114 protein-coding genes and 1 tRNA gene are annotated in these 107,671 nt (G+C 72.4%); 63 read left to right on the top strand and 52 right to left on the bottom strand.

Annotated elements, in window-relative coordinates; all coding sequences use genetic code 11:
* Positions 1-11: 11 nt before the first annotated feature.
* Together ACI6QG_RS06910 and ACI6QG_RS06905 are read right to left on the bottom strand one after the other, a co-directional pair.
* Positions 12-2,105: a hydantoinase/oxoprolinase family protein gene (locus ACI6QG_RS06910; RefSeq protein ID WP_407023847.1), complete on the bottom strand. Its 2,094-nt coding sequence runs from the start codon at positions 2,103-2,105 to the stop codon at positions 12-14.
* On the bottom strand, positions 2,099-2,887 hold the full coding sequence (locus ACI6QG_RS06905) for an SDR family oxidoreductase (protein ID WP_407023846.1): 789 nt from the start codon (positions 2,885-2,887) through the stop codon (positions 2,099-2,101). Before ACI6QG_RS06905 ends, ACI6QG_RS06910 begins: the two co-directional genes overlap by 7 nt.
* A 111-nt stretch (positions 2,888-2,998) precedes the next feature.
* On the opposite strand from ACI6QG_RS06905, the gene ACI6QG_RS06900 reads away from it, so the two are divergent.
* On the top strand, positions 2,999-3,976 hold the full coding sequence (locus ACI6QG_RS06900) for a 2-hydroxyacid dehydrogenase (protein ID WP_407023845.1): 978 nt from the start codon (positions 2,999-3,001) through the stop codon (positions 3,974-3,976).
* On the opposite strand, the gene ACI6QG_RS06895 is transcribed toward ACI6QG_RS06900, so the two are convergent.
* Positions 3,973-6,231, bottom strand: coding sequence for a methyl-accepting chemotaxis protein (locus ACI6QG_RS06895; protein WP_407023844.1), 2,259 nt, complete (start codon positions 6,229-6,231; stop codon positions 3,973-3,975). The two genes, ACI6QG_RS06900 and ACI6QG_RS06895, sit on opposite strands and share 4 nt — an antisense overlap.
* Before the next feature lie 157 nt (positions 6,232-6,388).
* Between ACI6QG_RS06895 and ACI6QG_RS06890 the strand changes: the two genes are divergently transcribed.
* Together ACI6QG_RS06890 and ACI6QG_RS06885 are read left to right on the top strand one after the other, a co-directional pair.
* Positions 6,389-7,018, top strand: a complete 630-nt coding sequence (locus ACI6QG_RS06890) for a flavin reductase family protein (RefSeq protein ID WP_407023843.1) — start codon at positions 6,389-6,391, stop codon at positions 7,016-7,018.
* A gap of 48 nt (positions 7,019-7,066) precedes the next feature.
* Entirely contained in the window at positions 7,067-8,704 is a 1,638-nt protein-coding gene (locus ACI6QG_RS06885) for an ABC transporter permease (protein ID WP_407023842.1), read from the top strand.
* Between the two features lie 4 nt (positions 8,705-8,708).
* On the opposite strand, the gene ACI6QG_RS06880 is transcribed toward ACI6QG_RS06885, so the two are convergent.
* A complete protein-coding gene (locus tag ACI6QG_RS06880) occupies positions 8,709-9,704 on the bottom strand; it encodes a polyprenyl synthetase family protein (RefSeq protein ID WP_407023841.1) in 996 nt (331 codons plus the stop codon).
* Positions 9,705-9,793: 89 nt separating this feature from the next.
* Here ACI6QG_RS06880 and ACI6QG_RS06875 point away from each other — a divergent pair, with 89 nt between their 5' ends.
* The 3 genes from ACI6QG_RS06875 to ACI6QG_RS06865 all read left to right on the top strand — a co-directional run bounded on the left by ACI6QG_RS06875 (position 9,794) and on the right by ACI6QG_RS06865 (position 14,309).
* Positions 9,794-9,991 (top strand): putative signal transducing protein, encoded by a 198-nt coding sequence (locus ACI6QG_RS06875; RefSeq protein ID WP_407023840.1) that lies wholly within the window; start codon positions 9,794-9,796, stop codon positions 9,989-9,991.
* Complete coding sequence (locus tag ACI6QG_RS06870) at positions 9,984-10,694, top strand: tRNA1(Val) (adenine(37)-N6)-methyltransferase (protein WP_407023839.1); 711 nt, start codon at positions 9,984-9,986, stop codon at positions 10,692-10,694. Before ACI6QG_RS06875 ends, ACI6QG_RS06870 begins: the two co-directional genes overlap by 8 nt.
* An 81-nt stretch (positions 10,695-10,775) precedes the next feature.
* Entirely contained in the window at positions 10,776-14,309 is a 3,534-nt protein-coding gene (locus tag ACI6QG_RS06865) for a beta strand repeat-containing protein (RefSeq protein ID WP_407023838.1), read from the top strand.
* A gap of 9 nt (positions 14,310-14,318) precedes the next feature.
* On the opposite strand, the gene ACI6QG_RS06860 is transcribed toward ACI6QG_RS06865, so the two are convergent.
* The 8 genes from ACI6QG_RS06860 to rplM all read right to left on the bottom strand — a co-directional run bounded on the left by ACI6QG_RS06860 (position 14,319) and on the right by rplM (position 19,104).
* The gene (locus ACI6QG_RS06860) at positions 14,319-14,873 is read right to left on the bottom strand and encodes a hypothetical protein (protein ID WP_407023837.1); all 555 of its coding nucleotides are present in this window, start codon (positions 14,871-14,873) and stop codon (positions 14,319-14,321) included.
* Positions 14,870-15,376 (bottom strand): hypothetical protein, encoded by a 507-nt coding sequence (locus ACI6QG_RS06855; RefSeq protein WP_407023836.1) that lies wholly within the window; start codon positions 15,374-15,376, stop codon positions 14,870-14,872. Before ACI6QG_RS06855 ends, ACI6QG_RS06860 begins: the two co-directional genes overlap by 4 nt.
* The gene (locus ACI6QG_RS06850; protein ID WP_407023835.1) at positions 15,373-15,897 is read right to left on the bottom strand and encodes a hypothetical protein; all 525 of its coding nucleotides are present in this window, start codon (positions 15,895-15,897) and stop codon (positions 15,373-15,375) included. Before ACI6QG_RS06850 ends, ACI6QG_RS06855 begins: the two co-directional genes overlap by 4 nt.
* Before the next feature lie 11 nt (positions 15,898-15,908).
* Positions 15,909-16,451, bottom strand: a complete 543-nt coding sequence (locus ACI6QG_RS06845) for a hypothetical protein (RefSeq protein WP_407023834.1) — start codon at positions 16,449-16,451, stop codon at positions 15,909-15,911.
* 48 nt (positions 16,452-16,499) lie between these two features.
* Entirely contained in the window at positions 16,500-17,018 is a 519-nt protein-coding gene (locus ACI6QG_RS06840; protein ID WP_407023833.1) for a gamma carbonic anhydrase family protein, read from the bottom strand.
* On the bottom strand, positions 17,015-17,965 hold the full coding sequence (argC, locus tag ACI6QG_RS06835) for an N-acetyl-gamma-glutamyl-phosphate reductase (RefSeq protein ID WP_407023832.1): 951 nt from the start codon (positions 17,963-17,965) through the stop codon (positions 17,015-17,017). The genes ACI6QG_RS06840 and argC overlap by 4 nt, the downstream gene beginning before the upstream one ends.
* Positions 17,966-18,128: 163 nt before the next feature.
* Complete coding sequence (gene rpsI, locus ACI6QG_RS06830) at positions 18,129-18,629, bottom strand: 30S ribosomal protein S9 (protein ID WP_407023831.1); 501 nt, start codon at positions 18,627-18,629, stop codon at positions 18,129-18,131.
* A gap of 4 nt (positions 18,630-18,633) precedes the next feature.
* Positions 18,634-19,104 (bottom strand): 50S ribosomal protein L13, encoded by a 471-nt coding sequence (rplM, locus tag ACI6QG_RS06825; protein ID WP_407023830.1) that lies wholly within the window; start codon positions 19,102-19,104, stop codon positions 18,634-18,636.
* Positions 19,105-19,299: 195 nt separating this feature from the next.
* On the opposite strand from rplM, the gene ACI6QG_RS06820 reads away from it, so the two are divergent.
* From ACI6QG_RS06820 to ACI6QG_RS06810, 3 genes are read left to right on the top strand one after another with little or no spacing between them, the layout of a single operon-like run.
* Positions 19,300-20,280 carry a Bug family tripartite tricarboxylate transporter substrate binding protein gene (locus ACI6QG_RS06820; protein ID WP_407023829.1) on the top strand — a complete coding sequence of 327 codons (981 nt, stop codon included), beginning with the start codon at positions 19,300-19,302 and terminating at the stop codon, positions 20,278-20,280.
* A 44-nt stretch (positions 20,281-20,324) separates the two neighbouring features.
* Positions 20,325-21,152: a carbon-nitrogen hydrolase family protein gene (locus ACI6QG_RS06815; protein WP_407023828.1), complete on the top strand. Its 828-nt coding sequence runs from the start codon at positions 20,325-20,327 to the stop codon at positions 21,150-21,152.
* Positions 21,149-21,898: an NAD kinase gene (locus ACI6QG_RS06810; protein WP_407023827.1), complete on the top strand. Its 750-nt coding sequence runs from the start codon at positions 21,149-21,151 to the stop codon at positions 21,896-21,898. The genes ACI6QG_RS06815 and ACI6QG_RS06810 overlap by 4 nt, the downstream gene beginning before the upstream one ends.
* Before the next feature lie 68 nt (positions 21,899-21,966).
* On the opposite strand, the gene wecB is transcribed toward ACI6QG_RS06810, so the two are convergent.
* Together wecB and ACI6QG_RS06800 are read right to left on the bottom strand one after the other, a co-directional pair.
* The gene (wecB, locus tag ACI6QG_RS06805; protein ID WP_407023826.1) at positions 21,967-23,061 is read right to left on the bottom strand and encodes a non-hydrolyzing UDP-N-acetylglucosamine 2-epimerase; all 1,095 of its coding nucleotides are present in this window, start codon (positions 23,059-23,061) and stop codon (positions 21,967-21,969) included.
* A gap of 89 nt (positions 23,062-23,150) precedes the next feature.
* Positions 23,151-23,618, bottom strand: a complete 468-nt coding sequence (locus tag ACI6QG_RS06800) for a Fur family transcriptional regulator (protein WP_407023825.1) — start codon at positions 23,616-23,618, stop codon at positions 23,151-23,153.
* A 19-nt stretch (positions 23,619-23,637) separates the two neighbouring features.
* Between ACI6QG_RS06800 and hisI the strand changes: the two genes are divergently transcribed.
* The 4 genes from hisI to lpxB are packed head-to-tail and all read left to right on the top strand — an operon-like array spanning position 23,638 to position 26,598.
* Positions 23,638-24,051: a phosphoribosyl-AMP cyclohydrolase gene (hisI, locus tag ACI6QG_RS06795; RefSeq protein WP_407023824.1), complete on the top strand. Its 414-nt coding sequence runs from the start codon at positions 23,638-23,640 to the stop codon at positions 24,049-24,051.
* Positions 24,048-24,635, top strand: a complete 588-nt coding sequence (locus ACI6QG_RS06790; protein ID WP_407023823.1) for a GNAT family N-acetyltransferase — start codon at positions 24,048-24,050, stop codon at positions 24,633-24,635. The genes hisI and ACI6QG_RS06790 overlap by 4 nt, the downstream gene beginning before the upstream one ends.
* Positions 24,632-25,507 carry a carbon-nitrogen hydrolase family protein gene (locus tag ACI6QG_RS06785; protein ID WP_407023822.1) on the top strand — a complete coding sequence of 292 codons (876 nt, stop codon included), beginning with the start codon at positions 24,632-24,634 and terminating at the stop codon, positions 25,505-25,507. Before ACI6QG_RS06790 ends, ACI6QG_RS06785 begins: the two co-directional genes overlap by 4 nt.
* Positions 25,504-26,598: a lipid-A-disaccharide synthase gene (gene lpxB / locus ACI6QG_RS06780; protein ID WP_407023821.1), complete on the top strand. Its 1,095-nt coding sequence runs from the start codon at positions 25,504-25,506 to the stop codon at positions 26,596-26,598. Before ACI6QG_RS06785 ends, lpxB begins: the two co-directional genes overlap by 4 nt.
* A gap of 99 nt (positions 26,599-26,697) precedes the next feature.
* On the opposite strand, the gene ACI6QG_RS06775 is transcribed toward lpxB, so the two are convergent.
* Positions 26,698-27,492: a class II aldolase/adducin family protein gene (locus ACI6QG_RS06775; protein ID WP_407023820.1), complete on the bottom strand. Its 795-nt coding sequence runs from the start codon at positions 27,490-27,492 to the stop codon at positions 26,698-26,700.
* Positions 27,493-27,626: 134 nt separating this feature from the next.
* Here ACI6QG_RS06775 and ACI6QG_RS06770 point away from each other — a divergent pair, with 134 nt between their 5' ends.
* A complete protein-coding gene (locus ACI6QG_RS06770) occupies positions 27,627-28,007 on the top strand; it encodes a hypothetical protein (RefSeq protein ID WP_407023819.1) in 381 nt (126 codons plus the stop codon).
* A gap of 68 nt (positions 28,008-28,075) precedes the next feature.
* Here the strand turns inward: ACI6QG_RS06770 and rodA are convergent, their stop codons facing one another.
* The 11 genes from rodA to ACI6QG_RS06715 all read right to left on the bottom strand — a co-directional run bounded on the left by rodA (position 28,076) and on the right by ACI6QG_RS06715 (position 39,758).
* A complete protein-coding gene (gene rodA / locus ACI6QG_RS06765) occupies positions 28,076-29,224 on the bottom strand; it encodes a rod shape-determining protein RodA (RefSeq protein WP_407023818.1) in 1,149 nt (382 codons plus the stop codon).
* A gap of 82 nt (positions 29,225-29,306) precedes the next feature.
* Positions 29,307-31,172: a penicillin-binding protein 2 gene (gene mrdA, locus ACI6QG_RS06760; RefSeq protein WP_407023965.1), complete on the bottom strand. Its 1,866-nt coding sequence runs from the start codon at positions 31,170-31,172 to the stop codon at positions 29,307-29,309.
* Between the two features lie 53 nt (positions 31,173-31,225).
* Entirely contained in the window at positions 31,226-31,765 is a 540-nt protein-coding gene (locus ACI6QG_RS06755) for a rod shape-determining protein MreD (protein ID WP_407023817.1), read from the bottom strand.
* 1 nt (position 31,766) lies between these two features.
* The gene (gene mreC, locus ACI6QG_RS06750; protein ID WP_407023816.1) at positions 31,767-32,633 is read right to left on the bottom strand and encodes a rod shape-determining protein MreC; all 867 of its coding nucleotides are present in this window, start codon (positions 32,631-32,633) and stop codon (positions 31,767-31,769) included.
* A gap of 18 nt (positions 32,634-32,651) precedes the next feature.
* Positions 32,652-33,695, bottom strand: coding sequence for a rod shape-determining protein (locus ACI6QG_RS06745; protein ID WP_407023815.1), 1,044 nt, complete (start codon positions 33,693-33,695; stop codon positions 32,652-32,654).
* 78 nt (positions 33,696-33,773) lie between these two features.
* On the bottom strand, positions 33,774-34,970 hold the full coding sequence (locus ACI6QG_RS06740) for a hypothetical protein (RefSeq protein WP_407023814.1): 1,197 nt from the start codon (positions 34,968-34,970) through the stop codon (positions 33,774-33,776).
* A 93-nt stretch (positions 34,971-35,063) separates the two neighbouring features.
* Positions 35,064-36,182 carry a chorismate synthase gene (gene aroC / locus ACI6QG_RS06735; protein ID WP_407023813.1) on the bottom strand — a complete coding sequence of 373 codons (1,119 nt, stop codon included), beginning with the start codon at positions 36,180-36,182 and terminating at the stop codon, positions 35,064-35,066.
* Positions 36,183-36,195: 13 nt separating this feature from the next.
* Positions 36,196-36,489, bottom strand: a complete 294-nt coding sequence (locus ACI6QG_RS06730; RefSeq protein ID WP_407023812.1) for a DUF167 domain-containing protein — start codon at positions 36,487-36,489, stop codon at positions 36,196-36,198.
* A gap of 14 nt (positions 36,490-36,503) precedes the next feature.
* Positions 36,504-37,055, bottom strand: coding sequence for a PEP-CTERM sorting domain-containing protein (locus tag ACI6QG_RS06725; RefSeq protein ID WP_407023811.1), 552 nt, complete (start codon positions 37,053-37,055; stop codon positions 36,504-36,506).
* Between the two features lie 31 nt (positions 37,056-37,086).
* Entirely contained in the window at positions 37,087-38,634 is a 1,548-nt protein-coding gene (locus ACI6QG_RS06720; RefSeq protein WP_407023810.1) for a serine hydrolase, read from the bottom strand.
* 119 nt (positions 38,635-38,753) lie between these two features.
* The gene (locus tag ACI6QG_RS06715) at positions 38,754-39,758 is read right to left on the bottom strand and encodes a hypothetical protein (protein WP_407023809.1); all 1,005 of its coding nucleotides are present in this window, start codon (positions 39,756-39,758) and stop codon (positions 38,754-38,756) included.
* Between the two features lie 139 nt (positions 39,759-39,897).
* On the opposite strand from ACI6QG_RS06715, the gene ACI6QG_RS06710 reads away from it, so the two are divergent.
* Positions 39,898-40,596, top strand: coding sequence for a DUF2848 family protein (locus tag ACI6QG_RS06710; protein ID WP_407023808.1), 699 nt, complete (start codon positions 39,898-39,900; stop codon positions 40,594-40,596).
* A 3-nt stretch (positions 40,597-40,599) separates the two neighbouring features.
* On the opposite strand, the gene ACI6QG_RS06705 is transcribed toward ACI6QG_RS06710, so the two are convergent.
* Positions 40,600-40,797, bottom strand: a complete 198-nt coding sequence (locus ACI6QG_RS06705) for a DUF1127 domain-containing protein (RefSeq protein ID WP_407023807.1) — start codon at positions 40,795-40,797, stop codon at positions 40,600-40,602.
* A 99-nt stretch (positions 40,798-40,896) separates the two neighbouring features.
* Between ACI6QG_RS06705 and ACI6QG_RS06700 the strand changes: the two genes are divergently transcribed.
* Positions 40,897-41,769 (top strand): LysR substrate-binding domain-containing protein, encoded by an 873-nt coding sequence (locus tag ACI6QG_RS06700; protein ID WP_407023806.1) that lies wholly within the window; start codon positions 40,897-40,899, stop codon positions 41,767-41,769.
* Position 41,770: 1 nt separating this feature from the next.
* Here the strand turns inward: ACI6QG_RS06700 and ACI6QG_RS06695 are convergent, their stop codons facing one another.
* Entirely contained in the window at positions 41,771-42,160 is a 390-nt protein-coding gene (locus ACI6QG_RS06695) for a metallopeptidase family protein (protein WP_407023805.1), read from the bottom strand.
* Between the two features lie 27 nt (positions 42,161-42,187).
* Between ACI6QG_RS06695 and ACI6QG_RS06690 the strand changes: the two genes are divergently transcribed.
* Genes ACI6QG_RS06690 through ACI6QG_RS06675 form a run of 4 tightly spaced genes read left to right on the top strand, consistent with a single transcriptional unit; the run spans position 42,188 to position 44,805 of the window.
* Positions 42,188-42,472: a 4a-hydroxytetrahydrobiopterin dehydratase gene (locus ACI6QG_RS06690; RefSeq protein WP_407023804.1), complete on the top strand. Its 285-nt coding sequence runs from the start codon at positions 42,188-42,190 to the stop codon at positions 42,470-42,472.
* A gap of 41 nt (positions 42,473-42,513) precedes the next feature.
* Positions 42,514-42,987: an MmcB family DNA repair protein gene (locus ACI6QG_RS06685; RefSeq protein ID WP_407023803.1), complete on the top strand. Its 474-nt coding sequence runs from the start codon at positions 42,514-42,516 to the stop codon at positions 42,985-42,987.
* 52 nt (positions 42,988-43,039) lie between these two features.
* A complete protein-coding gene (locus ACI6QG_RS06680) occupies positions 43,040-43,351 on the top strand; it encodes a c-type cytochrome (protein WP_407023802.1) in 312 nt (103 codons plus the stop codon).
* Positions 43,352-43,383: 32 nt separating this feature from the next.
* Positions 43,384-44,805 carry a M20 family metallopeptidase gene (locus ACI6QG_RS06675; RefSeq protein WP_407023801.1) on the top strand — a complete coding sequence of 474 codons (1,422 nt, stop codon included), beginning with the start codon at positions 43,384-43,386 and terminating at the stop codon, positions 44,803-44,805.
* An 88-nt stretch (positions 44,806-44,893) separates the two neighbouring features.
* Here ACI6QG_RS06675 and ACI6QG_RS06670 read toward each other — a convergent pair whose 3' ends face one another.
* Positions 44,894-45,523, bottom strand: coding sequence for a histidine phosphatase family protein (locus tag ACI6QG_RS06670; protein WP_407023800.1), 630 nt, complete (start codon positions 45,521-45,523; stop codon positions 44,894-44,896).
* Positions 45,524-45,609: 86 nt separating this feature from the next.
* Between ACI6QG_RS06670 and ACI6QG_RS06665 the strand changes: the two genes are divergently transcribed.
* The gene (locus ACI6QG_RS06665) at positions 45,610-47,232 is read left to right on the top strand and encodes a GMC family oxidoreductase (RefSeq protein WP_407023799.1); all 1,623 of its coding nucleotides are present in this window, start codon (positions 45,610-45,612) and stop codon (positions 47,230-47,232) included.
* 29 nt (positions 47,233-47,261) lie between these two features.
* The gene (locus ACI6QG_RS06660; RefSeq protein ID WP_407023798.1) at positions 47,262-47,978 is read left to right on the top strand and encodes an SOS response-associated peptidase; all 717 of its coding nucleotides are present in this window, start codon (positions 47,262-47,264) and stop codon (positions 47,976-47,978) included.
* A 4-nt stretch (positions 47,979-47,982) separates the two neighbouring features.
* Here ACI6QG_RS06660 and yajC read toward each other — a convergent pair whose 3' ends face one another.
* Positions 47,983-48,318, bottom strand: a complete 336-nt coding sequence (gene yajC / locus ACI6QG_RS06655; RefSeq protein WP_407023797.1) for a preprotein translocase subunit YajC — start codon at positions 48,316-48,318, stop codon at positions 47,983-47,985.
* Between the two features lie 84 nt (positions 48,319-48,402).
* Here yajC and ACI6QG_RS06650 point away from each other — a divergent pair, with 84 nt between their 5' ends.
* Genes ACI6QG_RS06650 through ACI6QG_RS06640 form a run of 3 tightly spaced genes read left to right on the top strand, consistent with a single transcriptional unit; the run spans position 48,403 to position 50,806 of the window.
* Positions 48,403-49,242, top strand: coding sequence for an ATP-binding protein (locus tag ACI6QG_RS06650; protein WP_407023796.1), 840 nt, complete (start codon positions 48,403-48,405; stop codon positions 49,240-49,242).
* Positions 49,239-49,844 carry a pyridoxamine 5'-phosphate oxidase family protein gene (locus tag ACI6QG_RS06645; RefSeq protein WP_407023795.1) on the top strand — a complete coding sequence of 202 codons (606 nt, stop codon included), beginning with the start codon at positions 49,239-49,241 and terminating at the stop codon, positions 49,842-49,844. Before ACI6QG_RS06650 ends, ACI6QG_RS06645 begins: the two co-directional genes overlap by 4 nt.
* Complete coding sequence (locus ACI6QG_RS06640; RefSeq protein WP_407023794.1) at positions 49,841-50,806, top strand: MBL fold metallo-hydrolase; 966 nt, start codon at positions 49,841-49,843, stop codon at positions 50,804-50,806. Before ACI6QG_RS06645 ends, ACI6QG_RS06640 begins: the two co-directional genes overlap by 4 nt.
* Here ACI6QG_RS06640 and ACI6QG_RS06635 read toward each other — a convergent pair.
* Positions 50,794-51,633, bottom strand: coding sequence for an amidohydrolase family protein (locus ACI6QG_RS06635; RefSeq protein ID WP_407023793.1), 840 nt, complete (start codon positions 51,631-51,633; stop codon positions 50,794-50,796). The genes ACI6QG_RS06640 and ACI6QG_RS06635 overlap by 13 nt on opposite strands.
* Before the next feature lie 29 nt (positions 51,634-51,662).
* Between ACI6QG_RS06635 and ACI6QG_RS06630 the strand changes: the two genes are divergently transcribed.
* A complete protein-coding gene (locus tag ACI6QG_RS06630; RefSeq protein ID WP_407023792.1) occupies positions 51,663-52,406 on the top strand; it encodes an SDR family oxidoreductase in 744 nt (247 codons plus the stop codon).
* Positions 52,407-52,441: 35 nt separating this feature from the next.
* Here the strand turns inward: ACI6QG_RS06630 and ACI6QG_RS06625 are convergent, their stop codons facing one another.
* The 4 genes from ACI6QG_RS06625 to ACI6QG_RS06610 are packed head-to-tail and all read right to left on the bottom strand — an operon-like array spanning position 52,442 to position 55,561.
* A complete protein-coding gene (locus ACI6QG_RS06625; protein WP_407023791.1) occupies positions 52,442-52,651 on the bottom strand; it encodes a hypothetical protein in 210 nt (69 codons plus the stop codon).
* An 8-nt stretch (positions 52,652-52,659) separates the two neighbouring features.
* Complete coding sequence (locus ACI6QG_RS06620; protein WP_407023790.1) at positions 52,660-53,460, bottom strand: crotonase/enoyl-CoA hydratase family protein; 801 nt, start codon at positions 53,458-53,460, stop codon at positions 52,660-52,662.
* Complete coding sequence (locus tag ACI6QG_RS06615) at positions 53,457-54,443, bottom strand: acyl-CoA dehydrogenase family protein (RefSeq protein ID WP_407023789.1); 987 nt, start codon at positions 54,441-54,443, stop codon at positions 53,457-53,459. The genes ACI6QG_RS06620 and ACI6QG_RS06615 overlap by 4 nt, the downstream gene beginning before the upstream one ends.
* A complete protein-coding gene (locus tag ACI6QG_RS06610; RefSeq protein ID WP_407023788.1) occupies positions 54,440-55,561 on the bottom strand; it encodes an acyl-CoA dehydrogenase family protein in 1,122 nt (373 codons plus the stop codon). Before ACI6QG_RS06610 ends, ACI6QG_RS06615 begins: the two co-directional genes overlap by 4 nt.
* A gap of 93 nt (positions 55,562-55,654) precedes the next feature.
* Between ACI6QG_RS06610 and ACI6QG_RS06605 the strand changes: the two genes are divergently transcribed.
* From ACI6QG_RS06605 to ACI6QG_RS06580, 6 genes are all read left to right on the top strand, one after another.
* Positions 55,655-57,940 (top strand): xanthine dehydrogenase family protein molybdopterin-binding subunit, encoded by a 2,286-nt coding sequence (locus ACI6QG_RS06605; RefSeq protein ID WP_407023787.1) that lies wholly within the window; start codon positions 55,655-55,657, stop codon positions 57,938-57,940.
* A gap of 11 nt (positions 57,941-57,951) precedes the next feature.
* Complete coding sequence (locus ACI6QG_RS06600; RefSeq protein ID WP_407023786.1) at positions 57,952-59,154, top strand: pyridoxal phosphate-dependent aminotransferase; 1,203 nt, start codon at positions 57,952-57,954, stop codon at positions 59,152-59,154.
* A 111-nt stretch (positions 59,155-59,265) separates the two neighbouring features.
* Positions 59,266-60,345 carry an ABC transporter ATP-binding protein gene (locus tag ACI6QG_RS06595; RefSeq protein WP_407023785.1) on the top strand — a complete coding sequence of 360 codons (1,080 nt, stop codon included), beginning with the start codon at positions 59,266-59,268 and terminating at the stop codon, positions 60,343-60,345.
* Positions 60,342-61,652 carry an ABC transporter substrate-binding protein gene (locus ACI6QG_RS06590; protein WP_407023784.1) on the top strand — a complete coding sequence of 437 codons (1,311 nt, stop codon included), beginning with the start codon at positions 60,342-60,344 and terminating at the stop codon, positions 61,650-61,652. The genes ACI6QG_RS06595 and ACI6QG_RS06590 overlap by 4 nt, the downstream gene beginning before the upstream one ends.
* A 4-nt stretch (positions 61,653-61,656) precedes the next feature.
* Complete coding sequence (locus tag ACI6QG_RS06585; RefSeq protein WP_407023783.1) at positions 61,657-62,613, top strand: carbohydrate ABC transporter permease; 957 nt, start codon at positions 61,657-61,659, stop codon at positions 62,611-62,613.
* Positions 62,606-63,469: a carbohydrate ABC transporter permease gene (locus tag ACI6QG_RS06580; protein WP_407023782.1), complete on the top strand. Its 864-nt coding sequence runs from the start codon at positions 62,606-62,608 to the stop codon at positions 63,467-63,469. The genes ACI6QG_RS06585 and ACI6QG_RS06580 overlap by 8 nt, the downstream gene beginning before the upstream one ends.
* A gap of 4 nt (positions 63,470-63,473) precedes the next feature.
* Here the strand turns inward: ACI6QG_RS06580 and ACI6QG_RS06575 are convergent, their stop codons facing one another.
* A complete protein-coding gene (locus ACI6QG_RS06575) occupies positions 63,474-64,070 on the bottom strand; it encodes a transglycosylase (protein ID WP_407023781.1) in 597 nt (198 codons plus the stop codon).
* A 393-nt stretch (positions 64,071-64,463) separates the two neighbouring features.
* On the opposite strand from ACI6QG_RS06575, the gene ACI6QG_RS06570 reads away from it, so the two are divergent.
* Genes ACI6QG_RS06570 through ACI6QG_RS06560 form a run of 3 tightly spaced genes read left to right on the top strand, consistent with a single transcriptional unit; the run spans position 64,464 to position 67,036 of the window.
* Positions 64,464-65,414, top strand: coding sequence for a tripartite tricarboxylate transporter substrate binding protein (locus ACI6QG_RS06570; RefSeq protein ID WP_407023780.1), 951 nt, complete (start codon positions 64,464-64,466; stop codon positions 65,412-65,414).
* A gap of 54 nt (positions 65,415-65,468) precedes the next feature.
* The gene (locus tag ACI6QG_RS06565; RefSeq protein WP_407023779.1) at positions 65,469-66,635 is read left to right on the top strand and encodes a thiolase family protein; all 1,167 of its coding nucleotides are present in this window, start codon (positions 65,469-65,471) and stop codon (positions 66,633-66,635) included.
* Positions 66,636-66,640: 5 nt separating this feature from the next.
* On the top strand, positions 66,641-67,036 hold the full coding sequence (locus ACI6QG_RS06560; protein WP_407023778.1) for a Zn-ribbon domain-containing OB-fold protein: 396 nt from the start codon (positions 66,641-66,643) through the stop codon (positions 67,034-67,036).
* A gap of 22 nt (positions 67,037-67,058) precedes the next feature.
* Here the strand turns inward: ACI6QG_RS06560 and ACI6QG_RS06555 are convergent, their stop codons facing one another.
* Positions 67,059-67,532 (bottom strand): DUF192 domain-containing protein, encoded by a 474-nt coding sequence (locus ACI6QG_RS06555; RefSeq protein WP_407023777.1) that lies wholly within the window; start codon positions 67,530-67,532, stop codon positions 67,059-67,061.
* The gene (locus tag ACI6QG_RS06550) at positions 67,529-68,650 is read right to left on the bottom strand and encodes an acetoin utilization protein AcuC (protein ID WP_407023776.1); all 1,122 of its coding nucleotides are present in this window, start codon (positions 68,648-68,650) and stop codon (positions 67,529-67,531) included. The genes ACI6QG_RS06555 and ACI6QG_RS06550 overlap by 4 nt, the downstream gene beginning before the upstream one ends.
* A gap of 51 nt (positions 68,651-68,701) precedes the next feature.
* Between ACI6QG_RS06550 and ACI6QG_RS06545 the strand changes: the two genes are divergently transcribed.
* Positions 68,702-69,076, top strand: a complete 375-nt coding sequence (locus tag ACI6QG_RS06545) for a low affinity iron permease family protein (protein WP_407023775.1) — start codon at positions 68,702-68,704, stop codon at positions 69,074-69,076.
* A gap of 16 nt (positions 69,077-69,092) precedes the next feature.
* On the opposite strand, the gene ACI6QG_RS06540 is transcribed toward ACI6QG_RS06545, so the two are convergent.
* Genes ACI6QG_RS06540 through ACI6QG_RS06530 form a run of 3 tightly spaced genes read right to left on the bottom strand, consistent with a single transcriptional unit; the run spans position 69,093 to position 72,367 of the window.
* Positions 69,093-70,037, bottom strand: a complete 945-nt coding sequence (locus ACI6QG_RS06540; RefSeq protein WP_407023774.1) for a hypothetical protein — start codon at positions 70,035-70,037, stop codon at positions 69,093-69,095.
* A 1-nt stretch (position 70,038) separates the two neighbouring features.
* Positions 70,039-70,959, bottom strand: a complete 921-nt coding sequence (gene prpB / locus ACI6QG_RS06535) for a methylisocitrate lyase (protein WP_407023773.1) — start codon at positions 70,957-70,959, stop codon at positions 70,039-70,041.
* 16 nt (positions 70,960-70,975) lie between these two features.
* Positions 70,976-72,367, bottom strand: coding sequence for a sodium:proton antiporter (locus ACI6QG_RS06530; RefSeq protein WP_407023772.1), 1,392 nt, complete (start codon positions 72,365-72,367; stop codon positions 70,976-70,978).
* Positions 72,368-72,488: 121 nt separating this feature from the next.
* On the opposite strand from ACI6QG_RS06530, the gene ACI6QG_RS06525 reads away from it, so the two are divergent.
* From ACI6QG_RS06525 to ACI6QG_RS06490, 8 genes are all read left to right on the top strand, one after another.
* On the top strand, positions 72,489-73,094 hold the full coding sequence (locus ACI6QG_RS06525; RefSeq protein WP_407023771.1) for an SRPBCC family protein: 606 nt from the start codon (positions 72,489-72,491) through the stop codon (positions 73,092-73,094).
* Positions 73,094-73,963 carry an AAA family ATPase gene (locus tag ACI6QG_RS06520; protein ID WP_407023770.1) on the top strand — a complete coding sequence of 290 codons (870 nt, stop codon included), beginning with the start codon at positions 73,094-73,096 and terminating at the stop codon, positions 73,961-73,963. The genes ACI6QG_RS06525 and ACI6QG_RS06520 overlap by 1 nt, the downstream gene beginning before the upstream one ends.
* Positions 73,960-75,153: a vWA domain-containing protein gene (locus ACI6QG_RS06515; protein WP_407023769.1), complete on the top strand. Its 1,194-nt coding sequence runs from the start codon at positions 73,960-73,962 to the stop codon at positions 75,151-75,153. Before ACI6QG_RS06520 ends, ACI6QG_RS06515 begins: the two co-directional genes overlap by 4 nt.
* Positions 75,150-75,464 (top strand): XdhC family protein, encoded by a 315-nt coding sequence (locus ACI6QG_RS06510; RefSeq protein WP_407023768.1) that lies wholly within the window; start codon positions 75,150-75,152, stop codon positions 75,462-75,464. Before ACI6QG_RS06515 ends, ACI6QG_RS06510 begins: the two co-directional genes overlap by 4 nt.
* The gene (locus tag ACI6QG_RS06505) at positions 75,461-76,126 is read left to right on the top strand and encodes an XdhC family protein (protein WP_407023767.1); all 666 of its coding nucleotides are present in this window, start codon (positions 75,461-75,463) and stop codon (positions 76,124-76,126) included. Before ACI6QG_RS06510 ends, ACI6QG_RS06505 begins: the two co-directional genes overlap by 4 nt.
* On the top strand, positions 76,123-77,754 hold the full coding sequence (locus tag ACI6QG_RS06500; protein WP_407023766.1) for an NTP transferase domain-containing protein: 1,632 nt from the start codon (positions 76,123-76,125) through the stop codon (positions 77,752-77,754). Before ACI6QG_RS06505 ends, ACI6QG_RS06500 begins: the two co-directional genes overlap by 4 nt.
* 25 nt (positions 77,755-77,779) lie before the next feature.
* Positions 77,780-78,400: a DUF2238 domain-containing protein gene (locus tag ACI6QG_RS06495; RefSeq protein ID WP_407023765.1), complete on the top strand. Its 621-nt coding sequence runs from the start codon at positions 77,780-77,782 to the stop codon at positions 78,398-78,400.
* Positions 78,380-78,454 (top strand) — tRNA-Gly (locus tag ACI6QG_RS06490). The genes ACI6QG_RS06495 and ACI6QG_RS06490 overlap by 21 nt, the downstream gene beginning before the upstream one ends.
* Positions 78,455-78,810: 356 nt before the next feature.
* Here the strand turns inward: ACI6QG_RS06490 and ACI6QG_RS06485 are convergent.
* The 11 genes from ACI6QG_RS06485 to ACI6QG_RS06435 form a co-directional block, all read right to left on the bottom strand.
* On the bottom strand, positions 78,811-79,512 hold the full coding sequence (locus ACI6QG_RS06485; protein ID WP_491630717.1) for an abortive infection family protein: 702 nt from the start codon (positions 79,510-79,512) through the stop codon (positions 78,811-78,813).
* Positions 79,513-79,713: 201 nt separating this feature from the next.
* Positions 79,714-80,907: a GIY-YIG nuclease family protein gene (locus ACI6QG_RS06480; protein WP_407023763.1), complete on the bottom strand. Its 1,194-nt coding sequence runs from the start codon at positions 80,905-80,907 to the stop codon at positions 79,714-79,716.
* Positions 80,900-82,948 carry a DEAD/DEAH box helicase gene (locus ACI6QG_RS06475; protein ID WP_407023762.1) on the bottom strand — a complete coding sequence of 683 codons (2,049 nt, stop codon included), beginning with the start codon at positions 82,946-82,948 and terminating at the stop codon, positions 80,900-80,902. Before ACI6QG_RS06475 ends, ACI6QG_RS06480 begins: the two co-directional genes overlap by 8 nt.
* The gene (locus tag ACI6QG_RS06470) at positions 82,945-84,663 is read right to left on the bottom strand and encodes a GmrSD restriction endonuclease domain-containing protein (RefSeq protein WP_407023761.1); all 1,719 of its coding nucleotides are present in this window, start codon (positions 84,661-84,663) and stop codon (positions 82,945-82,947) included. The genes ACI6QG_RS06475 and ACI6QG_RS06470 overlap by 4 nt, the downstream gene beginning before the upstream one ends.
* Before the next feature lie 27 nt (positions 84,664-84,690).
* Positions 84,691-87,492 (bottom strand): class I SAM-dependent DNA methyltransferase, encoded by a 2,802-nt coding sequence (locus ACI6QG_RS06465; RefSeq protein ID WP_407023760.1) that lies wholly within the window; start codon positions 87,490-87,492, stop codon positions 84,691-84,693.
* 64 nt (positions 87,493-87,556) lie between these two features.
* Positions 87,557-88,054, bottom strand: coding sequence for a hypothetical protein (locus ACI6QG_RS06460; protein ID WP_407023759.1), 498 nt, complete (start codon positions 88,052-88,054; stop codon positions 87,557-87,559).
* Positions 88,051-89,400, bottom strand: coding sequence for a recombinase family protein (locus ACI6QG_RS06455; RefSeq protein WP_407023758.1), 1,350 nt, complete (start codon positions 89,398-89,400; stop codon positions 88,051-88,053). Before ACI6QG_RS06455 ends, ACI6QG_RS06460 begins: the two co-directional genes overlap by 4 nt.
* On the bottom strand, positions 89,397-89,897 hold the full coding sequence (locus ACI6QG_RS06450) for a DUF2924 domain-containing protein (protein ID WP_407023757.1): 501 nt from the start codon (positions 89,895-89,897) through the stop codon (positions 89,397-89,399). Before ACI6QG_RS06450 ends, ACI6QG_RS06455 begins: the two co-directional genes overlap by 4 nt.
* A 251-nt stretch (positions 89,898-90,148) precedes the next feature.
* Positions 90,149-90,793, bottom strand: a complete 645-nt coding sequence (locus ACI6QG_RS06445) for a hypothetical protein (RefSeq protein ID WP_407023756.1) — start codon at positions 90,791-90,793, stop codon at positions 90,149-90,151.
* 38 nt (positions 90,794-90,831) lie between these two features.
* Positions 90,832-91,113, bottom strand: coding sequence for a helix-turn-helix domain-containing protein (locus tag ACI6QG_RS06440; RefSeq protein WP_407023755.1), 282 nt, complete (start codon positions 91,111-91,113; stop codon positions 90,832-90,834).
* Positions 91,110-91,847, bottom strand: coding sequence for an ImmA/IrrE family metallo-endopeptidase (locus ACI6QG_RS06435; RefSeq protein WP_407023754.1), 738 nt, complete (start codon positions 91,845-91,847; stop codon positions 91,110-91,112). Before ACI6QG_RS06435 ends, ACI6QG_RS06440 begins: the two co-directional genes overlap by 4 nt.
* Positions 91,848-92,124: 277 nt before the next feature.
* On the opposite strand from ACI6QG_RS06435, the gene ACI6QG_RS06430 reads away from it, so the two are divergent.
* The 19 genes from ACI6QG_RS06430 to ACI6QG_RS06340 all read left to right on the top strand — a co-directional run.
* Positions 92,125-92,715, top strand: a complete 591-nt coding sequence (locus ACI6QG_RS06430; protein WP_407023753.1) for a sigma factor — start codon at positions 92,125-92,127, stop codon at positions 92,713-92,715.
* A gap of 33 nt (positions 92,716-92,748) precedes the next feature.
* Entirely contained in the window at positions 92,749-93,111 is a 363-nt protein-coding gene (locus ACI6QG_RS06425; RefSeq protein WP_407023752.1) for a hypothetical protein, read from the top strand.
* Entirely contained in the window at positions 93,111-93,653 is a 543-nt protein-coding gene (locus ACI6QG_RS06420) for a hypothetical protein (RefSeq protein WP_407023751.1), read from the top strand. Before ACI6QG_RS06425 ends, ACI6QG_RS06420 begins: the two co-directional genes overlap by 1 nt.
* Positions 93,653-94,522 (top strand): ATP-binding protein, encoded by an 870-nt coding sequence (locus ACI6QG_RS06415; RefSeq protein ID WP_407023750.1) that lies wholly within the window; start codon positions 93,653-93,655, stop codon positions 94,520-94,522. The genes ACI6QG_RS06420 and ACI6QG_RS06415 overlap by 1 nt, the downstream gene beginning before the upstream one ends.
* A 12-nt stretch (positions 94,523-94,534) precedes the next feature.
* Positions 94,535-95,158, top strand: a complete 624-nt coding sequence (locus tag ACI6QG_RS06410) for a hypothetical protein (RefSeq protein WP_407023749.1) — start codon at positions 94,535-94,537, stop codon at positions 95,156-95,158.
* Between the two features lie 17 nt (positions 95,159-95,175).
* Entirely contained in the window at positions 95,176-96,852 is a 1,677-nt protein-coding gene (locus tag ACI6QG_RS06405; protein ID WP_407023748.1) for a DEAD/DEAH box helicase, read from the top strand.
* 165 nt (positions 96,853-97,017) lie between these two features.
* The gene (locus tag ACI6QG_RS06400; RefSeq protein ID WP_407023747.1) at positions 97,018-97,227 is read left to right on the top strand and encodes a DUF6511 domain-containing protein; all 210 of its coding nucleotides are present in this window, start codon (positions 97,018-97,020) and stop codon (positions 97,225-97,227) included.
* On the top strand, positions 97,227-97,994 hold the full coding sequence (locus tag ACI6QG_RS06395) for a hypothetical protein (protein ID WP_407023746.1): 768 nt from the start codon (positions 97,227-97,229) through the stop codon (positions 97,992-97,994). The genes ACI6QG_RS06400 and ACI6QG_RS06395 overlap by 1 nt, the downstream gene beginning before the upstream one ends.
* Entirely contained in the window at positions 97,946-100,267 is a 2,322-nt protein-coding gene (locus ACI6QG_RS06390) for an AAA family ATPase (RefSeq protein ID WP_407023745.1), read from the top strand. The genes ACI6QG_RS06395 and ACI6QG_RS06390 overlap by 49 nt, the downstream gene beginning before the upstream one ends.
* Before the next feature lie 490 nt (positions 100,268-100,757).
* A complete protein-coding gene (locus ACI6QG_RS06385) occupies positions 100,758-101,237 on the top strand; it encodes a crossover junction endodeoxyribonuclease RuvC (RefSeq protein WP_491630719.1) in 480 nt (159 codons plus the stop codon).
* On the top strand, positions 101,234-101,464 hold the full coding sequence (locus tag ACI6QG_RS06380; protein ID WP_407023743.1) for a hypothetical protein: 231 nt from the start codon (positions 101,234-101,236) through the stop codon (positions 101,462-101,464). The genes ACI6QG_RS06385 and ACI6QG_RS06380 overlap by 4 nt, the downstream gene beginning before the upstream one ends.
* A complete protein-coding gene (locus ACI6QG_RS06375) occupies positions 101,454-102,008 on the top strand; it encodes a hypothetical protein (protein WP_407023742.1) in 555 nt (184 codons plus the stop codon). Before ACI6QG_RS06380 ends, ACI6QG_RS06375 begins: the two co-directional genes overlap by 11 nt.
* 429 nt (positions 102,009-102,437) lie before the next feature.
* On the top strand, positions 102,438-103,925 hold the full coding sequence (locus ACI6QG_RS06370) for a site-specific DNA-methyltransferase (RefSeq protein ID WP_407023741.1): 1,488 nt from the start codon (positions 102,438-102,440) through the stop codon (positions 103,923-103,925).
* Complete coding sequence (locus ACI6QG_RS06365) at positions 103,915-105,168, top strand: site-specific DNA-methyltransferase (protein ID WP_407023740.1); 1,254 nt, start codon at positions 103,915-103,917, stop codon at positions 105,166-105,168. The genes ACI6QG_RS06370 and ACI6QG_RS06365 overlap by 11 nt, the downstream gene beginning before the upstream one ends.
* 49 nt (positions 105,169-105,217) lie before the next feature.
* Positions 105,218-105,637 carry a hypothetical protein gene (locus ACI6QG_RS06360; RefSeq protein ID WP_407023739.1) on the top strand — a complete coding sequence of 140 codons (420 nt, stop codon included), beginning with the start codon at positions 105,218-105,220 and terminating at the stop codon, positions 105,635-105,637.
* Between the two features lie 109 nt (positions 105,638-105,746).
* Positions 105,747-106,556 (top strand): DUF3489 domain-containing protein, encoded by an 810-nt coding sequence (locus tag ACI6QG_RS06355; RefSeq protein WP_407023738.1) that lies wholly within the window; start codon positions 105,747-105,749, stop codon positions 106,554-106,556.
* A 145-nt stretch (positions 106,557-106,701) separates the two neighbouring features.
* On the top strand, positions 106,702-106,902 hold the full coding sequence (locus tag ACI6QG_RS06350; RefSeq protein WP_407023737.1) for a hypothetical protein: 201 nt from the start codon (positions 106,702-106,704) through the stop codon (positions 106,900-106,902).
* The gene (locus ACI6QG_RS06345) at positions 106,899-107,186 is read left to right on the top strand and encodes a hypothetical protein (RefSeq protein ID WP_407023736.1); all 288 of its coding nucleotides are present in this window, start codon (positions 106,899-106,901) and stop codon (positions 107,184-107,186) included. The genes ACI6QG_RS06350 and ACI6QG_RS06345 overlap by 4 nt, the downstream gene beginning before the upstream one ends.
* A 34-nt stretch (positions 107,187-107,220) precedes the next feature.
* The coding region (locus ACI6QG_RS06340) for a hypothetical protein (protein WP_407023735.1) at positions 107,221-107,671 on the top strand (451 nt) is incomplete at its 3' end.

Genomic DNA, 107,671 nt, shown 5'->3' with positions numbered 1-107,671 from the left:
GGGCGCCTCGATCATTTCAAGTCCGCCGTGAGTTCCAGGTATCCCAGCCCATCCACCCGGCAGGACCACCCCGGCCCGACCAGCGTGCTCGTCTCCGCCTCCGCCACGATGCACGGCCCCGCCACCCGGCAGCCCGGCGGCATCGCCGCGCGGTCATACACCGCCCAGCCGGCCACCTGCCCGGTCGCGGTGTCGCGCACGCGCTGGGTGCGCAGCGGCGGCGGCGCCGGGGAGTCGTGCGGCTCGGCCGCGGGCTCGGCCGCCTCCACCACCGTGGCGACGGTGACGGCGAAGCTCAGCACCTCCACGTCGCTGCCCGGCACCGGGCGGTCGTAGAAGCGGGCGTATTCGCGGTCATAGGCGGCGCGGATGTCCCGCACATCCGCCTCCTCCAGCGGCCGCGCCGGCAGCGCCACCGCGATCTCGTGCCCCTGGCCGACGTAGCGCATGTAGGCGATGCGCTGCTCCGTCGTCGGCGCGCCGAAGCTGCCCTGCGCCACCACCCCCGCGGCCTCGGCGCTCATCGCCGCCAGCAGGGCGTTCACCCCCGCCAGGTCGAAGCGCGCGAAGCGGGTGTAGAGGCTCTTCACCACCTCGTAGGCCACCGGCGCGCGCAGGAAGCCGATGGCGCTGCCCACCCCGGCGCCGCTGGGCACCAGGATGCGCGTGACGCCGATCTTCTCCGCCACGCGGCAGCCATGCACCGGCCCGCCGCCGCCGAAGGCGATGATGGCGCGCCCCTCGTAGGACTTGGCGCTCTCGATGGCATGCACGCGCGCGGCGTTGGCCATGTTCTCGTCCACCACCTCCACCACGCCCAGCGCCGCCATGCCGGGCTCCAGCCCCAGCCCCTCTCCCACCGCGCGCGCCATCGCGCCCTCGGCGGCCGGCACGTCGAGGCGCAGCGCGCCGCCGGCGAAGCTTTCGGGGTCGTAGCGGCCCAGCAGCAGGTTGGCGTCGGTCACCGCCGGGCGCACGCCGCCGCGGCCGTAGCAGGCCGGCCCCGGGTCCGCCCCCGCCGATTCCGGCCCCACCTGGATGCGCCCCATGCCATCCAGATGCGCGATCGAGCCGCCGCCGGCGCCGATCTCCACCATCTCGATCACCGGGATGCGCAGCGGCAGGCCGGAGCCCTTGCGGAAGCGTCCGACCCGCGCGACCTCGAAGGTCCGGCTGGCCTGGGGCGCGAAGCCGTCGATCAGGCAGACCTTGGCGGTGGTGCCGCCCATGTCGAAGCTCAGCACCTTCTCCCACCCGCGCTGCCGCGCCACATGGGCCGAGAAGATGGCGCCGCCCGCCGGCCCGCTCTCCACCAGCCGGATGGGGAAGCGCGCGGCGGTGGCCACCGTGGTCAGCCCGCCGCCCGACAGCATCAGGAACAGCGGCGCGGCCATGCCCATCTCGCGCAGCCCGGCCTCCAGCCGGCCCAGGTAGCTCGCCATCAGCGGCTGCACGTAGGCGTTGGCGACGGTGGTGGAAAAGCGCTCCCACTCCCGCATCTCCGGGCTCACCTCGGAGGACAGGCTGACCGGCACGCCGGGCAGCGCCTCGGCCAGGATGGCGGCGGCGCGGCGCTCATGCACCGGGTTCACGAAGGCGTGCAGGAAGCCCACCGCCACCGCCTCGATCCCCTCGCGCTCCAGCACCGGCACCAGCGCGCGCAGCGCCGCCTCGTCCAGCGGCTTCAGCACCTTCCCCGTGTTGTCCAGCCGCTCGGGCACCGGCAGCCGCCAGCGCCGCGGCACCAGCGGTTCTGGCAGGGAGATGTTGAGGTCGTACTGGTCGTAGCGGCTCTCGTTGCCCAGGGCCAGCACGTCGCGGAAGCCCTCGGTGGTCACCAGCGCGGTGCGCGCGCCCTTGCGCTCGATCAGCGCGTTGGTCGCCAGGGTGGTGCCGTGGATCATCAGCGCCACCTCGCCGGGCGAGAGGCCGGCCTTGGCCAGCACCGCGCGCACGCCCTCCAGCACGCCCCGCTCGGGCGCGTGCGGGGTGGTCAGCACCTTGGCGGTCCAGCGGGCGCGGTGGTCCTCGGCCACCGTCGCCTCCAGCGCCACGTCGGTGAAGGTGCCGCCGATGTCCGCGGCCAGCCGGGCGTCGGCTACCATCCGCGGACCATGCCCCCGTCCGCGCGCAGGATGGAGCCGGTGATGTAGGCCGCGTGGTCCGAGCACAGGAAGGCCACCAGCGGGCCGTACTCGTCCGGCGTGCCGTAGCGGCCGGCGGGGATGGTCTTGCTGCGCTCGGCGATCACCTCCTCCACCGTGCGGCCGGTGCGCTTGGCCATGCCGCCCGCCGTCTCCAGGCTGCGGTCGGTGCGGATGGCGCCGGGCGCGACGATGTTGCAGGTCACGCCCTGCCCGGCCACCTCGGCGCTCAGCGTCTTCATCCAGCCCATCAGCGCGGCGCGCAGCGTGTTGCTCAGCACCATGTTCGGCAGCGGCTGCACCATGCCGGAGGAGCCGACGTTGATGATGCGCCCCCACCCGCGTTCGCGCATGCCCGGCAGCACCGCGTTGGCGACCCGGACCGGCGAAAGGACGATGCGCTGGAACCAGGTCGCCAGCGCCTCCTCCGTCACCTCCAGCGCCGGGCCGGGCGGCGGGCCGCCATGGTTCTGCACCAGGATGTCCACGCCGCCCATGGCGGCGGCGGCACCGGCCGCCAGCGCATCCATCTGCGCGCCCTCCGCCACGTCGGCGACGATGCCGGCGGCGCTGGCGGCGCCCAGGCCGCGCAGGGCCTCGCAGGCGGCGTCCAGGCTCGCCTGGTCGCGGCCGGAGATGACCAGGGCGGCGCCTTCCCGCGCCAGCGCCTCGGCCACCGCGCGGCCCAGCCCCTTCGAGGCGCCCATCACCAGGGCGCGGCGCCCCTTCAGACCCAGATCCATGGAATCAACTCCCGCGATGTCGTGTCGGCGCGCAGCCTGTCGCCGGCGGCCCATGCTGGCAACCCCGGCATCCCGCGGTATACCGGCGCGACCGACAAGGAACGTCCCCGCATGGCCAAACCCATCCTGCTCGTCACCCGCAAGCTGCCCGAGGCGATCGAGGCCGAGGCCGCGCGCCTGTTCGACGCCCGGCTGAACAGCGCCGACGACCCGTGGTTCCGCGACGGCGCCGCCATCGCCCGCCGCGCGGCGGATTGCGGCGCGCAGGGCATCCTCTGCGCCGCCGGCGACCCGATGGGCGAGGCGACGGTGGCCGCGCTGCCGGACACGGTGAAGGCCATCGCCACCTTCAGCGTCGGCACCGACCACGTGGCCGTCGCCGCCGCCCGCGCGCGCGGCATCACCGTCAGCAACACGCCGGAGGTGCTGAGCTTCGCCACCGCCGAATGCGCGATGACGCTGATGCTGATGGCCGCCCGCCGCGCCGGCGAGGGCGAGCGCATGGTGCGCGCCGGCCAGTGGGAGGGCTGGGCACCGACCCAGCTGATGGGCGTGACGCTGGAGGGCAAGAAGCTCGGCATCCTCGGCTTCGGGCGCATCGGGCGAGAGCTGGCGGCGATGGCGCGCGGCTTCCGCATGGAGATCCACTACCGCGACATCCAGAAGCTGCCGGCCGAGCTGGAGCAGGGCGCCACCTTCCACGACAGCGACGACGGCTTCCTGGCCGCCATCGACGTGCTGTCCATGCACGTGCCCGGCGGCGCCGGCACCGCCAAGTGGCTGAACGCCGAACGGCTGGCGAAGATGAAGCCCGGCGCGCTGGTGGTGAACACCGGCCGCGGCCCCAGCGTGGACGACGCGGCGCTGGCGGCGGCGCTGGCCTCGGGCCACATCCGCGCCGCCGGGCTGGACGTGTACGACGGCGAGCCCAAGGTGTTCCCCGGCTACCTCGACCTGCCCAACGTGGCGCTGCTGCCGCACCTGGGCAGCGCCACCATCGAGACGCGCCACGCCATGGGCATGCGCGCGCTGGAGAACCTGGAGGCGGTGCTGCTGAAGGGCAGCCCCGCCCCGCACGAGGTGCGCTAGGAAGCGCGCACCTGCCGCAGGAAGCCCTCGCTCTGGCTGCGGAGCAGGGCGGCCTGGCCCGACAGGTCCTCAGAGGCGCCCAGCATCTCGCCCGCCGCCCGGCCGGTCTCGGCCGAGGCGGAGCGCACGTCCTCGATGCGCCGGGCCACGGTGCCCGTGCCCTCCGCGACCAGGGAGGCGGCGCGGGCGATCTCCCGCGTCGCGGCGCCCTGCTCCTCCACCGCGGCGGCGATGGCGGCCGTGACCTCGTTCATGCGCTCGATGGTGCCGGAGATGGAGCGCAGCGCCGCCACCGCCTCCTGCGTGGTGCCCTGGATGCCGCCGATCTGCCCGGCGATCTCCTCCGTGGCCTTGGCGGTCTGCGCGGCGAGGTTCTTCACCTCGCTTGCCACCACCGCGAAGCCCTTGCCGGCCTCGCCCGCCCGCGCCGCCTCGATGGTGGCGTTCAGCGCCAGCAGGTTGGTCTGCCCGGCGATGTCGCTGATCAGGCGCACCACGTCGCCGATCTTGGACGCGGCCTGGGCGAGCCCCTGCACGGTGCCGTCGGTGGCCTGGGCCTCGGCGGCAGCGGCGCGCGCCACCTCCGCGCCCTCGGCCACCTGGCGGGTGATCTCCGCCACGCTCGCCGCCAGTTGCTCCGCGCTGGCGGCCACTGCCTGCACGTCCGCCCCGGCGCGGCCGGACACCTCGGCCACCGCGTCGGCCTCGCGGCCCGAGGTCTCGGCGGCGCCCGACAGCGCCCGCGCGCTGCCCTGCATCTGCTCGGCGGCGGCGGCGACGCGGCCGATCACGCCGCCCACCTCGCTCTCGAACTGGTCGGCCAGCCGGGCCTGGGCGGTCACCAGGTTCCAGCTCAGCATCGGGCCGACATAGGCGCCCTGCTTGTCCAGGATGGCGCTGGCCTGGATGTCCACCACCTCGCCCCCCAGGGTGACGCGCGTCTTGTGCGGCAGGCGGGCAGGGTCGGCCAGGACGGCGCGCAGCGGCGCCAGGGCGGCCGGCAGCGCGTCCAGGCCGCGGCCGGCCGCGTCCTCGCCAAGCAGGGCGCGGGCGCTGGCGTTGGCGTAGCTCAGCACGAACTCGTCGCGCGGCTGGCTCATGGTCACGCCCACCGTCATCTGCTCGATCATCTGGCCCTGGGCGAAGGCCTGGGCGACGATGCCGCGCAGATCCTCCAGCGCCCCGGCGATCTGCCCGATCTCGTCCGCGCGGTCGCGGTCGCCCACCTGCTCCGCGGTCTCGCCCGCCGCGATGCGGCGCACCGCCGCGGCCAGGCGGCCCAGCGGCGCGCCGATGGCGCGCGAGGTCAGCCAGGAGGAAGCGAGCAGGATCACCGCCACCACCAGCCCGATCATCCACACCGAGTTGACGGAGGCCGCCATGGCCGCGCTCGCCTCCCCGGCGCGTTCCTCGGCGGCGGCGGACAGGGCGCCCGTCGCCTCCTCCACCAGCCGGAGGATGCGCTCGCGCTGCTCGGTCACCGTGCCGGTGCGCAGCTCGTTGATGCGCTGGTTCAGCGTCAGCAGCGCCTCGGCGGCGCGGGAGATCTCCTCCGCCGCCTCGCCCAGCCGGCGCATGTCGGGCTGCACGCCGGGATTGGCCGCCGCAGCCAGCCGGCGCGCATGCACGCGGCTCTGCGCCGCCGCCCGCCGCACCCGCGCCGCGGCCGCCTGGTCGCCGGAGGTGAGGTAGCGCTGCACGCTCATCCGGGTGTCGTTCACCGTGGCGGTGAAGGTGTTGAGGATGTCGCGCACCTCGTCGCGCGCCTCGCCGCTCATGGCGAACTGCAGGTTGGCCGAGGCCGCTTCCAGCGCCTGGTCGAAGGGGGCGAAGGCGGGGAAGAAGTCCCGGTCGCGGCGCTGCACCATCTCCAGCCGCAGGTCCCGGCCGGTGGCGTAGGTCTCGCGCAGCGCGGCGAGCTGGGTGCCCACCGCCTCCAGCAGGGGGTGCATCGCCGGGGCGGCCGCGGCCAGCGCGCGCCGCTGCGCCTCCCGCGCCGCGGCGAGGTCCGACTCGACGCCCGCCCCCTCCCGCGCGATGCCCTCGCCATCCTGCGCGATCAGCAGGCCGCGCCAGGCGTTGTTGGCCGCCAGCACGTGCATCGCGACGCTGCGCGCCTGCGCGCGGGCGGCGACCGCGGCCCTTTCCCCCTCCTGCGCGGCGGCGGCGACGCGGCCCTGCTGCATCACCAGCACCACCAGCCCGGCCAGGAGCGTCATCGCCAGTGCGGCGCTCAGCGCAAGCTTTTTCGCCACTGACAGATTTCGGAGGAATCGCATGTTGCAGGCTCCAGCGAGGGGTGTTCGGCGCCGCATGTTGCGTTTCCGGTCTTAAGGGCAGGTGAAGCCCTCGACAGGTCCGGGCCCCTGGCGCATAGCCGCCGGGGTTGCCACCGAAGGGGGATGCCCGCGCATGCTGTTCGATTTCGAGACCCTGCCCGTCGCCGACCGCTACAAGCTGGTCGTCTCCACCGTGGTGCCGCGCCCGGTGGCCTGGGTGGTCAGCCAGGACGCCGAGGGCGTGCTGAACGCCGCGCCCTATTCCTTCTTCAACGCCCTGACGGACGACCCCGTGGTGGTCGCCATCGGCGTCGGGCCGCGCCCGGGCGGGGCCGGCAAGGACACGCTGTCCAACATCCGCGCCACCGGCCAGTTCGTGGTCAACCTCGTCTCGCGCGCCAACCTGCAGGCGATGAACGTCACCGCCATCGACTTCCCGCCCGAGGTGGACGAGCTGGCGGAGGCCGGGCTGTCCACCCTGCCCAGCCACAAGGTGAAGCCCCCGCGCATCGCCGAGAGCCCGGTGGCGCTGGAGTGCGAGACCTTCCAGCTCATCCCCGTCGGCCACCACACGGTGGTGCTGGGCAAGGTGCTGGCCATGCACATCGCCGACGACGCGATGCTGGACGTAGAGAAGCGCTACGTGGACACCCCGAAGCTGGACCTGGTGGGCCGCATGCACGGCCGCGGCTGGTACATGCTGAACGACACCCGCACCGAGGTGCCGCGCATCGCGCTGAAGGACTGGAAGGGCCGCCCCTGAGGCCCTATACCGCGAGGCGAAGATGAGAACGCCTCGCAAGAACATCCGGTGAGCGCCACCCTGCGTCCCCTGGCGGCCCCGCGCCGCCCGCTGCTGCCGCTGCTGGCGGCGCTGCTGCTGGCCCTGCCCATCCTGGCGGTGCTGGCGGCCGCCGCCGTGCCGGCCGGCGCCGTGTGGGGCCACATCTGGCGCACCTTCCTGCCGGAGATGCTGGGCAACACCGCCCTGCTGGGCGCCCTGGTGGTGCTGATGGCCGGCAGCGCCGGGGCCGTGTCCGCCTGGATCGTCACCGCCTGCCGCTTCCCCGGCCGCGACGGGCTGGAGGTTTTGCTGCTGCTGCCGCTGGCCATGCCCGCCTACGTGGCCGGCTATGCCTGGACCTGGCTGCTGGATGTCTCCGGCCCGGTGCAGGTGGCGCTGCGCGGCCTCACCGGCTGGGCCTGGGGCGATTACTGGTTCCCCGAGATGCGCTCCCTGCCCGGCGCGGCGCTGGTGCTGGCCATGGTGCTGTATCCCTACGTCTACCTGCTGTGCCGCGCCGCCTTCCTGCAGCAGAGCACCTGCCTGGTCGAGGTGTCGCGCACGCTGGGCCACTCGCTGTCGCGCACCTTCCTGCACGTGGCGCTGCCGCTGGCCCGCCCGGCCCTGGTGGCCGGCGGCGGGCTGGTGCTGATGGAGACGCTGGCCGATTTCGGCACGGTGCAGCACTTCGGCATCCGCACCTTCACCACCGGCATCTACGAGGCGTGGTTCGGCATGTCCGACCGCGGCGCCGCCTCCCAGCTCGCCGCCGCGCTGCTGCTGTGCGTGGCGCTGCTGCTGGCGCTGGAGCACGTCTCGCGCGGCGGGCGGCGCTTCCACCCGATGACGACGCGCCACGCCCCGTTCCAGCCGGTGCGGCTGCGCGGCGCCAAGGCGGCGCTGGCGGGGCTGCTGTGCTTCACCCCGGTGGTGCTGGGCTTCGCCGTGCCCGCCGGCGCCCTGCTGAGCCTGCTGAACGAGGCCGGCGACCCGCTGGCCGCCGCGCGCTTCCTGCCCTTCCTGTGGAACTCGCTGACCCTGGCCGGGCTCACCGCCGCCCTCGCCGTGGCCATCGCGGCCTGGCTGGCGTGGTCGGCCCGGCTGCGGCCGGGGCGCGCGGCGGGCTGGGCCAAGCGCGCGGCCGGGCTGGGCTACGCCATCCCGGGCTCGGTCATCGCGGTGGGGGTGCTGGTGCCCTTCGGCGTGTTCGACAACGCGCTGGACCGGCTGGCGCGCGCGCAGTTCGGCGTCTCCACCGGCCTGCTGCTGTCGGGCACCCTGGCGGCGCTGGTCTTCGCCTACCTGGTGCGCTTCCTCGGCGTGGCGCTCTCGGCCGTCGAATCCGGCCTGTCCCGCCTCAAGCCCTCGCTGGGGATGGCGGCGCGCTCGCTCGGCGCCAGCCCGGGCGAGGCGGTGCGGCGGGTGGAGCTGCCGCTGGCCCGCGGCGCGCTGCTCACCGCCGGCATCCTGGTCTTCGTGGACACCATGAAGGAGCTGCCGGCGACGCTGATCGTGCGCCCCTTCGACTTCGACACCCTGGCGGTGCGCGTCTACAACCTGGCCAGCGACGAGCGCCTGGCCGAGGCCAGCACCTCCGCCCTGCTGATCGTGCTGGCGGGGCTGCTGCCGGTGGCGGCGCTGACGCGGGCGATGCGGCGGCGCTGAGCCCTCAGCGGCCGCGGTTGATGCAGAACTCCACCACCTCGGCCATGGCGCGGCGGAACTCGCCCTCCGGGAAGCCTTCCAGCGCGGAAAGGGCGGCGGCGCCGTAGCGCTCGGCGCGGCGGATGGTCTCGCCGATGCCGTCGTGGCGGGCGATCAGCCCCTGCGCGCGGCCCAGGTCGGCCTCGGCCTGCTCGCGCCCCTCCAGCGTGCGGCGCCAGAACTCCCGCTCGGCGGCGTCGCCGGCATGGAAGGCCACCAGCACCGGCAGGGTGATCTTGCCCTCGCGGAAGTCGTCGCCCACCACCTTGCCCAGCGCCGCCTGCTCGGCCGCGTAGTCCAGCGCGTCGTCCACCAGCTGGAAGGCGATGCCCAGGTTGCGGCCGTAGGCGTCCAGCGCCTCCGCCTCGCGCGCCGGCCGCCCGGCCACCACGGCGCCGATGCGCGTGGCCGCGGCGAACAGCGCCGCCGTCTTGCCCTCGATGACCTCCAGGTACTGCGCCTCGGTGGTGGACAGGTCGTTCTGCGTCACCAGCTGCAGCACCTCCCCTTCCGAGATGGTGGCCGAGGCGGCGGACAGGATGCGCAGCACCTCCAGCGAGCCGTCCTCCGTCATCAGCTGGAAGGCGCGCGCGAACAGGAAGTCGCCCACCAGGACGGAGGCGTTGTTGCCCCACAGCGCGTTGGCGCTGGCCTGCCCGCGGCGCATCCCGCTCTCGTCCACCACGTCGTCGTGCAGCAGGGTGGCGGTGTGGATGAACTCCACGCAGGCGGCCAACGCCACGTGGCGCCGCCCCTCATAGCCGCACAGCCGCGCGGCGGCCAGCGTCAGCAGCGGGCGGATGCGCTTGCCGCCCGCGGCGACGATGTGCGCCGCCAGCTGCGGGATGAGCGCCACGGGGGAATGCATGCGCTCGACGATGGCGCGGTTGGTCGCCGCCAGGTCGTCGGCCAGCAGGTCCTGCAGGCGCGACAGCGCATCCTTGTCCTTCACCGGGGTCACGTCGCGCCTTGTCCGCCCTGCATCGCGGGCGCAATCTAGGCGCGGGGACAGGGCGCCGCAAGGCAAGCCGAATCAAGGGGTTTCGCGCGATGCAGGTGGTGGCCGAGGGGCTTGACGCGGTGCGCCTGCTGTTCCTGCGCGCGGTGCTGGCCGATGCCGGCATCGCCGCCGTGCTGCTCGACGCCAACACCGCCGCGCTGGGGCTGGGCGTGGTGCCGGCCCGGCTGGCGGTGGCGGAGGCCGACGCCGCCCGCGCCCGCCGCATCCTCGCCGACGCCGATGGATGAGGAGACGGAGGACGGGCTGCTGGGCGGCGCGGTGCGCCTGCGCCAGCCGCGCCGCGGCTTCCGCGCGGCGCTGGACCCGGTGCTGCTGGCCGCCTTCGTGCCCGCCCGCCCCGGCGAGGCGGTGCTGGAGCTGGGCTGCGGCTCCGGCGCCGCCTTCCTGTGCTTGGCCGCGCGCGTGCCCGGCCTGCGCGTCGCCGCCATCGAGCAGGACCCCGCCCTGGCCGCGCTGGCGCAACGCAACGCCGCGCTGAACGGCGTGGCGGCCTCGGTGCTGGCGGCCGACCTGCGCGGCGCCCCGCTGCCGCGCGTGCGCCACGGGCTGGCCAACCCGCCCTACTGGCCCGCCGGCACCGCCTCGCCCGACCCGGCGCGGCGGCAGGCGGCGCACGAGGCCGCCGCCCTGGCCGACTGGACCGCCGCGCTGGGCCGCGCCGTGGTGCCGCGCGGCACCGCCAGCCTGGTGCTGCCCGCCGCCCGCTGGGGCGAGGCCGCCGCCCTGCTGCGCCAGTCCGGCTTCGGCGCGCTGGCGCTGCTGCCGGTGGCGCCGCGCGAGGGCGAGCCGGCTAAGCGGGTGCTGCTGCGCGGCGTGAAGGCCGGGCGCGGGCCGGACCGGGTGCTGCCGCCCCTGGTGCTGCACGCGGGCACGGGCTGGGCGCCGCTGGCCGCCGCGGTGCTGGCCGGCGGGGCCGCGCTGCCCGGCTGAACCCCGGCCGGATTTCGCTTGCCCAGGCTTAACGGGCGGTCAATGCTCCCGCCCGGGGTGTGTCGGCGCGGAGAGCACGGCATGTCAGGCAGCACCATCAACGGCACGGCGGGCGACGACGTCGTCTCCACCCTGGGCGTCACCGGCGGCGTCACCGGCGGCCCGGCCACCGCCGGCAACGACGTCATCACCGGGCGCCAGGGCAACGACACCCTGGCGGCGGGCGGCGGCAACGACCAGCTGTTCGGCGGCAACGGCAGCGACATCCTGGATGGCGAGGCCGGGAACGACACCCTGGATGGCGGCCGCGGCGCCGACGTGCTGGAAGGCGGCGCCGGGCGCGACCGCGCCAGCTACGCCGGCACGCTGGACGATGCCGGGGTGGCGCCCAGCCTGGGCGCCTTCGTGAACCTGGGCGGCGTCACCGTCATCTCCGGCACCGTGACCCTGGCCGCCGGCACGGCGCGCGACCAGTGGGGCAACGTGGACACGCTGTCCGGCATCGAGGACGCGGTCGGCACCACCCGCCCAGACCGCTTCTGGGGCGATGGCGGGGCCAACACCTTCTTTGGCAATGGCGGCAATGACAGCTTCTACGGCGGCGCCGGCGACGACCGGTTCGAGGCCGGCCCCACCGCCTTCGCCACCGTCTACTACTCCTACAGCGGCGTGCCGGAACCCGCCACCGGCGTGCAGGTCAACCTCAGCGGGGGCGTCGTGGCGGGCATCGCCGCGCGCACCGGGCTGGACGGCTTCGGCGGCACGGACACATTCTCGGGGGGCATCACCAACGCTGTCGGCACCAGCCTCGGCGACGTGCTGGTCGGCACCGGCTCCACCAGCAACTACTCCTACGTCAACGGCTGGCGGGGCGCGGATGATCTGTGGGCGGTGTCCGCCAACGACTTCACCGTGGCGTCCTATTCCGGGCACGTGGCCGGCGTCAGCGTGGACCTGGCGCTGAACCGCGCCACCGATGGCTGGGGCGACACCGACACGCTGCACGGCATCCGCCACGTCCTCGGCTCCTCCTTCAACGACGTGATGAGCGCCGGCAGCGTCACCGGCAACTTCGTCGGCAGCCTGGGCGACGACAGCTACGCCGCCGACGGCACCGAGCGCCGCGTGGTGGACTATCGCGGCAACACCGCGTCCCTGCCGGGCGGCATCGCGGTCGCCTATTCCACCATGACGGCCGCCACGGTGGTGAAGGACGGCGCGGGCACCGACACGCTGTCCTTCATCACCGACGTCCTCGGCACCGCCTTCGACGACAGCTACGTCGCCCCCGCCACCGGCACCAGCATCTGGACGCTGCGCTTCCGCCCCGGCGCCGGCAACGACACGATCAACACCAACGGCAACGGCCGGGTGGCGGTGGACTACACCGACGCCGCCACCGGCATCGTCGCCGACCTGGCGACCGGCGTGGTGCAGGACGGGCTCTCGGGCACCGACCAGCTGACCAACGTGGTGCGGCTGCGCCTGTCCTCCTTCAACGACATCGTGACCGGCAGCGCCCGCAACGAGACCTTCGAGCTGGTCAACAACCTCGGCTCCAAGTCGCTCGTCGGCGGCGGCGGCTTCGACACCTACCGCTTCCAGGGCGGCTTCAAGCTGGTGCTGGACTTTGCCAACGGCAGCGCCGAGCGCTTCGATTCCTCCGGCGTGCGCACCGCCACCGACACCATCTCCGGCATGGAGGCGGTGGCCGGCGGCGACGGCGACGACACCTTCGCCGGCAGCGCGGCGAACGAGCAGTTCTTCGGCGGCCGCGGCGTGGACACCATGGATGGCGGCGGCGGCACCGACCTGCTCATCACCGACGACTTCACCGCCGGCGCCCCCGCCCCGGCCCAGGGCGTGCGGGTGAACCTGTCCGGTGTGCAGCAGGTGGTGGCCGGCGTGACGCTGGCGGCCAACACCGCGGTGGATTCCTGGGGCACCGCCGACCGCGTGGTGAACATCGAGAACGCCAACGGCACCGCCTTCGCCGACCTGCTGGTGGGCACCGACGCACCCGGCGCCTTTTCCTCCCTGGCCGGCGGGCGCGGCGCGGACGTGCTGCAGGCGGCGGCCTCCTCCACCGTGGCGCGCTACGAGAACGACCCGGGCGCCGTGGCCGTCAACCTGGGCACCGGCAGCGCCACCGATGGCTGGGGCGACACCGACACCCTGGTGCTCATCCGTCACGCGCTGGGCTCGGCCTTCAACGACACGCTGCTGGGCGACGGCCAGTCCAACTGGCTGCGCGGCGGCCGCGGCGACGACGTGGTGGCCGGCGGCGAGGGCGGCGACACGCTGGAAGGCGGCGACGGCAACGACGCCCTGCTGGGCGGCACCGCGGTGGACACCCTGCTGGGCGGCGACGGCAACGACCAGCTGGACGGCGGCAGCGGCGCCGACGAGATGCTGGGCGGCCTGGGCGACGACCTCTATGCGATCCGCGACGCCGGGCAGCACGGCTTCGAGGCCGGCGGCAGCGATTCCGCCCTGGTCTTCACCGACGACTGGCAGGCCTTCGACGGGCTGGAGGTCATCGCGTTGCAAGGCACCGCCACGCGCGTGCTCGGCGGCGGCACCGGGGAGGTCATCTACGCCAACGCCACCCTGTCCTCCAACATCGCGGCCGGGGCGGGCGACGACGTGCTGCTGGGCTCCACCGCCGCCGACGTGCTGATGGGCGGCGCCGGCAACGACCAGGTGCTGGGCAATGGCGGGGCCGACATCATCTACGGTGGCACCGGCGACGACGTGGTGCTGGTGGTGCACGCCGCCACCGTCTACGACGAAACCTTCGACGCCGGCGGCACCGACCTCGCGGTGGTGGACACCGCCGCCAACTGGAGCTTCGGCCCGGGCATCGAATACGTGCTGCTGACCGGCGCCGGGCGCGCCGCCACCGCCACCGGCGGCACCGGCGTGGCCATGGCGAATTTCGGCGCCAATGCCAGCACCCTGACCGGCGGCGCGGGCAATGACAGCATCTATGGCGGCGCGCTGTCCGACACGCTGTCCGGCGGGGGCGGCAATGATTCGCTGCTGGGCCGCGGCGGCGGCGACACCCTGGACGGCGGCACCGGCGACGACCTCTACCTGATTTCCGACGCCGCGGACGTGGTGGTGGAAGGCGCGCTGCCGGGCGACGGCACGGACACCGCCTTCGTGGAGGCGAATGGCTGGACCGTCTCGGCCCATGTCGAGATCGCGCAACTCATCGGCACCGCCACGCGCCTGTCGGCCGGAAGCGGGACGCAGGTGCTCTACGCCAATGGCGGCGCGGCCTCCACGCTGGATGGCGGGGCGGGCGACGACACGCTGCTGTCCACCGCGCTGGGCGACACGCTGGTCGGCGGCGCGGGGGATGACGTCTACGCCGCCAATGGCGGGGCGGACGTCATTTGGCTGAACGCGCCCAACTTCGGCACGGACAACGCCTTCTTCCTGGACGGAGCGCTGTTCCGCGTCAGCTTCGTCGGCTCCGGGGTCACGTCGGCGGCGCAGGTGACGGTGAACGACCTGGGCGCGGCGGTGCAGCTGGTCACCGCGCAGGGCACCATCAACCTGTTCGGCGTGACGGTGCAGCAGGCGACGGACGCGATGCTGTTCGCCTGACCAGGACGGTCAGGGGCGGATGCCCACGTCGGCCTCGCGCCGGCCGCGGCCCAGCTCCTCCACGATGCCGCCGGTCACCAGCGCGGCATTGGGCAGGGGGCCGGGCTGCTCCAGCCGCTGGCGCGCATTCGGCTGGACGTCGCGGAACACCGGCGGGCCCAGGGCGGGCTCCTCGCCGCGCTCCAGCCGGCGCGACGCCTCCAGCAGGGCGGCGATGGCCGGGGTGCCGCCGGAAGCGGGGTGGATGGCCAGGGCGGCGCGCACCTCTTCCAGCGCGCGGGCCATGGCGAAGCGCACGGAATCGGGCATGGCGGCCAGCTCGCCCGCCGGGCCCAGCGCCAGGGCCAGCCATTCCAGCCGCGCCGCCGCCAGCGCCGCCGCCGCCGGCCGGCCTTCCAGCGCCGCGCCGGCGCGGTCGAAGTCGCGCAGCGCCAGGGCGGCGACGGCGGGGCCCGGGAAGGGCGCGACGCCGCCGGTCAGCGCCGGGTCGGCCGGGGGCGGCGCGGGGGTGCGCATCTCGGCGCAGCCCGCCAGGGCCAGCGCCAGCAGCAGGGCGCGCCTCACCACGGGCGGCCGAACAGGCGGGGGCCGGAGGGCTGGTCCTGCGCCCGCGCCGCGGCGGTCGCGGCCTCGCGCGTGCGGGGCAGCGCGGGAAGCGCCAGCAGGCGCGCCGCCATCTCCGGGTCGGGCGCGCCCTGGTGGATGCGCCACAGCCGGTCCACCATGGCCTGCGCCGGCACCTCCATCGGCACGCCCAGCGCCAGCCGCCATTCCTGCCGCGCCTGGCGCAGCCGCACCGGCAGCAGCGGGTCGCCGGAATAGCGCGGGTCGGTCGGCAGGCTGGCGGCCAGGAACTCCATGTCGGCGATGGCGCGGGCCACCGCGCGCAGGTCGTCGGTCGGCGGCTGGCGCGCGAAGAAGAATGAGGACCGCGCGACGGCGGCCCGCGTCGGGTCGCCCGCCCCTTCCACGCCGTTCGGCGGCAGGCGCGCGGATTCCGCGGGCGGCAGCGCCTCGCAGCCCATGAGCGCCGCCAGCGGCAGCAGAAGGAGCGGGCGGCGCCTCATCGCGGGGCGCGCTCCGTGCGGTCGCGCTGCTGCACCGCCAGGGCGGCGGTCTGCGCCGCGGCGGCGGTGTTGGGCAGCGCCGGCCGCGCCTCCAGCGCCGCCAGGCTGATCGGCGGCTGCATGCCGGAATCCAGCGCGCGGGCGGCGGCGTAGAGCTGGTCGATCACCTGCTGCGCCGGCGCCTCGGCCGGGATGCCCAGCGCTTGGCGCCACTCGGCGCGGGCGGCGCGCATCTGCGGGCGCAGGGTGGGCGGCGCGGCCTCCAGCATCGGGCTGGCGGTGTTGACCGCCAGGTACTCCATGTTGCCGATCACCCGCGCCTGCTGCGCCGGCGTGCCCACCAGCACCGAGCGCGTGGTGAAGGCGGTGCCGACCGACAGCGCGGCGGCGCGCGTCGGGTCGCCGGCGCCGATCACGGCGTCGCGCGGCAGGGACGCGCTCTCGCCCACGGGTTGCAGCGCCGGCAGCGCGGCGCAGGCGCCGAGGAGGATGGGAAGGGCGAGAAGGAGCTTGCGGGTCACGTCGAGGTCTTTCACGGATGGGCGCCGCCGCTGCCGCCATCCCCGTTGAAGCGTCCGGAGGTGTCGATGCGGCGCAGCTCGGCTTCCGCCAAGCTGACGGCACCCGCCGCCACTGGCAAGGCCGGCGGGGTGACAATCGCAGCCAGGAAACGGTCACGCTGCGGAAAGGCGTCGGGCTGGACCGGCGGCGCCGCCCCGGTCTCCACCGCCCACGCCGCGGCGAACAGCGCGTCCACCGCCGCCTGCGGCGACAGGCCGGGCGCCATGCCCAGCGCGGCCCGCTGCTCCGCCCGCGCGGCGTCGAGCTGCTGGCCCAGCACCGGGGTGAACTCGCTCCAGCGCGGGTTCCAGCGGAAATCGGCGGCCATCCATTCCAGCATGGCGTGGGCGCGCAGCCGGGCGGCGGGCGTTGCCTGGGCGGGCTGGTTGAAGGCGAAGGCGCTCAGCAGCACCGCGCCGCGCAACGGGTCGCCCGCCGTGTTGAAGGCCGGCGGCAGCGTGGCGAAGGGCGGCAGCGGCGCGCCGCAACCCAGCAGGAGCAGCAGGGGGAGCATCGGGAAGGGGCGCATGGTCCCACCCTAACGCATGAACCCCCGCCGCGGTCAGGCCAGGGACGTGCGGTGCCGCATGGCCAGTTCGACATAATGCGCCGTGGTCGCCGCCAGCCCCTCGCGCTCCGGCGCCGACAGCACGCGCAGGAAGCGCGCGGGGCTGCCGACCCACAGCTCGCCCGGCGGCACCCGCTTGCCGGGCGGCAGCAGGGCGCCCGCCCCCAGCATGGCCCCCTGCCCGACCACCGCGCCGTCCAGCACGGTGGCGCCCATGCCGATGAAGGCGCCGTCCTCCAGCGTGCAGGCGTGGATGATGGCGGCGTGCCCCACCGTCACGTCGGCGCCGATCAGCGCCGCCTCCTTCATCCGGTTGACGTGGACGATGGTGCCGTCCTGCAGGTTGGAGCGCGCGCCGACGCGGATGAAGTTGGTGTCCCCGCGCAGCACGCAGCCGTACCAGACCGACGCCCCCTCCCCCAGCTCCACATCCCCCACCACCACCGCGTTGGGCGCGACCCAGGCGGTGGGGTGCAGCACGGGGCGCCGGCCCTCGAAGGGCAGCAGGCTCATGCGGCCAGCGGCAGGGCGGCGGCGACGTCCACCCCCAGCATCAGGCCGAGGTTCTGCACCGCCGCGCCCGAGGCGCCCTTGCCCAGGTTGTCCAGCCGGGCCACCAGCACCGCCTGGCGGTGGGCGGCGTGGCCGAACACCCGCAGCTCCAGCCAGTTGGAGCCGTTCACCTCCTCCGCGCCCAGGCGCTGCGCGCCGTCCGCCGGCATGACCTTCACCCAGCCGGAGCCGGCGTAGCGCTCGCGCAGCACCGCCTCCAGGTCGGCGGGGGCCGGGCGGCCCGGCAGGGCGTCCAGGTGCAGCGGCACCGAGACCAGCATCCCCTGGGCGAAGCGGCCCACCGAGGGCACGAAGAGCGGCCGCCGCGTCAGCCCGGAATACAGCTGCAGCTCCGGCACGTGCTTGTGCTCCAGCCCCAGGCCGTAGAGGAAGAACGGCGCCGCGGTGCCGGCGTCGAACTCCGCGATCATCGCCTTGCCGCCGCCGGTGTAGCCGGACACGGCATTGACCGTGACGGGGAAGTCCGGCGGCAGCACGCCGGCATCCACCAGCGGGCGCAGCAGGGCGATGCCGCCGGTGGGGTAGCAGCCGGGGTTGGCCACCCGCGGCGCCGCGGCGATGCGCTCGGCATGGCCGGGCGTCAGCTCGGGGAAGCCGAACACCCATTGCGGGTCCACCCGGTGCGCGGTGGACGCGTCGAGCAGCTTGGGCGCCCTGTCGCCCATCTGCGCCGCCATCGCCGCCACCTCCTTGGCGCCGGCATCGGGCAGGCAGAGCACCACGGCGTCCACCTCCTCCATCAGCGCGCGCTTGGCCGCGGGGTCCTTGCGCCGCTCCTCCGCGATGGAGACCAGGCGGACGCCCGGGTGGTTGCCCAGGCGGGCGCGGATCTGCAGCCCCGTGGTGCCGCTCTCGCCGTCGATGAAGATGGAGGGGATCTTGCTCATGATGGCCTCACGTTAGCGCCGGATCGTCCTGGCTGGAATCGGCCAGGGCGTGGTTCCGCCGCGGCAGGGGGTGGAAACGGAAAAGGGGCAGGTCCCTCGCGGAACCTGCCCCCTGATGTCTCGGTCCTGGATGAACCGGGCGCGGCCGCCCGGTCCCCAGGCGTCAGCGCTTGGAGAACTGGAAGGAACGTCGCGCCTTCATCTTGCCGTACTTCTTGCGCTCGACCGCACGCGGGTCGCGCGTCAGGAAACCGGCCTTCTTCAGGATGGCGCGCAGGTCCGGCTCATAGTTGCACAGCGCGCGGGAGATGCCGTGGCGCACCGCGCCCGCCTGGCCCGACAGCCCGCCGCCGGTCACGGTGGCGATGACGTCGAACTGCTGGTAGCGGTCGGCCACCAGGAAGGGCTGGGCGATCAGCATCCGAAGCACCGGGCGGGCGAAGTACTTGCCCTGCGGCTTCTCGTTGATGGTGATGGTGCCCTTGCCGGGCTTGATCCACACGCGCGCCACGCTCTCCTTGCGGGAGCCGGTGGCGTAGGCGCGGCCCTGGGCGTCGCGCTTGGGCTCGCGCGCGGGGGCGGCGCCCTCGCCGGTGGCGGCGGGGGTGCCCTGCACCAGGTTCTTCAGGTCGGCCAGCGACGTGGCGGTGGTCTGCTCGCTCATGGTCTCAGCCAACCTTGTTCTTGCGGTTCATCGCGGCGACGTCGAGCGCCTGCGGGTTCTGCCCGGCATGCGGGTGCTCGCCGCCCGCATAGACGTGCAGGTTCTTCATCTGCTTCCGCCCCAGCGGGCCGCGGGTGATCATGCGCTCCACCGCCTTCTCCACCACGCGGGCGGGGAAGCGGCCTTCCAGGCGGAACTTGGCCGTCTGGCCCTTGATGCCGCCGGGATAGCCGGTGTGGTAGTAGAAGACGTTGCTCGTCATCTTGTTGCCGGTCAGGCGGACCTTGTCGGCGTTGACGATGACGACGTGGTCGCCGCAGTCCACGTGCGGGGTGAAGCTGGCCTTGTGCTTGCCGCGCAGGCGGTTCGCGACGAGGGAGGCCAGGCGCCCGAGCACGAGGCCCTCGGCGTCGATGACCCACCAGTTCTTCTGGACCTCCGCCGGCTTCACCGAGCGGGTCTGGGTGCTGAGCATGGGAAAACCTTGGAAAGCAGGAATTGCTGCGGCGCATATGCCCGCCGCGCGGCGGCGCGTCAAGGCTTCGTGCGTACGGTATCATGATACCGCCTTCCGGCGAGGCCCTCGCCATCACGCCGCCCGCTTGTTCCGCTGGCCCTGCGCGCGCCCGGCGTGCCAGCCTGCCGCCAACGACATCCGGAGGCCACGCCCATGCCCACCCGCCGTGCCATCCTGGCCGCGCCCGCCCTGCTGCCTGCCCTCCTGCCTCCCCTGGCCCGCGCGCAATCCTGGCCGGGCACCCAGCCGGTCACCGTCGTCATGCCCTACTCGCCCGGCGGCTCGACCGACGTGCTGGGGCGCATCCTGGTGCAGGGCCTCGCGGAGCGGCTGGGCGGCACCTTCGTCATGCAGCACATGCCCGGCGCCACCACCACGCTCGGCGGGCGCCACGTGGCCCGCGCCCGGCCGGACGGCATGACGCTGCTGCTGGGCACGGTGGGCACCTTCACCCTGGCGCCCTTCGCCCTGCGCAACATCGGCTACGACCCCGAGGCCGACTTCGCCCACCTGACGATGCTGGCCGAGACCGGCTTCGTGCTGGTGGTCCATCCCCGCACCCCCACCCTGCCCGCGCTGCTGGAGGCCGCGCGCGCCCGGCCCGGCGCGCTGTCCTACGCCACCTGGGGCGTCGGCTCCTCCTCGCACGTCATGATGCTGGACTTCCAGGCGCGCACCGGGGTGCAGATGCTCCATGTGCCCTTCAACGGCTCGCCGCCCGGCCTGACCGAGACGATGGCCGGCCGGGTGGACTGCATGATGAGCGTGGTCGCCCCGGCGCGGCCGCAGGTGGAGGCCGCGCGCCTCGCCGCCCTGCTGGTGCCCGGAGGCACGCGCTTCGAGGCGCTGCCCGCCGTGCCGACGGTGGAGGAGCTGGGCCCGCCCCTGGCCGGGCTGCGCTCGGCTGGCTGGTTCTCGCTGGCCGCGCCCGCCGGCACGCCGCAGGCGGTGCAGGACCGGCTGGCCGAGGCCGTCGCCGCCGCCTTCCAGACGCCCCAGGCGGTGGCGCTGCTGGCGCAGAACGGCTTCATCCCCACCCCCGCCGGGCCGGGGCCGCTGCGCGCGCGCATCGCCGAGGAACTGCCGCTGCACCGCGACCTGATGCGCCGCGCCGGCATCGTGCCGGAGGGCTAGCGGCAGGGCTAGGCGAAGCGCGGCGCCCATGGTGGCATGCCCCCATGCGCGTCTCCGTCATCCAGATGAACCAGGGCAGCGACAAGGCGGCCAACATCGCCCAGGCGCGCCGGCTAATCGAGGCCGCGCTGGAGGCCGACCGCCCCCGCCTGCTCTCCCTGCCCGAGACCTGGACCAACCTGGGCGGCGGGCGCGAGGCGCGCGACGCCGCCGCCGAGGCCCTGCCCGAGCCCGGCGGCACCGGCGGCCCGGCCTACGAGTTCCTGCGCGAGGCGGCGCGCGGCGCCGGCGTCTGGGTGCATGGCGGCTCCCTCATCGAGCGGGGCGCGGAGAAGCTGCACAACACCACCGTGGTGTTCGACCCGCAGGGGCGAGAGGTGGCGCGCTACCGCAAGATCCACCTGTTCGACATCACCGGCCCCGACGGCACCGGCTACCGCGAGAGCGCGCTCTACGGCGGCGGCGAGTCCCTGGTGACCTTCGACGCCGAGGGCACCCGCTTCGGCCTGAGCATCTGCTACGACATGCGCTTCCCCGAGATGTACCTCGCGCTGCGCCGCGCCGGGGCGGAGGCCATCCTGGTGCCCTCCAACTTCACGCTGATGACCGGCAAGGACCACTGGGAGGTGCTGCTGCGCGCCCGCGCCATCGAGACGCAGTGCTGGGTGATCGCCGCCGCCTCCCACGGCGCCTACGAGGAGCGCGGCGCGACGCGCCAGGTGTACGGCCATTCCCTGGTGGCCGACCCCTGGGGGCACGTGGTGGCGCGCTGCTCGGACGGCACGGGCTGGGCGACGGCGCGGCTGGACCCGGCGCTGACGGCGCGCGTGCGCCGCGACATGCCGGTGCTCGGGCACCGGAAGCTGGCGTGATCCACTTCCTGGCCGGCGGCAGCCCGGCGGCGCAGGCGGCCCTGGCCGTGCTGGCGGCGCGCTACGGCCAGGCGCCGCTGGGCGAGGCGCGCTTCCTGGTGGCGCTGGGCGGCGACGGCTTCATGATCGAGGTGCAGCACCGGCTGCTGGGCCGCAACCGCCCGGTCTACGGCATGAACCGCGGCTCCGTCGGCTTCCTGATGAACGCCTACCGCGAGGACGACCTGCCGGCCCGGCTGGAGGCCGCCCAGGCCGCCACCCTGCACCCGCTGCGCATGCGCGCCCATTCCGGCGGCACCACCCACGCCGCCCTGGCCATCAACGAGGTGTCGCTGCTGCGCGAGACGCGGCAGGCCGCCAAGCTGCGCATCCTGGTGGACGGCAAGGAGCGCATGCCCGAGCTGTCCTGCGACGGCATCCTGCTGGCCACCCCGGCGGGCAGCACCGCCTACAACCTGTCCGCCCACGGCCCCATCGTGCCGCTGGACGCCAACCTGCTGGCGCTGACGCCGATCAGCGCCTTCCGCCCGCGGCGCTGGCGCGGCGCGCTGCTGCCCGCCGCCGCGCGGGTGGAGATCCAGGTGCTGGAGCCCGACAAGCGCCCCGTCAGCGCCACCGCCGACCAGACGGAGGTGCGCGACGTGCGCCGGGTGGAGATCCGCGAGGACCGGGCCATCAACATGACCATGCTGTTCGACCCCGACCACTCGCTGAGCGAGCGCATCATCGCCGAGCAGTTCGTCTAGGCCCTGCCTCCGCTTCGCAAGACGGGGCCTTCCGGAACAGCCGGCTCACCCGCCGCCGCGGATCGTGCTCAGGCGCCCGCCGCCCGTGCCGCCCGCCGCGGCAAGGCGGCCTCCAGCGCGCGCAGGATGCGCCCGGCCGCCCGCCCGTCGCCATGCGCCAGGCAGGGGCGCAGCGGCGCCGGCGGGGCGTCCAGCACGCGTTCGGCGGCGGCCAGCAGGCGGGCGCCGTCGAGCCCCACCACCTCGGCCGGGCCGCCCGGGCGGTCGGTCTCCTCCCGCGCCACCAGCACGGGGATGCCCAGCGCCGCGGCTTCCTCCTGCACGCCGCCGCTGTCGGTCACCACCAGCGCGGCGCGGCACAGCAGGGCCACGAAGTCCCGGTGCGCCAGCGGCGGCAGCAGCGCCGCGCCGGGCACGCCGGCCAGCGCGCGCCGCAGCGGATGCGCCGCCGCCGGGTTGCGGTGCAGCGCCACCACCAGCTGCACGCCGGGCCGCGCCGCCAGCCGCGCCAGCGCCGCCGCCAGCCGGTCCAGCCCGCCATCCTGGCTTTCGCGCCGGTGGGCGGTGGCCAGCACCAGGCGCCGCGCGCCGTCCAGCGGGACCGGCGGCAAGGGCCGCTCCGCCGCCACCGCCAGCAGCGCGTCCACCCCGGTGTTGCCGGTCACGCGGATGGCCTCGTCCGCCACCCCCTCGCGCCGCAGGTGGGCGCGCGCCGCCGCCGTGGGCGCGAAGTGCAGTCGGGCCAGCCGGGCGATCAGGCTGCGATTCGCTTCCTCCGGGAACGGGGCGTCGAGGTCGCCAGAGCGCAGCCCAGCCTCAACATGCGCCAGCGGCAGCCGGGCATGGAAGGAGGCCAGCGCCCCGGCCATGGCCGAGGTGGTGTCGCCCTGCACCAGCACCCAGTCGGGGCGGTGCTGCTCCAGCCAAGGCTCCAGCCCTCCCAGCACGCCGGCCGCCAGGGCGGAGAGCCCCTGGCCCGGCCGCATCAGCGCGAGGTCCAGCGCCGGCTCCAGCCCCCAGCCATCAAGCGCCTGCCGCAGCATCTCGCGGTGCTGGCCGGTGGACAGGATGTCGCAGCGGTGCCCCGCGGCCCGCGCGGCGCGGATGACGGGCGCGAGCTTGATCGCCTCCGGGCGGGTGCCGAGGACGCAGGCCAGATGCATGGGCGCCCCCGGTTGGGTGAGCATCCCCCGGCAATGACAACCCGAGGTTGTTCATAAATTGCCGAAAGGTCGCGTGCGTTGCAAGGGCATCACCCCGTGCAGGCGGCGCAGATGCCTTCCACTTCCACCGTGGCGTGGGCCGGGCGAAATCCCAGGCGGGCCGCCGCCTTGTCCAGTGCATGCGCGACGCCGTGGTCGGCGATCTCGCTGGTGCGGCCGCAACTGGTGCAGATCAGGAACTGGTGCGGGTGGTCGTGGGCGCAGCCATCGGCGCAGGGCTCGTCCGGGTCCACACAGGGCAGGAAGGCGTTCAGGCGCTCCAGCTTGTGCACCAGCCCCTGCTCCAACAGGAAGTCCAGCGCGCGGTAGACGGTGGGCGGGGCGGCGGGGCCGCGGGCGCCCTTCAGCCTTTCCAGCAGGGCATAGGCGCCGATCGGCTGCCCGGCCTCCAGCACCAGGCGCAGCACCTGGCCGCGCAGCGCCGTCAGGCTGGCGCCCCGCGCGGCGCAGCGCCGCTCCGCCGCCTGCACCGCCGCCTCGATTTCCGCGCCCGTCATGCCGGACTATATAGCGCGGGTGACGCAAGATGCCCTCCCCCTGGCGGACGCCGCCCCCGTGCTGGACGCGGTCCGCTGGGACGCGCGCGGCCTGGTGCCCGCCATCGCCCAGCAGCACGACACCGGCGAGGTGCTGATGATGGCCTGGATGAACCGCGAATCCCTGAGGGAGACGCTGGGAACCGGCCGCGCCTGCTACTTCTCCCGCTCGCGCAACGGGTTGTGGCGCAAGGGCGAGACGTCGGGCCAGGTGCAGCGCGTGCTGGACCTGCGGCTGGACTGCGACGGCGACACGCTGCTGCTGCTGGTGGACCAGACGGGGGTGGCCTGCCACACCGGCCGCCGCTCCTGCTTCTTCCGCGCCCCACGCGATGGCGCCCTGGCCGAGGTGGCGGCGCCGCTGGTGGACCCGGCGAAGCTCTACGGCGCATGAGCCTGCGCCTCGAAACCCTGCGCGGGGCGGCGCTGCTGCGCCACCTGCCCAGCCTGGGCCGGCTGCGCGGCGCGGTGTTCCGCGAATGGCCCTACCTCTACCAGGCCGACGACGCCTACGAGGCCGCCTACCTGCGCAAGTACGCCGAGGGCGAGGGCGCCGCCGTGGTGGTGGCGCTGGACGGCGAGGCGGCGGTCGGCGCCGCCACCTGCCAGCCGATGCTCCAGGCCGACGCCCCGGTGCGCGAGGCCTTCGCGGCGGCGGGCCGCGACCCCGCCGCGCATTGCTACTTCGGGGAGAGCGTGCTGCTGCCGGAATACCGCGGCCAGGGCATCGGCGTCGTCTTCCTGGCGGCGCGCGAGGCGGTGGCCCGCGCGGCCGGCCTCGCCACCGCGGCCTTCTGCGCGGTGGAGCGCCCGGCCGACGACCCGCGCCGCCCGCCCGGCCACGTGCCGCTGGACGGCTTTTGGCGCAAACGCGGCTACGCGCACCACCCGGAACTGGCCTGCACCTTCCGCTGGCGCGAGATCGGCGGGACCGAGTCGGTGCCGCACCGGCTGTCCTTCTGGCTGAAGCACCTGTGAGGCTCGCCGTCCTCGCCTGGCCGGTGGAGCCGCTGCGCGACGTCGCCGCCTACGCCGCCAAGCTGGAGGCCTGGGCGCGCCGCGCGAAGGCGGCGGGCGCCCACCTGCTGCTGTGCCCCGAATACGCCTGCGTGGAACTCGGCGCCGCCCTGGCCGGCACCACCCGCGCCGACGAGGCGGCGGAGCTGCGCGCCATGGTCGCCGCCGCGCCCGCCATCCTGGACGCCATGCGCGGCGCGGCGCGGGCGGCCGGGTTGTGGCTGTGCCCCGGCACCCTGCCGGTAAGCCAGGACGGGCGCGTGGTGAACCGCGCCCCGCTGGTCCGCCCCGATGGCGCCGTGGCCTTCCAGGACAAGCGCACCATGACCCGCTTCGAGGCGGAGCGCTGGGGGGTTTCGCCCGGCGCGCCGCCCGGGGTGTTCGACACGCCCTGGGGCCGCCTAGGCCTGGCCATCTGCTACGACGCCGAGTTCCCCAAGCTGGTGCGCGCGCAGGTGGAGCAGGGTGCCTGGCTGGTGCTGGTGCCCTCCTGCACCGACAGCCTGCACGGCTTCCACCGCGTGCGCGTCGGCGCCCGGGCGCGCGCCATGGAGAACCAGTGCTTCGTCGCCATGGCGCCGACCGTCGGCGGCTTCGCGGCCTCGGCCGCGCTGGACGAGAACCACGGCGCCGCCGCCGTGTTCGGCCCGGTGGACCGCCCCTTCGCCGAGGACGGCGTGGTGGCCGAGGGCGCGCTGGACACCCCCGGCCTAGTGCTGGCCGACCTCGACCCCGCGCTGCTGGAGCGCGTGCGCCGCGACGGCGCGGTGCGCAACCACCTGGACTGGCCGGTGGCCCCCATCCCCCCGCCCACCCCCCTGCCCTTCGCATGACCCTGGTCTGGATCGCCGCCGGCGAGGCCTCGGGCGACGTGCTGGGCGCGCGGCTGGTGGCGGCGCTGCGCCGCCGCGACCCCACGCTGCGCTTCAGGGGACTGGGCGGCGAGCACCTGGCGGCGCAGGGCATGGACAGCCTGTTCCCCATCCGCGAGCTGGCGGTGATGGGGCTGCTGGAGGTGCTGCCGCAGCTGCGCCACCTGTCGCGCCGGCTGGAGGAAGCGGCGGCGGCCCTGGCGCGCGACCGCCCGCGCCTGCTGGTCACCATCGACAGCCCGGGCTTCACCCTGCGGCTGGCGCGGCGGGCCAAGGCGCTGGGCATCCCGGTGGTGCACTACGTGGCGCCGCAGGTCTGGGCCTGGCGGCCGGGCCGCGCGCGGCGCATGGCAGAATCGGTGGACCGCATCCTGGCCCTGCTGCCCTTCGAGGCGCCGTTCTTCGCCGCCGCCGGCATCCCGGTGGACTTCGTCGGCCACCCCATCCTGGAAAGCGAATCCGCCCGCGGCGACCCGGCGCGCTTCCCGCTCGACGGGCCCGGCCTGGCGGTGCTGCCCGGCTCGCGCCGCGGCGAGGTGGCGCGCCACCTGCCGCTTTTCGCCCAGGCGCTGCCCGCCGGCTTCACCCCCGTGGTGGCCCTGGCCGGCACGGTGGAGGCCGAGGTGCGCGCCGGCACCGCCGGCTGGGGCGCCCGCTACGCCCGCGCGCCGCAGGAGAAGGCGGACGCGCTGGCCGCCTGCACGGCGGGGCTGATCAAGTCCGGCACCTCGTCGCTGGAAGCGGCGGTGGCGGGGCTGCCGCACGTCGTCGCCTACCGCATGAATCCCCTCACCGGCTGGCTGGCGCGCCGGCTGGTGAAGCTGCCGCACGCCTCCCTGGTCAACCTGCTGGCGCGGCGGGAGGTGGTGCCGGAATGCCTGCTGGAGCAATGCACCCCCGACCGCCTGCGCGCCGCCCTGCGCCCGCTGCTGGAGGAGCCCGCGGCGCGCGACCGCCAGCGCGCCGGCTTCCGCGAGGCGCTGGAGCAGCTCACCCCTCCGCAGGGCCGGCCCAGCGAAGCCGCGGCCGACGCCGTGCTGCGGATGCTGTAGCGCGCGCCTGGAGCACGATCCGCCTTGGTGGAATCATCAAGGCGGTGAATCGTCCTCGCGGCAAAGGCTGGATCATGATCCGCGTTTGCGGATCATGATCTAGTTCCGGTAGCTCGGGTCCTGCCGGTCCAGCATCCGCAGCAGGGCGGGCCATTCCATCACGCCATAGGGGCGCCGGGTGCCGGGCTGGTAGTTGTTCCAGGTTTCCTCCAGCACCTCCTTGCGCACCTGCACCAGCGGCACGCCGCAGGCCATGGCGGCGAGCTGCGCCTTGCAGGAGAGCTCCAGGCGGTGCATGGCGTTGAACGCCTCTCCGATGGTGCGGCCCACGGTGAGCAGCCCGTGGTTGCGCAGGATCATCGCGTTGCTGTCGCCCAGGTCGGCCACCAGCTTGTCCTGCATCTCCACGTCCAGCACCACGCCCTCATAGTCGTGATAGGCGATCTTGAGGAAGCGCATCGCCGTCTGGTTCATCGGCAGCAACCCGCACTCCAGCGAGGACACGGCCATGCCGGGCCAGGTGTGGGTGTGGATCACGCAGTCCAGGTCATGACGGCGCTCGTGGATGGCGCCGTGGATGACGTAGCCGGCGCGGTTGATGCCGTAGTCCAGCCCGCCGAAATCCGGCTTGAGCAGCACGTTGCCCTTCACGTCGATCTTGATGAGGGAGGAGGCGGTGATCTCCTCGTACATCAGCCCGTAGGCGTTGATCAGGAAGGCCCCGTCCTCGCCGGGCACGCGGCAGGAAATGTGGTTGGCGATCATGTCGCTCATGCCGTAATGCGCCACCAGCCGGTAGCAGGCGGCCAGGTCTACCCGGGCCTTCCACTCCTGCGGGCTGACCTGGTTGCGCAGGCTGGGGATGTCCAGCATCGGGCGCGCTTCTTCCAGCATGGTCCGTCCTCCGTCTCGCGTTGCGCCCATCCTACGGGCTTTGCCGGAGGCGGGGGAAGCCGCGCGCGGCTTGCGCGCCGCCGCCGCGCCAAATAGGTTCCCACACCGACATCGCCCGGCCGGAGTTGCATGCCTTGAGACACGCCTTGCTCGGCGCCCTGGTGATGGCGCCCTCGCTCGCCCTGGCGCAGGGGCTGGTGCCGCAGGTGCGCGTCACCCCGCCCTCCACCACCGTGCCCGCCTGCGACGAGGCCGCGAACGCCTGGCGGGCCTGCATCAACGCCAGCCCCAAGACCCCGCAGGAACGCGCCGCAGGCCTGGCGGAGGTGGACCGCTTCGTGCGCGACGTGTTCGACAGCCGCGATGGCGGCCGGCGCTCCCTGTCCTCCGCCTGCCCGGGCATGGCCCAGGGCTACGGCGAGATGCTGCGCAGCGGCGCCTGCGCGCGCAACGTCACCGGCGCCTTCGACGACACCCCGCGCCGCGGCGGCGTGGAGCAGCAGCGCCGCCCCTAGATCATGATCCAGCCTTTGATGAGGGGACGCCTCACCGCCTTGATGTTTCCATCGAGGCGGATCGTGCTCTAGTCCCGCGCCGGCCCGAACTCGGCGTCGCGGTGCACCCAGGCGCTGATCAGCAGGCCGAAGCCCAACATCACCATCAGCATGGCCGAGCCGCCATGGCTGATCAGCGGCAGCGGCACCCCGCCCACGGGGATGGAGCCGGTCACCATCGCCACGTTGACGAAGACGTAGAGGAAGTAGTTCGTCCCCAGCCCGATCGCCAGCAGGCGGCCGAACTGGTGCTTGCAGCGCAGCGCCACCAGGAAGCAGAACGCCACCACCAGCAGCAGCAGCCCCAGCGTGCCCATGGCGCCCACCAGGCCGAACTCCTCGGCGATCATGGTGAAGATGAAGTCGGTCTGCTTCTCGGGCAGGAAGTTCAGGTGGCCCTGGGTGCCCTGCATGAAGCCCTTGCCCCAGAAGCCGCCCGAGCCCAACGCGATCTTGCTCTGGATGATGTTGTAGCCGGCGCCCAGCGGGTCGCTCTCGGGGTCCAGGAAGGTGTGGATGCGCGCGCGCTGGTATTCCTTCAGGTGGTCGTAGACGATGGGCGCGGCCGCCACCGCGCCGCCGATGCCCAGCGCGAACTTCCACCAGCGCATGCCGGCCGCCCAGAACATGGTGGCGCCGACCATCGCGGTGATCAGCGCGGTGCCCAGGTTGGGCTGGCGGAAGATCAGCCCCACCGGCACCAGCACCAGCACCGCGGGCGGGATCAGGAACAGCGGGTTGCCCACCTTCTCCCACGATGCCTTGTGGAACCACCAGGCCAGGGTCAGCACCAGGATGATCTTCATCGCCTCGGAGGGCTGGAGCTGGATGGGGCCGAGGTCGATCCAGCGCTGCGCGCCCTTGCCCACCTCGCCATGCAGCGCCACCAGCACCAGCAGCGCGATGCCGCCCAGGTAGGCCAGCGGCGCCACCCGCGCCCAGACCCGGATGTCCACCAGCCCCACGCACAGCATCAGCACCAGCGAGAAGGCGAAGCGCAGCGCATGCTTGGAGGCATACGCCTCCGGCCCGCCGCCGGCCGAATACAGCGCGACGTAGCCCACCGCCGCCACGGCGCCCAGCAGCATCACGAAGGGCCAGGGCACCTGCCAGAACTTCTGCAGCAGGCCCGAGCCGCGCTCGCGCGTCAGCAGGCGCTTCTCGTAGACGGCGCTCATGCGTCCTCGCCCCCATGCATCCGGCGGCCAGGCCGGCGCGCCGCCCCGGCGGCTGCCTGGGCGGGCCAGGGCTCCGTGCCGCTCATCCGCTCCTCCCCTCGGCGACCCGCTGCGGCGGGACGGGCTGGCGGAAGCGGTTGAAGGTCTCCACCAGCACGTCGCGCGCCAGCGGCGCCGCGGCGCCGGAGCCGGAAGTGCCGTGCTCCACCACCACGCTCACCGCGTATTGCGGGTTGTCGTGCGGGGCATAGGCCACGAACAGCGCGTGCGGCCGCCATTCGCGCGGCAGCGTCTCCACCCGGAAGCCGCGCTCGCGCTGCTCGCGTGAGACGCGGCGCACCTGGGTGGTGCCGGTCTTGCCCGCCATCTGCCCCATCCCCGCCGGCAGGCGCGAGGCGAGCGCGGTGCCGCCCGGCTCGTTCACCACCGCCCACATGGCCTCGCGCACCAGGCGCAGGTCGCGCTCGTTCAGTCCCAGGCTGGGCCAGTCCTCCGGCCGCTGGCCGCGCACCGGCCGGCCGCCGATGCTGCGCGTCAGGTGCGGCTGCACCGCGCGCCCGGTGGCCAGCCGCGCCGCCATGGTGGCGAGCGAGAGCGGGGTCAGCTGGTAGAAGCCCTGGCCGATGCCGTGCACCACCGTGTCGCCCAGCGCCCAGGGCTTGCCCTGCGCCTCGCGCCAGGCCCGCGTCGGCACCAGGCCGGCGCGCGTGCCCGGCAGCTCGATGTCCAGCGGCACTCCGAGGCCGAGGCGGCGCGACATGGCGGCGATGCGGTCGATGCCCAGCCGCCGCGCCATCTCGTAGTAGTAGACGTCGCAGGAGACCTTGAGGCTGGTGCGCATGTCCACGCCGCCATGGCCGTTGCGGTTCCAGCAGTGGAAGCGGCTCTCGCCCAGGTCGAAATGGCCGGGGCAATGGACGCGCTCGCCCGGGGAGGCCACCCGCGCCTCCAGCGCGGCCAGCATCACCACCATCTTGAAGGTGGAGCCGGGGGCGTAGAGCCCGTTGGTGGTCTTGTTGATCAGCGGCGTGGCCCGCTGCGATGTCCATTGCCGCCACTGCGCGGCCGAGACGCCGGCGTTGAACACGTTGGGGTCGAAGGAGGGCTGGGAGGCCAGGGCCAGCACCTCGCCGTTGCGCGCGTTCATCACCACGACCGAGGTCCCCTCCTCGATCCGCCCGCGCAGGGTGCGCTGCAGCTCGGCGTCCACGCTGATCTCCACGTCCTGGCCCGGCACGCCCTCGCGCCGGTCCAGCTCGCGGATGATGCGGCCCACCGCGTTCACCTCCAGCTGCACCGCCCCGGCGCGGCCGCGCAGGATGGTGTCGTGGTGGCGCTCCACCCCGGCGCGGCCGACGCGCACGCCCGGCAGCTGCAGCAGCGGGTCGCCGTCCATGTCGCGTTCCGAGGGCGGCGCCACGTAGCCCACGATGTGCGCCAGGTGCTCGCCCTCGGGGTAGAGGCGCGTGGTGCCGACGTCGATCAGGATGCCCGGCAGGTCGGGCGCGTTGACCTCGATGCGCGCCATCTCCTCCCAGGCCAGGAACTCGCGCACGATGACCGGCACGAAGCGCCGGCGGCGGCGCAGCTCGCGCTCGACGCGCGCGCGCTCGTTCTCGCCCAGGGGCACGATGCGGTGGAAGGTGTCCAGCGTGGCGGCGACGTCCTGCGTCTGCTCGGCCACCAGCAAGGCGCGCCAGTTCAGCCGGTTGCCGGCCACCACCTTGCCGTTGCGGTCGAGCACGCGGCCGCGCGGCGGGCTCAGCAGCCGGGCGGAAAGGCGGTTCTCCTCCGCCAGGGTTGCGTAGCGCTCCCCCTGCTCCACCTGCAGCGTGTGCAGCCGCCAGCCCAGGAAGCCGAACAGCCCCGCCTGCCCGGCGCCCAGCAGCAGGGCGCGGCGGGTGAAGACGGAGCGCCGGCGCTCCTCCTCCCGCTTCACGCCCTTCATGGTGAAGTTCTCGATGCCGCCCTTGGCGCGGCGGCGCTGGATGAAGGGGATCTTCACGCCCCCTCCTCCGCGCGGGTCATCGCCATGTGCAGCCGGGCCAGCGCCCAGCCGACCAGGGGATAGATGCCCGCCGCCATCCCGGCCTGCAGGATGGCGGGCATGCGCGGCGGCACCTGCAGCATCAGCAGCGCGTGCAGCAGGAAGGCCAGCGCGGCGGCGGCGGCGGCAAAGGCGCAGAACACCACCCACACCAGCAGGAAGGACTGCTTCGCCACCCAGTCGCGCAGGCGCATCGCCACGCCATGCGCCACCAGCAGCGTCAGCACGCCGATGCCCAGCGGCGCGAAGGACACCAGGTCCAGCAGCAGGCCCAGGCCGAACACCGCCGGCGCCGGCATGGCGGCGGGGCGGAACACGCTCCAGAAGAACACGGGTGGCAGGGCGAGGGCCGCCGCCAGCCCCGGCACCCCGACCGGCACCGCGGCGAGGGCGATCAGCAACCCGGTGGACAGCGCCGGGAAGCCCGCGCGCGCGCCCGCGTCCAGGCGGCGCAGCACGCCCATGGGCGGCTCGGGGCGCCCCTTGCGGGCCATGTCACCGGCGCGCCGCACGCGGCTCGGGCCGCGCCACCGCCTCGGGGGGCAGGATGCCGGCCAGGCCGTAGTCGAACAGGCGCAGCACGTCCAGGCGCTCCATCTGGGCGAATAGCTCCACCTCGGCGGCGCCGCTCTCGCTCCAGCGCACCACGCCCACCGGCAGCCCGGCGGGGAAGGCGCCGGCCTCGGCGCTGGTCACCACCCGGTCGCCCTCGCGCGGGACCACGCCTTCGGGCCAGTGCTGCAGCCGCGGGCGGGCGGCGTTGTTGCCCGCCATGATGGCCCGCGCGCGCGAGCCCTCCAGGATGACGGGGATGCGGCTGTTGATGTCGGTGGCCAGCAGCACGCGGGCGGAGCGGGATCCGACCTCCGTCACCCGGCCGGCGAAGCCGCGCTCGTCCAGCGCGATCTGGCCCTTGCGGAGCTGGTGGTTGGGGCCGGCGGCCAGCAGCACGGCGCGGGCGTAGGTGCCGCCGGCATCGGCCACCACGCGGGCGGTGCGGAAGGCCGGCGCGGGGTCCGGCACCCAGGACAGCTGGCGGCGCAGCAGGGCGTTCTCCGCCTCCAGCGCCAGGGCGGCGGCCTGCCAGCGGTGCAGGCGCTCGTTCTCCTCGCGCAGGCGGGCGTTCTCGGCGCGCATGTCCCACAGGGCCTGGGCCTCGGCCAGCGCGTCGCGCGCGGCGCGGACCGGCTGCTGCACCGCCGCCCAGATGGGCGAGAGCATGTCCGCCAGGGCCATGCGCGCGCGCTCCGCCAGCAGCGCGTCGGCCTTGCCGAGCAGCATGGTGCCGAAGGCGGCGGCGATCAGCACCGGCAGGGAAAGCCGGGCCAGCGCCTGCCGCAGCGGGATGGAAAGACGGATCAAGGCACCCCCCGGAGGCCCTTAATACATGGAGGACAGCACCTGGCGAAGCCTCTTGATCTCCTCCAGCGCCCGTCCGGTGCCCAGCGCCACGCAGTTCAGCGGCTCCTCGGCCACCACCACCGGCAGGCCGGTGGCGTCGCGCAGCACCTCGTCCAGGCGGTACAGGTTGGCGCCGCCGCCGGTCAGCACGATGCCCTTGTCCACGATGTCGGCCGCCAGCTCGGGCGGGGTGTTCTCCAGCGCCACCTTCACCGCGTCCACGATCTGCGTCACCGGCTCGCCCAGCGCGTAGGCGATCTCGCGCTGGCTCACCGTCACCTCGCGCGGGACGCCGTTCATCAGGTCGCGGCCCTTGACCTCGGTCAGCGGGCCGTCCTCCTCGCCATTGGGCTGGGCGGCGGCGCCGATCTCCATCTTGATGCGCTCGGCGCTGCTCTCGCCGATCAGCAGGTTGTGGGTGCGGCGGATGTAGCTGATGACCGCCTCGTCCATCTTGTCGCCGCCCACGCGCACGCTGCGGGCATAGACGATGCCGCCCAGGCTGATCACCGCGACCTCGGTCGTGCCGCCGCCGATGTCCACCACCATGGAGCCGGAGGGCTCGGTCACCGGCAGGCCGGCGCCGATGGCCGCGGCCATGGGCTCCTCGATCAGCAGCACCTTGCGCGCCCCGGCTGATTCGGCGCTCTCCTGGATGGCGCGGCGCTCCACGGCGGTGGAGCCGGAGGGCACGCAGACGATGATCATCGGCGAGGCGAAGGACCGCCGGTTGTGCACCTTGCGGATGAAGTGCTTGATCATCTCCTCCGCCACCTCGAAATCGGCGATCACGCCGTCCCTCAGCGGGCGGATGGCGGCGATGTTGCCCGGGGTGCGGCCCAGCATCTGCTTGGCTTCCTCGCCCACCGCCAGCACCTGCTTGCGGCCGCGGTTGTCGGCGATGGCGACCACGCTCGGCTCGTTCAGCACGATGCCGCGCCCCTTCACGTAGACCAGGGTGTTCGCGGTGCCGAGGTCGATGGCCATGTCGGCGGACAGGAAGCCGAACAGGCGTGCGAACATGCGGGAAAAACCTCGTGCCGGGGGAAAGGGGTGGGCGGTGGGTTAGACCCTCGCGCCCGGCGGGGCAACCCCGGGATGCTACAGGCTGGACGCGATGGCCGGCTCCAGCCCCGGCGAGCGCGCGGCCGGGTGGGCGGGGTTGCGGAAGCGCAGCTCCCCCTCCGGCGCCGCGCCGGGCAGGCCCAGCAGCTCCTGCCGGGTGGCGCAGGTCACCGCCACCACGCGGCGCGCCTCGGGCGTGGTCAGGAAGCGGCGGCAGGCGCCCTCCAGCTCCAGCGAGGCGCGCAGGCCATGCCACTCCGCGGGCTCCAAATCCTCCAGGAACAGCGCCAGGATGCCGGGCTGCCGGCCGGACAGCCGCGCCTGGGCGGTGTCCGACAGGCGCCGGGCCGCGGCGGCGCTGACCTCGTTCTCGCGCCCCGCGCGGGCCGCCATCACCATCACCGAGCCCGAGGCGGCGTCGCCGGTGACGGCCAGGTGGGCCTCCTGGCCGAACTGCGCGCGCAGGCGCGCCGGCAGGGCGGCGCCGGCCTGGGCGCCAGCCAGGGCCAGCGGGTCCAGCTTCAGGATGCAGTCGGCGGCGCTGTCCTGCCGCTTCTGGGCCGCCAGCATGCCGGCGATGCGCCGGTGCAGCTCCGGCAGGCGCGCGGGGTCGGCGATGCCGTCGGGCAGGGTCATCTTGAGGACGTAGCGGCCGGGATGCGCGGCCAGCCAGGTCTGCAGCTCGGGGTTCACCATGTCCACCAGGGCCGCCCAGTCGCCCTTGTGCAGCGGGCGCCCCTCCTCGGCGGACAGGGTCTCGCACGCCACCTCGGCCAGGGCGTGCTCGCGGCGCACCATCAGGTCGTGCGCGGTGCCGTGCAGCAGGCCGTCATGCCGCACCTCGAAGCCGCGGGCGCGGAACAGGGCGGCCGTGCGCAGCAGGTGGAACAGCGGCACCAGGTTGCCCTCGCCTTCCAGCCCGCGCTCCACCAGGGCGCGCAGGCGGCGGGCCGGGCCGTCATCCAGCGTGGCCGACAGGCGCACCGCCTCCTGCGCCAGCAGGCAGACCCGGCGCTCTGTGCGGCCGGCGCTCGCCAGCGCCTCGGCCTTGCCGGCGAGGCGCGCCAGCACCAGCTCCAGCGCGTGGCGCTGCTGGGCGGCGCGGGCGGAATGGGCGCCGGCGCGCAGCCGGTCCGACAGCTCCCGTGCGCGCAGCTGCCAGCGCCCGACGCCGCCGAGCGCCAGGAAGGCGCGCAGGGCCTGGTGGTCGGGGGCGGCGTCCGCGAAGGGCATGGCGCACTCATTTCATTTGCGGTTCGATCTGCGCCCGAGACGGGTGCAGGGTCAACAACTAACCATGACCACCGCGTCGGGGCAATAACTTACTTAGTTACTCAGGCTCTCCCGCGGAAGCACCGCCCGGGCCGGCGCGCCGGGATTTTGCGCCCGGTGGCGCAGCAGGTGGTCGGCCAGCACGCAGGCCAGCATCGCCTCGCCCACCGGCACGGCGCGGATGCCCACGCAGGGGTCGTGGCGGCCGCGGGTCAGCACCTCGGTGTCCGCGCCGGCGCGGGTCACGCTGCGGCGCGGCGTCAGGATGGAGCTGGTCGGCTTCACGGCGAAGCGGGCCACCACCGGCTGCCCGGTGGAGATCCCGCCCAGCACCCCGCCGGCATGGTTGGCCAGGAACTCCACCTGCCCGTCCTGGCGGACGCGCATCTCATCGGCGTTGTCCTCGCCGCGCAGGGCGGCGGCGGCGAAGCCCTCGCCGATCTCCACGCCCTTCACGGCGTTGATGCCCATCAGCGCCGCGGCGATGTCGGCGTCCAGCTTGCCGTAGATGGGGGCGCCCAGCCCGGGGGGCACGCCCTCCGCCACCAGCTCGATGACGGCGCCGACGCTGCTGCCGGCCTTGCGCACGGCGGCCAGCAGCGCCTCCCACCGGGCGGCGGCGGCGCGGTCGGGGCACCAGAACGCGTTGTCGCGCACCGCGTCCCAGTCCCAGGCGGCGCGGTCCACCCGGTCCTCGCCCACCTGCACCAGGGCGCCGCGGATCACCACGCCCTCGCCCAGCACCCGGCGGGCCACCGCGCCGGCCGCCACCCGCATCGCCGTTTCGCGCGCGCTGGAGCGCCCGCCGCCGCGGTGGTCCCGCACGCCGTACTTCCATTCATAGGCGATGTCGGCGTGGCCGGGACGGAAGCTCTGCGCGATCTCGCCGTAATCCTTGGAGCGCTGGTCCTGGTTGGCGATCTCCAGCGCGATGGGCGTGCCGGTGGTGCGCCCCTCGAACACGCCGGACAGGATGCGAACCTGGTCGGGCTCCTGCCGCTGCGTCACGAACTTGGAGGAGCCGGGGCGGCGGGCATCCAGGAAGGGCTGGATCCACGCCTCGTCCAGCTCGAGGCCGGGCGGGCAGCCATCCACCACGCAGCCGATCGCCGGGCCGTGGCTCTCGCCCCAGGTGGTGACGCGGAACAGGTGGCCGAAGCTGTTGTGCGACATGGTGGCCCAGGGATTACCCCCCGCGGCACAGTTCCGCCAGCCGCCGCGCCAGCGCCGCCGGGTCGCCCGCCACCGCCAGCCGCTTGCGGCGGGACGCCTCGCCGCCGCGCAAGGTCACGGCACCCGGCCGCACCCCCAGCTCCCGCGCCACCAGCGCCAGCACCGCGGCGTTGGCCGCGCCGTCCACCGGCGGGGCGGCCACGCGCAGGCGCAGGGCCGGGCCGTCGGGCGTGTCCAGCCGTCCCTCCACCGCGTCGCGGCGCGCGCCCGGGGTGACGCGCACCAGCAGCGCCACCCCCCAGGGCATCTCCTGCCAGGGGTTCAGGCCCCCGGCCCCGCGCGCCGGGCCCGCACGCCCGCCAGCCCGGCCAGGCCCAGCCCGAACAGGAGCAGCGAGGCCGGCGCCGGCACCCCGGTCGGCCCGCCCGGCAGGAAGGCGACGTCCACGCTCAGGAAGCCCAGCGGGGGGATCTGCGTCTGCCCCAGGTCGAACTGCACGAAGTTGGCCCCCGAGATCAGCGACCCCCGCCCGAGCGGGATGGTGGAGGCCGGGTTCACCTGCGCGTTGAGGATGCGCGACGCGGTGAGGTCCGTCACCTTCACGATCACGGACGGCGCCTGGAAGTCGAAGGCCGCGGTGCCCGTGCTCACCAGCGAGATGCCCGGCCCGCCGATGGACAGCAGCAGCCCGGGGAGGTCGAAGATGTTCAGGCCCGAAGCGGGCGCGATGACGTTGCCGTTGTAGGCGACGGTCTGCGGGTCGGGCGTCAGGACCTGCACGTTCAGCAGGCTCCCCACCCAGGAGGCGCGCGCCGCCCCCGGCGCGGCGGACAGCGCGAGCAGCAGGGCGAAGGCGAGGCGGCGGAGCATCATGGCGTGATCCCTCTCACGTGGTGGCAGCGGTTCATCCCCCGTGGCGCAGGAAGCGGCCCTGCCCCCCGGCATCCAGGTTCTCCACCGTGACGGCGCCGGCCCGGCCGTCGGGCCCCACGGAGAAGGCGACGGCGGCGGGGCCGGAGGCGTTCTCGCCGTCCGGCTGGAAGGTGAAGCTGTCGCGGTTGAAGTGCGCCAGGGGGAAGCGGCGTCCGCGCGGCCCCATGTGCAGCGCCAGAAGGCCGCCAGGCTCCTCCGCCACGGCGGCCTCGCCGTACAGGGCGTTGCGGTAGGCGCCGGCATAGGCGCCGGGCGGCAGCGGCGGCTGCGGCCGCTCCGGCCGCCGGCCGGGCGCCACCGCCGCGCCGTAGTCCGGCTCCGACATGCGCGCGAAGGCGGCGGCGAAGGGCGGCAGCCAGTCCCGCGTGACGCGCCCGGCGGTGGCCAGGTCCAGGCAGGCGCGGCACAGCGCCTCCGCCACGCCGACCGGGCGGGCGTTCACCAGCACCACCACCGCCAGGTCCTCCGCCGGCAGGATGTGCACGCAGGTGGCGGCGCCGAGGTTGAACGCGCCCGAGTGGTTCCACAGCACGCGCCCTTCCGCGTCGCGCCCGACATTCCAGCCCAGGCCGTAGAAGCCGGTGCCGTCCCGCGCCGGGTCGGCCGCGGCGTCGTTGACCACCTGGGGGCGCTGCGTCTCGTCCAGCGCCGCCGCCTGCACCATCGCCGCGCCATCGAGCCTGCCGCGGCCGAGCTGCAGGCGCAGCCAGGCCGACAGGTCGCGCGCCGAGGAGCTGACGCCGCCCGCCGGTGATTGCGCGTCGGCGTCGCGCACCGGGCCGGGAACCCAGCCGCCGCCCTCGCGCGGGACATGGCCCAGGGCGCGGTTCGCCTGCGCCTGGAACTGGGCGAAGCGCGAGGTGGTGCGCGCCATGCCGATGCGCCGGTAGAGCCGCGCCGCGGACAGTTCCTCCCACGGCTGGCCGGCGGCGCGCGCGGCGGCGACCGCGGCCTGGGTGAAGCCGAAATTGGTGTAGGCGTAGGCGGCGCGGAACGGCCCCGGCGGGACGTGGCGCAGCCGGTGCAGCACCTCCTCGCGCCCGAAGCCCAGATCCTCCAGCAGGTCGCCCGCGTGGTCGGGCAGGCCGCTGCGGTGGCACAGCAGGTCGCGCAGGGTCACCGCGCGCGTCGTCCAGGCATCGGCCAGGGCGAAGCCGGGGTCGTGGCGGGCCACCGGGTCATCCCACCCCACCACCCCGTCGCCGACCAGCGCGGCGATCACCGTGGCGGCCACCGGCTTGGACAGCGAGGCAAGCTGGAACACGGTGTCGGCGTCCACCGGCTCCGGCCGCCCGGCCGCGCGGACGCCGAAGCCGCGCAGGTGCAGCACCCGGTCGTGCCGGGCCACGGCCAGGGCCAGTCCCGGCACGCCGGTGCGGCGCATCAGCCCAGCGGCGTGCTCATCCAGCGCCGGCACGATCCGCGCCACGCCCTCGGCCGAGGCCGCTGCCCGGCCCTGGCCCGCCAGCGCCGCCGCCGCGAGGGGTGCGATGGCCGGAAGCGCCCTGCGCCGCAGCATGTGCCCTCACCCTGTCCGTTGCCGCCGCATCCTCCGTCCCGCCCCGCGCACCCGGCAAGGGCGGCGCCTGGAACCGCATGGCAAGGCATGGAAATTCCGGGAAGCGGCGGCGGGCCGGCCTACGCGGCGCGCGCCGCCAGCGTGTCCAGCCAGGCGCGGTCGCAGGCGGCGGCCAGGGCGGCGTGCTCCTCCGCCGGCAGCCGGATGGTGCCGCCGCCCGCCCCGGCCCGCAGGAACGCCAGCAGCAGCGCCCCCAGTTCCCGGCCCCCGCTGCCCGCCAGCCCCTGGGCGGCGAGGTCCCGCGCGATGGCGGCCGGCGCCGCCTCCATGTAGCCGCCGCTGGACGCGACGGCAGCGGACGGGGCCGGCACCCGCACCATGGCGACGCGGGTGGCGTAGGGCGGCTGGCCGGCCGGGTCGATCATGGTGAAGCCGGTCATGATGCCCGCCAGCAGGCTGGCCGGCGGCGCCGGCAGCACCAAGGAGAAGCACAGCGGCGAGGTGCCGGCGCTGCACTGTGCGTGCAGCGCCAGCGTCAGCGCCCGCCCCGCCCCGACCAGCGCCGGCCCGGCGAGGCTGGCCATGCCAGAGGGCAGCGCCTGCTCGCAGCGCGCCGCCAGCGCGGCGGGGCCGCCGGGCACCGCCGCCTCCTCCAGCGCCACGGCGCCGCGGATGATGCGCCCGGCGTAGTAGGGCGACTGCGCCAGGGAGAAGCAGGCGTAGGACCCGGCCAGGTAGCGCTCGTCGCGTCCGGCGGGGGCGGCGGCCCAGGTGGGCGGCGCCTCGCCGTCCAGCCCGGCGCGGCGGCGCAGCACCTCGGGGTCCAGCCCGTGCCGGGCGGCCAGCAGGGTGGTGAATTCCTCCAGGCTGCTTGCGGCGACCCAGGCGCCGGGACGGCCCAGCCCGCACACCATCGCCCAGTCCGCGAACACGCCGGCGTCGCGGGGCGTGGCGCGCCCCTGCACCCACTTGTAGGACCGCTCGAGGTCGAAGCCGGTGGCGGGGTTGGCGCGGCGGAAGGCTGCGCACAGCTCCTTCTGCCCGGACAGGCCCAGCGCGGCGGCGGTCAGGCGCAGCTTCGCGGCGACGTCCCGCGCCCTGAGGCCTCCGCTGGAACCCTTCACCGCCGTTGCCCTCCATGCCTTGGCGAAGTCTGGCCGATTATTCCAGGAAGTTCCAAGCCGCGCCGGGCCACCCTGGCGGAACCCGGCGCGCCGGCCGATGCTGCCCGCCGCCGAACCCAACGGGAGGGAAGCCCACCGCATGTCCGTGTCCGAGCAAGCCGATGCCACGCCGGGCGTCGGCGCCCCCCTCGCCTTCGAGGCCGGCGGCCAGGGCTTCGCCGCCACCATCCACACCCTGGTCATCGCCGGCTGGGCGGGGCGCGACGCCGCCGCGGTGCAGCACCACATCGAGGAGCTGGCCGCCATCGGGGTGAAGCCCCCGCGCGAGATGCCGCTGTTCTACCGCGTCTCCGCCAGCCTGCTGACGCAGGCGCCGCGCGTGCAGCTGGCCGGCAAAGGCAGCACCGGCGAGGCGGAGGCGGTGTTCCTGCGCCTGCCCCAAGGCGACTTCATCGCCGTCGGCTCCGACCACACCGACCGCGCGGCCGAGGCGGCGGGCGTCACCTGGTCCAAGCAGATGTGCGCAAAGCCGCTGAGCCGGCAGGTGTTCCGCTGGGCGGAGGTGCGCGAGCGGTGGGACGGCTTCCGCCTTTCCGCGCGCATCCGCCGCGGCGGGGAGTGGCTGGACTACCAGGCCGGCACGGTGGCGGCCCTGCGCCACCCGGACGACCTGCTGCGGCGCCACCCCCTGCCGGTCGGCGGCGCCATGTTCCTGGGCACCCTGGCCACCCACGGCGCCATCGCCTGGGCCGACGAGTTCGCCGCCCGGCTGGAGGACCCGCAGGGCGGCGCCATCGAATGCCGCTACGCGATGGACGCGCTGCCCATCAACGACTGAAGCTCACTCCCACGGCGCCTTGGCGGCCTCGCGCGCCGCGTCCATCGGCGAGAGGCCGACGTCGCGCAGCAGGCGCTCGTCCAGTTCGGCCAGGCGGGCGCGGGTGCGGATGCGGCGGACCATCTCCGCCAGCAGCGCGGCCGCCGGGCGCGCGGCGCGGCGCATCGGGGCGAAGGCGGCGGGGGCGAGGTGGGCGCTCATCGGGGCAGGTCCTTCCGTGGCTGGCTGCGCGCGCACCATCCCACCCTTGGCCAGCATCAATCCAACGACTAATCTTGAAGGGCAACATCAATCCGGTTGATGCCCATGCTCCCCGCCGGCCTGGACCCGGAGCTGCTGCGCTCCTTCGTGCTGATCGCCGGCGGCGACAGCGTGACCGCCGCCGCGCGCAAGGTCGGCCGCACGCAATCCGCCGTCTCCATGCAGATGCGGCGGCTTGAGGAGCTGGTGGGCGGCGCCCTGCTGGAGCGCGACGCGCGCGGCCTCGCGCCCACGGAGAAGGGCCGCTGGCTGCTGGAGCGCGCCCGCACCCTGCTGGCGCTGAACGAGGAAATCCTCAGCCATTTCCGCGCCGCCCCGCTGACCGGCGAGGTGGTGCTGGGCTCGCCGGACGACTACGCGCTGGACTGGCTGCCGGGCATCCTGGCCGGCTTCGCCCGCACCCATCCCGGCATCGAGGTGGAGGTGCTGTGCATGTCCTCCGACGAGCTGGCGCGGCGGCTGGTGGAAAGCCGGGTGGACCTGGCCATCATCACCGAGGGCCAGTCGCGCCCCGGCGAGGAGATCTGGCGCGGCCCGCTGCGCTGGGTCGGCCCGGCGGGCGCGGCGCTGCACCGGCGCGACCCGCTGCCGCTGGCCTTGGCGCGGGCGGGCTGCACCTGGCGCAGCGCGGCGGTGGCGGCGCTGGGCCAGGCGGGGCGGCGGGTGCGGGTGGCCTACAACTCCACCACGCAATCCGGCTGCTTCGCGGTGGCGCTGGCCGGGCTGGCGCTCACCGTCTCCACCCCCACCCGGCTGCCGCCTGGCCTGCAATGGCTGGGCGAGGCGGAGGGTATGCCCGCCCTGCCCGACATGGGCATCCAGCTGGCGCTGGCCGAGCGGCTGCTGGGCGCCCGCCCGCCGCCGCACGTGGCGGCGCTGGCCGAAGCCATCCGGGCGGGGTTCGCGGCCTGAGCTACTCCGATTCCAGCCGGGCGATCTCCTCGTCGCTCAGCCCGAAATGGTGGCCGATCTCGTGGATCAGCACGTTGCGGACCAGGGCGAACAGGTCCTCCCCCGTCTCGATCCATTCCAGCAGGATGGGCTCGCGGTAGAGCAGGATGAGGTCGGGCTCGCCCGGGGCGTCGCCGAAGCCCTTCTGCGTCAGCGGCACGCCGCGGTACAGGCCGGTCAGCTCCCACGGGCTGTCCAGGCCCATCGCCTCCACCGTCTCCTCGTCCGGCACCTCCTCCACCAGGATGGCGGCGCCATTCACCAGCTCGCGCAGCGCGGCGGGGATTGCGGCCAGCGCGTCCTCCGCCATCTCCAGGAGGTCCTCGGTGCTCGGGGGCGTGGTCGGTCGCATCGGTGCGCTTTGGCACGGGAGGATGGCGTGGTCGAGAAGCTGGATGGGGCGGCGCGCGCGCGGCTGGCCGGGGAACTGCCCGGCTGGCGCCTGGAGGGTGAGGCGCTGGAGCGGGAATGGAACTTCCGCGACTTTTCCGCCGCCTGGGGCTTCATGTCCCGCGTCGCTCTGCTGGCCGAGCAGCAGGACCACCACCCCGAATGGTCCAACGTCTATGGCCGCGTCCGCATCCGGCTGACCACGCACGACGCCGGAGGCCTGTCCGCCCGCGACGCCCGGCTGGCGCACGCCATCGATTCGCTTTCCCGCTGAAGGAGGTTGCGCGGCGGGGCGTTCGGGAACAAACAGGGGGCGTGGACGATGCCCTTCCCCTCCCCGCCCGCACCGCCGCCGTGACCCGCGCGGCCCTGCGCGCCTGCCTGGCCCGCGGCTGGTCGCCCGTGCTGGAGGTGCCGCTGCCCAATGGCCGCCGCGCCGACATCCTGGCCCTTCGCCCCGATGGCGGCTTCGCCATCATCGAGGTGAAGTCCTGCGCGCGCGACTTCCTGGCCGACATGAAGTGGCCCGACTACCGCGAGTTCTGCGACGAGCTGCACTTCGCCGTGGACCTCGACTTCCCGCAGGACCTGCTGCCGGAGGATTGCGGCCTGTGGGTCAGCGATGGCTGGGAGGCGGCGGAGATCCGCGCCGCCTTCGCCCACGCCATGCACCCGGCCCGCCGCCGCGCGCTGCTGCACCGCTTCGCCTGCGTCGCCGCCCAGCGGCTGGCCGCCGCCACCGACCCCGCCGGGCAGACCGAGCGTCGCGCCGCCCTGCTGTCGGACTGAACCGCCCGGCGCCGGTTGCGCCGGCGGCCCCGGCCGGCGCATCGTTCCGGGCATGATGCGCTTCCTCGCCGCCCTGCTCCTCGCCCTGCCCGCCGCGGCCCAGACCGCCGGGGCGCCGGCCGGCGACCTGGAACTGGGCGAGCGGCTGGCGCGGCAATGGTGCGCCAATTGCCACGCCGTCGCCCCCGGCATGGCCCCGCCCACCGGCGACGCCGCGCCCCCCTTCGCCGCCATCGCCCCGCGCGCCACGCTGGAAGGGCTGCGCGCCTTCCTGGCCCTGCCGCATCCGGACATGCCAGACCACCGCCTGTCCCGCGCCGAGGCCGATGCCGTAATTGCTTGGCTGCTGGCCCAGAGGCGCTGAGCGGGGCATCCTGCCGGCAGAAAGGAATCCCCATGAGCCGCAACACCGATGCCGTCTGGACCTTCGTCGAGGCCAAGCAGGAGGAGGCGATCGGCCTCTCCGACCGCGTCTGGGCCACGCCGGAGCTGGCCTATGCCGAGACGAAGTCGGCCGCCGAGCACACCGCCTTCCTGCACGCGCAGGGCTTCCGGGTGACGGAGCAGCTGGCCGGCATCCCCACCGCCATGATGGGCGAGGCCGGCGAGGGCGGCCCGGTCATCGCCATCCTGGGCGAGTTCGACGCCCTGCCCGGCCTGAGCAACGAGGCCGGCGTGGCCGAGCATCGCCCCATGCCGGGCGACGGAAACGGGCATGCCTGCGGCCACAACCTGTTGGGCGCCGGCTCGCTGCTCGCCGCCACTGCGGTGAAGGACTGGCTGGCCGCCAACGGCCTGCCCGGCCGCGTGCGCTACTACGGCTGCCCGGCCGAGGAAGGCGGCGCCGCCAAGGGCTTCATGACCCGCGCCGGGCTGTTCGACGACGTGGACATCGCCATCTCCTGGCATCCCTCGGGCTTCGCGGCGGTGAACGAGCCGCTGTCGCTGGCCAACACCCGCATCGACTTCACCTTCCACGGCCGCGCCTCGCACGCCGCGGCCTCGCCGCACCTGGGCCGCTCGGCGCTGGATGCGGTGGAGCTGATGAGCGTGGGCGTGAACTACCTGCGCGAGCACGTGCCGCAGGAAAGCCGCATCCACTACGCCTACCTCGATGCCGGGGGCGTGGCGCCCAACGTGGTGCAGGCCAAGGCCAAGGTGCGCTACCTGATCCGCGCCGCCGACGTGGAGGACCTGAACCGCCTGGTGGCCCGCGTGCGCAAGATCGCCGACGGCGCCGCCCTGATGACGGAGACGCGGGTGGAGACGCGGGTGGTTTCCGCCGTGTCCAACCTGCTGGGCAACCGCCCGCTGGAGGAGCTGATGCAGGCGGCGCTGGACCGCCTCGGCCCGCCCCCCTTCGACGCCGCCGACCACGCGCGCGCCGCGGAATTCCAGGCCACGCTGGGCGAGGAGGAGATCTCCTCCGCCTATCGCCGCATCGGCCTGCCGCGCGCGGAGTCGCCGCTGGCCGACCGCATCCCGGCGCTGGACGCGCCGCGCGTGCCGATGGTGGGCAGCACCGACGTGGGCGACGTGTCGTGGAAGGTGCCCACGGTGCAGGCGCGGGGTGCGACGCACGCCGTCGGCACGCCGCTGCATTCCTGGCAGGCCACCGCGCAGGGCACGCTGCCGCACGCGCACAAGGGCATGGTGCACGTGGCCAAGGTGATGGCCAGCACGGCGGTGGACGCGCTGACCCGGCCGGAGGTCATCGCCGCCGCCAAGGCCGAGCACCACGGCAAGACCGGCGGGCGCTACGTCTGCCCGCTGCCGGAGGACGCGACGCCGCCGATCGGGATGTCGCTGGCGGTGTAGGGCACGATCCGCTTTGATGGGCTCATCAAAGCGGTGAATCGTCCTCTCAGCAAAGGCTGGGTCATGATCCGCGCTGGAGGATCATGATCTAGCAGCCGTGGAACCCGCCGCCCTCCAGCGGCGCCAGCTCCAGGATGCCCAGCGCGGCGCCGCGCTCGATCACCAGCGCCGCGCCCTCGGGGAAGGCGCGGCCGCCAACCAGCGCGTCGCCCAGCACCATGATGGCCGGGGTGCGGTGGCCGACCAGCACCCGCACCCGGCCCGGCGGCACCGTCTGGGCGAACAGGCGCCGGTGCTCGGCCAGCACCCAGTCCAGGCGCGGGCCGCTGAAGTCGTCGGCCAGCAGGGAATCCGTCACCTGCACCGCCTCGGCGCCGAACATCGCCTCCGCGGTGTCGCGGGCGCGGAACACCGGGCCGGCCAGCACCGGGCGCTCGACCGCCACGCCCAGCGCCGCCAGCCGCGCGCCGATGGCGCGGGACTGCGCCACGCCCTCGGGCGAGATGTTGCGCTGCCCGGCACGGTCGCCGACGCGGAAGGAGCGGTCGCAGGGCTCGCCGCGGGTATCGGCGTGGCGGAAGAACAGGGTGACGCCGCCTTGCCGCAGCCGGGCCAGCAGCGGCGCGGCCTCCGGCGCATCCCAGCGCAGCGGGCGCAGCCGTTCCTGGGCCACGGCGGCGGCCGGCAGCAGGCAGGCGAGGACGGCGCGGCGCAGCATCGGCGCATCCTGGCGTGCGCCCCGGCGGATTGCCATGGCGGCGCACCGGCGTAGGCTCCGGCATGAGGAATGGGAGGGGCCGGGGCATGGCGGACGAGTTCGACTACGTGATCGTGGGCTGCGGCGCCGCCGGCTCGCTGCTTGCCGCCCGGCTGAGCGAGGACCCCGCCGCCACCGTCTGCGTGCTGGAGGCCGGGCCGCCCGACCGCCACCCCTTCATCCACATCCCCGCCGGCTTCATCAAGACGCTGAAGGACCCCGGCGTCACCTGGCAATTCTCCACCGAGCCGGGGCCGAACACCGCCGGGCGGCGCATCGCCACCGTGCAGGGGCGCACGCTGGGCGGCTCCTCCTCCGTCAACGGCATGATCTACAACCGCGGCCAGCCGGGCGACCTGGACAGCTGGGCGCAGCGCGGCAACCGCGGCTGGGGCTACGCCGACTGCCTGCCCTACTACATGCGCACCGAACGCCGCATCGGCTTCGGCGACGACGCCCGCCGCGGCCGCGAGCAGGGCATCCCGGTGACGGACATGGACTGGATCCACCCGGTCAGCGAGGCCTTCATCGCCGGCTGCGTCGGCATGGGGATCCCGCGCAACCCGGACTACAACTCGGGCGACCAGGCGGGGGTGGGCTACTACCAGCGCGCCATCCTCAACGGCCGGCGCGTCTCGGCCTATCGCGCCTTCCTGCACAAGGCGCTGTCCCGGCCCAACCTGGAGGTGCGCACCAACGCCCGCGCCTGCCAGGTGGTGCTGGAGGGGACGCGCGCCACCGCCATCCGCTACCAGCGCGACCGCGGCGGGCTGGCCACCGAGGTGCGGGCGCGGCGCGAGGTGATCCTGTCCGGCGGCACCGCCAACACCGCGCGTCTGCTGCAGGTCAGCGGCATTGGGCCAGGCTGGGTGCGCGACCTGGGCGTGGAGCTGCGCCACGAACTGCCCGGCGTCGGCGAGAACTTCCGCGACCACTACGCCGCGCGCTTCGTCATGCGCGCCAAGCCCGGCGTGCTGACGCTGAACCAGCAGGCGCGCGGGCTGCGGCTGGCCGGGCAGGTGGCGCGCTGGGGCGCCGGGCTGCCCTCGGCGCTGGCCACCGCGCCGTCGCACGTGCACGTCTTCTGGAAGAGCTTCGAGGGGCTGGACCAGCCGGACCTGCAATGCGTCTTCACCCCCGGTTCCTACAAGGAAGGCATGGTCTACGTGCTGGACGACGAGCCGGGCGTCACCGCCGGCGCCTGGCAGCACCGGCCCGAAAGCAAGGGCTGGGTGCGGGCGCGCTCGACGGATGTGTGGCAGGACCCGGAACTGCAGCCCAACTACCTGAGCGACCCGATGGACCAGCGCGTCCACCTGGGCGGGATGCGGCTGCTGCGGCGCATGCTCTCCACCCCGCAGATGAACGCCATCCTGGAGCGCGAGGTGTTGCCCGGCCCGCAGGCGCAGACCGATGACGAGCTGATGGACTTCTCGCGCCGCAACTCCTCCACCACCTATCACCTGATCGGCACCTGCAAGATGGGCCCGCAGGACGACCCGATGGCGGTAGTGGACGACCGGTTGCGGGTGCATGGGCTGCAGGGGCTGCGGGTGGTGGACGCCTCCATCATGCCCTCCATGACCAGCGCCAACACCTACGCCACCACGCTGATGATCGCCGAGAAGGCCAGCGACTTCATCCGCGGGCGCGAGGCGGTGGCGGCGTAACCGGCGCGGGCGGGCGGGGTTCAGCCGGCATGTGCGGGCGCTACCTCCTCCACCGGCCCAATGCCGAGATCGCGGCCTATTTCGACGTGGGCGGGCCGGTGCCCAACCACGGGCCGTCCTACAACATCGCGCCCACCCAGGCCTCCCTGGTGGTGCGCCACAACCCGCAGGACGGGCAGCGCCACCTGGATGCGCTGCAGTGGGGCCTGGTTCCCTACTGGTCCAAGGACGCCAAGGGCGGGGCGCGCATGATCAACGCTCGCGCCGACGGCGTGGCGCAGAAGCCCGCCTTCCGCGAGGCGTTCCGCCGGCGCCGCTGCCTAGTGCCGATGGACGGCTTCTACGAATGGAAGGCGATGGAGGGCCGGCGCCAGCCCTACCTCGCCACCATGGCCGATGGCAGCCCGATGGCCGCCGCCGGCCTGTGGGAGGGCTGGAAGGCCGAGGATGGCAGCTGGCTGCGCACCTACAGCATCATCACCACCGACGCCGCCGGACGGCAGGCCCTGCTGCACCACCGCATGCCGGTGCTGCTGCCGCGCGCCGCCTGGCCGGCTTGGCTGGGTGAGCGCGAGGCGGCGCCGGAGGCGCTGCAAGCTCTCCTGACGCCGCTGGACGACGCCCTGCTGGCCTTCCGCCCGGTGCATCCGCGCGTCGGCAAGGTGAGCGAGAACGACCCGGCCCTGCTGGAGCCCTACGCCGACGCCCCGCCCATCGAGGGGCTGATGACCGACGCGCCGGGCTGACGCCTCAGCCCTTGGCGTCGTTGGCGATCTCGGGCCGCACGACGCTGCCGATGGTGCCGCGCACCACCTCGACGCGGACGTTGGGGGCGATCTCCACCTCCAGCACGTCGCTGCCCTCGGTCACCTTCTTCACCTCGCCGACGATGCCCCCGGCGGTGACCACCTTGTCGCCGCGCTTCAGGCTGCCCAGCATCGCCTTGTGCTCCTTCATCTTCTTCTGCTGCGGGCGGATCAGCAGGAAGTAGAACACCACGAAGATGAGCAGCAGCGGCATCAGCTGCATGAAGACGGCGCCCGCGCCGGCGGTCGCGTCCTGGGCAAAGGCGGGGGAGATGAACATCGGTCCTCGCGGAATGGGGGTCGGGCCGCATCTGGCCCGACCCGGGCCTTGCGTCAACCGGAAGGGGCGGCTTGAACGGCCCGCATGGACACCGCCCTGCTGACCCGCATCGCCGAGGCGCTGGAACGCCTCTCCCCGCCCCCGCCGCCGCGGCCGACGCTGGAGGGCGCCGACGCCTTCGTCTGGCAGCCGCCGGCCACGCTGAAACCGGTCCCCAAGGTCTCGCGGGTGGAGATCGCGCTGCTCCAGGGCGTGGAGCGGCAGAAGGAGATCATCCTCGACAACACGCTGCGCTTCGCCCGCGGGTACGGCGCCAACAACGCCATGCTCTGGGGCGCGCGGGGCATGGGCAAGTCCTCGCTGGTCAAGGCCGCGCATGCCGAGGCCAACCGGCTGCATCCCGGCTCGCTGGCGCTGATCGAGATCCACCGCGAGGACATCCGCACCCTGCCGGAGTTGCTGGACATCCTCCGCAACCAGGACCGCCGCGCCCTGGTCTTCTGCGACGACCTCTCCTTCGAGAAGGAGGATGCCGAGTACAAGGCGCTGAAATCGGTGCTGGATGGCGGCATCGAGGGGCGCCCGGCCAATGTCCTGTTCTACGCCACCAGCAACCGCCGCCACCTGATGCCGCGCGACATGATCGAGAACGAGCGCTCCACCTCCATCAACCCGAGCGAGGCGGTGGAGGAGAAGGTCTCGCTTTCCGACCGCTTCGGCCTGTGGGTCGGCTTCCACAATTGCGACCAGCCGACCTTCTTCGCGATGATCGAGGGCTACGCCGCCGTCATGGGCCTTTCGCTGGATTCATCCGAGTTGCGCCGCCAGGCGGTGGAATGGAGCGTCACCCGTGGCGGCCGCTCCGGCCGCGTCGCCTGGCAGTTCGTGCAGGACCTGTCGGGACGCATGGAGAAGGCGGGATGAAGTGGATCGGCTCGCTGGAGGAACTGCACGCGCATTACGGCGTTCCGGGTCCAGCCAGCCTGCGCAAGGAAGCCGCGCGCGTGACGCCCGAATACCGCCGCATCATCGAGGCCGCGCCCTTCCTGGCGCTGGCCACCGCCGGCCCGGAAGGGCTGGACTGCTCCCCGCGCGGCGACCGCCCGGGCGAGCTGGTGCGCGTGCTGGACGACGCCACGCTGGCCCTGCCCGACCGCCGCGGCAACGACCGCATCGACAGCCTGCGCAACATGGTGCGCGACCCGCGGGTGGCGCTGATGTTCCTGGTGCCCGGCAGCGGCAACGCCCTGCGCGTCAACGGCACCGCCCGCCTGACCGCCGACCAGGCCCTGCGCGACTCCTTCGCGGTGGAGGGCAAAGCGCCGCGCACCGTCGCCGTCATCGCGGTGCAGGCGATCTACTTCCAATGCGCCCGCGCCATCCTCCGCGCGAAGCTGTGGGAGCCGCATGCGGCGCCCGACCTGCCCACCCCCGGCCAGATCCTCGCCGCCATGACGGCGGGCGCGGTGGGCGGCGACGCCTATGACCGCGAATGGCCGGAACGCGCCAAGGCCAGCATGTGGTGATCGGCCCGGCGGAGCGTGACGCGAAGGGCCGCTTCCGCAACCCGGACGGCACGCCGGCCGGGCAGCAGCTGCGCGCGCTCTGGGCCTGGCTGAAGGACGGCCCCGGCCCGGCCTGGAAGACGCCGCCGCCCGACCCGCCGCAACCCCCGCCGCCGCGCGAGGTGCCGCCCGGCCATGCGGCGCTGACCTTCATCGGCCATGCCTCCTACGCGCTGCGGCTGGCGGATGGCTTCACCGCGCTGTTCGACCCCATCTTCTCCGCGCGCTGCTCGCCCTTCCAATGGGTCGGGCCGAAGCGGGCGCGGCCGCCCGCCTGGCGCCCGGCGGATTTCGAGCGCGTGGACGCCGTCTTCGTCTCCCATGCCCATTGGGACCACATGGACGGGCCGTCGCTGCGGGAGTTGCATGCGCGCTTCGCCCCGCTGGTCGTCACCGGCCTGGGCAACGCGGCCAACCTTCGGCGCGAGGGCATCGGGGATTCCGTGGAACTGGACTGGGGCGGCACCCACCCCCTGCCCGGCGGCCACCGCGCCACCTTCGTGCCGATGCGCCACTTCGCCGCCCGCTGGGGCAATGACCGGGCGATGACGCTGTGGGGCGGCTTCGCGCTGGAAACGGCGGATGGCGGGCGCCTGCTGCACGCGGGCGACACCGCCTGGGGGCCGCACCTGGAGGCCATCGGCGCGCATTTCGGCCGCTTCGACGCGGCGATGATCCCCATCGGCGCCTACGAGCCCGAATGGTTCATGCAGTCCGTCCACATCACGCCGGAACAGGCGCTGGCGGCGCAGCAGGAGCTGCGCGCCCGCACCGCGCTGGCGATGCACCACGGCACCTTCAAGCTGACGCGCGAAGGCATCGACGACCCGCCGCGCCGCCTGCTGGCCGCCCGCGGCGCGCAGGATTTCCGCGTGCCCGCCTTCGGCGAGACGGTGCTGGTGCCGCTGTCTCAGAACCCGTAGAGGCGGGCCGGATTCTCCACCAGCACGCGCTGCCAGTCGCCGCCGGTCCAGTCATGCAGCCAGTCCAGCAGGGTGCCGTCATCCAGCATCTCGGCGTCGGTCTTGAAGCCCGTGTGCGGCCAGTCGGTGCCCCAGACGCAGCGCTCCGGCGCGGCGTGCAGCAGCCGTTCCGCCAGAGCCGCAACGCCGCGATAGGGGGCGGGGGCCGAGCGGTAGCCGGAGAGCTTCACCCAGGCCTTGCCTCCCTCCAGCAGCCGCAGCAGCGCGCGCATGGCCGGGCCGTCGGCGCCCTCGGCGGCCTGGGCGCCGCCCATGTGGTCCAGCACCACCGGCACCGGCAGCGCCGCCAGCCGGTCCGCCAGTTCCGGCAGGGAGTTGGTGAAGACCTGCACGTGCCAGCCCAGCGGGGCGATGCGGCGCGCCAGCGCCTCCAGCGCATCCAGCGGCGCGCCATTGCCGGAAACGGCGTTGAACCGCACCCCCACCGCCCCGCCCGCCGCCAGGGCGGCTAAGTCCGCGGCCTCGTCCACCACCACCACGGCGCGGGACTGCGCGCGGCCCAGGCGATGCACCGCGTCCATCGTCACCGCGTTGTCGGTGCCGGAGACGCTGGCGGTGACGACCACCCGCCGCTCCAGCCCCAGCACCGCCGCCGTCTCGGCATAGTGCTCCACGCTGGCCTCGGGCGGGGTGTAGGGGCGCTGCGCGTCCAGCGGGAAGCGCGCATAGGGGCCGAACACGTGGAAGTGGCAGTCGCAGGAACCGGACGGCACGCGGTGGCGCGGCGGGGTGGGGCGGGGCTTGGCGGGGGCGCAGTCGGGGGTCATCCTGCCGGCCATTCTTCCGGAGGGAACGCATGACGGGCAAGGTGGCGGTGGTGACGGGCGCGGGCACGGGCATCGGCCGGGCGGTGGCGGTGACGCTGCTGAAGGCGGGCTACCGCGTGGCGCTGGCCGGGCGCCGGGCGGAACCGCTGGAGGAAACGGCGGCCATGGCCGGCGGCGAATCCCTCTGCGTGCCGACCGACGTGGCGGATGCGGCCTCGGTCGCCGCGCTGTTCGCCGCCGTGCACGGCAAGTGGGGCCGCCTGGACCTGCTGTTCAACAATGCCGGCCTCAACGCGCCGGGCGTGCCCTTCGACGAGTTGCCGCTGGAGAAATGGCGCGAGATCGTGGACGTGAACCTCACTGGCTCGTTCCTCTGCGCCCAGCACGCCTTCCGCATGATGAAGGCGCAGTCGCCGCAGGGCGGGCGCATCATCAACAACGGCTCCATCAGCGCCCATGCGCCGCGGCCGGACAGCGCGCCCTACACCGCCACCAAGCACGCCATCACCGGCCTGACGAAGTCGCTGGCGCTGGATGGCCGCGGCTTCAACATCGCCGCCGGGCAGGTGGACATCGGCAACGCCGCCACGCCGATGACGCAGCGCATGCAGAAGGGCGTGAAGCAGGCCAACCGCGAGGTGAAGGTGGAGCCCACCATGGACGTGCAGAACGTCGCCGACGCGGTGCTGTTCATGGATGGCCGCACGCCCGAGGCGAACGTGCTGTTCATGACCATCAAGGCGACGGAAATGCCTTTCGAGGGCCGTGGCTGACCTCCACCGCGGAAGAATGCTGCAAGCCTAGTCTGTTACGACGCCTTCCTGTCAGGCCGCGCGAAGTCCAGCGCGGCCAGCATGGTTTCCACCCCCTGCGCCGCCTGCATGATCCGCGTGCGCAGCGGGTCGCGCGGCGCCACCGGGGTGCGCGCGAGCAGGTCGCGGATCGCCGCTTCCTTGGCGGCGTCCGAAAGGGCGTCGAATGGAGCCATGATGGTTGCGGAACGCCAGCGCGACACCATGGGTTGCGCTACCTTCCGTCAAAGGCAGGGTCGCGCTTCTCCAGCATCGCCGCCACCGCCTCCCGGTGGTCCGCCGTCTCCTGCGCGATGGCCTGGAAGGCCGCGCTCATCTCCAGCAGGGAGGGCAGGGACATGTGCTGCCCTTCGCGCAGCAGCCGCTTGGTCATGCGCAGCACGCCGGGGGGGTTGCGGGTGATCCGCGCCGCCAGCGCGCGGGCCGCCCCCATCAATTCCCCATGCGGCACGACGCGCGAGACGAGGCGCGCCGCCAGCGCCGCCTGGGCGTCCAGCGCATCCCCGGTGAAGGACATCTCGGCCGCGAGCGACAGGCCCACGGCGCGCGGCAGCAGCCAGGCCCCGCCATCGCCCGGCACGATGCCGACCCGCACGAAGGATTCCGCGAACACCGCGCGGTCGGAGGCGATGCGGATGTCGCACATGCAGGCGAGGTCCAGCCCGGCGCCGATGGCCGGGCCGTTCACCGCGGCGATGGTCGGCACGTCCAGCTCCCACAGCGCCAGCGGGATGCGCTGGATGCCGCGGCGGTAGTTCTCGCGCATCTGCGCCGGGCCGTCGGCATCCATGATGCCGGTGCGGTCGCGCATGCCCTTCACGTCGCCGCCGGCGCAGAAGGCCGGGTCGGCGCCGGTCAGGATGACGCAGCGGATGGACTGGTCGCGCGCGATGCGGCAGCAGGCGGCCTCCACCTCCTCGCAATCCGCGAAGGAGGAGATGGCGTTGCGCCGGGCGGGCGCGTCCAGGGTCAGCACCGCCAGGTGCCCGTCCTGCTCGAAGCGCAAGAAGCTCATCGTCCCTCCTCCGTCACGTCGCGGGCGGTCAGCCCCGCCCACAGCCCGTGACCGCCCCAGCCCATCGCCAGCCGCCCGGCCTCGGTGGCCCAGGCGCGCTCGGTGCCGCCTTCCTCCCGCCAGGACCACAGGCGGCGGGTCAGGTGGTGCAGCGCGTGGTCCTCGGTGATGCCGATGGCGGCGAAGACCTGGTGGGCGGTGGCCGCGCCCAGGGTCGCCGCCTCGCCCGCCACCACCTTGGCGCAGGCCACCTCGAACTCCGCCCCGGCCAGGCCGCGCGCGTCGGCGGCGCGGGCGGCGGCGGCGACCGCCACACCGGCCAGCGCCACCTCGCCCGCCATGGCCGCCAGCTGCTGCTGCACCGCCTGGAACTTGCCGATCGGGCGGCCGAACTGCTTGCGGGTGTTGGCCCAGTCCACCGCCAGGGCCAGCACCGCCTCCAGCGCGCCGGCCACCTGCGCGGCGCGCAGCAGCGCCAGCCCCAGCGGCGCCAGCCGGCCATCCGGCAGCAGCCCGCGCGCGGCGGGGGCGGCGGCGCCCAAACGGTCGCGCGGCTCCCGGCCCAGGTTGGTTCCGGGCACCACGTCGCCGGCGGGCAGCAGCGCCACCCGCGCGCCCTCCACCGCCACCACCCAGGCAGCGTGGCGGCCCCAGGGGGCGGGGCCACCCGCCAGCGCCAGCGCCAGCAGCCCGTCCGGCGCCTCCATCCCCCCCTCGGCCAGCAGGCGCGCGGCCAGCATCTGCTCGCCCAGCGGCAGCGGCGCGCCGTGCCGGCCCAGCACCTGCCACACGGCGGCGGCGTCGCCCCAGGACAGGCCGACGCCCCCCTGCCCTTCCGGCACCAGCGCCAGCCCCAGCCCCAGCGCCTCGGCCTCCGCCCACAGGGCGGCGGGCCACTCCCCGGCCTCCACCGCGCGCAGCACCGGGTGGGCGGCCAGCAAGCGGTCCAGCTGGGTGGTCAGAAGCTCGCGCAGCTCGCTCATCGCAGCCCCAGCTCCCGCGCGATGATGCCGCGCAGGATCTCCCGCGTGCCGCCGCGCAGGCTGAAGGTGGGCGACAGCATGGCCAGCGTGCCCAGCATGCGCTCCAGCGGCTCCGGCCGGTCGGGCGGGTCCAGCAGGGCGCGCAGCCGCTCGGGCAGCGCCTGCTCGAAGGCGTTGCCGGCATCCTTCACCAGCGCGGCCTCCACCGCCGGGTCCTCGCCGCGCTGCAGCATGCCGCCGACCCCCAGCGACATGGTCCGCAAGGCCCAGAGCCGCGCCACCAGCCGCCCGGCCTCCGGCGTCGCCGCCTCCGGCAGCGCGTCCATCGCCTCGGCCAGGGCGGGGAAGGAGGAGAGCACGCGGTCCGGGCCCGAGCGCTCGAAGGCCAGCTCGCTGGTGGCCTGCGCCCAGCCCCGGCCTTCCACCCCCAGCAGGTCCCCGGCATCCAGCCGCACGCCGTCGAAGGTCACCTCGTTGAAGCTGTCCTCGCCCTCCAGGTCACGGATGGGGCGGATGGTGATGCCCGGCCGCCGCAGGTCCACCAGGAATTGCGAGAGGCCGGCGTGGCGGGAGCCGCCCTCGGGCGCCGGCGCGGTGCGCACCAGGGCGATCATGTAGTCGCTCCTGTGGGCGAAGGTGGTCCAGATCTTGCGCCCCTCCAGCACCCAGCCCTGGTTGTCGCGCGTCGCCTTCGTGCGCAGGCTGGCGAGGTCGCTGCCGGAATCCGGCTCGCTGAGGCCGATGCAGAAGGCCAGCTCGCCGCGGGCGATGCCGGGCAGGATGCGGCGCTTCTGCTCCTCCGTGCCGACGCGCAGGATGAGCGGGCCGGATTGCCGGTCGCCGATCCAGTGCGCGCCCACCGGGGCGCCGGCCGCCAGCAGCTCCTCCAGCACCACCATGCGCTCCATGGCGCTGCGGTTGTGCCCGCCGTACTCCAGCGGCCATGTCATGCCGATCCAGCCGCGTTCGCCGAGCGCGCGGGAGAAGCCGCGGTCGAACCCCATCCAGGAGCGTGCGCGCTGCTCCGCCGTCCAGCCCGGCGCGTGCTCCGCCAGGAAGGCGCGCAGCTCGCCGCGCAGGGTGCGCGTGTCGGGCAGGTCCGGCAGGTCGAAGCGCATGGATGTTTCCCCTCGCCTGAACCCTAGGGGGCATGACGCCGCGCGCAACCCCCCTTACCCTCGGCTGGGCCAAGACGGAGGGGAGCGTTCCAGATGGACCAGTTCGGCATCGGCCAGCCCGTGCGCCGCAAGGAGGACGTGCGCCTGCTGACCGGGCGCGGCACCTACACCGACGACCTCCATCGCCCCGGCCTGGCGCACCTGGCCGTGCTGCGCTCCCCGCATGCCCACGCGCGCATCCTGTCGCTCGACGTGGCGGCGGCGCGCGCCATGCCCGGGGTGCTGCTGGTGCTGACCGGCGCCGACGCCGCCGCGGACGGGCTGGGCCTGCTGCCGGTGCAGGTGGAGGTGCCGGGGGTGGACGGCCAGCCCCTGTGGTGCCCGCCGCGCCCCATCCTGCAATCCGACGCGGTGCGCTTCGTGGGCGACCCGGTGGCCTGCGTGGTGGCGGAAACCCGCGCCCAGGCGCTGGACGCGCTGGACGCCATCGCGGTGGACTACGACACCCTGCCCAGCGTCACCGACACCGCCGCGGCGCTGGACGCCGATGCGCCCGTGATCTGGCCGGAGCGCGGCTCCAACCTCTGCGTCCACTGGTCCTCCGGCCGCGAGGCCGAGGCGGAGGCCGCCTTCGCCCGCGCCCACCGCACCGTTTCGGTGCGGCTGGTGAACAACCGCGTGGTCGGCAACCCGATGGAGCCGCGCGTGGCGCTGGGCGAGTGGGACGGCGAGCGCTGGACGCTGACGAGCCCGACCCAGGGCGTGGTGCGCGTGCGCGAGGGGCTGGCGAAGTTCGTGTTCGGGGTGGGGCTGGAGCGGCTGCGGGTGGTGTCGCCCGACGTCGGCGGCGGATTCGGGCTGCGCGGCAAGCTGTTCCCGGAATCCGCCATGGTGCTGTGGGCGGCGAAGCGCCTGGGCCGCCCGGTGAAGTGGCTGGCCGGCCGCACCGAAACCTTCCTGAGCGACCCGCACGGCCGCGACCACGTGACGGAGGCGGAGATGGCCTTTGACGCCGAGGCGCGCATCCTGGGCATGAAGGTACGCACGGTCGCCGCCATGGGCGCCTACCTGCTGGATTTCGGGCCGCGCGTGCCCACCGTGGCCGGCGGGCGCATCCAGGGCACGGTGTACGACATGCAGGCGGTGAACGTGCAGGTGCGCTGCGCCTTCACCAACACCGTGCCCACCGACGCCTACCGCGGCGCCGGCCGGCCCGAGACCGCCTACGTGATCGAGCGCCTGCTGGACCAGGGCGCGGCCGCCTTCGGCCTCGCGCGGGAGGAGATCCGCCGGCGCAACTACATCCGCCCCGAGCAGATCCCCTACCGCAACTGCGCCGGCAACGAGATCGACAGCGGCGAGTTCGCCGCCACCCAGCAGCAGGCGCTGGAGCTGATGGACTGGGAGGGCTTCGCCGCGCGCCAGCGGGAATCCGCCGCGCGCGGCCGGCTGCGCGGCCGCGGCATCGGCTACTTCATCGAGGCCTCGGGCGGGCAGCCCGCCGAATGGTCGCGCATCCGCATCACCGAGGCGGGCGAGGCGCTGGTGCATGTGGGCACCTTTTCCCACGGCCAGGGGCACGAGACCGCCTTCGCCCAGCTCGCCCACGCCAGGCTGGGCATCCCCTTCGACAAGGTGCGGCTGGTGCAGGGCGATTCCGACCTGGTTCCCGCCGGCGGCGGCACCGGCGGCTCGCGCTCCTCGCAGATGGGCGGCGTGGCGGTGACGCGCGCGGCGAGCGCGGTGCTGGACAAGGCCCGCCGCCTGGCAGCCGAGCGGCTGGAATGCGCCGAGGCCGACATCGAGCACCAGGGCGAGCGCTTCGCCATCGCCGGCACCGACCGCTCCATCGGCTGGGGCGAGCTGGCGCAGGGCGGCGCCCTGGACGAGCAGCTCACCTACAAGCGCAACACCGAGTGCAACTTCCCGAATGGCTGCCACCTCGCCGAGGTGGAGGTGGACCCCGAGACCGGCGAGGTGCAGGTGGTGCGCTACGCCGCGGTGGACGACGTCGGCGTGCCGCTGAACCCGCTGCTGGTGCACGGGCAATGCCATGGCGGCATCGTCGCCGGCATCGGCCAGGCGGTGCTGGAGCACACGGCCTACGAGGCCGAGTACGGGCAGCTGGTGAGCGCGAGCTTCCAGGATTACGCCCTGCCCCGCGCGGCCGACGTGCCGGAGCTGCAGGTCGGGCTGAACGTGGTGCCCTGCCCGTCCAACGACCTGGGCGTGAAGGGCGCGGGCGAGGGCGGCGCCTGCGGCGCGCCGCCGGCCATCATCGGCGCGGTGTGCGACGCGCTGGGCGTGCCCCACCTGGACATGCCGCTGACGCCCGAGAAGGTCTGGCGCGCCCTGGACGCGCGCCGGGCCGCGGAATAGGGTCGCCCGCCATGAGCCTGACCGCCGAGCGCCTCGACCGCATCTCCCCCTCCCAGACCATCGTCATCACCGGCAAGGCCCGGGCGCTGAAGGCGGCGGGCAAGGACGTCATCAGCCTGTCGGTCGGCGAGCCCGACTTCGACACGCCGCAGAACATCAAGGACGCCGCCATCGCCGCCATCCAGCGCGGCGAGACGCGCTACACCGACGTCGCGGGCACCATGGAGCTGCGGCGCGCGGTGGCGGCGAAGTTCAAGCACGACAACGGCATCGACTACGCGCCGGAGGAGATCATCGTCACCACCGGCGGCAAGCAGGTGATCTTCAACGCCCTGCTGGCCACCATCGACGCCGGCGACGAGGCCATCATCCCCACCCCCTGCTGGGTCAGCTACCCCGACATCGTGGCGCTGGCCGAGGGCGTGCCCGTCTTCGTGCCCTGCGGCCCCAACCAGCGCTTCAAGATGACGCCCGAGCAGCTGGAAGCCGCGATCACGCCGCGCACCAAGTGGCTGATCCTCAACAACCCCTCCAACCCCACCGGCGCGGCCTACGACGCGGCGGAGCTGAACGCGCTGACCGACGTGCTGCTGCGCCACCCGCATGTCTGGGTCTTCACCGACGACATCTACGAGAAGCTGGCCTTCGACGGGCTGCGCCCCGCCACCATCGTGCAGGTGGAGCCGCGCCTGCGCGAGCGCACCATCACCATGAACGGCTGCTCCAAGGGCTACGCCATGACCGGCTGGCGCATCGGCTTCGCCGGCGCGCCGCTGGCGCTGATCAAGGCGATGGACAAGCTGCAGGGGCAGAGCACCTCCAACACCTCCTCCATCTCCCAGGCCGCGGCGGTCGAGGCGCTGAACGGCCCGCAGGACAGCGTGGCCGCCATGGGCGCCGTGTTCCAGCGCCGCCGCGACCTGGTCGTGCGGATGCTGAACGAGGCGCCGGGCCTGCACTGCCTGGTGCCGGAAGGGGCGTTCTACGTCTTCCCCTCCATCCATGGCTGCCTGGGCAAGACCAGCGCCGGCGGGCGCGCCATCACGGACGACGCCGCCTTCGTGGAGGCGCTGCTGGAGGAGGAGGGCGTGGCCGCGGTGCACGGCAGCGCCTTCATGTTCCCCGGCCACTTCCGCATCTCCTACGCCACCGACGACGCGACGCTGACGGAAGCCTGCACGCGCATCCAGCGCTTCTGCGCCGGCTTGCGCTGACAGGACCCTTGCGAAGCGCCCGAAGCGGCGTCTAGCCTCCCTCCCAACAAGGATTGGGGAGGCGGCCGGGATGACGGCACGCGAGCGTCACCGCATGCACGGCGTGGCCTGATGGCCGGCGTCACCTTCCGCGACGTGCGCAAGAGCTTCGGCTCCACCCACGTCCTGCACGGCGTCAACGTGGACATCGCCGATGGCGAGTTCGTGGTGCTGGTCGGCCCCTCGGGCTGCGGCAAGTCCACCCTGCTGCGCATGCTGGCCGGGCTGGAGAACATCACCGGCGGCGAGATCCTGATCGGCGGCAAGGTGGTGAACGCGGTCCCGCCGAAGGACCGCGACATCGCCATGGTGTTCCAGAACTACGCGCTCTACCCGCACATGACGGTGCGCGACAACATGGCCTTCTCCATGAAGCTGGCCGGCGCGCCCAGGGACGTCATGGCGCGCGAGGTGGAGCGCGCCGCGCGCATCCTGGGCCTCGAGGCGCTGCTGGACCGCTTCCCGCGCCAGCTTTCCGGCGGGCAGCGGCAGCGCGTCGCGATGGGCCGCGCCATCGTGCGCAACCCGCAGGTCTTCCTGTTCGACGAGCCGCTGAGCAACCTGGACGCCAAGCTGCGCGTCCACATGCGCTCCGAGATGAAGGAGCTGCACCAGCGCTTGAAGACCACCACCGTCTATGTCACCCACGACCAGATCGAGGCGATGACGATGGCCGACACCATCGTGGTGATGGAGCACGGCCACGTCCGCCAGGCCGGCCCGCCGCTGGAGCTGTACGACCGCCCGGCCAACCTCTTCGTCGCCGGCTTCATCGGCAGCCCGGCGATGAACCTGATCGAGGGCGAGGTGACGGCGCAGGGCTTCCGCTGCGCCGATGGCACGCTGCTGCCCCTGCCCGCCCACGCCGCGCCGCGCAGCCGCCCCGCCGTGTACGGCATCCGTCCCGAGCACCTGCGCCTGGACCCCGCCGGCCTGCCGGCGCGGGTGCAGGTGGTGGAGCCGATGGGCAGCGAGACCCAGGTGGTGCTGCGCATCGGCGAGGTGCCCATCACCGGCGTGTTCCGCGAGCGCGTCGCGGCCCGGCCCGGCGACCTCTTGCCGGTGTCGCCCGAACTGTCCCTGGTTCACCTGTTCGACAAGGAGACGGGCGAACGCATCGCCCGCGACGTGAAGGAGGAGGTTTCCGCATGATCACCCGCCGCACCCTGGGCGCGCTCGCCGCCGCATCGCCCCTGGCCGCCAACGCGCAGATCCGCACCAACCCGGCCACCATGCCGAACCTGCCGATCGAGCAGGGCGCGACGCTGCGCATGCTGCGCCCCGTGCGCTTCGTGCAGCCGGACGAGGACGTGTTCCGCGCCAACTGCGCCCGCTTCACCCAGCAGACCGGCGTGCAGGTGCGCGTGGACTTCGTGGGCTGGGAGGACATCACCCAGCAGACGGCGGTGACGGCCAACACCGGCGCCGGCCCGGACCTGATCATCGCCTTCGACCAGGCGCCGCACATCTACACCGACAAGATCGTGGACCTGACGGACATCGCCACCTACCTCGGGCAGAAGTATGGCGGCTGGCGGCCGCTGGCGCGCGCCTACGGCATGCGCGCCGGCACCCAGCAATGGATCGGCCTGCCCTTCGGCTCCACCGGCGGGCCCATCGTCGCCCGCCGCTCGGCGCTGCGCGAAGCGGGCTTCGACTCGGTGCCCGAGGACCATGCCGGCTTCCTGCGGCTGTGCCAGGCGCTGCGCCGCATCAACAAGCCCGCCGGCTTCGCGCTGGGCAATGCGGTGGGCGACGGCAACGCCTTCGCCAACTGGCTGGTCTGGAGCCATGGCGGCTTCCTGGTGGACGAGTCCGGCGCGGTCGGCATCAACTCGCGCGAGACGATCGCCGCGCTGAACTACCTGCGGGAACTGTACCCGACCTTCATCCCCGGCACGATCTCCTGGAACGACATCTCCAACAACCGCGCCTATGCGGCGGGCGAATGCTTCATGACGCAGAACGGCGTCTCGCTCTACTTCTCCATGAAGAACGACCCGGCGACAGCGGCGCTGGCCGAGGACACCATCATGGCGCCGATGCCCAAGGGCGTCGCGCGCTCCACCCCCAATGCCGGGCTGACGATGAACGCGATGGTGTTCCGCCATTCGCGCTTCCCCAACGCCGCCAAGGCGCTGCTGACCTTCCTGATGGAGGAGCCACAATACGAGCCCTGGCTGCGCGCCAACCTCGGCTACTGGTCGCAGCCGCTGGACGCCTATGCGGCCTCGGCCGTGTGGGAGAGCGACCCCAAGATCACCATCTTCCGCGACACCATGAACAGCGAGTTCTGGCTGGGCTACAAGGGCCCGATCACCGAGGGCTCGGCGGCCGCCACGGCGGATTACGTCATGGTGCAGATGTGCGCCTCCGTCGCCTCCGGCCAGGCGACGCCCGAGCAGGCGGCGCGCGAGGCCGAGCGCCGGGCGCAGCGCTTCTTCCGGGCGCGGCGCTAGCGGCGTGTCGGCGGCGGCGGAACCGCGTTGGGTCCATGCGCGGCGGGAGCCCTCGGCCCTCGCCCGCTTCTTCGACAACAAGGCGGTGCTGATCGTCGCCTGCCTGTTCCCGGCGGTGGGGCTGCTGACGGTCTTCCTCACCTACCCGCTCGGGCTGGGGGTGTGGCTGGCCTTCACCGACACCACCATCGGCCGGCGCGGCATCTGGGTGGGGCTGGAGAATTTCGAGTACCTCGCCTCCGACCCCATCTTCTGGGGCAGCGTCTTCTACTCGGTGTTCTACACGGCGGTGGCGACCATCCTGAAGTTCGGGCTTGGGCTGTGGCTGGCGCTGCTGCTGAACAACCACATGCCCTTCAAGTCGCTGATCCGCGCCATCGTGCTGCTGCCCTGGATCACGCCCACGGTGCTGACGGCCATCGCCTTCTGGTGGATCTACGACCCGCAGTTCAGCATCATCTCCTGGATCTTCGTCGAGGCGCTGGGCTGGCGGACGGAGAACTTCAACTTCCTCGGCTCCGAATGGCCGGCGCGCTGGAGCCTCATCGCCGCCAATGTGTGGCGCGGCATCCCCTTCGTCGCCATCTCGCTGCTGGCCGGGCTGCAGACCATCAGCCCATCGCTGTATGAGGCCGCGATGCTGGACGGCGCGACACCCTGGCAGCGCTTCCGCTTCATCACCTTCCCGATGCTGCTGCCGATCCTGGCCATCGTGATGACTTTCAGCATCATCTTCACCTTCACCGACTTCCAGCTTGTCTACGCGATCACCCGCGGCGGGCCGGTGAACTCCACCCACCTGATGGCCACCCTCGCCTTCCAGCGCGGCATCCCCGGCGGCCAGCTGGGCGAGGGCGCGGCGATTGCCGTGGCGATGATCCCCTTCCTGGTGGCGGCCACGCTCTTCTCATATTTCGCGCTGGCGCGGCGGAAGTGGCAGCAGGGGGAAGGCAATGACTGACCAGCCTGAAACCCTGGCCTGGGACAGCAAGGCGCGCCGCGTCGTCACCCTGTGGGTGCCGCTGGGCATCTTCATTTTCATCCTGCTGTTCCCGTTCTACTGGATGACGGTGACGGCCTTCAAACCGGACGGGGAACTCTACGACTTCTCCAACAACAACCCGTTCTGGGTGCACTCGCCCACGCTGGCGCACATCAACAAGCTGCTGTTCGAGACGAGCTACCCGAAGTGGCTCTGGACCACGATGCTGGTCGCCATCGGCTCCACCTTCTTGTCGCTCGTCGCCTCGGCGCTGGCGGCCTACGCGGTGCAGCGGCTGCGCTTCAAGGGCTCGGACTACGTCGGGCTGGCGATCTACCTGGCCTACCTGGTGCCGCCCTCCATCCTGTTCATCCCGCTGGCCACCATGGTGGTGCAGCTGGGCCTGTTCGACAGCCCGCTGGCGCTGATCCTGGTCTACCCGACCTTCCTGATCCCGTTCTGCACCTGGCTGCTGATCGGCTACTTCAAGTCCATCCCTTACGAGTTGGAGGAATGCGCGCTGATCGACGGCGCCACGCGCCTCCAGATCCTGACGAAGATCACGCTGCCGCTGGCGGTGCCCGGCCTCATCAGCGCCGGCATCTTCGCCTTCACCCTGAGCTGGAACGAGTTCATCTACGCGCTGGCCTTCATCCAGAGCAGCGAGAACAAGACCGTGCCGGTGGCCATCCTGACCGAGCTGGTGACGGGCGACGTCTACCAGTGGGGCGCGCTGATGGCAGGCTCCCTGCTCGGAAGCCTGCCGGTGGTGATCTTCTACAGCTTCTTCGTGGACTACTATGTGTCCAGCCTCACCGGTGCGGTGAAGGAGTAGGCGCCTACAGCGCCTCCTCCGCGCGGGCCAAGTGGAGCTCGCCGTTGCGGCGCACCCGCGCCGTCTGGGCGCCGTCGCAGCTCCAGTCGCGGAACACGTCGTCCTCGGCGCCGGTGACCTCCATCTTGGCCTTGATGCGGCACACCAGCCGCTGGGTCGAGGCCGGCGAGCCGCCATGCCAGCGCCGCACCGCCTCGCTCCAGGAGCCGGTCTCGCGCGCCCAGCGCGCCATCATGCCCCCCGCCCAGTCGGCGGAGCGCGTGGGGTCCAGCGGCCAGTCGGACCCCCGCGCGTGCACCCGCGCGTTCACCTGCACGCAGCCCGCCATCACGGAGGCGCCCGGGCGGGCGCCGGCCAGCAGGGCGCGCGCCTGCTCGCGGTCGCCGGGGAAGTGGGCGCGCCCGCCGATGTTCAGCGCATAGGCGTGCAGCCCGCTCTCGGCCAGGGCGACGGCGGTCAGCAGGCCGCGCGGCATGCCGTGCACCGCCTCGGCGCGGCGGGTGGCGGCCAGGCAGGCCGCGCGCGGCGACATGCCCTCCGGCACCGAGTCGGCGCCCGCGACGGGGATCAGCTCCTGCGGCGAATCGCGCAGATGCGGCACGTACGCTTGGCGCGCCTGCCGCGGCGCCCGCCGCGCCGCCTGGCGCTGGGACGCGCGCGCGGGCGCGGCCGCTGGGCGGGCGGGCGCGCCTTTCCGAACCTCCTGCCCGCCCCGGTGGGGTGCGGCAGCGGCCGTGGCAGGGGCCGTCGCAACCCACAGCCCGGCCATGGCGGCACAGGCGAGGAGGAAGCTCGGGCGCCCCTGCGGTGGGGGCCGGCGCGCCGGACAGGTCATCGGCGCACGGACCACTGGGGGATGCCGGAGGTCACCCGCCGGCAAGCCAGTTACGGTCTTCATGAAACAGGCCGTAGCATGGCGTGAAACCACCGGGCAACCCCGAAGCTTCCCACACGGTCCGGCCCCGCCCATCCTCCTCGCTCGACAGGAGACATTATGCGCCTGCCCCGCCGCGCCCTGGCCGCGTTGCTGCCCGCCCCCGCGCTGGCGCAGGCGCCGTTGCCCGCGGCGACGCTGGTGGTGCCCTTCACTCCCGGCGGCGCGGCGGACCAGGTGGCGCGGCTGCTGGCCCGGCACCTGCCCCGCCACCTGGGCCCCGACGCTCCCGCCATCACGGTGGAGAACCGCCCCGGCGCCTCGGGCGCGCTGGGCACGCTGGCGGTGGCCCGCGCGCGGCCGGATGGCGGCACGCTGCTGCTGGCGCGCGTCGCCGCCTCCGCCATCCTGCCGGCCACCGACCCCCGCACCCCCTACGCGGCGGCGGACTTCACCTGGCTGGGCCTGCTGGACGAGAACCCCTTCGTGCTGGCCGTGCGCGCCGACTCGCCCTGGCCGGACCTGCCGGCGCTGCTGCGCGCCCTGCGCGACCAGCCGGGCGCCCTGCGCTTCTCCACCGCCGGGCCCGCCACGCTGCTGGACCTCGGCGTGCGGCAGATGCTGTCCCTGGCCGGGCTGCCGCTGGATGCCGCCCAGGCCGTCGCGCTGCGCGGCGGCGGCGAGGCGGTCGCGGCCGTGCTGTCCGGCGGGGCGGACTTCGTCGGCGCCAACATGGGCGACGCCGCCGAGGCGCTGCGCGCCGGCACGCTGCGCGCGCTGCTCGCCACCGCGGCGCTGCCCGGCGTGCCCGACGCCGCGCAGGCCGGCCTGCCCGGCCTGGCGGAGCTGTCCGGCTGGGGCGCCCTGGCCGGCCCCGCCGGCATGCCCGACGAGGTGGCCGCGCGCTGGGCGGCGGGCCTGGCCGCCCTAGGGCGGGACGACGGCTGGGTGGCCGCGCTGGCCCGGCTGGGCCACCTGCCGCGCCCGCTGGACCCCGCCGCCACGCGCGCCCACGTCGAGTCGCAGGTGGCGATGTACCGCGCGCTGGCGCAGCGGCTGGGGCTGGGTTGACGGGGGTTCCATGCGGCGCAAACCTCTCGCCCGCGGAACATCCAGGAACGCCACATGAAAAACCCCGCCTACATCGTGGGCGCCTTCGAGCACCCGACGCGCAAGGCCGAGGACAAGTCCACCGCCCAGCTCCATGCCGAGGTCGCCTTCGGCGCGCTGCAGGATGCCGGGCTCAAGGCCTCCGACATCGACGGCTACTTCTGCGCCGGCGACGCGCCGGGCATGGGCGGGCTGTCCATGCTCGACTACATGGGCCTGCGCAACATCCGCCACTACGACACCACCGAATCCGGCGGCTCCTCCTACGTCATCCACGTGGGCCACGCGGTGGAGGCCATCATCGCCGGCAAGTGCAACGTGGCGCTGATCACGCTGGCCGGCCGCCCGCGCGCCGAGGGGATGCAGACCGGCACCGCCGTGCGCTCCTTCGGCGCCGGCGTGCCGGACGAGAGCTTCGAGCTGCCCTACGGCCGCACCATCGCCACCATGCACGCCATGGTCGCCACCCGGCACATGCACGAGTTCGGCACCACCTCCGAGCAGCTGGCCTGGGTCAAGGTCGCCGCCTCCCACCACGCCCAGCACAACGAGCACGCGATGCTGCGCAAGGTGGTGACGGTGGAGGACGTGGTGAACTCGCCCATGGTGGCGGACCCGCTGCACCGGCTGGATTGCTGCGTCATCTCCGACGGCGGCGGCGCGCTGATCGTCGCCCGGCCGGAGATCGCGAAGTCGCTCAACCGCCCGCGCGTCGGCGTGAAGGGCTGGGGCGAGGCCTACAAGCACCAGAGCGCCGGGGCCATCGACCTCACCTACTCGGCGGCGGCGAAGTCCGGCCCGATGGCCTTCGACAAGGCCGGGGTGAAGCCGGCGGACATCCGCTACGCCTCCATCTACGACAGCTTCACCATCAGCGTCGTCGTGCAGATCGAGGACCTGGGCTTCTGCGCCAAGGGCGAGGGCGGGAAGTTCGTCGCCGACGGCAACCTGATCTCCGGCGTCGGCAAGCTGCCCTTCAACACGGATGGCGGCGGGCTGTGCAACAACCACCCCTCCAACCGCGGCGGCATGACCAAGGTGATCGAGGCGGTGCGTCAGGCGCGCGGCGAGGCGCACCCGGCGGTGCAGGTGAAGGACGCCTCGCTGGTCCTCGCCAACGGCAAGGGCGGCAACTTGGGCACGCGGCACGGCTGCGGCACCGTCATCCTGGAGCGGGAGTGAACCCCATGGCCACGCAAGCCTTCGACCGCACCCCCGCCGCCCCGGCGGAGAGCCCCGACAACAAGCCCTATTTCGACGGCTGCCGCGAGGGCAAGCTGATCCTGGGCAAGTGCCTCGACACCGGCCAGCTGTTCCACTACCCGCGCAAGGTCTCGCCCTTCACGCTGTCCAGCAACGTGGAGTTCGTGGAGGCCAAGGGCACCGGCACCATCTATTCCTGGTCGGTGGCGCGCGGGAAGGAGCCGTTCTGCGTCGCCTACGTCCAGCTGGACGAGGGGCCGGTGATGCTCACCAACATCGTCGAGTGCGACCTGGACGCGCTGTCCTGCGGGCAGAAGGTGCGGGTCAAGTTCCGCGACAGCGACGGCGGCGCCCCGGTGCCGATGTTCGTCCCGGCGTGACGCCGGCCGGCGCGGCGTGCGCTCAGCGCGCCGCGCCGAAGATGCGGTGCTGCACGCGGTCGCCCACCCGCAGGTTCAGCCGCTCCGCCGTGCCGCCGGCCAGCTCCAGCACCGCGCGCACCGGGCCGCGGCTCTCGATGCTGGCGAGGCTGTGCGGCACCGCACGCTCGTGGATGCGGTGGATTCGGCCGTCGGCGGCGATGAACAGCATGTCGAGCGGGATGAGGGTGTTGCGCATCCACATCGCGCTCTCGCGCGGGGCGCCCCAGTCGAACAGCATGCCCTCGTCGGGCTCCATGGCGGTGCGGAACATCATCCCCACGGTCTGGTCCTCCGGCCGCAGCGCCATCTCCACCCGGAAGGCGTGGCTGGTGCCGTCGCGGCCGAGGATGGTCAACGTCTCCACCGGCAGGCGCGGCTGCGGGCGGTCCACGCCCGGCTGGGCCAGGGCGGCGGGGGTGAGGAGGGCGAGCAGCAGCAGGGCACGGCGGATCATGCCGCGCAGCCTGCCACGGATTCCAGCATCACGGGCAGCCCCCGCGCCAGGGCGCGCACCTCCTCGCGCACCGGCCCCTCCCGCGGGGCGTCGGCCAGGGTGGTGAACCAATGCCCCGGCGGGTCGCGCCCGGCGGCGCGGGAGAAGCTCAGCCCGCGCAGCACCGCCTCGGCCGCCGGCGGCAGGCGCGGCGGCGGCGCGTGGCCGTCCAGCACGCCCCAGCCGCGCGCCCAGCAACGCGCCACCGTCCAGGGGTTGTAGCCGCCGCCGCCCAGCAGCACGAAGCGCGGCGCCAGGTCCTTCACCGCGGCGATGACCTCGGCATGGGCGTTGTTGGACAGGCCCAGCCGCGCCAGCGGGTCCTCCTCCAGCGCGTCGGCGCCGCATTGCAGCATGATGGCCTGCGGCTGCACCGCCTCGATGACCGGCAGGATGGCGCCGTGCAGCAGGTGGCGCAGCTCGGCGTCGTGGAAGCCCTGCGGCACCGGCAGGTTCAGCGCGCCGCAGGGCCGGTGCGCCAGGCCGGTGAAGGGCCAGCGCGCCGCCTCGTGCACCGAGAGCGTGACCACGCGCGGGTCCTGCGCGAAGGCGTCCTCCACGCCGTCGCCGTGATGCGCGTCGAGGTCGAGGTAGAGCAGCCGCGTCAGGCCGAGGTCCAGCCACTCCAGCAGCCCCAGCGCGGCGTCGTTGACGTAGCAGAAGCCGGAGGCGCGGTCCGGCCGGCCATGGTGGGTGCCGCCGCCCGGGCAATGCGCCTGCCCGCCCGCCGCCGTCAGCCGCGCGGCCAGGATGACGCCGCCGGCGCTGGTGGCGGGGCGGCGGAACACCTCGCGGTACACCGGGTTGCCGTCGGCGCCGATGCGGAAGCGCGCCTTGTCCTCGGCGCTCACCGCCTGCGCCGCCTCGGCGCGGCGCAGCGCGGCCAGGTAATCAGGGTGGTGGAAGCGCGCGAGCTGCGCCTCGCTCGCCATCGGGCTGTCGCGGTACTGCGCCTCGTCCAGCCAGCCCAGCGCACGGATCAGGTCCAGCGTGGTGGAGACGCGCGGGATGGCCAGCGGGTGCTTCGGCCCGTAGGTCGAGCCGCGGTAGATCTCCGAGCCGATCAGCCAGGGGCGCATGACATTTCCGCAAGGGGCAAACCCCCGGTTCGGTGGCACATTCCGGCGGATATGGAGCTGCAGCACCGCTTCGCCAGCATCGCGAGCCGCACCGCGCACGAGAGCGGCCGGCCCTGGGCCTTCCTGCTGGCGCTGGGCACCGTGGTGGCCTGGGCCGTCACCGGCCCCTTCTTCGACTTCAGCGAGAACTGGCAGCTGGTGATCAACACCGGCACCACCATCGTCACCTTCCTGATGGTGTTCCTGATCCAGAACGCGCAGAACCGCGACACCCAGGCGATCCAGCTCAAGCTGGACGAGCTGATCCGCGCCACCCAGGGCGCGCACAACACCCTGATCGCGCTGGAGGAGCAGGGCGAGGAGGTGGTGGCCCAGGTGCGCGCCGAGCTCGCCGAGGCCTGCGAGGAGCGCGCCCCGGCCCGGTGAGCCGGCCTCGCGCGGCCTAGAAGCGCCAGGTGGTCCGCAGCAGGGGCCCGGCGCCGCCCTGGCGGAAGTCCCATTCCGCGCGGCTGGACCACTGGCGCGCGCCGAAGACCTGCAGGTTCACCGCCGGCGCCCCCAGCCATCCCGGCAGCCAGCCCTCCGCCGGCAGCCATTCCAGCGTCAGCACCGGGGCGGCCAGCCAGTCGCGGCGGCGCCCCTGCCCGTCGCGCGCGTGCCAGCGCCGGGCCGCCTCCAGCTCCAGGCTGGCGGTGAAGCGGCGGTGCGGCGTCCAGCCGGCCGAAGGGTTGGCCACCAGCGCCAGGGAGGGCGGCGCCTCCTCCCGCCAGCGGCGCTGCACCCCCAGGTTCAGGCCCAGCGACCAAGCCGTGGCATCGCGGGTGTCCGGCCCGCGCGGCACCCGGCGCCAGGAGCGGTCCAGGTTCAGTTCCGCCGCCGCGCCGAGCGTGAGGTCGTGCCGGCTCTCCAGCCGGCTGCCCCAGCCCGGCTCGTGGTCGCGGGCGGATTGCAGCATCACGAAGGGCTGCACCTCCTGGTCGTCCCGCCCGCTTTCGCGCTGGGCGCGCAGGCGCAGGAACAGGGTGTCGCTGCCGGCGATGCCGGACCGGCCGTAGCGGTCGGCAGCGGCGTCAAGCGTGGCCGCCAAGCGCAGCGGCACGGCGGCGGGGCGGTGGCTCCAGCCCAGCCGCGCCTCGGGCGTCGCCTGCACGTCGCCGCGGCCCGGCGGGTGCCGCGCCCCGGGATTGGCGTTCCACAGCAGGGGCAGTTGCAGGTCCAGCGACCAGCGCCCGCCCTCCCCGCCCGCGATGTCCTCCGGCGGGGCGATGGCGTCGCGGCGGATGATGCGCAGCTCCTGCGCCACCTTCGCCTGCCGCCGGGCCGCGGCGCGGGTGCGCGCCTCGGCGGGGGGCGGCGGCGCCAGCAGGGCCGCCGCCGCGAGCAGCAAGCTAGCGCTGCGGCATCGCCTGCGGGACGACGGTGCGGACCAGCGAGGCATCCAGCTCCTCGTACGCGTGGTAGCCGATGGTGGCGTAGAGTTCGGCGCGCGTCTGCATGCGCTCCACCGCGCCGTGGGTGCCGCCCTCGGCCGCGACCTGGGCGTAGAGCTCCTCCCACGCCTTGGCGGCCACGCGCAGGTGCGAGACCGGCCAGATCACCATGGCGTAGCCCATCTCCTGGAACTCGGCGGCGGTGAAGAAGGGGGTGCGGCCGAACTCGGTCATGTTGGCCAGCAGCTTCACGCCGGGCATCCGGCGGGCGAACTCGCGGAACATCTCCGCCGTGGTCAGCGCCTCGGGGAAGATGGCGTCGGCGCCGGCCTCCAGGTAGCGCTTCGCGCGGTCCACCGCGGCGTCCATGCCCTCGCTCGCCACCGCGTCGGTGCGCGCGATGACGTAGAGGTGCCGGCGCGCCCGGCGGGCGGCGGCGACCTTGGCGGCCATCTCGTCGGCGCCGGCCAGCTTCTTGTCATTCAGGTGGCCGCACTTCTTGGGCAGCAGCTGGTCCTCCAGGTGCACGGCGCCCGCGCCCGCATCCTCGAAGGCGCGCACCATGTGCATGACGTTCAGCGCCTCGCCATAGCCGGTGTCGCCGTCCACCAGGGCCGGCAGGCCGGTGGCGCGCGTCACCTGCCGGATGAAGAAGCACACGTCCTCCACCGTGATCATGCCCAGGTCCGGCAGGCCCATGGAGGCGGACATCGCGGCGCCCGAGAGGTAAAGCGCCTCGAAGCCTTGCTTCTGCGCCAGCAGGGCGGCCAGCCCGAGGTGGGCGCCGGGCATGCGCAGGATCTCCGGCCGCTCCAGCAGGGCGCGGAAGCGCTCGCCGGCGGGCTGGGCGGGCAGGTCGGCGCCGATCACGTAGGGCATGTTGCTTGGCCTTTCCTCAGACGAAGAAGATGAGCGTGGCGAGCACGAACAGGGGCAGCAGGAACAGCGCGGCCCAGGCGACGTAGCCGAAGAAGGAGGGCATGCGCACGCCGTTCTCCTCCACGATGGCCTTGACCATGAAGTTGGGCGCGTTGCCGATGTAGGAGTTGGCGCCCATGAACACCGCCCCGGCCGAGATGGCCGCTAGCGTGGCGGCGCCCTGCGTCATCAGGTAGCCCGGCTCGCCGCCCGCGAGGTTGAAGAAGACGAGGTAGGTGGGCGCGTTGTCCAGGAAGGAGGACAGCCCGCCGGTCATCCAGAAGTACACCCAGGGGATGGGCTGCCCGGCGGCGTCGGAGGTCAGCGCCACCAGCCCGGCGGCCGCGCCCTCCGGCCCCGCCTTCAGGATGGCCAGCACCGGGCCCATGCACAGGAAGATGGCGGCGAACAGCTTCGCCACCTCGGCCATCGCGCCCCAGGCGAAGCCGTTGGCTTCGCGCAGCACCGCCGGCGTCAGCGCCAGCGAGGCGGCGGTGACGCCGAGGAAGATGCCCATGGCCACCAAGCGCTCGATGCCCACCACCTCGCCCAGCACGCGCACGTCGCCGGGCTTCCACACGCCCTGCAGCAGCACGCCCAGCACGACGACGCCGATCAGCGCGACGTTCACCCAGCCCTCGATGCGCAAGGGCTCGCGCGCGGCGGGCGCCGGCAGCGGGCCTTCCTTGGCGTAGAGCCAGGAATCCAGCGCGTAGTAGATGGCCAGCAGCACCACGGAGCACAGCAGGAAGGGCCAGAACAGGTGCACGGTGGGCCAGAAGAAGGACACGCCCTTCAGAAAGCCCAGGTAGAGCGGCGGGTCGCCGATGGGCGTCAGGGAGCCGCCGATGTTGCTGACCAGGAAGATGAAGAACACGAAGCTGTGCACCTTGCGCCGCCGCCCGGCATTGGCGCGCAGCATCGGCCGGATCAGCAGCATGGACGCCCCGGTGGTGCCCATCACGGAGGCCAGCACGGTGCCCACGGCCAGGATGGCGGTGTTGGTGGCGGGCGTGCCCACCAGCGTGCCCTTCAGCAGCACCCCGCCCCCGGTGGTGTAGAGCGCCAGCAGCAGGATGATGAAGGGCAGGTATTCCTGCACCAGCACGAAGGCGACCTCCGCCCCCGCCACCGCGGGGCCGAAGGCGGCGGCGAAGGGCAGCAGGAAGGCCGCGCCCCAGAAGGCCGCCACCTTGCCGTAGTGATGGTGCCAGAAGCCCGCCGCCAGCACCGGCAGCAGCGCGATGGACAGCAGCACCCCCGCGAAGGGGATGACCCAGATGAGGCCCAGCGCCCGGCCGTCGATGGCCGCGGCCTGGGCGGGCTGGGCGAGCAGGGCCAGCCCGAGGGCAATGATCGCGGCGCGCAACGAAACCCCCGTCCTTTTCCCAGTCTTTTCCGCCGCGAGGCGCGCCGGGTCAACCGCGCACCGGGCTTTGCGGGGGCCGCCCCGGAGGCTATGTGAGTGGAAAGAGTTGGAGCGACCAAACATGGAAATGTCCGGCGAGCGGCGCATCCCCGCCCCCCGCGCCCAGGTCTGGGAGGCGCTGAACGACCCCGACCGGCTGCGGCAGGCCATCCCCGGCTGTGAGCACATCGAGAAGACCGCGGACGACGAGATGCAGGCCCGCGTGGCGCTCAAGATCGGCCCGATGGCGGCGAAGTTCGGCGGCAAGGTGCGGCTGGAGAACCTGAACCCCCCCGCCTCCTACACCATCACCGGCGAGGGCAATGGCGGCGCCATGGGCTTCGCCAAGGGCGGCGCCGACGTCGAGCTGGAGGAGGCCGGCCCCTCCGAGACCATCCTGCGCTACCGCGTGAAGGCCCAGGTGGGCGGCAAGATGGCCCAGCTGGGCGGGCGGCTGATCGACAGCACGGCGAACCAGATGGCCGGCCTGTTCTTCGACCGGCTGGCGGCGCAGCTGACGCCCCAGGCCATGCCGGGCGCCGGCTTCAGCGAGCCCGCGCCCATCGCGCACAAGCACATCCCGGTGAAGCCGGCCTTCCCGGCGGAGATCCTGGGCTGGCCCATCCCGGTGGCGGTGGGCGTGCCGATCTTCCTGGTGGTGATGTACCTGATCTTCCTGTCCTCGTGATGCCCGGCAGCGTCGCCGAAACCGCCGCCCTGCTGGCGGCGGGCGGCTACGTGGCCGACACGGCGCTGGCCACCACCGTCCACCTGGCCCTGCGCATGGGCCGCCCCCTGTTCCTGGAGGGCGAGCCCGGCACCGGCAAGACCGAGATCGCCAAGGTGCTGGCCGCCCAGCTGCCGCGCCGGCTGGTGCGGCTGCAATGCCATGACGGGCTGGACCTGAACGCCGCCGCCTACGAGTGGGACACCGCCCGCCAGCTGCTGGCCATCCGCGTCGCCGAGGCGACGGGCGCGGTGGCCGACGTCGAATCCGCGCTGTACCAGCGCCGCTTCCTCCAGGCGCGCCCGCTGCTGCAGGCGCTGGAGGGCGAGCCCGCCGTGCTGCTGATCGACGAGCTGGACCGCGCCGACGAGCCCTTCGAGGCCTTCCTGCTGGAGGTGCTGGCCGACTTCCAGCTTTCGGTTCCCGAGCTGGGCACGGTGAAGGCGGCCACGCCGCCCGTGGTCGTCATCACCTCCAACCGCACGCGCGAGGTGCACGACGCCATCCGACGCCGCTGCCTGTATCACTGGGTGGACTACCCCGACGCGGCGCGGGAGCGCGAGATCCTGCGCCTGCGCGCCCCCGGCGTGCCGGAGCGCCTGTCGGCCCAGGTGGTGGGCTTCGTGCAGCGGCTGCGCGAGGGCGACTACTTCAAGCTGCCCGGCGTGGCCGAGAGCATAGACTGGGCCAACGCCCTGGCGGCGCTGGACGCCGAGGAGCTGACCTCGGGCGCGGTGGACGCCACGCTGGGCGTGCTGCTGAAGTACCAGGACGACATCGCCAAGCTGCGGGGCGAGGAGGCCGCGCGGCTCATCGGCGAGGCGGGATGATCCCCCCGCGCACCGCGCTGCCGGCGGCGCGGCCGGGCGGCGCGCTGGCCGCCAACGTCCTGGGCTTCGTGCGGCTGCTGCGCCGCGCCGGCCTGCCCGTCGGCCCGGGCGAGGCGATGGCCGCGGCCGAGGCGCTGGCCCTGGCCGGGGTGGAGGAGCGCGCCGTCGCCCACGCCGCGCTGCACGCCACCCTGGTGCGCCGCCACGACCAGACCCCGGTGTTCGACGCCGCATTCGCCCTGTTCTGGCGCGACCCCGAGCGCGCCCGCACCGCCGCGGCGCTGGCGATGATGGAGGCGCCGCGGCCGGAGGAAAAGGCGAAGCCCGGCGCCCGCCGCCTCGCCGAGGCGATGGCGGGCGGGCGCCCCCCTCCCCCGCCGCAGCAGCCCCCGGCCGAGGAGCGCCGCCAGGACGCCACCCTGACGGTGAGCGGGCGGGAGCTGCTGCAGCGCATGGACTTCGAGGCGATGGGCGCGGCGGAGATCGCCGCCGCCAAGGCCGAGATCCGCCGCCTCGTGCTGCCGCTGGACGAGAAGCCGACCCGCCGCTTCCGCCCCGACCCCGCCGGCCCGCGCCCCGACCTGCGCGCCACGCTGCGCCGCGCCGCGCGCACGGGGGGCGAGGTTGCCGCCCTGGCGCGCCGGCGCCGCACCACCCGCCCGCCGCCCCTGGTGGCCATCTGCGACATCAGCGGCTCCATGGCGCGCTACGCCCAGGTGCTGCTGCACTTCCTCCATGCGCTGACCAACGACCGCGACCGCGTGCACGTGTTCCTGTTCGGCACCCGGCTGAGCAACATCACCCGCCAGCTGCGCCACCAGGATGCCGAGGTCGCCTTCGAGATGGTGGGCGCCGCCGTGCCCGACTGGTCCGGCGGCACGCGCATCGGCGAGGCGCTGGAGGAGTTCAACCACCGCTGGGCCCGCCGCGTGCTGGGCCAGGGCGCCGTGGTGCTGCTGATCACCGACGGCCTGGACCGCGAGGGCGGGCGCGGGCTGGGCGAGGCGATGGCGCGGCTGCGCCGCTCCTGCCGGCGGCTGATCTGGCTGAACCCGCTGTTGCGCTGGCAGGGCTTCGAACCCAGATCGCAGGGCATCAAGGCGATGCTGCCGCACGTCCACGAGTTCCGCCCCGTGCACAACCTGGACAGCCTGCGGGAGCTGGTGAAGGCCCTGGGAGAACGCCGATGAGCGAGGACATCCTGCGCACCGCCGCCGCCTGGCGGGAGGCCGGCGAGGAGGTGGCGCTGGCCACCGTGGTGGAGACCTGGGGCTCCTCGCCCCGCCCCGCCGGCTCGGTCTTCGCGGTCACGCGCGGCGGGCGGATGGCCGGCAGCGTCTCCGGCGGCTGCATCGAGGGCGCGGTGGCCGAGGTGGCGCGCGAGGTGATGGCCGAGGGCACCCCCCGCCTGCTGGATTTCGGCATCAGCGACGAGCAGGCCTGGGAGGTCGGGCTGGCCTGCGGCGGCAAGCTGAAGGTCTTCGTGGAGCGGCTGGCGTGACGCCGGAGACGCTGCGCCGCTTCCTGGACGGCGCGCCGCCCCTGGCCCTGCTGACCCGCCTGCCGGACGGCGCGCAGCTCCTCTATCCCCACGACGCCACGCCCGCGGCGCTGCGCGCGGCGGCGGAGGCGGCGCTGCGCGACGACCGCGCCGGCCCGGTGGCGGTCGGCGAGGAAACCTGGTTCGTGCAGCCGCGCAACGCGCCGCTGCGCCTGCTCATCGTCGGCGCCGTCCATGCCGCGCAGTCCCTGGCGCCAATGGCGGCGGTGCTGGGCTTCGCGGTGACGGTGGTGGACCCCCGCCGCGCCTTCAACACGCCGGAGCGCTTCCCCGGCATGGCGCTGGACCACGCATGGCCCGACGAGGCGCTGGAGGCCCTGGCCCCCGACGCCCGCACCGCCGTGGTGACGCTGACCCACGACCCCAAGCTGGACGACCCCGCGCTGCTGGTGGCCCTGCGCTCGCCCGCCTTCTACGTCGGCGCGCTGGGCTCGCGCCGCACCCACGCGAAGCGGGTGGAGCGGCTGCGCGAGGCCGGGCTGGACGCCGCCGCCATCGCGCGCATCGCCGCGCCGGTCGGGCTGGACATCGGCGCCGTCACGGCACCGGAGATCGCCCTGTCGGTCATGGCGCAGGTGGTGGCGCGCAGGCGGGGCAAGTGATCTTCGGTCCCACCCCGCTGGCCGAGGCCGAGGGCGCGGTGCTGGCCCATACCCTTCGCCTGCCCGGCCGCGTGCTGAAGAAGGGCACCGTGCTGGACGCCGGCGCCATCGCCGCGCTGCGCGAGGCCGGCCACCGCGAGGTGCAGGCCGCCCGCCTCTCGCCGGGCGACGTGCCGGAGGACGCGGCGGCCGCCCGCCTGGCCGACGCCCTGCTGGCGCCGCTGGTGGCGCGCACCCGCGCCGCCACCGGGCGCGCCAACCTGCTGGCGGAATCCGCCGGCCTGCTGGTGCTGGACGAGGCGCGCATCCACGCCGTGAACGCGCTGGACGAGAGCCTGACCGTCGCCACCCTGCCCAACTTCGCGGTGGTGCGGCCGAAGGAGATGCTGGCGACCATCAAGGTCATCCCCTTCGCCGTGCCGGGCGCGGTGCTGGGCGTGGCGGAATCCCTGCTGCGGCGCGGCGGGCCGGTGCTGGCCCTGCACCCGTTCCGCCCGCTCAAGGTCGGGCTGGTGATGACCGAGCTGCCGGGCGTGAAGGAAAGCGCCATGGAAGGCGCGGTGGAAGTCACCCAGGCCCGCGTCGAGGCGCTGATGGGCCAGCTGCTGCCGGTGGAGCGCGTGCCGCATGAGGAGGCGCCCGTCGCCGCCGCGCTGGGCCGCCTGCTGGGTCAGGGGGCGGGGATGCTGCTGGTCGCCGGCGCCTCGGCCACGGTGGACCGGCGCGACGTCGGCCCGGCCGCCATCGTGCGGGCGGGCGGGGCGGTGGCGCATTTCGGCATGCCGGTGGACCCTGGCAACCTGCTGTGCCTGGGAGCGGTGGGCGGCGTGCCGGCCATGGTGCTGCCCGGCTGCGCCCGCAGCCCCAAGCTGAACGGCTTCGACTGGGTGCTGCAGCGCCTGTTCGCCGGGCTGGAGGTGTCGCCGCGCGACGTGATGCGCATGGGCGTGGGCGGCCTGCTGAAGGAAATCGAGGCGCGCCCCCTGCCGCGCGGCGAGGCGCCGGGCCGCCCTTCCCCGGCGCCGCGTGCGCCGCGGGCCGTGGCCGGGCTGGTGCTGGCGGCCGGGCGTTCCCGCCGCATGGCGCCGCGCAACAAGCTGCTGGAGCAGGACGGGCGCGGCGTCCCGATGGTGGCGCGGGTGGTCGAGCAGGTGCTGGCGGCCGGGCTGCGCCCCGTCATCGTCGTGACGGGCCACGAGCGCGAGCGGGTGGAGGCGGCGCTGGCCGGCCGGCCCGTCGAGTTCGTCCACGCCGCCGACTACGCCGAGGGGCTCAGCGCCTCCCTGCGCGCCGGCATCGCCGCGGTGCCGGCGGCAGCCGAGGGCGCGCTGGTGGCGCTGGGCGACATGCCCCTGGTTTCGGCCGCCGACATGGGACGCATCCTGGCCGCCTTCGACCCCGAGGAAGGCCGCGCCATCGTGCAGCCCACCTTCCGCGGCAAGCAGGGCAACCCGGTGCTGTGGGGGCGCGAGTTCTTCGCCGCCATCGCCGGAATCCACGGCGACGTCGGCGCGCGCCAGCTGGTCGGCCGCCACGCCGACCGGCTGGCCGAGGTGGAGATGCCCGGCGACGGCGTGCTGCGCGACTTCGACACCCTCGACACCCTGCCCGGCTTCCAGGGAACCTGAGCGCCGGTCCGCGCGTTCGCGCGGCATGTCGCGAGTCCCCTGGCATTGCTGGGCGCTGCTGGCCGCCCTGGTGGTGATGGCGCTGTGGTTCGGCGCGCTGGAGAAGGGCAGCGCCGCCTGGGCCACCGCCCTGGCAGCCGCCGGCTGCCTGGCGCTGGTCGCCACCCCGCGCGAGCGCATGCCCTTCCTGCCCTTGCGGCTGAGCCGCCTGCCGCGCCGCTACGATTCGGCCCCGGCGCTGGCGACGCTGATCACCGCGCCGGGCTACGGCCTGTCGCTGTTCCACGGCGCCAACCCCTTCGACGAGTTCGTGCATCTGGTGAACGGCGCCATCGCCGGCGCAGTGTTCGCCGCCCTGGTGCTGGCGGATGGGCGCCCGCGCGGGCGCTGGCACATGGCCTGGGTGGGGCTGATGTTCGGCCTGACGCTGGGCGTGGCCTGGGAAGGCTTCGAATGGCTGGTGAACATCATCGGCGACTGGCAGGACACTTGGACCGACGTGGCGCTGACCGCGGGCGGCGCCACCGTCGCGTCCTGGCTGCATGGTGGGCATGCGCGAAATTCCCCCGCGGGGGTGGCTTGCCACGAATCATCCCCCGTGGCACAAGCTGCCCACACGGAGCGGGCGGGCGTAGCTCAGGGGTAGAGCACGACCTTGCCAAGGTCGGGGTCGAGGGTTCGAATCCCTTCGCCCGCTCCAGTCGGTTCCCCAACCTCACATTTCTTACGCATCGTTGTCGCCCTGAACCGCAGGCTTCTTGGGTTTTTGTTGGGATGGCTTGAGGGTCGGAGAACGAAACGACCCTGGAAATCTCTCTCCGGAGGCCCAGAAGTCTCCGAAGCTCGGGGGTGGGATGATTTCACCCTCAAGCGCTATAGTACTGATATTAGATCAGATTCTCTGTGAAGGGCTTGGGAGAATTCAGCAAGCCCACCGCTTGGCAGAAGGAACCGGAGCGGCAAGGGCGATCCCAAAGAGCACCGTCGAGGCTCCCAGCAAATTCGGTGCCCCGCGCGCTGGGTTCGGCGCCGCAGCCAGCCCAGGGACCGCCGTGCTCAGGCCGGATCGTCATGCCTAAGCAAATCTCGAGCGGGAAACTTACGCTGCCAGGTTTCGATCAGGAACAAAGCAACCGTACTTGCAGCATGGATAGCGAGACGGCCGATTCGGGCATCAACACGTGCGTAGCCACGCTCGCGCCCGTGTGCGTCGCCAGCATGGGTGCGTAACGCCCCCACACCTTGGATGACAGTGGCCAGTCCACCCAGGGTTGTTCGAACATCGTCAGCAATCTGAGAGTGGAGGTCACTGCGCTCAGGAGCCAGGCCTAGCGGCCGCTTCACCGCATTGAATAAGCCCTGCACATCCTTCTTCCCTGGTAGAGGCTCCCCGAGTTCGATCAGTATCGACCGACAGACGCTCTCGATCGTCGAACAGGCGGCGGTGATGGCATCCTCGGGATCCGCTTCAATGCTCGCGAGGGCGCGGTCCAGGTCCCGCCTCACAGTGTCGAAACTGATCGTCCCGACGATTCCGGAGAGTTGCTCAACAACCGGCGTCGAATGGCCGGATACGACGAGGCGCACTCGCTGCCCTTGCGACTGAAGCTCAAATCCGTCGGACTGTAAGGCCCGATTGAGATGGTCGATTACAGCGGTATGGCGCTCCGGCTCAGCGGCAAAGTCACGGGGATCGGCCGCCGCTTCAATGATGCGGGGCAGGACCTTCTCCGGCTCGATGCCGTTGTTGACGGCCATTAGGCAAGACACGAGGGCGGGCACCCGAGAGCCAGTAACCTGGAAGGCCACGTTACATGATCTCATGAATTTCTCAATCTGTGGGCCGCTGCGGTAGAAACCGATAGGTGGCGGAGCGCCGCCCATGCCTGGGCCGCCGGTGATGATATCGGCTATCGCGTCGATGGTTCGAGGAGAGAGAGGGAACGGCAAGAACCATTCCTAGCCGGTTCTGAGAGTGAGCGACGCGGTTTTGGGATCGTAGACGTAACTTGTGATCGTGCCGTCCTTAATCTTCTCCACTACCTCATCGACCGCAAAGAGGGGCACCAGGAACCATTCCCTCGGGACAACCGGCTTCCCAAAACGATCCTTGATTTCGATGTCGAGCCGCCCGGGATCGAAGATTCGATGGATCAGATTCTCAAGCCGCGTCCGATTGATGTTGAAGAGTTCATAGGTCGCGACGACCTCGACGTCGGCCATCAGGAAGGTCGGATCGAGGCGAGCATTTGCGATGCGGCGGGCCACATCGCCGCCGGTCACACCGATCTTGTGCAGCACGCCACGATGCGCCGCCACGACTGGATGGTCAGATTTGCTTCGCAACACATAGACCGTGCCACTCGCTTCATCGCCTTCCTCGTTCTGGTCCGAGAATAGAGGGCCAGCTGCTGGGTCGACGATCCGCCGCCCGGTGGGGTCCTGTTGCAGCGCCTTCTGCAGAGACCGCATCAGCAAGTTGCTCTCGGTCCCATTGTCGAAGATCACGCGAAGCCGGGCATCGATGTTGCCGTGCTCATTGGCAAGCGGCTGTTCCATCGCAGCCACATAAGCTTTCTGGCCGCCCAGGATGTAGAAACGCCCGGTCGTGATCTCTGACTTCCGCTCGAACCGCTTTGTCTGACGAAGGCCTGCCGCGAGGTCCTGCTGCACCCGGTCGAACAGCGGCTTGAAACGGTCGAAATCCTCGCATCGGTCGCGGTTGGCGATCTCTTCTGCCTCGCGCTTTTCCGCCGCCGTCCGCACGTGGCGCAGAACGGTGATGCCGGTGGCGTCCGGCAAATCGACGCCGAGCTGGCTAAGGAGCTCGTCATCTTCGATGTCGTCGGCATTGGTCTCGCCGCCCTGCAACCCTGCCGAGAGCAGCCCCTGATGATCGAAGGGAGCGAGCAACGTCCGGGCATCGTCCAACTCGCGCAGCCGATCGAGCCGCACGGCATAGAGCCTCTCGAAGATGTCCCGCGCGTCACCGTGCTGTGGCGCTCGACCGTGGTCCTCGACGAAGCGCTGGATCTCTTCGAAGCCCGCAATCATCCGCTCCTCGCGGGGCGTGCGGCTACCTTCGCGCTTGGCCTCGACCTCGATGCCGAGCTCTTCAAGAAGGGCGTCATCTTCCTCAGTGAACTTACCCACGTGCGGCCTCCATCTTCATGCGCGCCAGGTAGGCCACGCCCTCCGCCATGCGCTTCTCCCACGCATCTGGCGAGGTGATGGAGGGAAGGCGTCCCCGTTCGTGCTTGAACTTCAGAGCGCGCTTCGCTAGCTCCCGCGCCTCGTCGAGTGTCATGGTCACCCGCTTGGCGCTGATGATTGCCTGGACCTGTTTCAGGCTCTCCTCGTTCATGGTCTTGGCCATGATCGCATAGGCCTGCTGGAACGGATTGATGCTGTCGATCAGGTCAATGTCGAGTTCGCGCACATCCATCGCGAACCTGCGCACGCCCTCCACGAAGGCAATGTTCGGTCCCTTCTCCGCATCCCCATCGCCGCCCATTGCTGCGCCTTTGGCCTGCTGCGTCAGCGTCAGCGCCGCGATAGCATGTTGACGCACCGCCTCCTGGTCGCCTTCGTCCAGCTCCGGGTAGCGGTCCTTGATGATCTTCCCCATCCGCAGCTGCGTCAGTTCTTCCGGCACGAGGTCCGCGTCGAAGAGGCCGCGCTCGACCACGGCTTTATCCTGCACGAAGGCCGCGATCACCTCATTGAGGTCCTGTTGGCAGATGCGGGTGGCCTCAGGGCTTTTCGGCTCCACCAGGCCCTTGATCTCGATCTGGAATTTGCCTTCCTCCTCGCTGAAGCCGATGTTGCACTTCGCGGGATCATAGCCCGCCTCGCCATAGTCGAAGCCGGGAGCGGGCCCGCTCTCTGGATTCTTGGGCTTGAACTCGAAGCGCGGTGCCAGGACCTGCTCCATCAAGAGGCTGGCAGCAATGGCCTTCAGCGTGTCGTTCACCGCCTCGGCCACCGTCTGCTCAGTGGCGTCCGGCTCCGCGATCAGGTTGGTGAAGCGCGCCCGGGTCTTGCCGGGCGCATCGCGTGTGGCACGACCGATGATCTGCACGATCTCGGTCAGGCTCGACCTGTAGCCCACCGTCAGCGCGTGTTCACACCAGACCCAGTCGAAGCCCTCCTTCGCCATGCCGAGTGCGATGATGATGTCCACATGGTCGCGGTTATGCTTCTGGCCTGGGTCCTTCAGCGCGGCCGAGACGCGGTCGCGCTTCGCGGCATCGTCATCCACTAGGTCGGCGATGCGCAGCACTCTGCCATCCGCGGCCTTCACCAGCTGAAAGCCTGTGGTGGCCTCCGTGCCCTGCCACTCGCCAAGCTCCTCGATGATGTGCTCGACCTCGCGGATCTTGTCCTTCGTGCTCTCACGCGAGTTCACGCTCGGGATGTGGATAATCGTTTTCTCGGCTGGGTTCAGCACTTTCAAAATGTCGTCGCTGTAGGAGCCGGAATAGAAGAAATAGCCGATGTCGAGCTGCTTAAGGTGCTCATAGCCATTGAGCTGCTCATAGTAGGTGTAGGTGACGGTTTCGAATCGCGCCTCGTCCGCCGGGCTCAGCACGGCTTCCGCATCGCCACGGAAATAGGAACCTGTCATCGCCACCAAATGCACCCGGTCCCGCGCAATGAATTCCGCCAATTGCAGTCCTAGGCGGTTCTCCGGGTTTGCAGAGACATGATGGAACTCGTCCACCGCGATCAGCCGGTCGTCGAAGGCTGCGACACCGAATTTTTCCACCGCGAAGCGGAAGGTGGCGTGGGTGCAGACCAGCACCTTGTCGTTCCCCGCCAGGAAGTTGCCGACCGCATTGACCTTCCCGCCATCCGTGCCCGGCGCGTTGCACAGATTCCATTGCGGCCCGACTGTCCAATCCGCCCAGAAACCGTGCCTGGTCAGTGCCTCATCGGCAAAGCTCGCACCGATAGAGCGTTCGGGCACCACGATGAGGGCCTGGCGCAGCCCCTGGTTCGCCAACTTGTCGAGGGCGATGAACATCAGCGCGCGGCTTTTGCCGGATGCAGGGGGGGACTTGATCAGCAGGTATTGCTCGCCTCGCTTCGCATAGGCGCGTTCCTGCATCGGCCGCATGCCGAGCGCGTTGGCGCGTGTGGAGCTACCGTGGCGGCCATAGGCGATCGAAACGGCGGGGATGGAATGGCTCATGCCTGGGGCTCCTGCCCGTCGCACAGGTGGAGGAGATCGCGCATCACCAACGCCGCCCTCGCCTCCAGGAACGCCTCGTAGTCATCGGCCACGAGGGCATCATGGGGAATGAGGTGCGAAGCCAGGCGGTGGCGCACCGTGTCGATGCCAAGGTTCGCCTTGGCAGCACGCTCGGCGATGAACACGCTGGGCCTCGTGCCGGATTTGTTGCGGTTGGTGTGGTCGGTGATGAGGGCGCAATTCAGCGCGCGGTTCACCAGGGTATCGGCCCGGGGTCGATCCAGGAACTTAACCGAATAGAGGTGGTCCATCTCGCGGGAGCCGATAGAGCTGCGGCTGATGGGTGAGCCATCCGCAAAATCCAGCGCGCGCCGGCGCAGGGCAGCGGCCAGGATGGCGCGCGGCAGCCGGTCTTTTCGGCCTGGCCAACCGGCTGCGCGAAGCTCCTCGATGCCGGGCAGTGGAAAGCTGGCTGTATCAAACAGCTCACAGCCTTGTTCGGGCGTAGGCGCCGTCATCATGACGCGCAACGCGCGAAAATCGGCATAGGCACGCGTCGCGGAGGTCTTGCCATACCGATGCGTGCAGCAGGCGCGCCACAAGGCCTTGCGAATGATCTGCCGGGCGTTGCCGGCCTGGTCCATCTTCAAGCCACCAGCCACCGACCACATCGCGCAGGTCAGATAGACCGCAACATCACTCGGCAGAGTATCGGCGTTCAGCAGGCCCTCCTGCGCCAGAAACTCCGTGCCGAGGCGGACCCCTTGTTCAAGCTGCGGCCATGCGCCGACCAGGCCCTTTCCGTAGCTGTCGTCCAGATAGGTCTTCTTGAGCGGCGGCTTGTCCTGCAAGAGAGCGCCTACTGCGAGGATCAGATCCTCGATGCGACCATACTCCTTAGCGGCCGGCACCGCGGCCAGCAGGTCGGCCATCTTGTCGTGCAGGGATTCGCCCACTGCCTCCTCGACCTGCGCCACCACGATGTCGAAATCCTTGAGCGGCGAGGCGGAGGTATTCATCTTTTTGAAGACCTCGAGTGCCGTTTCGCGCGCCGTGCTGGCCGGCAGTTCGAGGAAGGGCAGCACGTAGCCACCGAGGCGCTGGCGAAGGTCACTGGCCACATCGCCCATCTCGTCGGTGTAAGCGCTGGCCGCGCGCAGTGCGTTACGCCACGCTTTGAACCGCGCTTCGCCCATGCTGCCGGGGCGCAAGATGGTAATGGGCGCCAGCCCGCGGGCTGCGCATAGCGCATCATCGAAGGCCCAAGCGGGCTGCTGCTCGCCCTTCTTGTTGAGCCATCGGCGCTCGACCACGACGCGTCCCTGGTCCTCCTCGTCATCATCGTCGCTGGCCGCGACATCCTCCGCCGGCTCGGCGCCGGTCAGGCGGATGAACACGCGCAGGTCCGGGTAGTCATCCGTAAGCGAACGCCAGAGGGCCGTGATGCGCTGCTGCCCGTCGAGGACGTGCATGTTGGGCTTCACCGACGACGCCGGCGCACCGACGACGGGTCGGGAGTGGAACAGCTCCCTGTCTCCCACCTCGAGCACCAGCAGCACGCCGATGGGCAGTGAGGGGGCGCGCAGGATGTTCTCGAACACGCCGGCGATCTGGCGCGGGCGCCAGGCCTCGTGCCGCTGGAAGCGCGGTAGTTTCACCTGCGCTTGCTCGATCATGGAGAACCAGGCCTCGATCGTCTTGCTGCGGGCTTCCATGCGCGGCGTGTGTCCTTCGTCAGTGTTTCAGGCGCTGCTGGCGCGAGGGGTGGCTGCGCGTGCGGGCTTGCGCGGCGCTTTGGGCGCGGCCGCTTCGGGGCCCGAGGTCATCTTCGTGTAGAGGTCGAAGAGTTTCTCCAGGCGCTCGGTGTCGTTCCGGAAGCGGCGTCCGATGTAGATGCGCTCCAGTACCTCATCGTTGCGATCGTGGGCGGCGCGCAGGTCTGCGGGCATCGCTTCGGGGTCGTAGAGATCGGCTATGGTGGCGGGGAAATGGGCTTCGCGGGCGAGCAGGATGTCCTCCGCGCAGCGTGTGAGATCGGCCTTGTTGGTCTCCGTCAGGATAGGGACGGGGAAGGTGTTCCAGCCGAGGGTGTTGGAGTACCGGTAGCGTGTCTCGAGCTTGCCGCAGACGGTGGCGATCCACGTCAGGTGGAGCCGGGACAGCAGGATGCCTAACGGCCAAATCGCTGAATCGCTGACGAGGAAAGCGAGATTGGAGACAACAGTCCCAGCCGGAACCAACCCTGCGGGAAACCACTCACGACGTTCAGAACTGACTGAGGGGATGATGATGGCGTGCTGCCTGGGCACAGGCCCATGGTGCTGGAACCGGTGCGGAATATCCGCGAGCAGCTCGCGCGTTTCCTCCTTGTCACTCTCCGCTCGCAGCGACGCCACCGACTCCAATCGGCGTTCGATTTCCGGAATGGACCGAGCCATTTCCAGATGTCGGTCGCCAATCATGAGGCAAGAGCGGGTGGCACCCTGCAAATAGTCTTGCGAGCCGAAGAACGGCCGAATGAACATACGGACATCGGCATGTTCTGCTGTAAGAGAGCGGACCTCCAGCGGGCTCAGGATCAGATGGCCGCCATCGTTCGGCACGCTGCCTGTGACCATCGCGGGTAGCGGCGCAAGCGGCCGCGGCACGCTGGTGACGAAAAGATCCGCCCCATCGATCAGGTAGGCGTTGATGTTCGCGGCAGTGCGGGAGAACTCGCCATCATTGATGGTCTTGCGGGTACGCACATTCTTCATCGCCAACCCGACGATCACACAAGTCACGCCAGCGTTGCGCGCCGCGTTGTTCGCCCATTTGAACGAGTGATGCGCGTGAAAAATCTCGACATCATGCCTCAGCACCAATGGCCATAGCTGAGGAAGCTGGCGACCTTGACAAATTGAGTTGGTAGCAACGAGCGCGGAGGTTGCGCCCGTTCTTCTGCAATAATCGGCAGCGAGCAGGAACCAGCATCCGACGTAATCGATGTATCCGTATTTACGAGTGAGATGCCCAAACAACCGCTTCATCTCGGAAATCTGATTATCGTCCTTCTTTCCTTTCCCAGAATAGGGTGGATTTCCACAAACAAAAATCTCGCCGCCTTCATTCTCAAAATCGATCTGCGCTTGCTCCAAGGGAGTCTCAAACAGATCATCGCTGACCAGCTTCACCCCCGTTCCCACCGGCGGGCAGATGCTCAGCCAATCCAGCCGCAGCGCATTGCCGCAGGTGATCCAGTTCTCCGTGTCCAGCGGCAGGAATTCATCCAACGCCTCCTGCTGGCCGCGGTGCAGCACATCGGCCTGGTATTCTGCGATGATCAGCGCCAGTCGCGCGATCTCGGCCGGGAAATCCCGCAGCTCGATGCCGCGGAAATTCGTCAGCGGAATCTCGCTGCGCCGCCCCGTCTCCCGCCGGCGGCGGTTGATCTCCGCCTCGATGGCCCGCATCTCCTTGTAGGCAATCACAAGGAAATTTCCCGAACCACAGGCCGGGTCGAACACCCGGATGCGCGCGATGCGGTTGCGCAGGTTCAGCAGCTTGCGCGCATTGTCGCCGGCCTCGGCCAGCTTCTCCCGCAGGTCATCCAGGAAGAGGGGGTTCAGCACCTTCAGGATGTTCGGCACGCTGGTGTAGTGCATGCCCAGCGCCCCACGCTCCTCATCCTCGGCCACCGCCTGGATCATGGAGCCGAAGATGTCCGGGTTGATCCGCCGCCAATCCAGGTTGCCGATGTGCAGGAGGTAGGACCGCGCGATGCGGCTGAACCGCGGCACCTCCGCACTGCCTGAGAACAGGCCGCCATTCACATAGGGAAAGGCGTCGGCCCAGCGCGGCGTGCGCTCCGCCGCGCGGTCCGCCAGCTTCACGTTCATGGCGCGGAAGATGGCGCTGATCACCTCATGCGTGTTGCCCGCATCCGCTGCACTCATGGTCTGCACGGTGGAGGTGAACAGCAGCGGCTTCCGGAAGATGTCTGTGTCCTCGGCGAAGAAGCAGAAGATCAGCCGGGCGAAGAAGTGGTTCAGCTCCGGCCGGCGCGCCGCCGTGCCCCAGTCGGGGTTGTCGCGCAGCAACTCGACATAGAGGCGGTTGAGCCGGCTGGTGGCCCGTATGTCGAAGGCGCTTTCGCGGATTTCCTTGACGGTGGTGATGCCTGCCAGCGGTAGGAAGAAGCCGAAATGGTCGGCCAGTTCCGGCAGCGCGCATGCCAGCGTCTCGCCGCCCGCCAGCTCTTCTGCCTCGAGGGTGTCGCCATCCGTCGCCAGGATGAATTTGGCGCGCGCCCGGCTGGTGGCGGGGCTGGCCTTCAGCGCGCGCAGCGTGTCCGGCACCGCGCCGGGGTCGCAGGTGGCGATGTGGATGTTGTTGGTCTGCAACACGCCGCCCAGATCCGAGCGGTTGGAGGCGCCAGAACGCAGCTTCTTCAGCGTGGTCGGCTTGTTGCCGAAAGCTTCCAGGAAGGCATAGGGGAACGCGGCCCGGTCGAAGGGCTGCTCTGCGAGGGCGGTGACGGCCTGCTCGATCTCGACCGCATTCATGCGGAGGGAGCACGCAGGCAAAGGGTGGAGACGAACCTTGGCATGCTGGCGATGATGCCCGAATTCAGTGGCCATTGGCAGGGCGATAGCGTGATGACCACTTCTTTTGTTGGGGCCGGCAGTTATGAGGCGGAGGTTTCTGCCTGTGATTTGAGGACGGCAAGACCAAGCTAGGGTTTTGGCCGATGAATGCCTCAGTCTGGGCCGTCCAGGCGTCCGGCACGCCGCCGAGCAGCGACGTACAAGTCATCGGGACCGGCTGCCTGCCGTCCAGGATCGCCTCAATGATGTCGGGGGCCAGGAGGGTCAGGCGCAGCAGGGAGCCCAGGTACCCCCGCTCGATTCGCTCCGCCCCAGCCATCTCGGTGATCGAGGCGTAGCGCCCCTGATCGAGCATGCGCTGATATCGGAACGCCCGGGCCAGCGCCTTCACCAGCGCCGGATCGGCCCTTGTCATGACCGGCGCCGCGCCATCTGCCATCGGCGTCACGACGGTCTTTCGCCCCCGCCGGTGGCGAATCTCCAGCGGCACCCGGACCGTGATGCTGGTGGCGGCAGTCATGCCGCCGCCCTCAGCGCATCGGGGCGAATGGCAGTGAGATCGCGGACAAGGCCGCCGAGCCCGTCCAGCCGCAGCCGAATGTCCGCGCCCCCCGGGCCAACCACCACCCGCTCCACCAGCAACCGCACAACCCGCGCCTGCTCCGCTGGGAATAGCTGCTCCCAAAGCGGGTCGAGCCGATGCAGCGCATCGCGGGTCTCGCCCTCGGTCAGGTCGGGCGCCTCCCTGCGCGCCGCCCGCCAGGTGCCGACCACGATCTCGGGCTGCCGCAGCAGCGCCCTCACCTGGTCCACGACCGCGGTCTCGATCTCCGCCGCCGATACCCGGCGGACGATACCGTCGTCGCCGGCGGCATCACCCTTCAGGACGCGCTGGGCCACGTAGTAGCGGTAGAGCCGCCCATTCTTCCTGGCGTGGGTCGGGGACAGCGCACGTCCGTCGACCCCAAAGATCAGCCCCTTCAACAGAGCCGGCGCCTGCGCCCGGTTCTGGTTCGCGCGGACCCGTGGGCTGATCTGCAGTACCGCGTGCGCCCGGTCCCACAGATCCCGCGACACGATGCCCTGGTGCTCGCCGGGATAGACCTGCCCCTTGTGCGAGGCCTCTCCGACATACGTCCGATTGTTCAGCAGCTTGTAGACGTCGCCCTTGTCCAGCGGCCGGCCCGCCTTGCTGGTGGCGCCCTCGGCCCGCAGGCGGGCCACCGTCTCAATGCCCGACCCGGTCTCGGCGAAGATCTCGAACACGCGGCGGACGCGTGGGGCCTCTTCCTCGTTCACCACCAGCTTGCGCGCTACGACGTCGTAGCCGAGCGGCACCTTGCCTCCCATCCACATCCCTCGCGCCCGCGACGCTGCGAATTTGTCGCGGATTCGCTCGCCAATGACCTCACGCTCGAACTGCGCGAAGCTGAGCAGAATGTTAAGCGTCAGCCGTCCCATGCTGGTGGTCGTGTTGAAGCTCTGCGTTACGGACACAAAGGTCACGCCGTGCGCGTCCATCACTTCGACCAGCTTGGCGAAATCCATCAGCGAGCGGCTGAGGCGATCGATCTTGTAGACCACGATCACGTCGACCAGGTCGGCCTGGATGTCGCGCAGAAGCCGCTGCAGCGCCGGCCGCTCCAACGTCCCGCCGGAGAAGCCGCCGTCGTCGTAGCGGTCGCGGAGCAGCACCCAGCCTTCGGCGCGCTGGCTGGCGATGTACGCCTCGCAGGCGTCGCGCTGCGCGTCGAGGGTGTTGAACTCCTTGTCCAAGCCCTCGTCGGTGGACTTCCGCGTGTAGACCGCGCAGCGCAGCTTCTTCGTGCAGGCGGGCATCGCCGTTGCGGTGGCTCGCGTCTTCATGCGCCACCGCCTGGCTGGCGCAGGCCGAAGAAGGTCCAGCCGTTCCAGCGCGTGCCAGTTATGTGTCGCGCGATGGCGGACAGAGACCGATACGGCCGGCCCTCGTATTCGAAGTCATCGGCACGGACGGTGACCACGTGCTGCACGCCCTGCCATTCCCGAATGAGGCGGGTGCCGGCCAGCGGCCGGCTGTCGGCGCGGATACGGCGCAGCACCACGTTGCCGCCGTCCAACTGCTCGCCCAGCGCCACCAGGCGATCGACGGTCTCGGGCTTAAGCCCGCCATAGGCGAGCTCCTGGATCCGATACGCCAGCCGGCTCTGGATGTAGGCGCGGTTCCATGGCGGCGGCTCCTTGCCGAAGAGCTCCCGCCACTGCTGTTTCAGGTCCGCGGTCGGCGCCGTCTGCAGCGCGGCGAGCCGCCCCAGCACTTGCGTCGGCGGGATCTTCGGGATGGTGGGCGCCGGCGCGGGCGCGGTATTGGTTCGTCTGGTCATGCGAGTCCCTTCCTGTTGGGGTTCGCATGCAGGCGCTGCCTGGCGGTGGAGTGTAGGCGAACGTCTCCCGCGCCCCGAGCTATCTCGGCATCCCGCGCATCGTCTTCGGCAGCGCGGCTGCGCAGCCGCACCAGGCCGCGCGCCAGGGTGGAGCAGACCTCCCGGAGGTGGGGCGGGAGATGCTGGTTGATGATCATCTGGCTGGACCGGGCGCTCATACCAGGTCCTACTCGCGGGCTTCGCGGGACGTCTCACGCGGCGGGGCGGGCGAGTGCCTCCGCGTGATGCCGCCACAGCAGCGCCACCTTGCGCTTGACCGTGCTGGGATCCGGGAACTGCCCACGCTCGGCGAACCAGGCCTCCATGCGGCGGATGACGGCCGCCTGCGTCGGCGGCATGCCCTCGACCTGCAGCATCACCGCCAGCTCGCACCAGAAGGCATCCCAATCGTACCGCGGCGGCGCGCCGCGCTGGCCGGCCGGGGGCGGCGTCGGCACGGCCTGCGCTGTCTCCACGGCCGCTGCCTGTGCCGCCTCGAACCGCTCCAGTTCTGCATGGCGCACGACGAGCCGTTCCCGTGGCACCATGAAACCGGGCGCGTCGTCATTCGAGGCTCTCACCGCGCGGTACTGCCCGACCTCCACCTTGAACCCCGCCACGGTCTCCGCGCCGTTCATGATTACGCCCCAGGCGTGCTGCGGCCAGAGATCCAGCGTCCCGGTGAACCGATAGCGGCGATGAGGGATATCGACGATGTGTCCGTCATCGACCTCCTCGACCTCGCCATCCTCGATGGGTAAGCCAGCGACCACGACAGACAGCGTCAGCTCGCCGCTGATGGCGAAGTTCGCAAGATCCGCCTCCGTCACGCCCCAGCGCGTGCAGATCTCGGCCAAGGCGTAGCAGGGCTTGCGCAGAACGCGTGGGGCCATCGCTATCCCCGTCCGACGGCCCGTAGCCGCCGATAGGCCTGCACCACCTTCGCCATGTCCTTGCGCATATCGGGCGGCAGCCGCTCGGCCTCCACGAACAGATCATCCAGCCGCACACCGAGGATGGCCGCCGCCTTCTCGATGAGGTCATCGCGCGGCGGCTTCTCCTGGTCGCGCTCGATGCGCGACCAATAGGCCGGCGACACGCCGAGCCGCTCAGAGAAGTCGTTCAGGCTGATCGCCAGCGCCTGGCGCTTCTCGCGCACCACCGAGCCAAAGCTCACGAGACCAGCCCTCCCTGCACCAGCCGGTAGCGCTCCAGCCGCACCCGGATGAAGCCCTCCGACACACCGAAATCGCCGGCGAGTGCTGCCACCACACCCTCCACCGCTTCGCGCGGATTGCCCCGCGCCAGCACGCGCGATCCCTGCCGGCCGTGATGCGCCGCATGGACGGTGCGCAGCCCCTCATCACGGGCGTGCGCGAGCATCTGCAGATGCAGCGGCACCGGCGGCACCAGCAGCGCGCCCATGAACTCGTTGGCCCGCCGCTCGGACAGCACCGCGTGCCGGTCCAGCAGCGCCTCGGGCAGCGCGGTCACAGCCCGGAACCGCCGGCCGGCCTCTCCCAGCGCCGAGGGCACGTCGAACAGCACATGCCCTAACTCATGCGCGGCGGTGCTGAGCGCGAGTTCCGGCCGGCCCGCCACCATCGGCCCGTTGACCGACACCAGCGCGGTGCCGGGCATCTCGGGATCCGTCTCGCAGACGCCCAGCACGGAGAGGCCGGCATCGTCATGGACGGGCTGCGCCAGCTCCCACGCGACCCGGACCGGGCGGCCATTCACAAGCGTCTCGGCCGAGCGTCCGACGAGCCGGCCCATGTCCAAGGCCAGGGGTTCATCAGGCGCGCGCAACTGCCGCCGCACCTGCGCGGCGACACCCCACAGCGCCTCCCTTGACAGGGGATGCGGGGCGGCGGTGCCGGCGGAGTGCGGGTAGCTGACGACGATGGGCATGCGATGAAGGTGCCGGAGCATTGACCTTTTCGTCAATGCATATGTTCGTCTCCTGTTACCTTCTCCCCGCAATCCACAGCCACGCCTCCGCAACGGTCGGGGCGGAAATCAGAGCGGGCTTCCGAGCAGACTCAGAGGAAAATCGCCCGCAAATCCAGCTTCGACCATGGGGCAGAAATGCCCCCGAGCAATTGCGCCCCATTCCGCCCCTTTCCGCCTCCACCCTCCGCGACGGCATTTGCTTGCATCCAGGGGTCACACCGATCCCGGAGCCGCCATGCCAGCCAGCCTCACCCTCGCCGACCTCCACCGGCTGCGCCCCATCCTGCGCCGCGAGTCGCTCCGCACCCTCCGCCTGGCCCGCCTGCCGGGGCATGACCGCGAGGATATCGAGCAGGAGATGGTGCTCGACCTGCTGGCGCGGCTCGGCGCCTTCGAGCCCGAGCGCGGCAGCCTGGAAGCCTTCGCGACCGTCTGCTTTCGGCATCGCGGGTATCGCCTCGTCCAACAGGCGCAGCGCGACCGGCGCCGCCAGCACCTCACTGGCTTCGATGAGGTGGTGGGCAGCGATGGCGGGGCCTGCGGTGACGAGACGCTGACGCTGGCCGAGGTGCTGCCCGAGGCCGCCGGGCTGGGCGCCTGGTGGGGCCAGCCCAGTGACGCGGTCGCCGCCCTGGAGCGTCGTCTCGACCTCGACCGTGCGGCCTCCATCATCTCACCGCGCGACCGTCCGCTCTGTGCCGCTCTCTCTGCCGCTGCACCCGCCATCGCGATCGCAGCTGCGGGCGCCTCCCGCGCCACCGCCTATCGCCGCATCGCCGAGATGCGCCTGCGCCTGCTCGCCGCCGGCATCGCCGCGGCGGCGTGAGACGGATCGCCTTCCCCCTCCGTAGGACCTGGTATGAGCAACATCGCATCCCGGACGCCCGCCGCGGCGTCGCCCCCCTGGAGCCCCGCTCCGCCCCTCACCGAGGCCGCGCTCTGCCGCTGGCTCGGCGCCGCCGCCCCCGGCGACGCCATCACCTACTTCCGCGGCACGCTGGCCCGGTCCCTCTGCCCGCAGCTCGGCCTGCTGGAGCCGGCTGAGCGTCTGGCCCTGGCCCGCCTCGCCGGCCGCGCCTGGACGCTCTGCGAGCAGGGCCTCGCGCATCTCGTGCAGCGCCGCCGCGGCGAGGAGGACTTCGAGTACCTCCTGATCGCCCGCCGCCGTCCCCGGCGCGTGGTCGCGTCCCTGCTGCCGCAGATCCTGGCGGAGGCAGCCTGATGAACGCGCTCTCCAACCGCCCCACGCTCGACGCGCTGCGCCACATGCCGGTGGGTGACCTCATCGCGCTCCCCGCCGAGCACCTCGCCCTGCTTCAAACTGACAGCGCCGAGGCGCTCGCGGCCGCGCGCCACCTGCATGACTGGCTGAACGCCGCCATCGCGTTGCGCTACGAGCAGCGCGCCATCGCCGCGCGCGGTGCTGCCGGCAAGGACACCGGCATCGTGCGCTTCCAGGACGGGAGCGTGGAGGTCGCCGTCGAACTGCCCAAGCGGGTGGAGTGGGACCAGCGGCGTCTCTCTGCGCTGGTCGAGCAGATCCGGGCCGGCGGCGAGGACCCAGGCGAATACGTCGAGCTCACCTTCAAGGTCAGCGAGCGCGCCTACACCGCCTGGCCCGAGCGCATCCGCCAGGCCTTCGAGCCGGCCCGCACCGTGCGCACCGGCCGGCCCAGCTACCGCCTCTCCATCCTCTCCGAGATCGCACAGCGCGACGCCAACCACGGCGCTGGCATCCGGCCCGCCATCGGAGGGACCCGCTGATGGCGTTGCGCATCATCAGCGCCGACGAGCGCATGGCCGAGCGCCGCATGATCAAGGCGGCGATCTTCGGGGCGAGCGGGATCGGCAAGACCACGCTCGCCACCACGCTGCTGGCCAGCACCACGCTGTTCATGGACCTCGAGGCGGGCGATCTCGCCGTGGAGGGCTGGGGCGGCGACACGCTGCGCCCGCGCACCTGGCCGGAGTGCCGCGACTTCGCTGCCTTCATCGGCGGGCCGAACCCGGCGCTGCGCGATGACCAGCCCTATTCCGCCGCGCACCACGCCGCGGTCTGCGCGCAGTTCGGCGATCCCGCGCAGCTCGACCGATACGACACGGTCTTCATCGACAGCATCACGGTGGCCGGGCGGCTGTGCTTTGGGTGGTGCCGCGGCCAGCCCGAGGCCTTCTCCGACAAGACCGGCAAGCCTGACCTGCGCGGCGCCTACGGCCTGCACGGGCGCGAGATGATCGGCTGGCTCACCCACCTCCAGCACACGCGCTCCAAGAACATCGTCTTCGTGGGGATCCTCGACGAGCGCACCGACGACTTCAACCGCAAGGTCTTCGCGCCGCAGATCGACGGCAGCAAGACCGGCCTCGAGCTGCCCGGCATCGTGGACGAGGTCCTGACGCTGGCCGCGATCAAGGCGGATGACGGCACGCAGCACCGCGCGCTGGTCTGCCACACGCTGAACCCCTGGGGCTACCCAGCCAAGGACCGCAGCGGCCGGCTGGACCTGCTGGAGCCGCCGCATCTCGGCCGGCTGTTCGACAAGATTCGCGGCCCACGCCCGGCAGCACCTGCGCTGCCGGCACCAGATGCGGCCGCCCCCGCCGCTGCCTCTTCCTCCACGCCCAACGCCTGACGGAGACGCCCCATGGCTTCCTGGAACGACTACAACGACACCCGCCAGAACCCGAACCTCATCCCCAAGGGCACGGTCGCCAAGGTCCGGCTGACCATCCGCCCCGGCGGCTTCGACGACCCCGCCCAGGGCTGGACCGGCGGCTATGCCACGCGCGGCAGCACCGGCGCCGTCTACCTGAATGGCGAGTTCACCGTGCTGGAAGGCCCCTACGCGCGGCGCAAGGTCTTCACGCTGATCGGCCTGCACAGCCCCAAGGGGCCGGACTGGGGGAACATGGGCCGGTCCTTCGTGAGGGGCATGCTGAACTCGGCGCGCGGGCTGTCCGACAAGGACGTCTCGCCCCAGGCCCAGGCCGCGCGGCGCATCACGGGCTTCGCGGACCTCGATGGGCTGGAGTTCGCGGCCAAGCTCGACATCGGCACCGACGCCAATGGCGAGGAGAAGAACGAAATTCGGATGGCGGTGACGCCCGACCACCGCGACTACGCCCAGGTCATGGGCACGGGGCGGACGGGCCATGCGCCGCCGGCCTATGCGCCGCCCGCCCAGCCCGCCGCCCCTATTCCGCAGGGTGCCTTTCCCGCGGCCCCGCCGGCCGCCGGCAGCGACCCGCGCCCCGCCTGGGCGCGCTGAGGGAGGGCCGCACCGGCATGCTGCTCCGCCCTCGCCAGAAGCTTTTTGTGGAGCGCAGCCTTCGTGCGCTCGGCACCTACGGCAACACGCTGGCCGTCGCCCCCACCGGCGCCGGCAAGACCATCATGCTGTCGGCAGCGGCGGGGAGCAGCATCGGCACTACCCAGGCCAAGGCCGCGGTGCTCGCACATCGTGACGAGCTGACGGCGCAGAACCAGGCAAAGTTCCACCGTGTGGCGCCCGGCATCGCCACCTCGGTCGTGGATGCCGGCCAGAAATCCTGGGCCGGCCAGGTCACCTTCGCCATGGTGCCGACCCTGACCCGCCCGGCGAACTTGGACGCCATGCCGGCGCTGGACCTGCTGGTGATCGACGAGGCGCATCACGCCGTCGCGGACAGCTACCGCCGGATCATCGACCGCGCCCTGCAGCGCAACCCCCGCTGCCAGATCTACGGCGTCACCGCCACGCCAAACCGCGGCGACAAGGTCGGGCTGCGCCAGGTTTTCTCCAACGTCGCCGACCAGATCCGGCTCGGCGAGCTGATTGCCTCCGGCCATTTGGTGCCGCCCCGCACCTTCATCATCGATGTCGGTGTGCAGGATGAGCTGCGCGCGGTGCGCCGGAGCGGTGACGACTTCGACATGGGCGAAGTCGCCCGCGTCATGGACACCGTGCCCGTCACCGATGCCGTGGTGCGCCATTGGCGGGAGCACGCCGGCGACCGGCAGACCGTGGCCTTCTGCTCCACCGTCGCCCATGCCGAGCACGTGGCGGCCGCCTTCAACGGCGCAGGGGTCCCGGCGGTGGTGGTCACCGGCGACATGCCGGAGGGCGAGCGCCGCGCGGTCCTGGCCGCCTACGCCCGCGGCGAGGCCCGGATCGTGGTCAACGTGGCCGTGCTGACCGAGGGCTGGGACCACCCGCCCACCTCCTGCGTCATCCTCCTTCGCCCCTCCTCCTTCAAATGCACCATGATCCAGATGGTCGGGCGCGGACTGCGCACCGTGGATCCCACCGAGCATCCCGGCATCGTCAAGCGCGACTGCATCGTGCTGGACTTCGGCACCTCCTCGCAGATCCATGGCTGCCTGGAGCAGGACGTGGATCTCGACAGCCAGCCCGGCGAGGGCGAGCCGCCAACCAAGACCTGCCCCTCCTGCGAGGCGGAGGTGCCGATCGCGGTGATGGAGTGCCCCATCTGCGGCCACGCCTTCGAGCCCCGCGGCCGCGACGCTGCGCCGCTCACTGACTTCGTGATGACGGAGATCGACCTGCTGCGGCGCTCCGCTTTCCAGTGGTGCGACCTGTTCGGCGACGACGCTGCGCTGCTGGCCAACGGGTTCAACGGCTGGGCGGGCATCTTCTTCTTGAACGGAGCCTGGCACGCGGTCGGCGGGGCGAAGGAGGAGCGGCCCCGCCTGCTGTCGATTGGCGAGAGGCTGGTGGCGCTGGCCGCGGCGGATGATTGGCTGAACACCTACGAGACGGACGAGAGCGCCCACAAGAGCCGGCGCTGGCTGCGCGAGCCGCCGACCGAGCGCCAGCTGATCCATCTGCCCCCCGCCGCAAGGGCCGATCTTGGCATGACGCGCTACCAGGCATCGGCGCTGCTCACCTTCAAGTTCAATCGCCAAGCCATCCAGCATCTCGTGCGCAGCGCCCAGCCAGCGGCGCTGGGGCAGGCCGCATGATCGATGGCCCGCTCCCCGGAACCGCCCTGCGCCGTCTGCTCCCGCCCGGCGCGTGGCTTTGGCTGGTTCGACCCGGCGCCGCGGAAGAAGCCGCGGCCCTCGGTCTCCTTCTGCTGCATCGCCTGCCAGGGCTTCTGGTCGCGCTTGGCGGGGAGGTCGTCCGCCATGGTTGACCTCACCGAGCAGGAAAAGGCCGCGATGCGCGCGGCCATGCGCCGCGTCGCGGAGACGATTGCGGAGATCGGCTGGGGCACCCGCTTCCAGGAGCTGAGCGAGGCGCAGGTGCTGACGCTGATCGAGGTCGCCGTCGGCGGCTTCCAAGAGGCAATGCAGACGATCGCCCGTCAGGACGCTGCGGCGGAGGTGCCCTTCTGATGCTCGACTTCAACAGCCGCAGCCAGACCTCAACGCATGTGAATGCCGCCATCGACGCGGCGCTGGTCACGGCCAATCAGGCGACACCGCCGCGCAGCTACCTGGGCGGCTCCCGCCTCGGCCATGCCTGCGAGCGGGCGCTGCAGTTCGAGTTCGTGAGAGCGCAGAAGGACGAAGGCGCCGACTTCGACGGCCGGCTGCTCCGCATCTTTGGGATCGGCCACGCGCTGGAGGACATCGCCGTCGCCTGGCTGCGAGGCGCCGGCTTCGATCTCTACACCCGCCGTGGCGGTGGCGAGCATGGCGAGCAGTTCGGCTTCTCGGTCGCCGGCGGTCGCATCCGCGGCCATGTGGACGGCGTCTTCGCCGGCGGGCCCGCGATCCCCGGCATGGCGTTCCCCGCCCTGTGGGAATGCAAGACCATGAACGCCAAGGCCTGGCGCGAGACGTCCAGCAAGGGCGTCGCCGCGGCCAAGCCGATCTATGCCGCGCAGATCGCGGTCTACCAGGCCTACATGGACGCCAGCGTCCCGGGCGTGGCGGACAACCCGGCGCTGTTCACCGCCATCAACAAGGACACGGCGGAGCTGCACCACGAGCTGGTGCCGTTCAACGCCGAGCTGGCGCAGCGCATGTCGGACCGGGCGGTGCGCATCCTGGCCGCGACGGATGCCGGCGAATTGCTGCCCCGCGTTGCCACCCAGGCCGACCATTTCGAGTGCCGCTTCTGCCCCTGGGCCAAGCGCTGCTGGGCGCTGCCTGCGTGACGGCATGGGGCGACTTCAACGGCGCTGCCAGCCTGCCCGGCGAGGCGGATGCGCCGGCCGCCATCGACGCGGGCGCCATCGCCACCTTCCTGGATGTGGTGGTCTGCTATTGCGACGGGCTGATCCCGGTCCGCGGCTTTGTGGACCAGGGCCAGGGTATCGACACCCGCCCGCACAACATCTGGATCCCCGCCGACGCCACTGCGGGCGAGCTCCTGGCCACCTACGCCGCCTGGGCCGCCCGCGAGGGCAGCGCGGTCTATGTCATCCCCGGCACCGTTGCCGAGCACGGCCAAGCCCGCGCCGAGCATGTCCAGCAGATGCAGGCCGCGGTCGTCGATCTTGATACCGGCGATGTCGAGGCCAAGCTCGCCCACCTCACACGCCACCTCGGTCCACCCACGTTGCTGGTGGAGAGCGGCGGCCGCACCGCCGAGGGGCAGGCCAAGCTGCATGCCTGGTGGCGCCTGACGGAACCAGCCGAGGGCCAGGACCTCCAGCGCCTTTGCGCGCTGCGCGGTGACATCGCGGACAAGGTCGGTGGCGACCCACATTTCCGCTCTGCCCACCAGCCCATCCGCGTGCCCGGCACCATCTACCGCAAGGGCGGCGTGGAGCGTGTCGTCACCATCCGCCAGCACGACCCCCGGCGCGAGGTGGACCTGCGGGAGTTCGCCGAGGCGGTCGCCGCCATGCCCTTCCTGCCAGGGCAGGAGCGCGCGACCACGCCGGCGCAGGGCGACAGGCCCGGCCTGGACACCATCCTCACCACCCCGGTTCGCGAGGGCGCCCAGGACAGCTGGACGCGCTTCCAGGGGGCCAGCGCCGCCATCGGCCACTTTATCCGCCAAGTGCACGAGGGCCGCCTCACCCCTGACCAGGGCTGGGAGGCGATCTGCGGCTATAACGCCGCCTGCCTGCGCCCCGCCTGGCCGCTGGACCGCCTCAAGGTCGAGGCTGACGCCCTCTGGGCGCTGCACGTCGAGCGCCACGGCCCGCCGCTCCTACGCGCCGACACCGCACCGCCGCCGGCCGTGCCGGCACACACCCTCGGCGCGCTGCTCGACGACACCTCGCCCATGCCCGACGACCTCATCGGGCCCCGCCTGCTCACGCCCGGGGGCATGCTCGTGTTGGGCGGCGCGCCGAAGGTCGGCAAATCCGACTTCCTCATCAGCCTGCTCGTGCACGCCGCCGCCGGCGCGCCCTTCCTGCGCTTCACTGCGCCGCGGCCGCTGCGCGTGTTCTACCTGCAGGCCGAGATCCAGTACCACTACCTCCGCGAGCGCCTGCAGCAGCTGCGCCTCGACCGCGCCGTCGTTGCCCGCGCGCGCGACACCCTCGTCGTTACACCCAAGCTGCGCATGCTGCTCGACGAGCGCGGCGTGCCGCTCGTGTCGGCCGCCGTTCGCCAGGCCTTTCCCGACGCGCCGCCGGACGTGATCTGCATCGACCCGATCCGCAACCTCTTCGATGGCGGCCCGGGCGGCGAAGGCGAGAACGACAACGCGGCGATGCTGTTCTTCCTGCAGAGCCGCGTCGAGGCGCTGCGCGACGAGGTCGCCCCCGAGGCGGGCATCATCCTCGCGCACCACACGAAAAAACTCAGCAAGCAGCAGGTGAAGGACGATCCCTTCCTGTCGCTCTCCGGCGCCAGCGCGCTGCGCGGCTTCTACACCTCCGGCATGATTCTCTTCCGGCCCGACGAGGAGCAGACCGAGCGCGAGCTGCATGTCGAACTGCGCAACGGGCCCGGCCTCAATCCCCTCCTCGTCGACAAGCGCGGCGGCGCCTGGGTCGAGCTCGACCGCAAGGGCGAGCGCATCGTGCGCCGGGACGTCGGCGCCCGCCTGGATGCCGAGCGCAGCCGTCGCCACGACGTGATTCTGCAGATCATCGCCAGCGAGGCGCGCGAGGGGCGGGTCTTCACGGGCGGCGCCTTCGCGGCGCAGTTCGAAAACACCCACGGCCTGGGCGGCGACGACACCATCGCGCGCCGCATCAACGTCCTCGCCAACAAGGGCTACATCAAGTTCCTGCGCGCCGCGCCCGAGCACGGAATCGCCCCCAGCAAATCCACCAAGGGCTATCTGCTGGTGCAGGACATGCTCTTTGCGACGGGCGAGGAGACCGTGGATCCCGAGACCGGCGAGATCACGCCGACGCTGGTCCGCCTGCTGCCCAGCCACTTCCAGTCCGACACCAACAGCGCCGTCCTGCCGGTCGAGAATCCCGAGGTCTGGGTGCTCAACGACCCGGAGGCAGAGACATGATCGGCCCGATCGGATCGCCCCCGCACCGTGCGGAACTTGGTGCGGAACTTGGCAGTTCCGCAAGTTCCGCAGCCCTGCGGAACTTCCCTGCGGAACTTGATTTGGCCAAGCATTCCAATGGGTTCGCCAAGTTCCGCAAGTTCCGCAAACGGTCTTTGCGGAACTGCCTTGCAGAACTTCAAAACATCCAATCAGATCAATTGGTTAGGCAAGTTCCGCAAGTTCCGCAAAATGCCACCCCCCTACGGGGGGTGTGCGTGCGCGCCGCAGCGGCGCGCGCACACCACACCCGGAGCGGTCGGGTTCGGGCTCGGGCACCGCCCCGATGGGCACCATCCCCGCAAGCCGGGCAGCGACGGCGAGCTCCGCCAAGAACCACGCCGTCGCCGCCCTCACCACGATCCTCCCCCTTGGAGACACCATGGCTCTCGCGACTCTCCCCATGACCGCCGCCCACGCAAGCGGCCCGCCCATCGCTGTCCCCTTGCCCGTGGCCCTGCGGCATCTCGCCGTCCTCGCCCTCGATCTCGGCACCACCACGGGCTGGGCGCTGCGCAGCCAGGACGGCGGCATCACCTCCGGCACCATCGCCTTTCGTCCGTCGCGCTTCGAGGGCGGCGGGATGCGGTATCTGCGCTTCCGCGGATGGCTGACCGAGATGGCCAGTCTCACCGGCGGCCTGTCGAGCATCGCCTTCGAGGAAGTCCGCGCCCATGCTGGCACCGACGCCGCCCACCTCTACGGGGGCTTCCTGGCGCACCTCTCCGCCTGGTGCGAGGAACGCGGCATCGCCTATCAGGGCGTGCCCGTGGCCACCATCAAGCGCCACGCCACCGGCCGCGGCAATGCCGACAAGGCGGCCATGATCGCCGCCATCCAGGCCCGTGGCTTTCAGCCGGCCGACGATAACGAGGCCGACGCCATCGCCATCCTGCTCTGGCTCACCGACGCACAGGGAGGCCGCGCATGACGTTGCCCGGTGCACCCCTGCCGCCGCGTTGCTCGCTGGACCGCGGCACCCGCAGTCCCACCACCGACGGCGAGGTCACCGCACTGCGCGCCGCCGCCTGGCACCGCCATGGCGTCGCCGCCCTGCCGGTCGACGACATCACCGACCCCTGGCTGCGCCAGGCCGTCACCAACGAGGCCAACCGCCGCTGGGGGCGGCGACAGGGGGAGAACCAGCATGGCCGGTAAGCGCAAAACCAAGCGCGCTGTGGTCCAGCGCGAGAACCTGGCCAAGCCCTCCAAGTGGCGGCTGCAGCATGGCCCCTTCGAAGGTCCGATCCGGGCCACCGACCCGGAGACGGGAACACCGACCCAGCACCGACGCGCGGTGGACAGCCTCGGCATGATGCTGGCCCACGGCACCATCACGCCGCAGATGCACGAGGCGGGGGAGATCTTCCGGGGGATGTTCCGCGCCGCCTGCTTCGATGGGATGTCCACCTCGCAGCTCATGCGCATCCCTGGCGCACGGGTGGACACGCTGTCGACGATGCAGATCGACGCCCGGCGCCGTGTGGCGGCGGCGCTGGATGCGCTCGGCGGGCACGACAGCCCTGGCGGCTCCTGCGCCTGGTTCGTCATCGGGCTGGAGTTCTCGGTCCGCGAATGGGCGATGCGCCAGGGCTGGGCTGGTCGGACCATGCATGGCCCGGTTGGCCAGGGCGTCCTGGTCGGCACCTTGGGGATGCTGTCCATGCATTTCGGCCTGACGCCACGCAGCGCAGCGGCGTGACGGTGTTGGTTGGCGCTGCCCGCGATGCGCCGATCGCTCTGTTACAATTCACCCGGTGGCGGCGCCGAAATCGATCAGGCTAATCTCGGGGCACGTAGAGAAGGTGCGACGGCGGCGCGGCTCACCAGCCACGCTGCGGCTCCTTCGAGACAGTGGCTCGCGAGCCGCAGGGTCCTTCCCGGGCCCGGCGTATGCGGGGGGCGGAAGCGCGCAACATCGCTAGCGCCAGACCGGAAAACAGGTTCGCGGTTCGCACCCTTCGCCCGTGATTTCAATCGCTTGAGTGCGAACCATGGCCGTCATGGTTCGCACTCGGTTCGCAGCCATGGTTCGCATGGTTCGCACCCTTTCCGTGTGATTTCAGCGCCGTAACTGCGAACCATCGCCACGCCCCGCGCGTGGCCCCCACACCCAACCTCGGATGGCCCCATGACGCTCCCCTGGATGGCAGCGAAGATTGTGCTGCGCCCGGTGGCGGAGCTGCGTGCGCATCCCGGCAACGCGCGCGTGCATGGTGCGGCGCAGATCGAGCAGATCAAGGCCAGCATGCTGGCCTTCGGCTTCACCAACCCGCTGCTGGTGGACGAGGCCGGCGTGCTGATCGCCGGTCATGGGCGGCTCGAGGCGGCGGTCGCGCTCGGCATCGAGAAGGTGCCGACCATCGTGCTGCGGCATCTGTCGGCGGCGCAGAAGGAGGCGCTTCGGCTCGCTGACAACCGCATCGCAGAGAACGCGACCTGGGATCAGGCGTTGCTGCGCGATGCGCTGGCCGCGTCGCAGGCGGCGCAAGAGATCGACCTCGGCGCGCTCGGCTTCTCGGCCGCGGAGCTCGACGACATCCTCGCGGCGGCTGGAGATGCCGTGTCCGACGGCGACGCGCCCGAGGCTCTGTCGGCGCCCGCGGTTCAGGGTGGCGAGGATGGCGCGGCGGAGACGGACGCGGCAGCGGCGGAGGATGACCCTGCCGACGCCGAGCCGGACCCGCCGCGCCAGGCTGTGGCGCGGGCCGGCGACATCTGGCTGCTGGGCGAGCACCGCCTCGCCTGCGGGGACAGCACCAACGCGGCCACCATCGCCCGCGTGATGGGGCCCGACCGCGCGGCGCTGCTCTTCACCAGCCCGCCCTACAGCAACCAGCGCGACTACACCACCGGCGGCGTCTCCGATTGGGACGCTCTGATGCAGGGCGTGTTCGCACACCTGGACACGGCGCTCGCCCCTGACGCGCAGGTGCTGGTAAACCTGGGGCTGATCCATCGCGACAATGAGTGGCAGCCCTATTGGTCGGGCTGGCTCGACTGGATGCGCGCGCAGGGCTGGCGCCGCTTCGGCCTATACGCCTGGGACCAGGGCCCTGGCCTGCCCGGCGACTGGAACGGGCGGCTGTCGCCTGCCTTCGAGTTGCTCTTCCACTTCAATCGCGAGGCTCGCCGCCCGAACAAGATCATCCCCTGCCGTTGGGCGGGGCACGTGAATTCCGAGAAGGGCGGACTGCGCGCCAAGGACGGCACCGTTGGCGAATGGCAGCATGCTGGCCAGGGCGTGCAGGAGACCCGGATCCCGGACAGCGTGCTGCGCATCACCCGGCACAAGGCGCGCGGCATCGAGACGGAGCACCCCGCAGTGTTCCCGGTGGCGCTGCCCGAATTCCTGATGCGCGCCTATGCCGACGAAGGCGACATCGTGTTCGAGCCCTTCGCCGGCGCCGGTACCTCCATCATCGCCGGCCAGCGGACCGGGCGCCGCGTGCGCGCGATCGAGTTGGCGCCGGCCTATGTCGACTTGGCGATCGCCCGCTGGCGGATGCTGCATCCCGAGCTGCCGGTGATCCTGGACGGTGGTGGGCACGGCATCGGCCCTGACTACGACGCTGTGGCCGCTGCGCGCGCCGGGGAGGCGGCCGCCGATGCAGCCTGACATCGCCGTCGCCACCGTCCCGCTGGCCTCGCTCATCCCCTACGCCGAGAACGCCCGCACGCACTCGCCCGACCAGGTGGCGCAGATCGCCGCCTCCATCGCCGAGTTCGGCTTCGTAAACCCGGTGCTGGTGGACGCCGCCGGTGTGCTGGTGGCGGGCCATGGCCGCGTCATGGCCGCGAAGCGCCTAGGGATGGCGGCGGTGCCAGCCATCCGTCTCGCGCACCTCACCGAGGCGCAGGCCCGGGCGCTGCGGCTGGCCGACAACCAGATCGCGCTGAACTCCGGCTGGGACGAGGCGCTACTGGCGGCCGAGATCGCCCGCATCCGTGACGAGGCGGTGGTGGACCTCGACGTCCTCGGCTTCTCGGGCATGGAGCTCGACCGGCTGCTGGCGGCCGCGGATGTCGGCGTCGGAGACGATGCCGACGATGCGCCCGAGCCTCCGGCGGTGCCCGTCACGCGCGCCGGCGAGCTCTGGCGCTGCGGCGACCATCGCCTCCTCTGCGGCGACGCCACGAAGCTCGCCGACGTGCAGCGCGCCCTCGGCACCGATTGCCTCGCAGACATGGCCTTCACGGACCCGCCCTACAACGTCGCCTACCAGGGCGGCACCGCGGCCAAGATGACCATCGCCAACGATGCGCTGGGCGAGGGCTTCCTCGACTTCCTCCGTCCCGCGCTGGCGAACCTGCTCTCGGTCACGAAGGGCGCCTGCTACGTCTGCATGTCGTCCTCCGAGTGGCCGACGCTGCACCGCGCCTGGCAGGAGGCCGGGGGCAAGTGGTCCAGCACGATCATCTGGGCCAAGAACACCTTCGCGCTCGGTCGCGCCGACTACCACCAGCAGTTCGAGGCGATGCTCTACGGCTGGAAGGCCGGCGCGCAGCACTACTGGTGCGGCGCCCGCGACCAGGGGAACGTCTGGCACTTCGACAAGCCGGCCAGGAACGACCTGCACCCGACGATGAAGCCCGTCGCGCTGGTCGAGCGTGCGATCCGCAACAGCAGCAAGCCGCGCGACACCATCCTGGATCCCTTCGGCGGATCAGGGACCACGATGATCGCGGCAGAACGAACGGGGCGGCGCGCGGTGCTGCTCGAGCTCGATCCCGCCTATGCCGATGTCATCGTAAGGCGCTGGCAGGAGGCGACCGGCGAGAGTGCCATCCTCTGCGGGGAGGAGCGCAGCTTCACGGACGTCGCCGCCGCGCGATTGATGATCGAGAACTCCCAATCATAGCAATGAGATAACGCTGCAACTCGCTTGGCTCCCGCGCACCACAGCGCGAATGGTCCGTCACGCGCAGGGGATGGCCCCCGGCACCACGACGGAGACGACGATGACCAACCCCACGATCCTTCCCACCGAGAACGAGGCCTGGGGCTTCTGGGGCACCATGGGCGAGCGCGCCGCGGCCGCCTGGCCGATCGCCTTCACCACCATCCACGACGCGACGGGCACGGATCCGGACTCGGTGCGCGCCTTCCTCGACAGCCGCCACGGCCGCCACTTCGCGGACGAGGTCAGCAACCACCTCCACGCCGGCACCACCCTGCCGGACGCCATCGCGCGCGCCACCGCCACCTGGATGGGCTGGCGCATCGGGCGCCGCACCAGCCGCGAGACCGGCATCCCCGCGGGGCTGCCCTACCTGACGGGCTTTGTGATCAGCGAGGGCATCGCCGCCGACGCCGCGCGCGAGGACTGACGCGCCCCGCCCGCCGCGACGCGGCGCCACCACCGCCCCGCCGGGACGTCCCGCGGGGCTCGGGGTGGTAGCACCCGGCTGATCGGGTGCCGAACCGGAGACCCCGACGATGAAGCTTTCCGACACCCAGCGCGTGATCCTCACCGCCGCCGCGCAGCACGAGATGGGCCTGGCCCGCGCGCCGAAGTCGCTCCCTGCCGCCGCCCGCAACGCGGTGTTCCGCAGCATGATCAAGGCCAGCCTGCTCACCGAGATCAACGCGCCGCGCGAGCATGTCGGGCTCGGCTGGCGCCAGGACGAGGACGGCACCTGGATCGTGGCGCGCATCACGGACGAGGGGCTGCGCGCCATCGGGATCGACCCGAACGAGAACGACAGCACGGCGGCGGACGACGCGACGCAGCACCACCGGGAGGAAGCGGCGCAGGACGCGCCCACGGCGACCAAGGGCGGGGAGGACGCCGCGCAGGCGGATGGCGACACCACCGCGCCCCAGGCGGCGCCCACGCGCGCCCCGCGCGCCGGCCTGCGCGACGCCGCCGCGGCGGTGCTGGCCGCCTGGGATGCGAGCCCCGCGCAGGACGCGACCGACAACCCGATCAGCCAGGCGGTCGAGCAGCTGCGCACCGCCCTCGCCAGCATGCCCGCACGCACGCCGCGCGACCCGGCGGCGCCGCGGAAGGCGCGCGAGGGGACCAAGCAGGAGACGGTGCTCGCCCTGCTGCGCCGGCCGGAGGGCGCCACCATCGCGCAGATCAGCGAGGCGACCGGCTGGCAGCAGCACACGGTCCGCGGGTTTTTTGCGGGCCTCAAGAGGCGCCAGGGCATCGAGGTCCAGGTGCTGGAGCGCATCCGCCAGGTCGGACCGAACAAGGAGGGCGCGCGCGGGAGCTACAGCATCTACCGCATCGCCGACTGACGCGGCGCAGCCACAGCCCTGCACATCATCACCAGCGCCGCGGATCATCAGCATCCGCGGCGCTTTCTCGAGTTGGCTGCGCCGAACCACAGCGCGAAGCGTCCGTCACGCGCAGGCAACCCGCCGCGCAGCACGGAGACGGACGATGCAGCAGACGGACACCATCACGCAGCTCAAGGGCCTCGCCGACCACGCCCGACTGAGCCACGCACACTGGCTGCGCAGCGCGCGGCAGGGCGGCAGCGGGAGCTACGGCCCTGCCTACTGCATCGAGGGCGCGGGCACCTGGCGCCGCCGGCTTGGCGAGCTGCTGGCGCAGATCCGCCTCGCGGAGCGGGCGCGATGAGCGTCCGCGGGGAACGCCACTGGATCGTGCTGGCCCAGGATGGCCGACACGTGACGCTGGGGCGGGCGGCAGCGCCCGCTGCCGAGGAGATCGCCACGGCGAGCGGCGGCTTGGCGCGGCAGGGCCTCGCGGGCTGGATCGCCACGCTGGATGGGGACTACTGGGGCCGCGGGCGCGTGACGCTCGCGCCCGTGCAGACCCTTGGCGCCACCGCGACGCTGGACTGGCCGGCGGCCGTCGCTGCCTTCGAGCAAGCTCGCCAGCGCGCGCGGCGCGCTGCCTGACCCACACCCCGCGCGCGGCGGGAGAGATGCCGCCGTGCCCGAACTGACCCCATCCACGCGCGAGGCCGCCCGCCGCATCGGCATCACCGAGACGGCGCTGCGCAAGGCCGAGCAGACCAGCCGTATCGCCCGCGAGCCGGATGGCCAGTGGGACATCGACAAGACCCGTCGCCGGCTGGTCGAGACCGCCGATCCGGTCCGGTCCCCGTTGGTGGGCGGCGGCAGTGCGGGCAACGCCGGGGACGGCACGCCCTTCGCGCGGCTCAAGGTTGCGCAGCTCGCCCTCAAGGTGGAGGCGCAGCGCCTCGCGCTGGATGAGACTAAGCGCCGACTGCTCGACGTTACCGAGGCCAATGCGGCGCTCGACGAGATCGGCAGCACCATGCGCGACGCCCTGTTGAACTGGCCGGCGCGCGTGTCAGGGCTGATCGCTGCCGAGATCAGCGTGGACCCGCATTTGCTGCAGACCATTTTGCAGAGCCATA

The organism is Sabulicella flocculans (assembly GCF_045449635.1).
Lineage (GTDB): Bacteria > Pseudomonadota > Alphaproteobacteria > Acetobacterales > Acetobacteraceae > Roseococcus.
This window is presented reverse-complemented; position numbering and strand designations above follow the sequence as displayed.

Coding starts and splice junctions, on each gene's coding strand:
- ACI6QG_RS06745 (WP_407023815.1), bottom strand. CDS start 33,695: ATGTTCGCACGCCTGTTCGGCTTCCTGTCCGCCGACATGGCCATCGAC.
- ACI6QG_RS06370 (WP_407023741.1), top strand. CDS start 102,438: ATGACGCTCCCCTGGATGGCAGCGAAGATTGTGCTGCGCCCGGTGGCG.
- ACI6QG_RS06610 (WP_407023788.1), bottom strand. CDS start 55,561: ATGCGCTTCGACCTGCCGGACCTGCCCGACACGCGCACCCTGCGCGGC.
- ACI6QG_RS06345 (WP_407023736.1), top strand. CDS start 106,899: ATGAGCGTCCGCGGGGAACGCCACTGGATCGTGCTGGCCCAGGATGGC.
- ACI6QG_RS06555 (WP_407023777.1), bottom strand. CDS start 67,532: ATGATCCGCCGTGCCCTGCTGCTGCTCGCCCTCCTCACCCCCGCCGCC.
- ACI6QG_RS06380 (WP_407023743.1), top strand. CDS start 101,234: ATGACGTTGCCCGGTGCACCCCTGCCGCCGCGTTGCTCGCTGGACCGC.
- ACI6QG_RS06580 (WP_407023782.1), top strand. CDS start 62,606: ATGACTGACCAGCCTGAAACCCTGGCCTGGGACAGCAAGGCGCGCCGC.
- ACI6QG_RS06590 (WP_407023784.1), top strand. CDS start 60,342: ATGATCACCCGCCGCACCCTGGGCGCGCTCGCCGCCGCATCGCCCCTG.
- ACI6QG_RS06605 (WP_407023787.1), top strand. CDS start 55,655: ATGGACCAGTTCGGCATCGGCCAGCCCGTGCGCCGCAAGGAGGACGTG.
- ACI6QG_RS06820 (WP_407023829.1), top strand. CDS start 19,300: ATGCCCACCCGCCGTGCCATCCTGGCCGCGCCCGCCCTGCTGCCTGCC.
- ACI6QG_RS06905 (WP_407023846.1), bottom strand. CDS start 2,887: ATGGATCTGGGTCTGAAGGGGCGCCGCGCCCTGGTGATGGGCGCCTCG.
- ACI6QG_RS06855 (WP_407023836.1), bottom strand. CDS start 15,376: ATGAGGCGCCGCCCGCTCCTTCTGCTGCCGCTGGCGGCGCTCATGGGC.
- ACI6QG_RS06515 (WP_407023769.1), top strand. CDS start 73,960: ATGATCCCCCCGCGCACCGCGCTGCCGGCGGCGCGGCCGGGCGGCGCG.
- ACI6QG_RS06405 (WP_407023748.1), top strand. CDS start 95,176: ATGCTGCTCCGCCCTCGCCAGAAGCTTTTTGTGGAGCGCAGCCTTCGT.
- ACI6QG_RS06680 (WP_407023802.1), top strand. CDS start 43,040: ATGATGCGCTTCCTCGCCGCCCTGCTCCTCGCCCTGCCCGCCGCGGCC.
- ACI6QG_RS06435 (WP_407023754.1), bottom strand. CDS start 91,847: ATGCCCATCGTCGTCAGCTACCCGCACTCCGCCGGCACCGCCGCCCCG.
- ACI6QG_RS06360 (WP_407023739.1), top strand. CDS start 105,218: ATGGTCCGTCACGCGCAGGGGATGGCCCCCGGCACCACGACGGAGACG.
- ACI6QG_RS06700 (WP_407023806.1), top strand. CDS start 40,897: ATGCCCATGCTCCCCGCCGGCCTGGACCCGGAGCTGCTGCGCTCCTTC.
- ACI6QG_RS06395 (WP_407023746.1), top strand. CDS start 97,227: ATGCTCGACTTCAACAGCCGCAGCCAGACCTCAACGCATGTGAATGCC.
- ACI6QG_RS06710 (WP_407023808.1), top strand. CDS start 39,898: ATGTCCGTGTCCGAGCAAGCCGATGCCACGCCGGGCGTCGGCGCCCCC.
- ACI6QG_RS06665 (WP_407023799.1), top strand. CDS start 45,610: ATGGCGGACGAGTTCGACTACGTGATCGTGGGCTGCGGCGCCGCCGGC.
- ACI6QG_RS06865 (WP_407023838.1), top strand. CDS start 10,776: ATGTCAGGCAGCACCATCAACGGCACGGCGGGCGACGACGTCGTCTCC.
- ACI6QG_RS06650 (WP_407023796.1), top strand. CDS start 48,403: ATGGACACCGCCCTGCTGACCCGCATCGCCGAGGCGCTGGAACGCCTC.
- mrdA (WP_407023965.1), bottom strand. CDS start 31,172: ATGAAGGGCGTGAAGCGGGAGGAGGAGCGCCGGCGCTCCGTCTTCACC.
- ACI6QG_RS06525 (WP_407023771.1), top strand. CDS start 72,489: ATGGAAATGTCCGGCGAGCGGCGCATCCCCGCCCCCCGCGCCCAGGTC.
- ACI6QG_RS06720 (WP_407023810.1), bottom strand. CDS start 38,634: ATGCTGCGGCGCAGGGCGCTTCCGGCCATCGCACCCCTCGCGGCGGCG.
- ACI6QG_RS06775 (WP_407023820.1), bottom strand. CDS start 27,492: ATGCTGGAAGAAGCGCGCCCGATGCTGGACATCCCCAGCCTGCGCAAC.
- ACI6QG_RS06615 (WP_407023789.1), bottom strand. CDS start 54,443: ATGAGCGAGCTGCGCGAGCTTCTGACCACCCAGCTGGACCGCTTGCTG.
- ACI6QG_RS06410 (WP_407023749.1), top strand. CDS start 94,535: ATGGCTTCCTGGAACGACTACAACGACACCCGCCAGAACCCGAACCTC.
- ACI6QG_RS06740 (WP_407023814.1), bottom strand. CDS start 34,970: ATGCCCTTCGCGGACGCCGCCCCCGACCACCAGGCCCTGCGCGCCTTC.
- ACI6QG_RS06570 (WP_407023780.1), top strand. CDS start 64,464: ATGCGCCTGCCCCGCCGCGCCCTGGCCGCGTTGCTGCCCGCCCCCGCG.
- ACI6QG_RS06675 (WP_407023801.1), top strand. CDS start 43,384: ATGAGCCGCAACACCGATGCCGTCTGGACCTTCGTCGAGGCCAAGCAG.
- ACI6QG_RS06495 (WP_407023765.1), top strand. CDS start 77,780: ATGTCGCGAGTCCCCTGGCATTGCTGGGCGCTGCTGGCCGCCCTGGTG.
- ACI6QG_RS06815 (WP_407023828.1), top strand. CDS start 20,325: ATGCGCGTCTCCGTCATCCAGATGAACCAGGGCAGCGACAAGGCGGCC.
- ACI6QG_RS06550 (WP_407023776.1), bottom strand. CDS start 68,650: ATGCGCCCCTGGCTGATCGGCTCGGAGATCTACCGCGGCTCGACCTAC.
- ACI6QG_RS06415 (WP_407023750.1), top strand. CDS start 93,653: ATGGCGTTGCGCATCATCAGCGCCGACGAGCGCATGGCCGAGCGCCGC.
- rplM (WP_407023830.1), bottom strand. CDS start 19,104: ATGCTCAGCACCCAGACCCGCTCGGTGAAGCCGGCGGAGGTCCAGAAG.
- ACI6QG_RS06845 (WP_407023834.1), bottom strand. CDS start 16,451: ATGCTCCCCCTGCTGCTCCTGCTGGGTTGCGGCGCGCCGCTGCCGCCC.
- ACI6QG_RS06460 (WP_407023759.1), bottom strand. CDS start 88,054: ATGACTGCCGCCACCAGCATCACGGTCCGGGTGCCGCTGGAGATTCGC.
- aroC (WP_407023813.1), bottom strand. CDS start 36,182: ATGTCGCACAACAGCTTCGGCCACCTGTTCCGCGTCACCACCTGGGGC.
- wecB (WP_407023826.1), bottom strand. CDS start 23,061: ATGCATCTGGCCTGCGTCCTCGGCACCCGCCCGGAGGCGATCAAGCTC.
- ACI6QG_RS06520 (WP_407023770.1), top strand. CDS start 73,094: ATGCCCGGCAGCGTCGCCGAAACCGCCGCCCTGCTGGCGGCGGGCGGC.
- ACI6QG_RS06695 (WP_407023805.1), bottom strand. CDS start 42,160: ATGCGACCGACCACGCCCCCGAGCACCGAGGACCTCCTGGAGATGGCG.
- ACI6QG_RS06670 (WP_407023800.1), bottom strand. CDS start 45,523: ATGCTGCGCCGCGCCGTCCTCGCCTGCCTGCTGCCGGCCGCCGCCGTG.
- ACI6QG_RS06870 (WP_407023839.1), top strand. CDS start 9,984: ATGGATGAGGAGACGGAGGACGGGCTGCTGGGCGGCGCGGTGCGCCTG.
- ACI6QG_RS06755 (WP_407023817.1), bottom strand. CDS start 31,765: ATGGCCCGCAAGGGGCGCCCCGAGCCGCCCATGGGCGTGCTGCGCCGC.
- ACI6QG_RS06660 (WP_407023798.1), top strand. CDS start 47,262: ATGTGCGGGCGCTACCTCCTCCACCGGCCCAATGCCGAGATCGCGGCC.
- ACI6QG_RS06375 (WP_407023742.1), top strand. CDS start 101,454: ATGGCCGGTAAGCGCAAAACCAAGCGCGCTGTGGTCCAGCGCGAGAAC.
- ACI6QG_RS06600 (WP_407023786.1), top strand. CDS start 57,952: ATGAGCCTGACCGCCGAGCGCCTCGACCGCATCTCCCCCTCCCAGACC.
- rpsI (WP_407023831.1), bottom strand. CDS start 18,629: ATGAGCGAGCAGACCACCGCCACGTCGCTGGCCGACCTGAAGAACCTG.
- ACI6QG_RS06365 (WP_407023740.1), top strand. CDS start 103,915: ATGCAGCCTGACATCGCCGTCGCCACCGTCCCGCTGGCCTCGCTCATC.
- ACI6QG_RS06900 (WP_407023845.1), top strand. CDS start 2,999: ATGGCCAAACCCATCCTGCTCGTCACCCGCAAGCTGCCCGAGGCGATC.
- rodA (WP_407023818.1), bottom strand. CDS start 29,224: ATGAGCGCCGTCTACGAGAAGCGCCTGCTGACGCGCGAGCGCGGCTCG.
- ACI6QG_RS06455 (WP_407023758.1), bottom strand. CDS start 89,400: ATGAAGACGCGAGCCACCGCAACGGCGATGCCCGCCTGCACGAAGAAG.
- ACI6QG_RS06400 (WP_407023747.1), top strand. CDS start 97,018: ATGGTTGACCTCACCGAGCAGGAAAAGGCCGCGATGCGCGCGGCCATG.
- ACI6QG_RS06485 (WP_491630717.1), bottom strand. CDS start 79,512: ATGGCCGTCAACAACGGCATCGAGCCGGAGAAGGTCCTGCCCCGCATC.
- ACI6QG_RS06425 (WP_407023752.1), top strand. CDS start 92,749: ATGAGCAACATCGCATCCCGGACGCCCGCCGCGGCGTCGCCCCCCTGG.
- ACI6QG_RS06630 (WP_407023792.1), top strand. CDS start 51,663: ATGACGGGCAAGGTGGCGGTGGTGACGGGCGCGGGCACGGGCATCGGC.
- ACI6QG_RS06645 (WP_407023795.1), top strand. CDS start 49,239: ATGAAGTGGATCGGCTCGCTGGAGGAACTGCACGCGCATTACGGCGTT.
- argC (WP_407023832.1), bottom strand. CDS start 17,965: ATGAGCAAGATCCCCTCCATCTTCATCGACGGCGAGAGCGGCACCACG.
- ACI6QG_RS06875 (WP_407023840.1), top strand. CDS start 9,794: ATGCAGGTGGTGGCCGAGGGGCTTGACGCGGTGCGCCTGCTGTTCCTG.
- ACI6QG_RS06560 (WP_407023778.1), top strand. CDS start 66,641: ATGGCCACGCAAGCCTTCGACCGCACCCCCGCCGCCCCGGCGGAGAGC.
- ACI6QG_RS06430 (WP_407023753.1), top strand. CDS start 92,125: ATGCCAGCCAGCCTCACCCTCGCCGACCTCCACCGGCTGCGCCCCATC.
- ACI6QG_RS06465 (WP_407023760.1), bottom strand. CDS start 87,492: ATGAATGCGGTCGAGATCGAGCAGGCCGTCACCGCCCTCGCAGAGCAG.
- ACI6QG_RS06475 (WP_407023762.1), bottom strand. CDS start 82,948: ATGAGCCATTCCATCCCCGCCGTTTCGATCGCCTATGGCCGCCACGGT.
- ACI6QG_RS06350 (WP_407023737.1), top strand. CDS start 106,702: ATGCAGCAGACGGACACCATCACGCAGCTCAAGGGCCTCGCCGACCAC.
- ACI6QG_RS06790 (WP_407023823.1), top strand. CDS start 24,048: ATGAGCCTGCGCCTCGAAACCCTGCGCGGGGCGGCGCTGCTGCGCCAC.
- prpB (WP_407023773.1), bottom strand. CDS start 70,959: ATGCCCTACGTGATCGGCGCCGACCTGCCCGCCCAGCCCGCCGGCGAG.
- ACI6QG_RS06545 (WP_407023775.1), top strand. CDS start 68,702: ATGGAGCTGCAGCACCGCTTCGCCAGCATCGCGAGCCGCACCGCGCAC.
- ACI6QG_RS06890 (WP_407023843.1), top strand. CDS start 6,389: ATGCTGTTCGATTTCGAGACCCTGCCCGTCGCCGACCGCTACAAGCTG.
- ACI6QG_RS06470 (WP_407023761.1), bottom strand. CDS start 84,663: ATGGAAGCCCGCAGCAAGACGATCGAGGCCTGGTTCTCCATGATCGAG.
- ACI6QG_RS06595 (WP_407023785.1), top strand. CDS start 59,266: ATGGCCGGCGTCACCTTCCGCGACGTGCGCAAGAGCTTCGGCTCCACC.
- ACI6QG_RS06450 (WP_407023757.1), bottom strand. CDS start 89,897: ATGACCAGACGAACCAATACCGCGCCCGCGCCGGCGCCCACCATCCCG.
- ACI6QG_RS06355 (WP_407023738.1), top strand. CDS start 105,747: ATGAAGCTTTCCGACACCCAGCGCGTGATCCTCACCGCCGCCGCGCAG.
- ACI6QG_RS06800 (WP_407023825.1), bottom strand. CDS start 23,618: ATGACGGGCGCGGAAATCGAGGCGGCGGTGCAGGCGGCGGAGCGGCGC.
- ACI6QG_RS06565 (WP_407023779.1), top strand. CDS start 65,469: ATGAAAAACCCCGCCTACATCGTGGGCGCCTTCGAGCACCCGACGCGC.
- ACI6QG_RS06725 (WP_407023811.1), bottom strand. CDS start 37,055: ATGATGCTCCGCCGCCTCGCCTTCGCCCTGCTGCTCGCGCTGTCCGCC.
- ACI6QG_RS06635 (WP_407023793.1), bottom strand. CDS start 51,633: ATGACCCCCGACTGCGCCCCCGCCAAGCCCCGCCCCACCCCGCCGCGC.
- ACI6QG_RS06620 (WP_407023790.1), bottom strand. CDS start 53,460: ATGAGCTTCTTGCGCTTCGAGCAGGACGGGCACCTGGCGGTGCTGACC.
- ACI6QG_RS06730 (WP_407023812.1), bottom strand. CDS start 36,489: ATGCCCTGGGGGGTGGCGCTGCTGGTGCGCGTCACCCCGGGCGCGCGC.
- ACI6QG_RS06705 (WP_407023807.1), bottom strand. CDS start 40,797: ATGAGCGCCCACCTCGCCCCCGCCGCCTTCGCCCCGATGCGCCGCGCC.
- ACI6QG_RS06420 (WP_407023751.1), top strand. CDS start 93,111: ATGAACGCGCTCTCCAACCGCCCCACGCTCGACGCGCTGCGCCACATG.
- yajC (WP_407023797.1), bottom strand. CDS start 48,318: ATGTTCATCTCCCCCGCCTTTGCCCAGGACGCGACCGCCGGCGCGGGC.
- ACI6QG_RS06510 (WP_407023768.1), top strand. CDS start 75,150: ATGAGCGAGGACATCCTGCGCACCGCCGCCGCCTGGCGGGAGGCCGGC.
- ACI6QG_RS06625 (WP_407023791.1), bottom strand. CDS start 52,651: ATGGTGTCGCGCTGGCGTTCCGCAACCATCATGGCTCCATTCGACGCC.
- lpxB (WP_407023821.1), top strand. CDS start 25,504: ATGACCCTGGTCTGGATCGCCGCCGGCGAGGCCTCGGGCGACGTGCTG.
- ACI6QG_RS06840 (WP_407023833.1), bottom strand. CDS start 17,018: ATGAGCCTGCTGCCCTTCGAGGGCCGGCGCCCCGTGCTGCACCCCACC.
- ACI6QG_RS06910 (WP_407023847.1), bottom strand. CDS start 2,105: ATGGTAGCCGACGCCCGGCTGGCCGCGGACATCGGCGGCACCTTCACC.